We start from the raw sequence: 115,343 nt of genomic DNA on the forward strand, positions 1-115,343 counted from the left end.
CCGGAGGTAGGTGAGGTCCAGAACCTATATTCGGCCTCGGCCATGTGGATCCGGGCGTTGGGAAATAGGCCAAGGTTTCCAATGTGGTCGTAATGGCCATGGGTGACGATAACGTCTTCGATAGCTTCCGGATCTATCCCGAGCTGGGCGAGGGCTTCGGCCGGATCGAGAAGCAGAGTCCGGCCGCGCTTGCGGCCGGCGTCCTCACTGAAACCCGTATCTACAACAATCGTTGTATCCGGTCCTTGGACGACCCAGAAGTAGTAGTCCACCGTGGCCGGTCCGTCATCTTCCCCGTATAGCCGGTAATTGAGGAAGACATGGCTGCGTTCGGTGGCCAGGGTGCCGACGCGTACGGCGACAACCCGGTAACCGCCGTCATACTTAGGAGGCGCCATTGCCACCCTCGTGGACCTCCACGGTTGGTTCGATTCCGTCTGCACCGATGACCTCACGCCATGCGTCGAAACCGGCTTGGAATGCGACGACGCCGGCTTCAGGCAGAGAGATTTCGATGGCTTCGAGGATCTCGGTCGGGGTGACTCCGAGGTCAAGGGCAACGCGGATGTGGGACTGGATGTGGCCCTTGGATGCCCGCATCACGGTGAGGCTCACAATGAAGATGAGCTCCTTTGTCTTGCGATCCAAAGTGCGCTGGTCCAGATAGGCGGCGGATACGACGTGGTTGGCTGCTTGCAGGACAGGGAAATCGTGCTTGGCCATGACCTTGTGGTAGTCGAGGACGTAGCCGCGGCTGCGGGCCATCTCGTCGATGTATTCCTGCGCCTGTGTGGTCTGGTCGTTGAGGTCAATAGTCATGCTGGGGTCCTTTCAATTCTGCGGTCAATCAGCCGGCACGCAGGGATGTTCCGTTGAGTTTTTCGTAGTAGCGGACGAATTCCGTGTGGTCGGGCTGGGCGCTTTCGAGCAGTTCCCTGGCTTTCTCGGCCGTTGCCTGGGCGGTGAGCACGATTGGCGCCTCAGCGGATTGCTGGGAGATGAGGTTCGTGGCGATCCTGAGGTCCTTGAGCATCAGGTCCATGGCAAATCCGGAGTCGAAGGTTCCCGTCAGGACGTGCCGCGGGTACTTGAACTCGGATGCCTGGCTGCGTCCGGTGGAGCCGTTGATGACCTCAAGCATCTTTTCGGGGGCAATTCCGGCCGTGGCTGCAACGCTGAGGATCTCGGCTGCGGCTGCCAGGTTGGTGGCTGACAGCAGGTTGTTCAGGGCCTTCGCTGCGTGGCCGGTGCCTGCCGGGCCCACGTGTGTGATGGTCTCGCCGAGGGGGCGGAGGTGACGTTTGGCGCGTTCGACGGCGGTGCTGTCGCCGCCGACCATGATGGCCAGCTTTCCCACCTCGGCCTTGGCGACGCCGCCGGAAACCGGTGCGTCAACATAATCAATACCAATAGCTGCAGCCTCGGCCGCGAGGGCAGCCGTGCTTTCGGGCTCGGAGGAGCTCATGTCGATGATGAGAGATCTTGCGGGCAACCGTTTGAAGAGACCGGGACTGGTGCGGAGCACAGATTCGACGATGCGGCTGTTGGGGAGCATGAGTATTACGGTCCGGACGTGCGAGGGCATGTATTCCAGGTCCGGTAACGCGATGCCGTTGGTTGCCGCCGCTACCTCGGCGGCGGCCACGGGATTTGTGTCGTAGACGAACAGTTCCCGCCCGGCCGCATAATTGATAGCCATCGGGCGGCCCATGTTGCCGAGCCCTATGAAAAGGGAGGCATGGTGTTGGATTTCTACCATGTTGATGTTCCTCCATCGATCGTCAGGACGGACCCTGTGGCAAAGCTGGATTCTTTGGCGGCGAGCCAGATGATGGCTTCGGCGATTTCTTCAGGTCGGCCCATGCGGTGCATGGGGGAACGGCCGTTGAGTTCGTCCAAGAGCTGCTGCGGGTCCTCGGATTCTCTGATCATCTTGTCGAAGTAGGGCGAATTGACGGTTCCAGGGGCAACTGCGTTGACCCTGATTCCTTGGTCCGCGTGGTCCAGGGCCATGGCCCGGGTCAGCGCCGAGACGCCGCCTTTCGAGGCTACGTAGGCGGCGCGATTGCGGATTCCCACGGCTGCCGTGTAGGAGGAAGTGTTCACGATTCTGCCATCACCGGTCTTGGCGAGCTCTGGGATGGCGTACTTGGAGCAGAGGAACACGCCTTTGAGGTTGACGGACATGAGGCGGTCCCAGTTGTCCTCATCGATCTCCAGGACGCTTCCGGGGAAGCCGAAGCCGGCGTTGTTGCAGAGGACGTCGATGCCACCGAAGTTGTCTACGACGGTCTGCACCATTGCGCGTACGCTGGCCGAGTCGCTAACGTCGACGGTGACGGCCAAGGCCTTCGCACCTGCTGCGGCCGCTACGTCTGCTGCGGCAGCTTCGTTCTTGTCCGCTATTGCTACGTTCGCGCCGAGCTCACCGAATCGGAGGGCAGTTGCCCGGCCAATTCCGCTTCCAGCACCGGTGACAATGACGGTCTGATCGGTAAAATTCACGAGGCCCTTTCCTTGAGGTTGATGATCTGGCGGATGACTTTGCCTTCACGAAGTTGATCCATGGCGTGGTTTATGTCTTCCAGGGCGATGGTTCCGGTGATGAGCCTTTCCACCGGCAGGATGCCGTCGAGGTACATCTGTGCGTACCGGGCGATGTCTTCGGACGGAATACCTGAGCCCATGTAGGACCCGATGAGCTGCCTGGCTTCCACGACAAGGCTCAACGGGGAAATCTCCAGCCGCGCATCAGGGCGGGGAAGGCCGACTGTCACAGTCCGGCCGCCCGGTTTTGTGAGGTTGATGGCTCCGGAAAGCGCCGCCGGGTTGCCCACACATTCAATAACAGCATCGAACTTCAGTCCTGCGGCGGCGGCTTCGTCCGGCGTATAGGCGGCAGTTGCGCCGATTTCCAACGATGTTTCCAGCTTGGCGGACAGCATGTCGATAGCAGTGACCTCACCGGCGCCGACAGCCTTGGCCACCAGAGCAGCCGCGAGGCCCACGCCGCCCATGCCGATGATGGCAACGGACTCACCCGGACGGACCTTTGCCGCATTGATAACCGCACCGCCGCCAGTCAGGACAGCGCAGCCCAGGAGGGCGCCAACATCGGCGGGCACGCCTTCAGGCAGCGGCACCACAGAATGCTTGTCGACGACGGCGTACTCGGCGAAGGCCGAGACCCCGCCGTGGTGGTCAAGCGGCTGGCCGTCAATCCGGAGACGGCGTTCGCCGTGAAGCAGCGTACCTTCAGCGTTGGCTTTAGTTCCCTCGAGGCACAGTGCCCACCCGCTGGAAGTGCATGCGGCGCACTCGCCACAGCGTGGCATAAATGTCATGGTGACTCGTTGACCCACCCTCAACTCGCCGCAGTCTTCCCCGAGTTCCTCGATGATGCCCGATCCTTCGTGGCCCAGCACCATGGGGACCGCACATTCACGCACGCCGCTGACGCGCGAGAGATCCGAATGGCACACGCCCGCGGCCTCCATGCGGATGAGCAGTTCGCCGCGTCCGGGCGCGTCGAGGGTCAGTTCGGCCACATTGATGGGGGTGGTGTTCTCCCAGGGCGTCGGCGCCCCGATCGTTTCCAGAACCGCTCCTCTGAACTTCATCGTCCTACTCCAGTCCCCGCCGCTATCGGCGGACTAATTCTTGTGACCTGGGCTACGTACTAATCCAGTATTACAGTAATACCACTCAGCATGTCCAGTCCCAAATTGCCGGTTTTCGCGTATGATGGTGAAACCCTCAAGAAGGAATGCTATGACTATCGATGCCATCCGCAGGACCGCAGCTCCGCTCCGGACGGAAGTGGTCAACGCGCTGCGCCGCGCCATCGTTGCCCAGGAATTCGTACCCGGTGAGCGACTGGTGGAAACGGTGATGTGCGAGAAGTACTCCGTTAGCCGGACGGTTGTGCGCGAAGCCCTCAGGCAGCTCGAATCCGAGGGCCTTGTGACTATGGTCCCGAATCGGGGCCCCGAGGTCGCTACGCTAAGCATTCATGACGCCGAGAGCCTCTATGAAGTGCGCCGTGCGCTTGAATCGCTGGCAGGTAGCCTTTTCGCCGAACGGGCCACCGACGCGCAGTGCACCGAGCTGGTCGCCAGGCTCAGTGAAGTCAAGGGCGCCGTGGCCTCTGGCGACCCCGAACAGCGCTTGGCAGCGAAGGATCGTTACTATGACGTTCTGCTGGAAGGCACTGGAAATGCCGAGATCGCCCGCATGCTGCGCAGCGTGAATGCCCGGACACAGATGCTCCGTACGCTTTCGTTGGCCGCGCCCGGCCGGGATGCCCGAACCGTTGCCGAGATTACCCGCATCACGGCCGCGGCGGCTGTCAATCGCGATCCGAACGAAGCCCGAGAAGCGTGCGAAGAGCATGTGCGGAACGCGGCCGAGGCGGCGCTCGGTGAGATGCGAAAACTTCACGCCGGCTGACCCGGTGCCATCGGAAAGCCCCGCCCGCCCTTGTGGCGGGCGGGGCTTTTTTTGCTTTCCACGTCGGCGGTTGACGTGTGGCACGTCACCCCCTAAGCTCATAACACCGTAATACGGTCTTATGACCATCCCGCGAAAGCCGGACCCGTACTCTGTTTTGAAAGGTGAGCGTTATGGGCGCATCATCAGCGACACTGGCGTCGCGACCTTCACCGGTGAAGGTCGCCATGGCTAGCTTTATCGGCACCACCATCGAGTGGTACGACTACTACATCTTCGGCGCAGCGACTGTCCTGGTACTGAACAGCCAGTTCTTCCCCACCCTTGACCCGTTTGCAGGCACCCTAGCCTCCTTTGCCACGTTTGCGGTGGCGTTTATCGCCCGCCCGTTCGGCGGGGCCTTCTTCGGCCACTTCGGCGACAAGATCGGCCGGAAAAAGATGCTCGTCTGGTCCGTTCTGGCCATGGGCCTCGGAACGCTGGTGGTGGGGTTGCTCCCCAACTACGCCACCATCGGCATCTGGGCCCCGATCCTCCTGGTGGTCTGCCGCTTCCTGCAGGGTTTCGCCGTTGGAGGTGAATGGGGCGGTGCAGTGCTCATGTCTCTGGAGCACGCGCCAGCCAACAAGCGTGCCTTCTTTGCCAGTTTTCCTCAGGCCGGCGTCCCGGCTGGCACCGTGCTCTCCAGCGGTACGTTTGCCCTCATTGCCCTCATGCCGCAGGACCAACTCCTGGCTTGGGGCTGGCGCATCCCGTTCATCGCATCTGTCCTGCTCGTGGTCGTGGGTCTATGGATCCGCCTGAAAGTCACGGAATCACCTGAGTTCCTGAAATCCAGGAAAAGAACGAGGTTCCAAAGGTTCCCGCCTTGGAGGTGTTCAAGTCCCACAAGCGCTCCCTCATGCACGGCATCCTGTGTGGCTTCGCTCCGAACTTCACGTTCTACATCGCCACCGTGTTCCTGGTTAGCTATGGCCCCAAGCAACTCGGCATTCCGTCCGGCACGATCTTCGTCGCCTTGATGATCGCGGCATCGCTCCAAGTGTTCACTCTGCCGTTCTTCGCGACGTTTGCTGACAAGCACAGCCAGAAGAAGGTGCTTTTGACCGGCTGCGTCCTTGTGGCTGCCGGAGCATTCCCGGTCTTCGCTCTCTTTAGCACCGGCACCTTCTGGGGAATCCTGGCCGCCCTGGTCATCGCTCTGCCGATTCTCCATGGCGTCTCTTATGGAGTGATTTCTGGGTTTACGGCCGAACTCTTCCCCACCGAGGTGCGTTACACGGGCACGTCCCTTGCATACCAGCTCGGCGGCATTGTGACCTCCGCCCCCGTGCCGATCATCGCGACCCTGCTAATCCAGCAGTACCAGTCCAGCAACGCGGTCGCGTGGTACATGGTGATCTCCGCTGTGCTTGGCTTCATAGCCATCGCCACCGCCAAGACAGTCCGGCGCAAGAACGGCAATGCCATCGCCCGAGTGGACGAACTGACCATCTGAAGGATCTCTCCGGGGAAAGCCGGGGACTTCCGTCCCCGGCCTGAACACCCTCAGTCCGCTGCCCGAACGCAGAAAGTTGTTCATGACTTCAACTAACAACACGTCCCCCGTCATTTCGGACCTGTGGTTTACCCATCTCGCCAACGCGGTACAGGCTGATGGCGAGATTCAGGTCATCGGCAAGTACAGCGACTTTTGGATAGATGCTGTCTCACCGGGAAACTGGCGCGTGGCGCTGAACTTCCGCGACGCGACCCTCGTGCTAACCCCCTGGAAGGATTTGCCCGGGGACCATATCGTCATTTCGGCTACGCAGGCCGGCTGGGGGCAGGTGTTCGATCCTCAGCCGAAACCCCAGCACCATGACCTGCTCGCCCTCGCAAAAAACAGCCCCGACGTCACGGTGGGCGGTTCCGACGTCGAACTTGTTCGCAACCTCAGGGTCCTCGCACGACTCGTGGACCTCGGAAAGGCCCTTCATGTCCAGCACTGAGACCCCGGCAGCAATGATCGAAGACGTTGTCGGCCGCTACGTGAACCTCACCTCTTCAGGCCGCGCCCAGCGCATCTACTTCGAAGAAGCCGGCAGCGGGCCGGTGCTGCTCTGCCTTCACACGGCAGGAGCAGATTCCCGGCAGTTCCGGCACCTGCTCAATGATCCGGAGATCACCAGCCGTTTCCGTGTGGTGGCCTTCGACCTTCCCTGGCACGGACGATCCCTCCCCCCCGAAGGATGGTGGAAGGAAGAATACTTGCTTACTGCTGATGCCTATGTCGCCGTGGTCCGTGACTTCGCAGCGGCGCTGGACCTTCAGCAGCCCATGGTTATCGGTTGCTCGATGGCCGGTTCGCTTGTGCTGGAGCTGGCCCGCAGGCACGCTGACGAGATAGGTGCAGTCATTGGTCTGTCCGGGGCGCTCAAAGTTAACGGGCGGTTCCAGGACTGGTCCCTGCGTCCTGATGTTAACGCCCAGCAGTCCGTACCGACCTGGACCTCGAGCCTTATGGCGCCGCAGAGTCCTGAGCTCTCCCGCCGCGAGGTGTGGTGGATCTACAGCCAAGGGGGTCCGGGCATCTACCGCGGTGACACTTACTTCTACTCCCAGGATCTTGACCTGCGGGGGAGGGGGCATGAGATTGACACCGAAGCATGCCCTGTCTACCTCCTGACCGGCGAATACGACCATGCCTGCACACCTGCCGACACGGCAGCCGCGATCGCCGAAATCCCGGGAGCAAAGGGTGGTGCAATGCAAGACATCGGGCACTTCCCGATGGCCGAGAACTACCCACTGTTTAAGACCCATCTCCTGCCGATCCTCGACGAGCTCCAACCGGACCACGACGGCAGGGAACTCGACTCACTTGCCCTGGAAGGAACCACACATGCCTGAAACGGCTATCGTCACACCTGAACTGGAGCGACTGCTGCTCTCCACCATTCCTACCGGCCTGTTGATCAATGGCCAGTGGCGCGACGCGAGCGGCGGTGGGACGTTCGCCGTTGAAGATCCCGCAACGGGCAGGACCCTGCTGGAAATCGCGGATGCCACCAGCGCCGACGCGATGGCGGCCCTGGATGCCGCCGATGCCGTTCAGTCCTCCTGGGCGCGGACAGCCCCGCGGGTACGGGCCGAGATCCTGCGCCGCGGCTTTGACCTGGTGACCGAACGGGCTGAAGACTTCGCGTTGCTGATGACCTTGGAGATGGGCAAACCGTTGGCAGAGGCCCGCGGCGAAGTGACTTACGGGGCAGAGTTCCTCCGCTGGTTCTCGGAGGAGACTGTCCGGGACTACGGCCGCTACCTCACCTCTCCGGAGGGAAAGAATAAGATCCTGGTCCAGCGCAAGCCGGTGGGCCCGTGCCTGTTGATCACGCCGTGGAACTTCCCACTGGCCATGGCCACCCGCAAGGTCGCCCCGGCCATTGCAGCCGGTTGCACGATGGTGCTCAAACCCGCCAAATTCACCCCATTGACGTCGCTGTTGTTCGCGCAGGTCATGCAGGAAGCCGGTCTGCCAGCTGGCGTGCTGAACGTCGTGGCTTCATCTTCCGCATCAGCCATTTCAGGGCCGCTGATGCGCGACTCTCGCCTTCGGAAGGTCTCGTTCACAGGTTCGACGCCGGTCGGTCGTCGCCTGCTCGCAGACGCGTCCCAGAACGTGCTGCGGACCTCCATGGAGCTGGGAGGCAACGCCCCCTTCATCGTGTTCGACGACGCCGACCTGGACAAGGCAGTGCAGGGTGCAATGGCAGCGAAGATGCGCAATATGGGCGAGGCCTGCACCGCCGCCAACCGGTTCCTTGTCCATTCGGCCGTGGCGGAGGAATTCACGACGAAGTTCGCCGCAGCCATGGGCGCGCTGACCTTGGGCCGCGGTACTGACCCAGGTACCACCGTGGGACCCGTGATCGACGCCGGTGCCCGCAAGGACATCCACGCTCTTGTTACCGAAGCCGTGGAACAGGGCGCCACCGTCGCCACCGGCGGGGCACCTGTCGACGGCGCAGGCTACTTCTATCCACCCACCGTGCTCGCGAACGTGCCACACGACGCGACGATTCTGGGGAGTGAGATCTTCGGCCCGGTCGCGCCGGTGACGACGTTCCGGACCGAGGACGAAGCCATCCGCCTGGCAAATGCCTCTGAGTACGGGTTGGCGTCATACCTGTTCACCCGTGACCATGCCCGGATGCTCCGCGTCGCCGAGCAGATCGAGTTCGGCATGGTCGGCTTCAACGCCGGTATCATCTCCAACGCCGCGGCACCATTTGGCGGGGTCAAGCAATCGGGTCTGGGCAGGGAAGGCGGCGCCGAAGGCCTCGCTGAATACACCACCGCGCAGTACATCGCCATTCCCAACCCCTACGAGGATTAAGCCCGATGGCCCGCGCGTTGCCGAGCGGGGGCCATCGCCTCACCACTTGGCCTCCGTCCCTTGCTCGCAACAGGGGCGGAGGCCAATCCATGCCCGAAACAGGAGTCAACAGAGAGGTTCGTGTTCATGCAGAGCACCACACTCCCGGTCAGTACGGAAATATCTCCGGCAACGCGCCGCAAGACTGCCCTCGCGGTCGGAGTCGGCAACTTCATGGAATGGTTCGACTTCGCCGTATATGGCTTCTTTGCCAGCATTATCGGGAAGCTGTTCTTCCCCGAGAGCACGCCAATCCTGTCCCTGCTGAGCGCTTTCGCCGTCTTTGCCGTGGGTTTCATCATGAGGCCCTTGGGTGCCTTCATCCTGGGCCCTATCGGCGACAAACACGGCCGGAAAGCAGCTCTGGTGTGGTCGGTGCTGCTTATGGGCGGCGCCACCACGGTGATGGGTTTGCTGCCAACGTACACTGTGGCAGGCCTCCTGGCCCCGGTTCTGCTGGTCGTGCTGCGGTGCGTTCAGGGCATCGCAGCAGGTGGTGAGTGGAGCGGTTCCGCTGCCTACCTGGTGGAAAGCGCGCCGAACAACAAGCGGGGCCTGTATGCGAGCCTCATCTCCGGAACAGCAGCGCTGGCGTTCATCGTTGGCAGTTTCGTCGCGCTCGGACTCAGCTCCGCCCTCTCCCCGGAGCACCTGTCGGGCTGGGGCTGGCGGCTGCCGTTCCTCCTGGCTGCCCCCATGTCCTTGGCGGGGCTGTACATTCGCATGAAGCTTGGCGACACGCCTGTATTCGAGGGACTGAAGTCGGAACAGCGCGTGGCCGGTTCCCCGCTGACCAAGGCCGGCACCAAGGGCCTCAAACCAATCCTCATTACCTTCGCGTTCTCCAGTGTCTCCGGACTCGGTATCTACTACCTGGCCACATACATGAACAACCACCTGACCACCTCACTGGGCTTGGACCGTGCGTCGGCCCTGATGCTTAGCGGGGCCGGCCTGTTCATCTACCTGCTGATGTGCCCTCTGGCCGGAATCCTGTCAGACCGCTACGGCCGGCGCAGCCTGAATATCCTTGGCACCGTAGGCTTCGTGGTGCTGTCCATTCCGTCGTTCCTGCTCATGGGCACCGGTAACGGCATCGCAATCGTGGCCGGCCTGATCCTCTTCGGCGCCTGCCAGTCACTCTGCAGCGTTACCAACGTAGTTCTGCTCGTTGAACTGTTCCCGGCTTCAACCCGGTCCAGCGGCAGTGCACTGGGATACAACTTGGGTCTTGCCCTCGTCGCCGGTCCTGGGCCGCTGATCGCGGCGGCGATGGCAAGTTCCACCGGGACCTCTACGTCGGCAGCTTGGTACATGGCTGTTGTGGCCCTGATCGCCGTTCCCATGCTGCTGAAGTGGCTTCCCGAGACGTTCAAACGGGACATCCAAGCGGGGTGACGCGATCCTGCCGCTTACGGGAGCGTATCGAAGGTTCAGTGCGCTTGCCGCGCGTGGCCCGGTTGCACTCAATCCTGACCGGTGGTGCGGGCTTCGTGCGCGGGGAAAGGAGTTAATCGCTTGAACCAAGTCGTCAGTTCGTGAACGAAATCTTCTATTTCCCCAGACGCATAGTGGGCCGGGTCCCAGGCGGCGAAAAAGTGTACGACGAGCGGTTTTCCCTGATGCACAACGAAAGCGTGCTGCAGGTTGTAGGCGGCAGGCTCTATAACGACCGCATTGCCTCTGCCAGCGGCCGCCATCGCCTGAGCAATGATGGGGTCCGTGGTTGTCGTCGCCAAACTAAGGTCGAGACCGGCCCGATCGGCCGTTAGCCGAACTTGGCTTTCTACCGCCCTGCCATACCCCGGCAGCAACACCGGATATCGCACGACATCGGCCAGCTCAGCGTTTCCGTTCTTCACTTGAAACGGTGGGGTCCCTGAATACTGGACCTGGATCAATGTTGAACTCAATGTATGTGCCGCCAAATTGGGCGGCGGCTCGGAGGTGTTAATGGCCACGTCCGCGCCTTTCCTCAGCTCCCCGTAAACCTCTGACGGTATGGCCGTCCGGATAGCGGCAACCGGTGCGCCCTCCGCAATGTAGGGGGCAATGAAGTGATGAGCTGTCATTTCCGGACAGGTCAACGTGAACGACCGGGTGCCAAAGCGTAATGCCTCCATGACGCCCTCCGCTCTGCGGATGCGGTTGCGCATGTCTAGGGCCATCTCCCGGAGGTGGTCGCCTGCGGGTGTGATGATCATCCCGGAGGGCGTCCGGTGAAACAGCTGCACTCCAAGTTGGCGCTCAAGTGAGATCACCCGGCGGGAAACAGCAGGCTGGGAAATGTGCATGGTTTCCGCCGCTTCCCGAACCGACCCTGCCTCGGCGACAGCCAGGAAATGCATGACATCCGTGTAGTCCATGATGACCTCAGGTTATCACCCTAGAAGGAATTGGCATTGGACAGTTATCACGCCTCCGTCGACGATAGAGACATGAATCACAGACTTGAAGGGATGCCGTGAGGCACGGAGCGGTGCGCAAATACCGCCGCTGAAATCTAGTAACACCGGAGTTGGACAGGTTCCATTTCACTCATCTGGTCCGTATATACCAGTCTGCTGAGCCGACACCAAGCCTGAGCAAGGAGCATAAATGAGCACGAATACACTGCCGGTTTCCGGCCACCGTCATGTCGGGATCCTGGAGGTGAACTGCTAGTGGGACTCTCACAAAGGACCTTGACGGGTGCGCGTCGCAACGTAGCGATTGGCGCTGTGGCCCTCAGTGTGGTCAGTGCACTGTCTGCCTGTGGCAGCCCGTCGGGCTCCTCAAACAGCGCCTCCGACACGACGCCCAAGATCGCCTATTTCATGGGCTCGCGATCGAACAGCTACATGTCCGCGTCCCTCGACGGCATCGAAGAAGTTGCTAAGAAGTACGGCGGCACGGTAACGGCGTTCGACGGCAAATTTGACCCAGCCACACAACAGGCACAGATTCAGGATGCTCTGGCATCAGGAAAGTTCAACGCCTTCATTGTCGGTGCCGTCAACAACACCGCGCTGGTCCCAGTCCTGGAAGACGCAATCAGCCAGGGCATCAAGGTGGCCAGCAACGGCTTCCCCCTCGGCCCCGACATCAGCACCAACAAGGCACAGCTGGATGGACAGGTCATGAGCGCCGTCGGCTCGTCGACCCGCTACGGAGAACTTATCGGAACAGCGACCACAGAAGCCTGCGCCAGCAAGAATCCCTGCAAAGTGGTCTACATGAGCGGCGATCCAAAGGTCGCGTTCGAGAAGATCAAGTTCGAAAGCTTCGAAAAGGCGATCGCCGGGCACAAGAACGTCCAAGTGGTCACTCGGGTTCAGAGCGAGTACTTGGCTGATCCGGCCCGCCAGGTGATGCAGGACGTATTGCAGTCACACCCTGATATTGACGTCGTCGCCTCCAACGGCGATCAGATGGCCGACGGATCAGCCCAGGCCGGCACCGCTGCTGGCGCTCACTTCGTCGTCATCGGTCAGGGAGCCAGCGAGATCGCGTACAAGGGTGTCATGTCCGGCAAATGGTATGCATCAGCGATCGGGCTCCCGAAAGACGAGGGAGTACTCACCGCAGAAGCCGTGGCAAAGGCCCTTAAGGGGGAGAAAGTCTCACCCGACTTCGCTGACCCGGCCGCGGTAGCCGGCTACACCGAGGGACTCCTGACGAAGGACTTTATTAAGCAGCACCCCGATTTCAAGCCACAGTGGTCGGGCTAATGAACCATCCGACGTCAGAACAGATTTCGCTGGACCGCAGCACGACCCCGCGCGACGATGTGATCATCGCGCGGGGGATCTCCAAACGCTTCGGTGGCGTTCTCGCCTTGGACAGCGTCGATGTTTCCGTGCAGCGGGGACACGTACACGCCCTCGTCGGCGAGAACGGGGCTGGCAAGTCGACGCTCGGCAAGCTGATGGCGGGCGTTCACTCGCCAGATGGCGGTGCGCTGCTGGTTGATGGACGGGAAGTCAGATACAGCGCACCGAGGGACGCGCTTCACGATGGAATCACTCTCATTGCCCAGGAACTGGCCCTGGTTCCGGAACGCACCGTTTTGGAGAATGTCTTTCTTGGAGTCGAAGGCGGAACTGCCGGCTTCGCATCGCGCAAGGATCTTCGTGAAAGATACGAAGAACTGAGTGAACGTTCCGGACTGAGCGTGGATCCGCGGGCACGCGTCGGCTCGCTCCGTGTTGCTGCACAACAGAAGGTCGAAATCCTCAGGGCACTGGCCCGGGGCTCGAAAGTCATCGTGATGGATGAGCCAACAGCTGCACTGACCCGTGACGAAGCCGGCCAGTTGCTCCAAATAATTGATCAGCTCCGTCGCCAGGGAACAACAATCATCTACGTCTCGCACTTCCTCCATGAGGTGCTTGATATCGCAGATCGGACGACCATCCTCAAGGACGGACGCCTTGTCCGGACCACTATGGCCATGGATGAGACGCCCGATACTCTCGTTCAGGCAATGCTGGGGCGTGCTGCCTCCGTAGCTTTTCCTGAGCGTCAGCGGCCGAAGCCGGATGCACCTGTGGTCTTGGCCGTCGACAATCTCCAGCGAGGTCCTGCGGTCACCGGTGCCAGTTTCCAAATCCATGCCGGCGAAATCGTCGGCATCGCCGGTCTTGTCGGTTCGGGACGCTCCGAACTCGCTCGCCTAATCTTTGGGGCCGACCGTCCCACAGGCGGGAAGATGTTCCTCCATGGCCAGGAAGTACGGTTTCGTTCGCCCCGGGCAGCCGTTCGGGCCGGAATAGCGATGCTGCCGGAAAGCCGGAAGGACCAAGGCCTGGTCGTGGGGGCGACAGTCCGCGACAACGTACTCATGGCCCATCGGCCGACAGTTTCGCGATGGGGCATCATTCAGCCTTCGAGAGCCAGCGACGTTGCCGAACGAACCCTGCGCGACGTAGGTGCCACGGCAGGGCGGCATACCGTTCCGGTCTCGACGCTGTCAGGTGGAAACCAACAGAAGGTTGCGCTGGGGAAATGGCTGGTTAAGCGGCCTGAGTTGCTCATAGTCGACGAACCGACCCGCGGCGTCGACGTCGGCGCCAAGCGCGCCATCTACGAGTTACTGATCAGGTACGCGGCTGAAGGGATTGCGATTCTGCTGATCTCTTCAGAGCTTGAGGAAGTGCTGGGGCTTGCACACCGCACACTCGTCATGCGACGAGGCGAAATCGTAGAGCAGATCGACGCCGACGATGCGACCGAAGAGGTCGTGATGCCGATGATCTTGGGTACAGGAAGAAAATCATGAGTGAGAAAATCGAAAAATTGAGCCCAATGGGCACAAAACCTCGCCTGGCGAATCTTAGATTCAGCCGCGGAAGCCTGAGCGAGTACGGCATCATCGTAAGCTTCTTGGTCCTTACCGTTCTGCTGTCCGTATCCAGCGACGTGTTCCTCACACCGCGAAACGCTCTGAACATTTTTGACCAATGGGCGCCAGTAGGCATTATTGCCCTCGGACAGACGCTCGTGATCATCGCCGGAGGGTTCGACCTCTCTGTCGCAGCGATCTTCGCAGTCGGTGGAGTGATAGCGGCCCAAACCACGAACGCCACCGGGTCTGTCCTACTCGGGTGGGTCTCTGGGGCTCTCGCCGGCGCAGTATTGGGCCTAATCAACGGCGGCCTGGTGACCTTCGGGCGGATCAACCCGCTCATTGCCACTCTGGCGACCTCTCTGGCGTTCGGCGGCCTTGCCCTGGCGCTCACCGGCGGCACGCTCATCACTGTGGAGGACCAGGCATTCAGGGTCCTCGGCAGGGACACGCTTATGGGCGTCAAGTGGACAATCTGGCTGTTCCTCCTTGCCATCGTCCTGGCCAGCATCGCCTTGTCGAGGAGCAACTTCGGCCGGTATATCTTCGCCACAGGTGGCAACAGCGAGGCAGCGCGACTCTCCGGAATCAAGACCGGACAGATCTCGGCGACCACCTACGCTATTTCCGGTCTTTGTGCGGGCATAGCAGGCGTAATGGTCGCCAGTCGGATCGGCACGGGACAAGCCGACGCCGGCGCGTCCTTCGCACTCACCTCTATTGCCGCAGTAGTGCTTGGGGGCACCTCCATCAAAGGCGGATACGGTGCCATCTGGCGCACAGTGCTGGGTGTCCTCATGCTCGCCTTCATCGGTAACGGATTCAACCTGTTGGGAGTGGACCCGGTTTACCAGCAGATGGTTATGGGCGCCATCATCGCACTCGCGGTGAGCCTTGACGCCTGGGCCAGAAAGTCCGACTGACCCATCGAGAACACCGAGGGGCCGAGGCCCCTCGATGCAAAAACGCGGCGGTCCGGGCCCGGGAACACGGCCTTTGGCACCTCCCGGCCCCGGTCCAGGCCCGTAGCCCTCACATTAGTAAAGAGGATGAACATGAAAGTGGTGTGCATGAATCCGACAACCACCATTGTCGCTTGGGGAAATCCATGAGCGTCGGATCGGGCCGTGTGGCTGGGAAAGCCGCACTCGTCACGGGTGCGGCAAACGGAATTGGCCGAGCTACGGCGATGTTGCTCGCCGAGGAGGGTGCTGCCGTTGCCTGCATAGATATTAACGGCACTCAGGCCGCCAGCGTTGCAGAAGAGATTGTCACCGCAGGCGGTCGTGCGTTTGGCATGCAAGCGGATGTCTCAACCCGGGAAGGCACCCAGGCGATGGCTGCCGCAACAGTTGAACAATTCGGCTGCATCGATATCCTCCACAACAACGCGGGCATTGCCGGGGTGTACGAACCTGTCCACCGGTTCCCGGAAGACATGTGGGAAAAAGTCATTGCCACAAATCTGACCAGCGTCTTCCTAGGTTCAAAAGCCGTGCTGCCCTACATGCTGGAGGCAGGTCGCGGCGTCATCATCAACACTTGCTCCGTTTTCGGCAGCTTCGCCTCCCGGACATTACCGGCCTACCACGCGGCCAAAGGGGGAGTGCTGATGCTGACCAAGCAGATGGCCGTCGATTACGGGCCCGCCATCCGCGTCAATTGTGTGTCTCCCGGCACCATCGATTCGGCGATGATGCGTTCAGTTATTGCACAGTCCGCCGACCCCGCCGCTCGTGAGCAGGAGTACAAGGATTCCAATCCTGTCCTGAAACGGATAGGCGACCCACGCGAGATCGCTTACGGCGTGCTGTTCCTGGCGTCTGACGAGTCTTCCTTCATGGTGGGAGCAGACCTGTTCATGGGCGGCGGGCAAGGGCTCTTTTCCTCACCCTGAGGCCACCTCCACACGTACCACCTGCGGCTGCGACCCGCGCTGGCGCACGACAGGTGCTCCTCCACCACACCCAAAATCGACGGAAATATCTAGAGAAGGACGACATCCAGGTGAGCTCAACCATCAACACAAACGTTAACCTCGATTTTCGAGGAAGAGTTGCACTGATCACCGGCGCTGCACGCGGACAGGGGTTGGTCACCGCCGAGCACATGCTGTCGTTGGGCGCGCGTGTGGTGTTGACGGATATCGATACCGAAGAGGGGCAACAGGCTGCCGCGAACCTCGGTGACGGAGCCACGTACCTCACCCTTGATGTCTCCGACGCCGGCGCCTGGGCTGAGTGCGTAGCGACAGCGACTTCGACTTTCCAGGAGGCGCCAACCATTCTGATCAATAACGCTGCCCTTTACAGACCCGCCAGGGTCGAAGAAGTCTCCTCTGAGGACTTCATGTCGCATATCGGCGTAAACCTCCACGGTCCGCTACTCGGGATTCAAGCTTTGCTGCCGGCGATGACTGCTGCCGGCACTGGCTCCGTTGTCAACGTCTCCTCCGTTGCGGGAATTGGCGGGTTCGAGGGCATCGTGGCTTACACCGCTTCAAAGTGGGGCTTGCGGGGCCTTACTAAGGCCTGCGCCAAAGAACTCGGGCCCCGTGGAATCCGGGTCAACTCCGTGATTCCGGGACTAATCGAGACGCGAATGGCCTCCTTGAATTCAGCCGCAACGAACGCCGCGTATGTCGCGGAATCACCTCTCCGGCGGATCGGTCAACCCATCGAGGTAGCGGCTGCCTCGGCATTCCTCGCCTCCGAATCAGCAAGCTTCATAACAGGAGCCGAGATCGTCGTTGACGGCGGGCTCACCCTGTCCTGACTCACCAGCACACCCGTAGTTCCATCGACAAACCAAGGAAAACCCCATGCCACTCAACCTCCCCGAGGGGAAACGGCTAGCCGTCAACATCGGACCCGACTTCGACGCCCATTCCGCGTGGCATGGCGCCTTCGGCAGGAACACGCCATCGTATCTGTCTCGTGGTGAATTCGACGCTGAAGTTGGAGTTCCGCGACTGCTCGCCGTGTTCGACAAATATGACATCCAGGCCACCTTCTTCACCCCCACCCATACCATGGCCACCTTTCCAGCCAGGTTCGAAAGCATTCTTGAGGCAGGCCACGAGATTGCAGCCCACGGTTGCTATCACGAGAACATTCCGAGTCTCGATCCCGACGAGGAGCGTCGGCTCATGGAAATCGCAATCGGTCAGCATGAGAAGTACGTAGGCAAACGCCCCAGGGGCTTTAGGTCACCGGCATGGGACTTTAGTGATGCGACGTTTGACATTCTTGAGTCGTGGGGGTTCGATTACGACTCATCGCTCATGGGTCGGGACTTTCAGGCCTACGTTCCACATCGCGTTGAAATAGACCTTGAGAACGGGAATACCTTCCGCAATCCGGTGAACCTTATCGAGATGCCCGTGTCGTGGTACTTGGATGACTTCCCTCATCTTGAGTTCATACCTGGCATCAACCACGGTCCATTCACTATTGACCAACTCGTCAAAGACTGGACGACCCAATTCGATTATGCCTATGAAAATGAACCGGGAGGGGTATTCTGCCTCACCGTCCACCCAGGAACGATCGGCAGGGCCCACCACATAGTCGCCTTTGAAAAATTCATCCAACACATCGTCAACCACGACGGCGTCTGGCTGACTTCACTCGAAAACGTGCGAGATACCTGGGCGGACTGAAGGTCCATTAAAGAGGACGGTGGGCTTCCCATGATGGGGCGTATCCACGCGTCAGCCAAGCTGCATTCCAATGATGGATGTCAGCAGACAGTACTAGGAACAGAGAGCAGTAAGTGAACGAGGAAACCTTTTTCATTCAGGGTACTCGGGGGCAGATATCGGTCGCCGTCGACGAATGGGGCGTCCCCCACATCGAAGCAGGATGCTCGGACGACGTTTTCTTCGGGCAGGGATTCATCACGGCCCGGAACCGAATGTTTCAACTGGACTGGTGGCGGCGCAAAGGGCTTGGGAAAATAGCCGAAGTGCTGGGACCGGACTACATCGAAAGAGACCGCGCCGCGCGACTATTCCTTTACCGCGGTGACATGCGTGCAGAATGGCTCGCGTACGGAAATGATACCCGTCAAATCGTTGAGTCCTTCACTGCCGGCATCAACGCCTGGATCGATCTGACGAAAGTCGACCCATCGAGGCTGTCGCCCGAATTTGAGCTCTTGGGTTATCAGCCTGATCACTGGGAACCCAGCGACATTACCCGGATTCGCAGTCACGGTCTCTACGCAAACCTCGAACAAGAAGTTAAGCGTGCCATCACTATCCGCGACTTCGGATTGGAAGCGGAAGAACTCCGCCGGCACTTGTCTCCACCTGTCGGCGTATCCGTTCCAGAAGGTCTCGATCTTTCGCTCATCAGTGAAGACATCCTTGCGGTATACCGGCTAGCGACCGGACAAATCGGGGCAGGGGAGTACAAGCCGCTTGCCCCGGAGGGCAGCAACAACTGGGTGGTGTCCGGAAACCGGACCGCGACTGGGCGCCCGCTGCTGGCCAACGATCCCCATCGTGCGATGACAGCTCCTTCACTTCGGCAAATTGTTCATCTCAAATGCCCCGAGTTCGATGTCATTGGCGCTGGAGAGCCGCAGCTGCCCGGAGTGTCTATCGGGCACAACGGTGCGGTCGCTTTCGGTCTGACGATCTGGAACGCCGATCAAGAGGACCTATATGTCTATGAACTCCACCCAGATGATCCGTCCTTGTATCGCTACGACAACTCATGGGTTCGTACCGAGCGAGTAGTTGAGACGATTGCCGTCAGGGATTCGGAGCCGGTCGATGTAGAACTCGAATTCACACGCCACGGACCCATCATCCACACCGACGCGGACCGCATGGCTGCCTTCGCAGTCCGGGCGGCATGGTTGGAGCCGGGGATGGCGCCATACTTGACGAGCCTGCAGAACCTCAAATATCAGAGCGCTGACGACGTACGGAGCGCGCTGAACCGCTGGGGAGCCCCCGGCGTCAACCACGTCTATGCGGACGTGGATGGTTCAATCGGATGGTCCCCACGCGCGCTCGTGCCCGTAAGGCCGAACTGGAACGGACTCCTTCCTGTGCCTGGCGATGGCCGCTATGAGTGGGCCGGGTTCCAGGATGCAAGCGCCCTGCCCAACATCATCGACCCGGAACGGGGTTGGGTTGCCTCTGCCAACGAGATGAATCTGCCAGATTCCAAAGACTGGAATCCCGTGGAGGTCTCATACGAATGGTACGCGTCGTACCGAATGGAGCGAATTTCCGAAGTCCTGGACAGCAACTCCAGCATGGATGTCGCCGCCTCGATGAGTCTGCAGAACGACTATGCTAGCCTCCCTGCGCGGGAGATTTGCAGTCTCCTGCCGGAGCAGCCCTTTGAGTCGCAAATGGCCGAAATCGGCCGGCGGATGCTCAGGGCCTGGGACGCCCGTTACACGGCGGAATCGGGTGCCGCTACACTCTTTGAGCGCTGGGTTCGAGGACCCCTCAGGAACTACTTGCTGGCCGACGCGCTGGAAGGAGCGGTCGAAGACCACAGAGGCGCCCCTGCATTGGCTGGCATTTCCCCTTCGGAGGAAGTTATCGGAGATCTGACGGTGGACATGAGGCTGTTCCGTCAGTTGGCGCACAACCCTGCGCGCTTGCACGCCGTCATGGAAGAGACGCTTGCGGCGGCCGTCGTCAACCTGCAGTCTGAGTTGGGTCAGAATCAGCTCAACTGGGAATGGGGCAACTCTAACCAGTCGCTCATTCGTCATCCGCTGTTCCCGATTCTGGGTGCCCGGGAAGAGGACTGGCTCTCGCTGGGGCCGCGACCAAAGTCAGGCAACTCGGAGACAGTCGGTCTGGCCGCCCCGACCCCTGCAACAGGAGTACAGGCGACAGGAGCCTCGTTTCGGGTGATCGTAGACGTTGGAGAGTGGGACCGTTCTGTCGCGATCAACACCCCCGGTCAGGACGGCGACCCTCGCAGTCCTCACTACTCAGACCTATACGACTTGTGGCTCAAGGACGGATATTTTCCGCTCCTGTACTCACATGACGCCGTGGAGGCACATACAATCACGAGGATCAGAGTCTGCCCGTCACCCTAGCCATTCCACCGTTCGCTCACCGCCTGCAGCATATAAAACCCGGCAAGACCGTATACGCGAATCGAATGCGCAGTGTCCGCGAGCACTGTTGCCGCCAGGGCTTGCGCCCTCGCGGCAACAGGCGTTTCGTCAACGCATTAATTCAGGTCAGAAGCGGTTTCGCCAGCGAAGAGCCGTGTTACCAGCAGCAGGCCCGCGATCGCCTCAATAAGAGCGACAGCCACGGCGGATTTCTCCTCGACGGATATCCGCGCACGACTGGGCCGGAGGAAACGGGCAAGGACCCGTAGGTGGTCCCCTGCACAACGGGGAAGACAGCCGCGCAAAGGCTTGGTGCATGGCGATGATCGCCGTTCTTGCTGCGCCCCAATCTCCTCAAATGGCTCCCCGAGACCTTCAAGAGGGACATCCTCGTGGGATATGTTCGGACCATCTGCCTGGATCGGCGCTCACGCCACCCGGCAGTTGTCCCGATGCCCCGACGAGGGGCGGCAACCGCCTTTTGAGGTTTAGTTGTAGCCTGTAGGATCGCTCTCGGTAAGGTTGAGAACGTCTTTCAGCATCGCCATTGCTGCTCCAATAGGGCTTGAGCGCCCGCCTTGCACTGTAATGTCCCCGGCTTCTGGGCAGTGGAAGACCATTGCCTTTTCCGGTCCGGTGAGGTGAAACAACGGGTCGCTCGGTGGCACGCGTTCGAGTCGCACATTGACCATCATTGGCTGATGGAGTGACGCGGACGCGACGGCACGCAGACGGAGGCCCCGTTGAGCGGCGAGGAAGGCTTGCGCCGAGGTTCCTTCGTCGATCGACTCAGTCTCGACCTTGATTTGCGCGACATCCCAGCCCCATAGGAGGCCGGCAACAAGTCGCAGCTTGGTCGCGGAATCGGACCCAGTGAGGTCCGCCCTCGTGTCTGCCTCGGCGATTCCGCGCCGTTGGGCTTCCAGGACGGAGTCTTGGAACTTTCCTCCGTTGGATAGCTGATCCAGGACGAATGTTGATGTGCCATTCGGGCAGGCTCGCAGAGCCTGGCAGTCGAAGCCCTGTAGGCCGACACGGGCAAGGTCAGCCGTCGGCAATGCCGCTCCTGTCGCGCCAGAGATGCGGATCCGGCTGCCCCCAGTCTGTGCTGCCTCTTCCAACTCGCGCCAATGAGTGAGGAGGTGGCTCTTCGTTGCGGTGACGACATGTACACCGCGTCGGAGGGCAGTGGTGGCTTCCTCCACGGCACGCTGGTGCGCCTCCTTGGAGGACGGAATAGCCTGGACAAGGATGGCCGCTCCTGTGCGCTTAAGGGTCACGTCTACCGACGAGAGCGGATCCCACGAAGTGCGGTCTGGCACGTTGGACTGCGGTCCGAGGAGGATTTCCGATGTGCGACCTCGAATTGCCGCCACGTGGACGTCTCCTTGCTGCCGAGCCTTGGTCGCTTCGATGAACGACTGGCCCACCGCGCCGAAACCGGACAAAACCAGCGGAACAGCTCGCCGATCTGGAGTCAAAAATGGGATCAATGTGGGGCCTGGTTGCACATGGCTGAATTAGGTCCCGTTTGTCTTCACAATAAAAACGTCACAAGGGGCTCCGTGGGCTACGCTGTTGGCCACGCTTCCAAGGACACGTCCTAGACCCTGCATCCGCTTGTTACCGACCACGATCGTTTGTGCGTGGTGCACCTCCGCGTGCCGTATCAAAGCTTGTGCGGGTGTCCCGCGCACTGCGAACGGCACAGTGTCCACTCCTGTATTGCCCAAACACGCGACCACGGCTTTTGCCACCTGCTCGGCTTCATCTGCGTTGGAGACCATCAAACGGTCGCTGCCGGAACCGAACTCCTGGAGCCGGTCGCCGTCGAAGGCGGTCACCACATGGAGTTTACTGCCGAGCACAGCCGCCATAGTGCAAGCGGAACGTGCGGCTTTAAGTGCGCTGGGGCTGCTATCGACTCCAACCACAATTAGGCGTGTCATGGTTTCCTTCTTGTAGATGGTGGCTACGCCGTCGTGGCGAGTGCTTCGGCCGGTGCAGGTGTGCGGGGCGACTTCCGGCCGTTACGGAGACGATTTTCGACCGTTGTTGCCAATTGTGAGAGGGCAAGGTTGATGGCGATCATAACCGCGGCGATGACGAGCAACGCCGGAATGTAATTCGCGTAAGCCGATCCGGCTTGTATGCCTTGCCTTACGGCTTCCACGTAGGTGATCTGGTAGCCCAGTGCGGTGTCCTTGAGCGCCACAACAAGTTGGGCCACGATCGGTGGGAGCATGGCCGTGATGGCCTGGGGCAAGAGCACGATCCGCATTGTCTGGCCGCCGCTCAGTCCCAGGGCCGCGGATGCTTCTTCCTGGCCCCGGGGCAGGGAACGGATGCCGGCACGCACGATCTCCGCGATGACGGAACCGTTGCTGAGCGTCAGGCCAGTCACGACGGCGGCTATCGCGAGTTCGGTTGACGGGAACAGCGAGTAGTTTGCGAAGAGCTGGAAGCAAAATATCATCAGGATCAGCAGTGGGATGGCCCTGAAGAACTCCACGATTGCACCGCATCCGAAGCGAACGGTCCTGATCGTTGACAGGCGTCCGATGCCCAACAGGATCCCCAGAATAATAGCCAAAACCACAGCCAGGGCAGCGGCTTGGACGGTGCCCATAATGCCGGGCAGCAGGTAGGTGTGCCACATGTCCGCCGTGAGGAAGGGTTGCCACTTTTCGGCCGCCAATTGGCCCTTGTCACTGAGTGTCGAGAGGATCCAAAAGAGGCCTGCAGCAATTCCGAGCAGGCACAGGGCGCTGACGAGCAGATTGAGTGTCCTGGCCCGAGGTCCGGGCTCATCATAGAGGTTCTTCAGCGCGTGACCAGTGCTCATCGGTTTATCTCCAGTTTCTTGCTCAGGAACCCGAACAGGGCCCCGGTCGGAAGGGTGAGGACCATAAACCCCAGGGCGAATATGAGGCCAACCACGATCAAGGCTGATGTGTTTTCGATGACTTCCTTCATGAGGAGCGACGCCTCGGCCACACCAATGACGGACGCCACCGTGGTGTTCTTGGTCAGGGCGATCAGGATGCTGCCAAGGGGGCCGACAACGGACCGGAAGGCCTGGGGGAGGATGATGAAGGCCAGCCCCTGTATGAAGCTCAGCCCGAGCGAACGACCGGCCTCCGACTGCCCGGCGGGGATGGTATTTACCCCTGCCCGCAGAGCCTCACAGACGAAGGTGGCTGTGTACAGGCTGAAGGAAAGGACCGCGAGCCTGAACGAACTGTCCGTGATGGACGTGGGCGAGTTGGGGTCCGCCAGCGTGATTCCGAGTTGCTGGGCGAGACCGAATGAGGCAAAGAGGACGACCAGTGTCAGCGGCGTGTTCCTGACGATGTTGATGTACCCCGTTGCAAGTGTCCGCAGTGCCCAGACGGGGCAGACGCGCATGGCTGCAAGCACGGTCCCCAGAAGTAGAGCGCCGACGGCGGACAGTATCGTGAGCTGGATCGTGCTGATGAAAGCCTGGATCAGCTGGGGGCCGTACTCGGTGAGAATTTCCACGTGGTTGTCGATTCTGTCGTGACAGCAGGTGAGCGGCTCAGTACCGGTCGACTACCGGAGCTGCTGGCAGCGGGTACCCTGAAGGGCCGAGGTTGACTTTGAATGCCTTGGCCCATGAACCGTCCTTGATCATTGCCTCGATGGCGTCGTTGATCTTTGCGCGACCGGAGCTATCGTCCTTCTTCAGCCCAATGCCGTAGCTCTCCTTGCTGAAGGTCTTGCCAACAAGCTTCAGCTTCCCCTGGTTAACGGAGGCATACCCGGCTAGCTGGCTGTCGTCGGTTGTCATGGCGTCAACGGCACCGCTTTTCAGGGCTTCCACGCAGGCCGACGGCGAATCGTACTCCTGCAGCTGGGCGTCCTTGCTGTAGTTCTTCTTTATGTTCTGCGCCGGCGTGGAACCTGTGACGGAACACAGCTTCTTTCCCCCGTTCAACGATTCCGGGCCCGTGATATCGGTGTTGTCGGCCCTTACCAGCAGTGACTGTCCTGCCAGGAAGTACGGACCCGCGAAAGCCACCCGCTCCTTGCGGGCGTCGTTGATGCTGTAGGTATTCACAACATAGTCAACCTGTCCGTTCTGGATGAGGTTTTCGCGCTGGGCTGGGGGAGCTTCCTTCCAGGTAATGCCAGATTCCTGGACCCCCAATTTGGCGGCGACGTATTTGGCGACGTCGACGTCGAAGCCCTTGAAGCTTCCGTCTGGATTCTTGATACCAAGACCGGGACGGTCATAAGAGATACCGATGGTCAGCTTTCCCGCTTTTGCATTTTCCTCTAGGCCCTTGTTACCCGACCCGGCGGCGCTAGAGCATCCTGTGGCGGTCCCGGCGAGTAGAAGAGCCGCAGCCGAAATCGTGATAAGCGACTTGATTTTCATGGGTAGTCTCGTTTCTGCTATGAGGAATGAAGTTTGCGAAGTAATCGCTAGGGGAGAGACTGCGATGTCTCAGTGGCTGAGGATCTTGCCGAGGAAGTCCCTCGCCCTAGCGGACGATGGATTCGAGAAGAACTGCGTGGGGGTGGTGTCTTCGAGGACCTGGCCATCGGCCATGAAGACCACTCTGTCTGCGGCGCGGCGGGCGAATCCCATCTCGTGGGTGACGACGAGCATTGTCATGCCACCCTTCGCCAGCGATGTCATGACCTCCAGCACCTCGGTTACCATTTCCGGGTCGAGTGCGGATGTGGGTTCGTCGAACAGCATGACCTTCGGCTCCATCGCCAGGGCCCGTGCGATGGCCACCCGCTGCTGCTGGCCGCCGGAAAGCTGTGCTGGCAGTTTGTCGGCTTGGTTGGCGATGCCGACCCTGTCGAGCAACGCCATGGCCCGCTCCCGGGCGGCCACCTTTGAAATTTTTCGCACCTTCTGAGGTGCGAGCATCACGTTTTCGAGGATCGTCTTGTGGGCGAAGAGATTAAAGGACTGGAACACCATGCCGACGTCGGCCCGGTAGCGGGTCAGCGCCTTTCCCTCTTGGGGAAGCGGCTTGCCGTCGACTGCGATGGTTCCGGAATCGATGGTTTCCAGCCGGTTAATGGTCCGGCACAGTGTCGATTTGCCCGAACCTGACGGGCCAAGCACCACGACAACCTGGCCACGTTGAACGTCGAGGCTGACCTCGCGAAGAACGTGAAGGGGACCAAAATGTTTATTGACTCCCCGCACGGAGATCATTGCGGTTGGACTTGCGTCGGTGCTGTCAGGCGCACCGAGTGTTGCCTTGCGAGTTTCCATGAGTTGCCGTTCGTTCTACTGGGGTGGACGTTTCTGCCCGCACCGTGGTTCGCACACAGCCGACGCCCGGTGCCAAAACCGGCGCCCCGAGCGAGCCAACGCCTAGTTGGGCTTTAGTTGGGCAGTGGGGAAACGGTCACCGCGACGGGGATCACAAAATGACCTAACTTCAGAATGTTAACATTAGTACTCTTCGGAAGCGCGATATGCAAGAGCCAACTTTTGATCGGAGTCCTTTATTTTGGACGGACTGCAGCGGCGCGCGCGGCCGGCGCCGGCGGCTCTACTAGCGCGGCCGGTCGGGGTGCCCGCGAGGGGCGGGCCCCGGCCTGGTTAAGGCGAGTGAGGGCCGTCAGGCCTTCTGGCGAGCGGCTTCCTCGTCATCCATGCTGAGCTCCACCCGCTCGAACGCGGTCTGGATGTGGGCTCGGACCAGCTCTTCTGCTTTCTCGCCGTCACGGTCCTTGATGACTCTGTACATCTCCCAGTGTTCCGGGCCGATGAGTTCCTTATAGTCGTCATGCCCGTGTTGCCTGTTGAGCAGCAGGAGTGCGATCTGCGACCTCAGGCCTAGCCAGACGTTCATCAATCGCTCATGGCGGGCGCAGGCATAGATAGCATCATGGAAAGCAATGTCCGAGTGCAGCATCCGCGCGGGATCGCCGTCGGCCGTGGCGTTTTCAATAGCTTCGGCGTGAGCCTTGATGATCTCCAGGTCGTCATCGGTGCGATGCTCGATAAGACGCCTGATTGCCAAGAGCTCCATTGAATAGCGCAGCGAATAGATCTCGTCGAGATCCTTGCGGGTGAAGACTGTGACGCGGGATCCACGGTGCCAATCACCTTGAAGCAGCCCCTCCTGACGCAATTGGATGATGGCATCACGGACGGGTCCTCGGCTGACCGACAGAGAGGTCGCGAGTTCCACCTCGTTCAGCCTGGTCCCAGGTGCAATCTCGCCGTGGAGTATGGCCGATCGTATTCGGTCGGCGACATCTTGTGCCATACCGCGTCGCTTGAGGGGTGCGCGCAAGGTTGCGCTCTTGACAATCGCATCAATTCCGGATTCCATAATGTTAACATTCTTACAGTTGGGCATGGATACCGCTAGTGCGGATGGATTCCAAGTTATCCCGGCGCGGTCAGCTTCGTACCATCTCAACTTCCTCAGGAATCGCGGCAATCGACAGGTTAGCCCCTCACTCTGTCTCTCCTGGGCTTGCCTTTCCCCAATTGAAAAATTCCTCCTGACCTCAAGGAACTCCAGCATGAATCCACTCGCCACATCAACCTTGCCAAGGACCGACCTGTACATCGGCGGAGCATGGGTTCCGGCCACCGCTGGCCGGACGGTTCCGGTTATCAATCCTGCTACGGGCGAGGCGTTCGCCGCGGTGGCGGATGCGTCGGTCCAGGACGGTTTGGCGGCGTTGGATGCTGCCGTCGCGGCTCAGGGTGCCTGGGCCGCGACTCCTGCCCGGGACCGCGCCGACATCCTCTTCCGCACCTACGAAGGAATCCTGGGCCGGCGCGATGAATTCGCGCGGCTGATCGTGGACGAAATGGGCAAGCCATGGGCAGAGGCCCAGACCGAAGTCGATTACGGTGCCGGGTTCTTCCGCTGGTTCGCCGAGTCCGCTGGCAGGCTTCATTCCGAAGGCCAGTACGGCGTCGAACCCGGAGGCCAGTACCGCATTGCTGTGTCCAAACGCCCCGTCGGACCGTCCCTGCTGATCACCCCCTGGAACTTCCCGCTCGCGATGGGCGCACGGAAAATCGCCCCCGCCCTCGCGGCCGGCTGCACTACAGTCCTTAAACCCGCGGTGCAGACACCATTGACATCGTTGCTCCTGGCCCAGGTCCTGCAAGAGGCCGGCACTCCGGCCGGCGTCGTGAACGTGGTCGTCACCGGCAACTCACGCGGTGTGGTCGCCGCCATCATGACCGACCCTCGTGTCCGCAAGGTCTCCTTCACCGGTTCCACCCAGGTCGGCCAGACGCTGCTCTCCCAGGCCGCGGAGAACGTCATGAACACCTCCATGGAACTGGGCGGAAACGCGCCCCTGATTGTGTTCAACGACGCCGACCTGGACAAGGCCCTTGAAGGTGCCATGCTCGCCAAACTCCGTAACGGAGGCCAATCCTGCGTCGCGGCCAACCGGATCTATGTCCAATCCGGCATCGCCGACGAATTCATCGCCCGTTTTACCGAGCGGATGGCCGCCAGCACAACGGGTGAAGGCCACGACCCTGCCACCACGCTCGGCCCGCTCATCGATGACAAACAACGGGCCACTGTCCACGAGCTTGTCACGGACGCCGTCGCCAAGGGCGCCACCTGCCTCGCCGGCGGAAAACCGATTAACGGGGACGGCTACTTCTATCCGGCCACTGTCCTGACCAACATCCCCGCGGACGCGGACATCCGCACCGAGGAAATCTTCGGCCCCGTTGCAGCGATCTACACCTTCGACACCGAGGACGAAGCCATCCATGAGGCCAACAACACCCCCTACGGGCTGGCCTCCTATGTCTTCACCGAGAACCTCTCCCGCGCCCTGCGCGTCGCCGACGCCCTCGACGCCGGCATGACCGGCATCAACCGCGGACTCGTCTCCAACCCCGCCGCCCCCTTCGGCGGAACCAACCAATCCGGACTCCACCGCGAAGGCGGCACCGAAGGCCTCGAGGCCTACCAGGAAACCAAATACACCGGCATCCAGATTTGAGCGAACACGGCCGGCCAGCCTATTTACATCTACCCAGCAACGGAGCAACATCCATGAGCACTCTTGCGGCCACCAGGTTCGGCCGTGCGGCAGCACGGTTGGACGAGATCAAGCCGTCACCCATCCGGATGATTTTCGACAAGGCCGCGGCCTTGGACGCAGCGGGCGAGAAGGTCTACCACTTCGAAATCGGGCGCCCTGACTTTGATACCCCCAACGTGGCCAAGGGCGCTGTGGCAGCTTCCCTGGGCCGCGGGGAAGTCCACTACGGGCCGAATGCCGGAACCGCAGACTTGCGCGCTGCAATCGCTGACTATCTCATGTCCCGCCGGGGCACAAGCTACGATCCCGCATCGGAGGTACTCGTCACGATCGGCGCCAATGAGGCGGTGTTCCTGGCATTGATGGCCTTCTGCGGTCCGGGGGATGAGGTCATCGTCCCGGTTCCGGCCTGGGCGCACTATCAGTCCTGTATCCGCTTGACCGGGGCAACACCCGTTCCTGTCCCGCTGAAAGCGGACGCGGACTTCAGCCTGGATCTGGACGCCATAGAGGCCGCCATCACGGACCGAACACGGATGGTGATCATCTGCACACCGAACAACCCCACCGGAGGAGTTGCGTCACAGGCGGAGATCGAGAGACTTTCCCAAATTCTGGAGCCCACGGATTCGCTCTTGATGTCCGACGAGATTTACGCGGACCTGGTGTATGAGGACGCGGCACACATTTCCCCAGCAGCAGTGAACAACCTGCGAGAGCGGACGCTCGTTATCGGAGGATTCGCCAAGGCGTTCGCAATGGACGGGTGGCGACTCGGCTGGCTCGCCGGACCGCACGAGCTCATTACACCGGCGCTACGTGTCCGCCAGTACACCACCGTCTGTCCTCCCACGTTCCTGCAGCCGGGGGCTGCCGCAGCGCTACGGCACGCCCGGGCCGAGGCTGAAGCGATGCGCCGGGAGTTCGAGGACCGCCGTCGCGCCGGTTTGGAGATCCTCACCGGGGTTCCCGGGGTCTCCGTGAGCAAACCCGACGGCGCCTTCTACTTCTACCTGACCTATTCCCCACTGATCGCCGAGCCCGCCGAACAGCTGGCCATGCGCCTGCTCGAGGAGCAAAAGGTGGCGGTGGTTCCTGGCACCGCCTTTGACCCCGACGGCGGCAAGCACTCGATCCGTATTTCCTACGCCTGCCACATCGACGACCTGACTGAGGGTCTGCGGCGCATCGTCCAGACCCTGACCACCACCCCGCCCGAAGGAGCACTGCAGTGACAACCATCACCCAGGAACGGCACCAGGAGGTGATCGAGGCCATCAAGGGCCTCGCACCCGATGGCATCGCCTATGTACCCAGCGCCAGCATCGCCCCCATCATTAATGGCCTGCTCGACGCCGCCGGTGAGGAAGGCGGACCGAACGTCTTCCCGGTATCCCGAGAGGAAGAAGCTGTAGGAGTCGTCGGCGGCTACCCGTTTGCGGACAAATTCGGTGTCATCGTGATGCAGGACAACGGCTTCGGCAACGCCCTGACGGCCCTGACCACAATGGCCGTCTCCTACCACCTGCCCATGCTTATCGTAGCCAACACCCGCGGCGGTCTCGGCGAGTACAACTCCATGATCCACAGCATCTCCGAACCCGTCCCGGAACTCCTCCGCTCCACCAACATCCCGGTCTTCCGGGTGGACCGCCGCAACTCGGCCAAGGACTGGGGAGCCACTGTCGCTGAAGCCGGCAACCACGCGCGCATGACGTTCCGCCCCGTCGTCGTGCTCATGGAATTCTTCGACCACAACGATAAGAAGGCAAAAGCATGAAGCGCATCGAAGCACTGCGGACCATCGTCGACGCAACCCGGGACCTGCCTGTCGTAGCGACCTGCGCCGCCACGAGCCGCGAGCTGGCCTCCGTTGAGGACCGCGACAACAACCTCTACCTCCTCGATGCCATGGGCCTGGCGATCTCGGTCGGCACCGGGATCGCCCAGGCCACTGCCGGAACATCCGTTTCTCGCACGGTGGTCGTCGAAGGCGACGGATCACTGCTCATGAACCCCGGCGCGGCGCTCACGGCAGGCTACTTGGAACCGGAGAACCTCGTCATCGTGCTCTTGGACAACGGCGTCTACGCCTCAACGGCCAGCATTCCCACCCACGCCGAAAAGCTCGATCTCGGCCGCATCGCTGAATCCGTTGACCTGAAAGTCCTCCGAGCCAGCAACACAACCGAACTCAAGGAAGCCCTCCAGACGTCCCTGGACCAGCCTGGCCCCTGGTTCATCCACACACGGACGGAGCCCGGCAACGAACCCGGCACAAAGCTGCTGCTTATCGATCCGGTAGTCCATGGGGACCGATTCCGCCGCTGGTTGACTGATCGCATCAGCTAACTTCTGACGAAGCAGAAGCACAGTGCCCGGCCTGGACATCGGGCCGGGCACAGTTTCGCGCTCGTGGCTTTACTCAGCCTTCTTGCTGAAGGGCGCGAGTCAATCCTGCAGTCGGTCTGGATCGATATTTGGTCTGCCGACCCACCATTAGGCGCTTTCGCCGCTGTCAGGCTGGGTCGTCCGTTACCCCGCCGGCGCGAGTGCACTGGGGCAGACGAGCACGCCGTTCAACACCTAATGCGGACGAGTCAGTTCTGACCGCTTCTCACTGCTACGGCTGTTCCGCTTCCAGAAGCCTGGCTATTTTCCGGCGCTGAATATTGGCGACGATGCCGAGGCGTTGCAGGCAATGAAGAGCACAGGCTAGTCCGCTACCAGCCCGAGTACGGATCCGACAGTGGCGGCCATGCTGATTATGGCGACGTAGGCCATGGTACGGCTTTGGGCTGCATTGCCGTGTTCTGCAGTCAGGTTCAAGGTAGTGGCGGTGGATCCGGTTTTGGGCGTTTTCGGCGCCGCCACGAACCTGGCCCGTAGCGGGTGCTGTCCTTTCCGGGCCAGGTCCCCTCTCCTCAACGGGGGCCGACGGAACACTGTAAGAATCTGCGGCGAGTCCGGATCCCTTTAGTTTCTCCCATACCACACCGGCCACATGTTCGTCTTCGACCACAATCCCTTGCCATCTCTTTGGGAGCTTCGCCATGAAAAACATCAGTCTCATCGCACGAAAAGCCACGAGCCCGACTCGTGGTCCGATGTCCACGCGTCAGATAACCGGGTCACATTGCCCCACCAGCGGCGTCTGGCAGGACCAATTCGGCAGCCTGCGGTTTGTCGCCAGGGGGGCGATCTTCCCGGCTACCAATGGTGGGCCCTCTAGCTGGAGTCTGTACGAGGCCGAATTCGAGTCAACGCTGCCTTAGCCACATACTCTCAACCTCGACACACAGGAGCCCGAGATATGAACACCCTGCTCGTCTTTGGAGGCATTGGTGTTGCAACTGCAGTCCTGCTCCTTTGTCTCAGTCGCTGGCGACACCGTACGAGTGTGCTTGAAGCTGTCAGCACGTCCGTCACCGGGGCGCTTCTCGGAGGTCTCGTGCCAGGCCTCCTGCTCCAGTCGGAATTGGAGGACGCAGTGTCAGCTCTGAGCTGTCTTACATCCGTTCTGGGGTCGATGTCCCTGTTAACGGTCACTGTCTCCACGGACCGTAAGACCTCGGACCGCTTCTCCGCTGAAACCACGCATGAGAGGCGCCGCCATCACTAGCGATACTCATGATCCAGACTGTACCTGAGCGGTAAACACGATGAACGGGCACAGTCAGAATCGGTGGGCGCGGCCTTGGCCCCGGCGCCAGCGGCTATGCAGGAGCTGCGCCGGGCTTGGGTGCGAGCCCAGCGATGTGGTGGTTCACGGTGGGAACCACCGGCACGGTGTTTGCCTTCCCGTTGCCGTGACCTTGAGCGCCGCCCGGTTACTGTTTCCATCGCGGACGCGATAGTCGTCGAGTGTTCGTGCCCTACTTCGAGGGTTAACGCACCCACCTGCCGCGGTACTCAATCTGCATGGCCTCAGCATCGCCCGCGCCGCCTTTACGTCATGTTGTGCGGCTTGTCCGGTGGGAAGTCGTCGATCTTCCGGTCGTGATCCCCAGCCCCCCAGATTGATGCGCTGGGGCATGAGCGTGGTTGATCACCGGTCCTGTCGCTCTGGTCGGCATGCTGGTATTGCCCGACATCCTGCAGCGTAATCAGCCGCGGTTGACAGCCGCCTTGGGCGCCCGTGAAGCATCATTCGGCGGTGCCCGCTCGTCAGTGGCCGCAGTCCGTTCAGGTTCGGCATTGCTCTGAGGGCCCCCTCTTTCCGGAGTTCCAGGTGACCACGGATTGGAGAGGGCACTTGGGACCGTGAAACATCGGCGACGCTTCGCGGAACCTTCCAGCCATCTTTTCGCCGTCGATGAAGAGTTCGGATTCCCGGCGTGTGAGGGCAAGGCGATAGCTACCCGACCGTGGGGGCATGAATTGGCAGATCAGGGTCGCGGACCCAGTCGGGCCGATCCCTGCTGGCGGTCGAGGAGCCCAAACTCGTCGAGATCAGAGTCCAGTGCTTGTCCGGTGACGTTATCTCGGACCTGGGCATTTGTTGCCGCCCTACTGATCAGGCCGGCAACAACAGCTGTTCCGTGGGGTGGACGGCAGCAACGTGGCCGGTCGCGTCTAGGACGGTGTCCAGCCAACCGACCCGGTTGGAAAACCTTTTGGCCCTGTCCGCCGTGGTCCATCGATAGGAATCGTGCTCCCAGTCGAGGCGAAGGCCACGGCGTGTTGTCACGGCCGTGAAGGTGTAGACCAACCATTGTGTTCCACGATCGTCAGGGAGTACTAAGGCTGGTCCGTGACGAAGCTCCAGCAGGTCTTTGGCTTGCGTCCCGGTCTCTTCAAATAGCTCTTCCAATGCCTGTTGTTCGGGTGTTACCCCCGCCTCGAGAAAGCCACTAACGCAGTGCCACAGGCCTGCATCGTGATCGAGTCGCCGACTTCTTTTGAGAAGCGCAATCCGGCCTCGCCATTCCATAACTACAGCAACGACGGTGCGGTCCTGAGGGTGACGGGTTTCAGCGTCGGGAGGACGCTGAGCTTCCGCTACGTTATTGTTCATGTTTTGTCCTAAGAACGCAGTCGCCGTGAAACTAGACAGCCCTGATTCAGCCTCCGAGACAACCGGCAGACCCCGAGGAAAGGAAATGGGGGATAGCGCATTGCGGCGACTACGCACATAGCCAGTGAGATCGCGAGTGGTTGCTGCTCCACCGTTACGTATGCGGCATTGCAGCAGACTTAACTGGTGAGGTTCGGCCTTGGCAACCCTTTAGGGCAGACCAGTCAGTCTGGCATTTTGGAATGGTCGCCGATGGTGTGCCAGGAACGGTTGTGATAGACGAGGGGGCTGAGATCCATCGCTTCCGCAGAGTTTTGCGGTTTCGCCTCCAGCGCTTCAACGACTACGAGGTTCGAGCCGCCAGCCGGCACGATTTGCTTCACCCGGCCCCGCAACCATGAAGCAGCAGCAGGGTAGTAAGGCTCGCCGGTCGGTAGACGGTCCCATTCCACGTTGTCGCCGAACCTGTTTACACCGCTGGTCGCGCCGAGCTTTGCAAGGTCAACTTGATCCGCGCCAACCAGATGCACAACGACGGTCTCTGCATTCAAGATGGTGGGCGTTGCCGAAGACAGCGCCGACGCAGAAAAGACCAGGGTGGGCGGCTCCAGCCCGACAGAGAACAGGGAACTGACTGTCAAGGCCACCGGGCCATGGCCGTTGTCTGCCGTGACGATGCCGACACCCGCGGGGTGGCCTCGGAAGGCGAACTTGAATTCATCAGTTGTCAGTCGTACTTCAGTCATTACTTCCGTCATTTCAGATATTCCTTCTCATCGTGTATCGCTGAGCCTTGCGACTCATCTCGGCCGAGGCGAAGTAGAACTCCGCCCCAGGAAGGTGCCACGAAGCTCGACCAGGAGTGCTGCAACTTCACGGCAACCGGCAGGGGCCTGTTTGCTGAGCAGGCATGGAATGCTTGGAGCAGGATGATCGGGGCTGCGATGACCCTTTGGGCAGGCGAGTCTGGACAGTCATTTGGATGACGGTCCAGACTCGCCTGCCTGTGGGCATTCGGCCTAGAACCGATTAGTGTCTGTAACCTTCACGCAGCACTTGCCTCTTTCATCCCCTGGGGTGCGCCGGTTCAGTCGAGCAGCATTACTTGCGGAGGCCAGCTTCCTTCAACAGCGGCATGACACGCTCGTTGAAGTACGGGAGTTCCTCGTTGTAGTCGACCATCGTCAACAGCGCACCATCGACGCCGGTCTTATGCAGATCGATCAGGGCGTCCGTGACCTGCTCGGGCGTGCCGACGATTGGGTAGCCGCCCCATCCGGCAATGAACCTCTCCTTGAACTTTTCATACATTTCCGGCGAATGGTTCTGCGACTGGACTTGGAGAACGTCCGCAATGTTGTCGCAAGCGACGCGGTCGCCTTTTTCGTGAACGTAGTAGTTGTAGTAGTCCCGCGCCTCCTTTTCTGTGTCGCGGACTACCACCGGGCAGGAGGTGAAAGTACCAAGCTCGCGGTCATACTCGCTCCGTGCCAATTCCTTGACCTTCTTGACCCACGCAGCACCTGATTCCATGTCCTGCATGAAGCCGAAGTTGAAGTCACAGTATTTCGCGGTGAAATGAAGTCCCTTGCCGGAGGCGCCGGCGCAGATCAGCACCGGACGACCGGTTTCCTGGTTGTAAGGCTTGGGTTCGCTGAAGGCGTCCTTGACTTTGAAGTATTCGCCCTCGAAGTCGACGCCGTTGCGCTGCCAGAGGGTGGTCACGATGTCCAACCACTCATCGGCGTAGTCATATCGAGCATCGTGCTCCAATTGCTCACGGCCGAACATTTCCATTTCCGGCGTGAACCAGCCGGTGACAAGATTCAGTCCGTAGCGGCCCTTGGAGATGTGATCGATGGTTGTCGCCATCTTGGTTGCGACGATCGGGTTTAGCGTGGGGATATGCGTTGTTGAGAAGAACTGCAGTTTCTCTGTCACCGCAGCCAGTGCAGCGGCCCAGGTGAACGTGTCCATGTTGGTGCCGCCAAAATTCGTCTCACCGCCGAAGCCTCGCCAGCGAGCGATCGGTACCATGCATTCCCAACCCGCTGCTTCGAGCTGACGTGCGATTTTGACATTGTGCTCGAACGTTGGTTCGAATGTCGTTTCCGCCGTCGTGATCGCGCAGGCGCCTGAGCAGTTGGTTCCGAATACCCCAAGCTTCAACGGGTTGTCATTGAACATCGGATTCCCGGACTCCCGGAACTTTTCAGCGATATCCATAGTTTTTCCTTTCGGGTATGTCAATCAGGGACGCAACTTGTTCCTGATTTGTCGTGAATTACAGAGCGACGGAACTTCCCTTGCCCGCTGCAGTACCGGCCTCGGCTCCCCGACGGCGACTGTTCGACGGAGCAGGGATCCTGGAGGAGACGCGCTCTAGTAGGCCTTTTCGAGTAGTCCTCGCACGTCCTCGGCGGTGACTTCCCGCGGCGCCTGTCGGATTACGGCTTCTGCTTCACCCATGGTGGCGCGAACTACGTTTTCCAGCATCTCCACAGAGATGCCGAATTCGCTGATACGGCGGGGAACTTGCAACTCTTCGAACAGCACTTCCATCTCATCCGGAGCCGCCAATGGCTGGGTACTGCCGCGGGCCTCGGCGAGGACGCCGGCCATGAGTTGCTGTTGCTGTTTCGTTGCTTCTTCAAAGAAGCGCATCACGTGCGGCAGGGTGATGCAGGACGTCACCCCGTGCGGGACACCCGCGGCCCCGAGTTGATGTCCGATGGCGTGAGACAGGCCGACGGGGACGTTATGCACCCCGACCAGTGACATCCACGCCGCTTGCTGGCATCGCAGTGTCGCCGCGCCGTCCGAGGCGTCCTTGGACGTTCGGGGCAGCTCCCGGGCTAGGATTCCAAGTGCCGCCATGCATAGAGCCGTGGTGTAAGGGTGTGCATTGGTCGCGTAGGAGATCTCGACAGCGTGGTCGATCGCCCTGACGCCAGTCGTGGTCCACAGCTCACGGGGGGTAAGGGCACACAATCCTGGATCCAGAACGACCGTTTTGGGTGTGAGCTCTAGATACCGAGCCAACTCCTTGGTGTCGGTTGCCTCGTCGACAAATGCGGCAACACCGTTCCATTCCGCCGCCGAGAGTGTCGTGGGCACGGCAATGGTCGGCAACGGAGCACCGCTCAAGGCTGGCAATCCGTGGGAGATGCTGTACCGAAGGAAGTCCGCCGGCTCATGGATGCCCTCCCCAACCCCGAGCGCCGTTAGCTTCGCGGCATCGATGGCAGAGCCTCCACCAATGCCGATGATGACATCGGCATTGACGTCTTGAGCCAATCGAACAAGTTCAGCAAGACTGCCTACGGGGTTATGAGCCTTTACTTCGTTGTGCACGGCGGCAGCACGTTCACCCAGCGAGTTGACAAGTTCCTTGAACGGAGCGCTGGCCCCGATGGTCCTGCCGGTCACCAGAAGGGCGCGACCCAGACCGCGCCGCTCAAGTTCAGCCGGAATCTGCTGTAGCGCTCCGGGTCCTTCAAGTACCCGCTCGATGCGTGGCATCTCGAAGATGCGGGGATCGGTCATTAGTACTCTCTCATCATCGTTGATTCGAAGCTGGAATACTGTCGTACAATCCGACAGTGATGCAATCGTATGATCCGGCTCACCCTGTGTCAACACGTTGCGAGAGCGGAAAAGGTGGCAAGACTGCCGCTGCTGCTGGGAGGCTTAATACGAGGCAGACCCGGTGCCGCGACTCGATGGTTCCGGTGTCGACGGACGGGAAGATTGGAGCAGCTGAGAGGCAGCCCTTCCCCAGTACCTGGGCGGCACCTTTGACCCCTTGCAGCGCGAGTTGGGCTCGGAGGGTGCTCAAGGACTCCGTAGTCCTGGGAAGCCATCATGCGCTTAGGCAGCCGCTGCTATTGAGGCGCGCTCCGGAGCAAGGTGACAAACAAACGCCCCTGGTTCTTGACGAGGGCCGGCAGATGCCACCGTTCCTCCAGCAGCCGACTAGACAGGCACAACCCAGTATCTGCTCTTGGTTCCCCATCCTGTTGGAGAGGGGGCGAGCCGGACGGCACAAGAAATTCCACGCGGCGGCGCTCAACGAAGCCGACTACACCCAAACCCTTAAGCTGCCGCACAGTTGCAAGTTCTTCTGGGCGGCCGTCACCATGGGATGGTCTTGGAGGCGCCGGACGGGCGACAAAATGAACGTCCGGCATTGATGGGGCCCGGAACGGCCGCCCGCCACCCCACGAGCGGCCGTGCTGTCCAGCCCGAACAGTCGCGGACTGAAGCGGGGACCACGCCTATACGCTGGGTGGCCTAGTGGGCCCAGCCCTCACTTGATCAGTCGCCAGTTTGCGACTTTGACTTCCCCGGGGAGAGGCTGAGTAAAGAAGGGGGAGCGGGTACGCTGCTTACGGCTCAGTAGTTAGGCCGAAGGCGCGCCTGCCTCCGGCAGCAGATCCGAACATGGCGGACCTTTGACCCTGCACTCCCGGTCAGCCGACGTTCTACTCTGGTGATCCAGGGTGGCTGCGCAACCATTTTGCAATTTCTGTATGGTCGGCGTCCGGAGGCAAATCACTTTGGGCCTTTTTCCACAATGCCACCGCTTCTTGCCCAAGGACGGCGGGTATCCCAAGGGAGCTGGCAAGAGTAAGGGCAATGCCCATGTCCTTGACCATTAGCCCCAGGCCGAATCCTGAGTTGTATGTCTCAGGAAGGATGAAGTTCGGCCACTTGTTTTCAGTGGACCCGCTACGCCCGCTAGAGCTATTGAAAGCATCAAGCATGGTTTTGGGGTCTATGCCAAATTTTTCGCCAACGAGCATTGCTTCGCTGGTGATCCACAAGTGCGTAGCTGAGAGCAGGTTGTTGAGCGCTTTGAGGGCGTGGCCAGCGCCAGTAGGTCCGATGTGTGTCGGACGGCCGAGGGCACCAAGGAGAGGACGCGCCGACTCCACATCGTCACCGGCGCCCCCAACCATGATGGTCAGTGTGCCCTGTTCGGCGCCCTTTACTCCACCTGACACGGGTGCATCAATGAACTTATGGCCGAGGGTCGAAACCTTTTCAGCCAGGGCGACTGTACGAAGTGGTTCCGAAGAGCTCATGTCGATAATGAGTGTCTTCGCCGGGAGCAGGTTCAGCACCTCTTCGGAAAGGATGACCGACTCGACGATCGCGGAAGTGGGCAACATCAGAATGACGGCGTCGGCATCGGAGACGGCCGAAGCAGGGTTTTCGGCAGGTATCCCACCGGCTTCGGCCAGTTGACTCCTCGCTTCCTCGGCAAGGTCGAACCCACGCACTTGGTATCCGCTGGAAATCAGCCTGGAGGCCATGGGCGTGCCCATCTTTCCCAATCCGATAAAGGCGATATTCCGCAATGTTTCAGGCATTGGCACGGACTTCATTGAGAGTTGCCTCCGCGACCCGGAATGATTCCAGTGCCGCAGGGACACCTGCATAAATCGCCGCCTGTATCAGGACTTCCTGGATCTCCTCGTCGGTGCAGCCGTTGTTGGCCGCTCCGCGCACATGAACTGCCAGTTCATGTGAACGGTTGAGTGCTGTCAGCATCGCGAGGTTGATCAGGCTCCGGGTCTTCCGTTCAAGTCCTGGGCGAGACCAGACGGTTCCCCAGCAATACTCAGTCACAAGGTCCTGAATCGGACGTGAGAAGTCAGTGGCGTTGCTCAGGGATTTTTCCACATGGGCGTCGCCAAGAACGTCCCGCCGGATCTGCATCCCCTGCTGGTACGCGCTACTGTTCATGATTTCCTCCATCATTTGCGTCGTTGAATCTGTTGGTGGTCCAAATGCTGTCGTCAGCCTTGCTGGAACGGAGCCCAGTGGCGCCAGTCACCCGTCGGCAGACTGAACACAGCAGCCGTCAAAATCGTTGATTCCCGCAGAGTCGGGCAGCGGTCACCAAAGAGGACATCTGACAGGGCAGGTCTTGCATTGCCGCCGATGATAACCCGTAAGGCGATGGCCACCTCAGCGCGGCCAGAGCGGAACATCGTTGGAACGCGTTGGTACGATTGTATTACAAAGAGATGGCGAGTTTCAATGGTCGCCGGAACTGAAGGTGCAAGTTGTTCCAATGGTGGAACTCCCGAGCACCATTGACATGACTGTGATCTAGATCATACGATTGCATCACTGTCGGATTGTACGACACTTATCAACGATGATGAGAGAGAGAAAGCCGATGTCTGAATACGATCTGATCGTGATCGGTAGCGGATTCGCTGGCGCCTCCGCCGCGCTGAGCTACTGCGAGAAAGCGCAGGAGGCAGGACGCTCAGGCCGGGTTGCAGTAGTAGAGGTAGGGGCTGAGGATGAACGCGCGGGCGGCTCACGCTGGACCATGGCGTGGATGCGCGTCTACGAAGACAACAGGTTCTGCACGTCTTGGAAACGGCTCGTAGAAGAAACATCCAAGGGCCTGGCCGATCTCGAATACTGCTCCGCCCTGGAGCGTGAGGCTCCGGTCACGATGAAGTACCTGGAGGACCACGGCGTAGAAATCTACCAGCACTACGAAAACGACGTTGCACTCGAGTACGAAACGAACAAAAGCATCAAGTGGCCTGTTGGTGGCGGGCTGGCGCTAGTCAATAAACTCCTGGAGAATCTCCGCAACTTCGACAATGCCGAAATTCACTACGAGACCGAGGCCGTAAAGCTCAGCATCTCGGACGATGGCCGTGTCAACGGCGTCGTGGTGCGGGGGCGGGACGGTGCCCTGCGGACCATGTCCTCTAAGGCGGTGGTGATTGCCAGCGGCGGCTTCGAAGGAAACCCGGAGATGCTCACCCAGTACATCGGGGAGAACGCAGTTGACCTGCGGCCGATCGTACCTGGTCTTCATCGGAACAAAGGCGCGGGCATCGAAATGGCGATGGACATCGGCGCAGACACTGCTGGACAGTTCGACATGTTCCACTCCGAGGTTGTCGACTCCAGGACCTCCCGCCCTGACTCGGTGATCTGGGGCCACAACTACGGAATTGTCGTCAACCAGGAATCCAAGCGGTTTTTTGATGAAGGTGAAGACTACCTGTTCTCGCACTTCGAACTACTCGCCTACGAGGTCTGGAAAAACCAAAACCAGAAGGCCTTCTTCATCACTGATAAGCCCATCATGGAACGCATGCGCCCAGGTTGGGTTTTCGAGACAACGGACTTGGAACCCGAAGAAGGAGCCACCGTCGCGGAGCTGGCGGAAAAGCTGGGCCTGGACCCGACTGCGCTGGAGGCAACCGTTGCTGAGTTCAATGCGTCCACCCCTGGTGGTCCTTTCCAGCCCGAGATTCTCGACGGCCTGGGAACGAAGGGCCTCACCCCGCCCAAGTCCAACTGGGCCAACCGCATTGAATCTGGGCCCTTCTACGGCTACCCGCTCGAAGCCCGCATCACCTTCACCTTCGGCGGCCTGAGGGTCGACACAGAGGCGCGCGTCCTTTCCAAGGGCGGTGCAGCGATTCCCGGGCTGTACGCGGCCGGTGAGATTACCGGCCTGTTTTACCATGAGTACCCACCAGCCAGCTCTTCCATCAGGTCCATGACATTCGGCCGCATAGCCGGCGCGAACGCAGTCACATACCTGAAAGGCGCGGAAACCAGCCCCCGGGCTGCCTCTGCCCCGCCCGCTTCCCAGGCTGCCCAGGCTGCCCAGGCAGCAAATTCTGACACCACTGGCCATTCTCCTCACGTCGCCTCCGAAGCGGCATCAAAGGCAGCCGAAAAAACCGCCAACCGTTAGGCACGCACATTGATGGGGCGACCCGAAAGTCAGTCACCCCCACGAGTTTGGCGCCCGCAGCCGAACACGAGATTCCGCATGGACCAGCCGGCGCGCCCACGTCTCAGGGGGCGCCGGCTGTCCATCAGCACTTCACCTGTGCCCGCCACAGAAACCACACCCGAACGCGTCAGCCGCGCCCGAACAGATGCGGCTGGATCGCAGGCAGTGATTTTCAAGTCAATTCGTTCAGCGCAGATTCCAGCTGGCATCCGTATGTTCCAGGTGCCTGGAGGAAGGGAAATAACCAATGTTCCATTCAGTAGGCCCCCGAACAGTTACCAGAACCTTCCGTCGGGCGAACGTGCATGCCGACAGGCTCACGGCACCCCTGCACGGTGCAGAGGCTCCGGGGGCTGTCGAGCCCGCGCAGGCGTTGACGGCTCCAGTCGAAGTCAGGCAGGCTGCACTCGTTTGCTCCCCCTGGGAGGGCCTATATCTCGAGCAGGCCCGGCCAGTGACGGCATCGGCCAGCGATCCTGCGTCTCAGCAGCAGCTGGAACATTTTCTTCACGGTCTCATGTACGGCGAGTAGGACCAGCCGTGGGCGCAGCCATGACAATCCAACTTCACGTGGAGGCTCCCGGCGTGGAGTCATCGGCAGCGGCGGGAGTGGACAACTGTGACGCAAATACGTGCTTTTACTGCACCGGCCCAGAAACCGACTAAGAATTGCGGGCAGCGAATAACTCTTGTTGCCTGCAGGCCGCTCCCCGGACGGGCTTAGACCGCGCCGGCGTCACAGCATGGAGTAGGCCCCTGCCAAGGGATGGGCCGACGGACTGGTGAAACAGGGCAGCGAAGGCAATCCCCGTGAGCGGTGCGGGTGATACGGGGTTCGAGTCCCGATAACTCAACGACGCTTCATCCAGCAACCGCGTCCCCCGCCCCGGTCCACTCCTGGCCTTATTGGCACCCGGGCTGGCTGCACTCATTCCCTGTCAGGCTGATGTCTCACACGGCGCATGAGAAGTCTGGATAATCGTCATCTGGTCTACAACTCAAGGAGATCGACACCTCTATCAGTCCTCCTTGCACCGCGCCTTGTGCCCCCAGGGTTACGCTACTTTTTGCGGGCCTGTCTTCCCCGTCCACGGCTCACTTCCGTCCGAGGGCGGAGCCGCCAGCGTCCGGAGAGGCCGAAATTAGACGGCCGTCTTCTCCAGGTCATTGGCCGTTTCCCCAGCGGCATGGCTGTCGAAGCTGGCCAGAATAATTTCCCCGGCCCGGGCAACGTGCTCCCGGCAGCGCTGAGCAGCTGCTTCCGGATCCCGTGCCCGTACTGCCTCGACAATGGAGGCAAGCTCCGTTCGCATCGCATCCACGCGGCCCGGTGCTGCTAGCGATTTGCGGCGAAGAAGGGTGACGCGGTTAGTCAGTTGGACGAGAAGCTGCGCTATGGTCCCGTTACCGGAGCCTGCCATCAAGACGTCGTAAAAGCTGTTCTTGGTCTGCAGCAGGAGCTGGGCGTTATCGGCCATCCCAGGTTCCCAAAGCTGCTGGACCGCCTTATCAAGCTCATCAATTTGCTCGTCGGTAGCCCGGAGGGCGAAGTTATATGTCAGCTGCCCCTCCAGGAGCTGCCTGATTTCGTAGATCTCCTGGGCTACATCCTTGGTGATGACGGCGACAGAGGGGCCTTTGTGCATCACATTGGTGATCAAACCTTCTGCCTGGAGCTGCCGCAGCGCTTCCCGCAACAGGGTGCGGCTGACGTCGAGCATGGCGCACAGTTCGCGTTCGACGAGCTTCTGACCCGGCTCGAGGGTTCCGTAGAGGATGGCATCCCTGATGGTCTCCACGGCCCTCTGTTGAAGGGATATGTTGTCCCGCTTAAGGCTTAAGGGACTGAGTTCTCCCATGAGGTCCTCCCTTCCTGTACTCAGAGTAACGGTATCAAAAAATCGGCATATTGTCGTACAAATCTTCTTTCCGGCTATTGCCTAGAACTCACGAGGGCTTCTATACTCGATTGAACGCCTGATTGTACGACAAAAGACCGTATGACAATCAGTTTAGTAGTGCTTCTCACATCACTCCGGAAGAGCCGCGACGCAGCGGACTTACGGGCCCCAAACCAATCTGGAGGACTGGATTATGGTCAACGAAGACCGGTATGGGCGGACAGGTAAAGGGCGCAAAGTCGCCGCCGGCCTGGCTGCCGCCACGTTGCTGCTCACAGGGTGCAGCAGTGGTAACGACTTTGGAAGTGGGGGAGCCGCGGGCAGCGGTGCAGCCCAGGAAAGCGTCGTCTCAACCCTCGATCGGGACCTGCAGGCCGCCTACGCCAACACCGAGGTACTGACAGGTTCCACTCCTTACGGAGGAGACTGGAAGCCGAAAGGTCCTCCGCCGTGGACCATCGGCTACGCCAGCCCCTACTCGGGCAATTCATGGCAGACCAAGGCCATGAAGCGCCTGACGGAGGAAGTCATTCCCGCGTATAAGAGGGCCGGACTGGTGAAGGAAGTGATTGTCACCCAGTCGAACCTTGATGACACGGTGCAGAACCAGCAGATCCGCCAGTTGGTGGATCAGGGCGTTGACGTCCTGATTGCCTGCTGTTCTTCGAATACGGCCCTGAACCAGTCCATCCAGTACGCGTACGACAAGGGTGTTCCCTTTGTTAGTTTCAGCGGCCACGTGGACTCACCGTACGTGATCAGCGCCCTGACGAACTATCGTGAGGCTGGCCGGCTCTCCGCAAAATCAGTGTTCGACAAAATTGGGGGCAAGGGCAACGTCCTGGACGTCCTGGGCGTCCCCGGTGCAGCCAATGCCGCTGACTTTGAAAAAGGGGTTCGGGATGCGCTGGCGGAGTACCCAGATGTGAAAATCGTTGGAACCGTCACCGGCCAGTGGTCGGCTCCAGTTACCAAGACCGAGGTACAAAAATTCCTGGCCACTAATACGGGCAAGATCGACGGCATCGTGGTCCAGCCTGCTTCCGCGACTGGAGCACTGCAGGCGCTGCAGCAGTCGGGGCGCCCAATTGTCCCGATAAACATCGGCGGGGAAACCGGCGCCGCCTGCTACTGGGTGAAGAACCCCGACTTCGTTGGAACCGGATACCACCTCTGGCCGCCAGGGGAAGAGATCGCCCTGGGGGTTGATGTGGCGGTGCGAACTCTGCAGGGGCAGGGACCGAAGATTCAATCCATCGTTCGAAACCCTGAACCTTTCACCGTTGAAGACGCAGCTCAGGAGCTTGGACCGGATTGCGACATCAATGCCGACGGCTGGCTTGAACCCAAGAAGGGCGAATGGCTCTCCGGCAAGCAACTGGACAAGTACTTCACCAAGCCTGCCGATCCGCTGTCTTCCAGCAAATAGGCGACGAAAGTAGGAGATTTCGATGGCGAAACCCTCATTGGCTGCCCCATCACAGCCCGAAGCGACCGACGCGGGGCAGCGCAACGCGATTGTGCACGTAGCCCAAGTCGAAAAGTCCTTCGGCGAAACACGGGCGCTGCGCGGCGCAACCTTCACCGCCGAAGCCGGAGAAATCCACGCGATCGTCGGCGAGAATGGCAGCGGCAAGAGTACCATGGCCAAAATCATGTCGGGGATCCTTATCCCCGACGGCGGCAGTGTGCAGATCGGCAACCATAGCGTTCCGGATCCGAGGGTGGCGCTGAAATCGGGCGTGGCGACGGTGTTCCAGGAAGTCCTCGTCGCTGAGGGCGCATCCGTTGCCGACAACGTCTTTATGGGCCTGAAAGGTCTGTCCCGGCAAGAGCAAGTCAGGCGCGCGAAAACACTGCTCGAGGACCTGACCGGCGAGCGGATTGACGCCTCCGCCCTCGTCGACCACCTGACCCTGGCGCAGCGACAGTGGGTCACCATCGCTCGCGCCCTGGTCCGCGAACCTAAGGTGGTCATCTTTGACGAGTCAACGGCAGCACTGGACCTGCCAGGCGCTTCCCGTCTCTACTCCGAAATGGAGAAGCTCCGCGACCGCGGTGTCTGCGTCATCATAGTGACGCACCGCATCGCAGAACTAACCACCTTTGCGGACAGAGCGACAGTGCTTCGAGACGGGATTGATGTGGGCGTCCTCGCAGGCGAGGAAATCACGGAGGATCGTCTGATCGAACTCATGACGGGCGTTGCCACGGACGACACTTCAACCGGAACTGCGGGGCACCCGCGCCGGCACCCTGCAGATGTGTCAGGCAAGCCCCCACTGTTGAAGGCCGTCGGCGTCGTACTCCGGCATGGCGCAGGCCCCTCCGACTTTGAGATCCGGCCCGGCGAGATTATCGGTTTCGCCGGGCTTGACGGTCAAGGACAAACCGAATTCATTCAAATACTGACCGGCGTCCGACCCTCCATGGGAGGGGAGGTACTGGTTTCGGACGGCCAGGGCAGCTACACGAACATCGCTTCCCTTCCGGACGCCGTCGCCTCCGGCGTTTCCTATATATCAGGCGACCGGCGGAAGGAGGGCATCTTCCCTAACTTGAGCATCATGGAGAATTTCGCCATGCCGCTGTATCGAACCCATCGCCGCAACGGCGTCATCGACAGGAAAGCCATCAGCACGCTGTTTAAGCAGATGTCTGCCAACCTGAAGCTCAGAGCTGGAGCCCCCTCGAACCTCATCACGTCCCTCAGTGGCGGCAACCAGCAGAAGGTTCTTATCGGGCGGGAACTTGCCCAAGAACCCAGGGTAGTAGCACTGAACGACCCGGCCCGGGGCGTGGATGTCCGGACAAAGCGCGAGCTCTACGCTCAGCTGGACACGCTCGCGTCCGCAGGTACCGGGGTTATCTACCTTTCCAGTGAAATCGATGAGCTTTTGGGCCTGTGTGACCGGGTCGCTATCTTCCGCAATGGCTCCCTGTTTGGCTGGCTTGAGGGCGAAAAACTCACTTCCGATCGCGTTCTGGCCGGGATGTTCGGGCATCTGGAATCTGACTTCAATATCGAGGAAGCATTGGTGGAACAGTCATGAATAAATCCAGCCGCTTAAACGGGCTCGTCCAACGCACCTCCTACTCCTATCCGGCGTGGGCGCTGCTGGTCGTTCTGCTCATCGTCTGTGCCATACGCGCGCCTTACCTCTTCAGCGCAAACGGCATCGGGGGGCTCCTGGTATCGGCCGGGCCTCTGGTCCTGGCCGTCATGGGGCTGACCGTCACTGCCATGGTCGGCAGCGGCGTCGACCTATCCGCCGGTCCACTCCTGATCTTCGTCAACGTCACACTGGTGCGGTTGTTTTTCGAGAACCAGATTGGATCGCCCGTCGTTGTCTTTGCCTGGGCGCTGGGCATCGGAATTCTGGTTCAGGTGATCCAGGCGGTCGTCATCACGGTGGCACGGATTGAGCCGGTGATCGTGACCCTTAGCGCGTTCCTTGCCCTTTCGGGCATCAACCTCGTCATCCTCTCCCAACCCGGCGGACAAGCACCCCGATGGCTGGCTGAGTGGGGTTCAGGCCGCTCGGTGCTTTCGCCCATGGCTCTAGTTGTATTGGTTTCTGTTGTGGCGTGGCTGCTTTTTACCCGGACGCGGCTATTCACCAACGTACGGCTGGTTGGATCCAACCAGCGCACAGCGTTTGTCAGTGGTATTCCCGTAACAGCAACGAGAGTCATCGCACATGCGGTGTCCGGGCTCCTTATTGGTGCTGCGGGGCTGGCCTACACCGGACAAATCGGGTCCGGCAATCCCACGCAGGGAGCTACCTACACCCTGGCCGCCATCACTGCCCTGATCCTTGGCGGTATCAGCCTTGCAGGTGGCCGTGGCGGCCTGCTGGGCTCGATCCCCGGGGCACTTGTAGTCACACTCATTTCATTCACGCTGACAACATTTTCCCTGGGATCACTGGCGTCCTACGTCGTTCAGTTGTCCTACGGGCTCATTCTCGTGCTGGCATTGCTCCTCAGCGTAGCGATTCCAGTCCTGTGGCGCCGACGCCAGGAGGTTAGGGGAGCATGACGACCATCCAGCAGAACACCGGATCGCAGCCGGCTTCCAGCCGAGGGAGGTTCCGGTTAGACCGCATCGGTGGTCAGAAAAACATAATGCTCGGGTTGGTGATGATGGCCGGGTTGCTGATCGTGGGCGCGATCACAGTTCCCGGCTTTGTATCAGGTGACAACATCCGCTCAATGCTGCTTCTTGGCGCCTTCCTTGGGTTGGCCTCTGTGGGTCAGACCCTTGTGGCATTGCTTGGAGGGCTGGATCTGTCCATTCCTTACCTCATCGGCTCCGCGAACATCGGTACTCTGTTCCTCATGACGTCCGGTGTCCCCGCGGGGATAGCCATCCCGGTCATACTCGTCCTGGGAACCCTGATTGGTGTGCTCAATGGCGTCCTGAGCCTGCGTCTGCAGAACCAGGCCCTCATTGTCACCCTTGGAGTGGGCTTTGCAACCGTGGGCGCTGCGCAGATCCTGTCCAACGTCGGCACGTCTAATGCCGGCGGAACAAGCGGCGTTGTCCCTGACTGGCTGGCCAACGTGTCCTCCATCAATGGCAGCACCTTTGGCCTTCCGGTCCCGCCGATAGTTTTTGTCTGGCTTATCCTCGCAGTCCTCCTCATCCTGGCGATGCGCTCGACGTGGTTTGGCCGCAGCATCTACGCTTTAGGCGGTAACCGCTCTGCGGCGCGATTGATGCTCATTTCCGAGCCGCGGCGCTGGGTCGCCGTCTATACGCTCAGTGGCCTGTTTTCAGCGGCAACGGGCATCGCCCTGCTCGGGTTTACGGGAGGCGCATTCGTCAGGGTAGGGGACCCCTACCTGTTCCTGACCGTTGCAGCCGTCGCCGTGGGCGGCACGTCGCTGCTGGGCGGCAAGGGAGGTTACGGCAGCACGCTCATTGGTGTCCTTGTCCTCATCGTGCTGACCTCGCTCCTGGTCGGTTACGGCCTGGATAACAACGCTCAGCAGTTTGTGCTCGGATTGCTCATCGTCCCCCTGGTAGGCTTCTACGCCCGCAACCCGCACCTCCGGCAACAAATCTAGGAGACCGCCCCCCCGCGGGCGGAACTGAGTTCATACTTCCTGCAGTGCCGGCCTTAGCACCGGCACTGCAGGAAGTATCTCCTCTGAACGAAAAGTAAAAAACGTATGTCGGAAACCCGCGACCACTGGACCAACGGTGAGTCCGTGGCGCCCGCCAACAGCTCGTACGCCCAAGGAACGAATCCGGCCACCGGGGAAGCTGGAGTTGGAGTGGCACAGGGCACCCGGCATGACCTCGCGGCGCCGGTCGAGGCCGCGGAAGATGCTGCAAGTGCCTGGTGGCACTATCCATCGGCCCAGCGCGGCCGCCTTCTGCAGTCGCTGGCCCAGGAAATGCGCAGACGGAACAAGGAACTGGCTTCACCGGAAATTGAAGACACCGGTAAACCGATGGCTGTAGCGCTCAGCGAGGTTAGAACTCTGCGGCCTACTTCGAATTCTACGCCGGTCTGCTCAACTACCCTGGCGGTCACGTGCTGGATGTCGATCCCAAGCAACACGTCTAAAGCGGCGGGAACCGTATGGCCTCATCGGTGGCTTCCGAAATGCTGTGTTCCGTTGCAGTCCTTGAGCCCTGCCGCCGATGAAGGCGGCTTCACCGTTTCATCTGATTTCGTGCTGCGGGTTGCGTCGCCGACTGTCAGCCTTTCATCGGTAAACCGTTAGGAATAAAACCATGAAACTCCGTAAGCGTATTCATGTCGTTGCTAGTGCCATTCTTGAAGCTTTTTGCGATGGCTTGTACCAATCCATGCCTGTGGTCTTCCAAGGGGGCAGCCCGCGATGATGGAACACGGAGAAACCGTGGCTGCACAAGATTGGCACTTGTTACTCGACGGCAGCCAAGTGACGGTCGTTGAGCCTCCAGACCGACAGTATCCAGCGCACATCGACATGAAAACGTCCGACTCCTCCGTTGTCTGGATTATCGACCAGGTAGGACAAAGACGTGCTTTCGATCACCGCGAAGGCATCAAACTGATTCCACAATCGCCTTAGAGGAAAATGCCGCCCCTGGGAGGGCAGCGATCGCAGAATCGCCGGCCGGTGATTGGCGGCCGATTTGGGGGACAAGTACGGGCAGTTGAACGAGGAGGCAAGCGGGTCTCCGTCTCAGCCCCCAGGCCTACGCTTTTCCAAATCAAAAAATGGCCTGCAGGACCGGCTGATCTCCGTTCGTGGAGGCCGCTCGGCTCTTGGTGCACTGCGCTAAGCAGAACCACTCACAACACCGGCCTGTGATTCTAGGCGGGCGTGAATGGCCGCTGACCAGCCACCATGAGCCTACAACCGCTCAACCTGTCAGATCGAGAGTTCTATGGCCTATGTTGGAGCAGGTCAAGATGCCTGGAGTGGTTGATGCCAGGTTGGGCGTGCCCCAACAATACGAACTCCCGTCCCTGCGCTAGGTTTTCCGGATTGCCTCCAGCAGTGGTAAATAGCCTGAACATTCTGGGGGCAAGCCGGTCATCCATAGGCATGGCCTTGGAATTGATGGAGACCGCGGCTCCACCAATTCCCAGATCTGTTGGTTCTAGTTGACGGGCGCCCAGGCGCCCGTGCTCACAACATCCGGCGTACCGTTGTCTGCGGCGAAGCGGTCGAGGCGGAAAGACTTGAGCACTGGCGATGGCGTTCCGGTGAGGATCTCTTCGGCAAGGAGTTCGCCGAGGATCAGCCCGAGCGTTGCGCCCGAGTGAGTAAACACCGTGTGCAGGCCCGGGATTGAAGGCACGGGGCCCACCACCGGTTCGCCGTCACCCGGAATGGGCTTCAGCCCTGCGCCCACCCGCTGTGCGGTGAGTCGGGGGTTGCCTGCTAGCACCTTCGATGCCTCGGCGAGCAGGCCCTCAATCGACTCCTCCGGAACCGTGAATGAACCGTCATCCTCGACAATCACAGTCTGCTCTGCCCAATCGGCATCGAGTACTAGCCTGCCGTCGGGAGTAGGCCGCACCGCGACGCGCGGGGTATTCAGAACGGTCTTCACTTTGACGTCGACGGGATCAGTGAACAGCACGAAAGCGGCGGGCGTCGCGTCCGGCACAGCCACGCCCAAGGCAGCGAGCTGACCTGGAACCTCGCCGCCTGTTGCTAGAACTACTTCGTCGGAGGCCAGACGTGTCCCGTCGCCAAGTATCACGCCAGCCGCGGCGCCGTCCTGCACATCCACCCGCACATCCCCGGCGCGCTCGATAACGTCTGCGCCGTTGGCGACCGCCTCGGCGACCAGCGCGGGGATGAAATCGGGCATGTTCAGCCAGCCTTCGCCTGGATTATAGATCGCACCTTCTTCGGCCACCGCGTCAGCGTTGACGTCCGGTGCGAGCCGGGCCATGTCGGAGCGGTCGACCCAGCGGGAGTCGTATCCACCAGCACGCTCAAAGGCGAAGGTGTCGCGGAAGGTCTCGTTCGGCCCGGCCCACTTCATTGCGCCATCGAACCGTAGGTAGTTCTGGCTCTCGGGGTGGTGCACGCTCCAAGTGCGGTAGCGGTCAATGGCAAGCATTCGCAGATAGTGGTAGTCGGCGGAGCGAGCACCCGACGAGTTCAACCATGCGATCGAGCGGCTTGAGGCTCCGTCCGCGAGTGGCCCTGCTGTGACAAGCGTCACCTGCGCGCCGCCGCGTGTGAGGTGCAGCGAGGTTGATGCGCCGAGGATGCCTCCGCCGATAACGATGACATGCTTCTTGGAAGACGTGGGGGACATGGATCCTTACTTTCGTTGTCGTGGACTTAGCTGCGGCAGCGCCGCTGTCACAAGGACTTTGCCGAGGCGTGGATGTCTTCGACGATCCTGAGGACCTCAAGCGACTCGCTAGGGTCAACGGGAACTGGTCCGCTGCCGCAAAGGGCGTCGGCAAGCTCCCGGTAGAAGCGGGGGTAGGCGCCCCGTTCTGCGGGAACGGGGGATTCGGTGCTGTCGGCGCCAAGGACGCCCCAACATGCCTCGGCTTCGACGCCATAAGCGGGGTTTGTGGGGAGCATTCCGGCGGCGAGGTCCGGTTCTTGGCTGTCCAGGCCCCATTTGGTGTAGCCGGCTTCGGAGCCGAGGACGTGGAAGCGCGGACCCACCTGGGCTGCCATGCCGTTCATCCACAGCCTGGAGCGGACTCCGGACCGGTGGAGCAGCGAGACGAACGCCTCTGTGTCTGCGGCCTCCGGGTCCGGTCCCCGGTTGGCCGTCTCGCCGTAGCTTTTTTCGACCGGCCCGAACAGCTGGATGGCCTGGTCGATCAGGTGCGCGCCGAGGTCGTGGAGGATCCCGCCGCCCTGGGAAAGGGAGACGCTGTCGCGCCAGTTCCCGAAGCCCTCCGGCCGCCACCATTCGAAGCGTGATTCGAAGGTGCGCACCTCCCCCAGGGCTGACTCCTGAAGCAGCTTCTGCAGCGTCAGGAAGTCGGCGTCCCACCGGCGGTTCTGGAATACCGTGAGCTGTACCCCGGCGTCGGACGCAAGGGCGATCAGTTCCTCCGCCTGGGCTGAAGTGGGCACGAAGGGCTTGTCCACCACCACGTGAAGGCCGTGCGCGATGGCTGCGGCCGCCAGGTCGAAGTGTGTGTGCGGCGGGGTGCCCAGGACGACGAGGTCCAGGTCCCCGGCTTGCGCGAACATCGCCTCCGGGGTGGGAACGATGCGCGCCTGCGGGTAGAGCCTGGCCGCCTCGGCTGCCCGCGCCGGGTCCGCCGTCACGATCACGTCCAGTGAATAGTTCGGATCCGCGGTGATCAGCGGCGTGTGGAAGACCTTGCCGGAGATTCCAAAGCCGACGACGGCGGTCCGGATGGGTGCCGCTGTTCCGTTTCCCATCACAGCACCTCGGAGAGGAAGCGCTGCAGGCGTTCGCTGCGCGGGTTGTCGAAGAGTTCGGCCGGGGTGCCGGCCTCCACCACTTCGCCTTCGTCCATGAAGACCACCTGGTCCGCGACCTTCCGGGCGAAGCCCATCTCGTGGGTGACCACCAGCATGGTCATGCCGCGCCGGCCGAGCCCGGCCATCAGGTTCAGGACGCCCTTGACCAGTTCCGGGTCCAGGGCACTGGTGGCTTCATCGAACAGCATCACCTCCGGTTCCATGGCCAGCGCCCGTGCGATGGCCACGCGCTGCTGCTGGCCGCCTGACAGGTCGCGGGGCCGGTGGTCGGCCCGCTCGGCCAGGCCCACCTCGGCCAGCCGGCGGCGGGCGCGTTCCATGGCCTCGGCCTTGGGCATGCCCTTGACGCTCCAGAGTGCCAGTGCCACGTTCTCGAGGGCGGTGTGGTCAGGGAAGAGGTTGAAGTGCTGGAACACCATGCCGATGCGGCGGCGCAGGGTGTCCGGCTTGACCTGCAGGGCGCTTTCACCGGCCAGCAGCACGTCGCCGCTCTTGGGCTCATGCAGCCGGTTGACGCCGCGCAGCAGCGTGGATTTGCCGGAGCCCGAGGGCCCGATGATGCAGGTGGTGGTGCCCGGGGCGACCGTGAGGCTGACATTCCGGAGGACCTCGATGTCACCGTAGGCCATGGTCAGGTTCCGCAGCTCAAGGCTGGAGCCGTGGAAGGTCTCGATGTCCGCGGCCGCCGTGTTCGGGACTGTCTTGCTGGCGTTGGCGCTTGTGAGGTTCATGTGTTGCTCCCGGTGGTGAGCGGCGAGGCCGCGTCGAGTTCGGTGACTTCCTTCAGGCCACTGGTGGGCGGAGTGGGCCGGCGGCGGCCGGTGCGGAACCTGTTGTCGAAGTAGTTGACCAGGTGGGTCAGCGGCACGGTGATCACCAGGTAGAAGATGCCGGCCAGGACCAGGGGCGAGAGGTTTCCGGAGAGCACGGCGGCGTCCTGTCCCACCCGGAAGAGTTCGCGTTCGCTGACCAGCAGGCCCAGGAAGTAAACGAGGGAGGAATCCTTGACGATCGCGATGAACTGGTTCACCAGGGCCGGCAGGACGCGGCGGACGCCCTGCGGGACCACGACCAGGGCCATGGACTTGGTGTAGCTCATGCCCAGGGCGCGGCACGCCTCGCCCTGGCCCTTGTCCACGCTGAGGATGCCTGCGCGGAAGATTTCGCCGATGTAGGCGCTGGCAATGAGGCTCAGGGCGATGATTCCCAGCGGGTACGGTGAGGGCCCGAAGACCGATTGGCTGAAGCGCGCGAAGCCCTGGCCGATCAGCAGGATGGTGAGGATGGCCGGCAGGCCGCGGAAGAGGTCTGTGTAGATCCGGGCCGGGATGCGCAGCCACCGGGACCGCGAGATGCCCATGACGGCCACCACCATGCCCAGCACCACGCCAAGGATGGTGGCGGCGACGGAGATGATCAGTGTGTTCAGAAGGCCAACCCCGAGAAGTTGGGGCATCACTTCAAGCATTGCTTCGAAGTCGAAGAAGGTGCGGCCGATGATGTTGAGCCAGTCCATTGATTGCTCTCAGACGTTAGTTGTTTGTGTTCGGGTGCCGGGCGGTGCCTCCCGTGCCGGACGGGCTGGCGGCCCGCCCGGCACGGGACGGCACTGTGCCGTCCGGCTGCCGCCTACTTGCTGGCGGTCGGGGCCGGGGTTGCGGTCTGCTCGGCCTTGGGCAGGTACTGCTCAGGCATCGGGGAGCCCGGGAACCACTTCTGGTAGAGCTTCTTCCACGTGCCGTCTTCCATCGCTTCGGTGAGGCCCTTGTTCAGGGCTTCTTTGAGGGCTGGCTTGTCCTTGGCGATGGCGAAGCCGGCGGGGGCGTCGAAGGAGGGGATGTCCGCGGCGCTGATCAGGCCGTACTGCTCCTGGTATGCCTTGGCAGCCTCGTAGTCGAGGAAGTGGGCGTCCACGGAGCCGCTGTTGACGGCGGCGATGGCGGTGTTGTTGTCCGGGAAGCGCACCAGGTTGGCGGAGGTGAAGTTCTTGACGGCGTAGGCTTCCTGGAGCGTTCCCTGGACAACGCCCAGGCGCTTTCCGTTCAGGCCGTCGACGTTCTTGATGCCTGAGGTCTTGGTGGTGATGAGCGTGAGGTAGCCCGCGAGGTAGCCGTTGGAGAAGTCGACGGTTTGCTTGCGCTTGTCCGTGATGCCAATGGCGGCCACACCCGCATCGAACTGGCCGTTGGCCACCGCGGGAAGGATCGCGGTGAAGTCTTGACCGGTGAAGACCACATTGTCTACGCCGGCGCGGTGGGCCACGTCCTTGAAGAGCTCGACGTCGAAGCCGGTGAAGTTACCCTGCGCGTCGGTGAAGGTGTACGGCTTGCCGTCGCCGATGCTGGCTGCCCGGATCGTTCCTGGCTGAATCAGGCCGTAGGGGTTGGATGAAGAGGCCGCCTCCACGCTGGAGGCCGAAGTGCCGCCGCAGCCGGCAAGGGCTAGCCCAGCCGCCAGCGCCATCGCGACGAATCCAGGACGAAGTTTCTTAGAGGACATTAATTTGCTTCCAATCAAAGAGGGAGTTGAGCGAATCAATCGGTGAGGGAAGAACGTCTTGTGGAGTCCGGTCTCACGATGTAGGTTTGAGACCGGGCTCACATCGGGGTATGCGAGAAACCTAGTTGATTGGTAGTGAGCCCGTCAAGCCCCCCTCCCGAAAGGCGAACGTGAATACTGCACCTTCCCGACGGCGCGATGTAACAGTCGCCGATGTTGCCCGAGCGGCCAAAGTGTCGAAAGCGCAAACAGCCCGCGCCCTGGGCAACTACGGTGCGGTTAGCGAGGAAGTGCGCCTTCGTGTATTAGCCGCAGCGGAGGCGTTGGAATATTACCCAAATGAACTTGCGCGGAGTATGAATACGGGAAGATCACACACTATAGGCGTAGTGATGGGGGACATAGAAAACCCTCATTTCAGCCTCGCCATGAGAGGGATATCGAACGTAGCCAAGGCGCGGGGGTTCGACGTTATTCTGGTTAATACCGGTGAAGACCAGGCAGCTGAAATCGATGCGGTAAAGGTGCTTTTGGACAAGCGAGTAGATGGCCTCATCGTTGCCCCTGCTTCGTGTCGTGAAACACAACATTTACACCGAATTCACAAATCGGGTCGTCCCGTCATCCTTTTGGATCGTAAGGTGCACGGTCTTGAAACTGACATGATTGCCGTTGACATGACAGAAATTTCATACCAAGCCACGACAGAACTCCTTAGTGCTGGCCATAGGCGTATTGCTTTCATTTCTACCGGCCGACCAACGGAATCGTCGCAGATCGCGGAGCGTGTCGAAGGCATGCGCCGCGCCTTCGACGAAGCAGACGTGGTTTTCTGCGAAGACTTGGTCCGATTTGATGCTGGTTCACCGACACAAATCATGGCGGCCGTCGGGGAAATCCTGAACTCGCCGCATGCGGCAACCGCGATTGTAGCCTCCGATGGCTTGGTTGGACTAAGCGTGGTGGAAGCGATTCAGGCTAAGAACCTGCATATACCAGCCGACGTTTCGTTCCTGATGTACGACGACAGCCCTTGGGCTCGCGTGACCTGTCCGCCTCTGACTGTGATCGCTCAGCCTGTCTACGAAATGGGGGCTGCAGCGGCTACGGCTCTGATCGACCGAATAAAGGGTACGACTCCCAAGCGGACGGTCTCGACATTCACAGCCGACCTGATACGACGAGGTTCCGTAGCGGCGCCAGTAAGTCGACAAGCCTGAGCTGCTGTAGGGCAGTCATGCACAGGACGGTTCGCTAGTCCTACTGTTGACCGGCGGGCCACGCCTTTGCCCGGTCGGGCAACTGCCCGGCTTGTAATCAAGTAATCAAGGCCCGAGGCCATCCTCGTCGTGTGGCCTCCAGACGGGAGCTGACTCTTGTCCAAGTGCATCGCCATCTGGCTAAGGTCCGGTGCAAATCAGGCTCGCACTGTCCGCGGGATAGAAAGGTGGTGACCGCAGATGGTTATGGGCAAACGTCCCAATTGTTGTGTTGTCTTGGGTGAGAGGGCTGTTGTCATCGCGTGGGGGCGGTTCGGTCGCAACTGCGGCCGGACCGGGGGCGGGTGGAGCATTTACGCAGGTCGACTGGCGCTTCATCTTTAGCATGTACATTCCGGTCGGCGTACTGGCCTGGCCCTTTTGGCACGAGTCCCGAAATTCGTACAACGGCACGGGCTTTTCGATTGGCCCGGGCAGTTAGTTACCATGATCGGACTCTGTGGAGTGACGTTCGGAACTTCTTGAAGGGCGGACCGCGGCTACGGCAATTGTCCAGGTCCTGGGTTCTTTGGCTTGGCTGCGATTGGCAACTTGGTTTTCGTCACTGCGCAGATTCGCGGCCGAACCCGATCATTCCGCTGAGGCTTTTCCGATCGTCCATAGTCGCCATCGGTGTCAGTATGCGTTCGTTAGTATGGCCGCGTTCTGCGGTGTCGTTTTCCTTCAAAGCCTGTATTTCCGGCAGCAGCGAGACATGGATTCCCTGGTCACAGGACTGCTTTCACTCCCCATGATTGTGCTTGTTGCCGTCCTTAATCCATTGGTGGTGCGAGCGATGGAACGCAATACCGGCACCGCGCGAGCCTCCCTGGGATCTGATGACGGTGTCGAAGCGCACAAAGTCACTCAGGAAGAGGCCCTGCATGAAACAGGACGGAGAGATCATGGATATTCTTGCTGCTGACGATCTGACCGAATTGTTGCGTGCCACAGCGGTGCCCAAACCAGCTCAAAATCACGAGACGGATCGGTGGATCGAGGCTCAGCCGTTAGCGTCGAGCACGCTGTTCGTTCATGCCGTAGGAGTGAGGACAACGCCCTCGCGCCAATCAAATGCTTTGCGCAACCTTGGCAGCTCGGAAACCACTTAGATTACGCTGCTGTCTGCCGTCATGGCGTCCACAACGGCATGGTAGGGGTCGCCAGCAGGCTCCTGGACAGTGACCTGCTGGCCGGCGGTCAGTCCGGACCAATTCTGTTTGTTCGCGACAGTCATTTGGGATCTTTCTGCTTTGAAAGTAGTTCCTGGAGGTCTTCGATCACTTTCCGTCTGGCACGCTGCTGGTTCTCTGCTGGCGGCTTCCTATGTTGGCGGCGCTTGGCCGGCGGAAGCTCGGCCGGATCGGCCAATCCCGGAGCCTCTCCCTGGTCATGAGCAAATGGGTCGTAGAAATCAACACGCATGGGGGGCTCTCAGCGTGCCGTCTTGGCTGACGTTGCTGTCCGCATTACTCGCCTGGAAGTGCGCCGCAGGCCAGCGTTTTGTGCTAGTACGACGACGGCGATTCCGGCCAGGATCAGCGCGAGGCCTGCGTATGTTCCGGGAGGAAGTATCTCACCAAGGAATAGTGCTGCGAGCAGTGCTGCACCGGGAATTTCCAGGAGCACGAGCATTGAGCATATGAGAGGTCCTACCGATACCACTAGGTGGTTCAGGGAAGCGGTGCCCAACAGTTGGGCCATCACCGTGACGGCGAGGATGCCGGCCCAGCCGGAAGGCTCGAAGCCTGCGAGTGGCTGCCCGGCGAATATTGCGATGAGAGCTGCAAGAGCTGCGCAAACGCCGTTGAACATGATGCTGAAGGTCCCGGTGCTCATCGTCTCACGCGCCTTGCCGATCAACAGGATGCATATGCCAGCCAGGATGCCACTCAAGAGGGACAGCCCGTCGCCAAGAAGGGCCTGAGGGGAAGATGCCAAATCGAAGCCGGTAATGGCAATGACCCCCGTAAAGGAGACGCCGAGGCCGACGAGGACGGGTCGCGGCAGGCGACATCCGCGCGTTATGTGGAACAGCGCAATCCAGCCACCTTGGAGGCAAACCAGGGCCGTGCATGCAGCCACTGAAGTCAGCGTGAGTGCATAGAACATGGTGATGAACTGGAGCGCCTGCGCCATGCCGGCTAGGGAGGACCACAAGAATTCACGCCGCCCAAGACTACGGAACTGTCCGGGATTCCTGAGAATCACGGGCACGGCAAAGGCGACCGTGCCAATTGCGGTCCGCCAGAAGACAAGAGCCAGCGCCGTCACCGAACTGCCTGCCATGGTCGCGGCCATGATGGGACCCGATGCGGATATCCCAAGAACGCCCAGGGTACCGAAGATGATCACGGTGCGTATCGGGAGCCCGCCATGCGTCGGTGTGCCGATAGAAGCCACGCTTGTTCTCCTTGCTCTCGGCTTCGATGCCGGTGAGGTGTCCGCCAGGACCGCTCCCCGAGGAGGTCCTGCCGGCGGTCTGTGGTCCGGCTTCTAGAGCTCGATGCCGGTGTACTTGGTCTCGAGGTAGGCCTCGAGACCTTCGGTTCCGCCCTCGCGTCCGAGACCCGAGGCCTTGGTTCCGCCGAAGGGTGCTGCGGGGTTGCTGACAACCCCGCGGTTGATGCCGGTCATGCCCGCATCGATCGCGTCGGCTACGCGCAGGGCACGTGCGAGGTCCTTTGTGAAGACATAGGATGCGAGTCCGTAAGGCGTGCCGTTGGCTGCCCGGACAACGTCTTCTTCGGTTTTAAACTCGTAGACTGCGGCGACCGGTCCGAAGATTTCTTCCTCGCGGATGTCTGCGTTCTCCGGGATGTCCGTGAGTACCGTGGGTGGGTAGTAGTAGCCAATGCCTCCGGGACGGGTTCCACCGGTGAGGCAGGTGGCGCCCTTTGACACGGCGTCCTCTACGAGGGAGGCGACTTTCGCGGCCTGCTTTTCGTCCACGAGTGCTCCGAGTTCGACGCCGTGCACGGCCCCGTCGCCCACACGCGTTGCAGTCATCCGTTCGGTGAATCGCTGAAGGAATTCTGCGGCGATGCCGGATTGGAGGTAGATCCGGTTGGCCGCGACGCAGGACTGACCGCCGTTGCGCAGCTTGGCCACCATTGCGCCTTCGACTGCTTGGTCCAGGTCGGCGTCGTCGAACACGATCAGTGGTGCGTTGCCGCCCAGTTCCATGGAGGTGTTCATGACGTTCTCGGCTGCTTGGGTGAGCAAGGCCTTTCCGACCTGGGTGGAACCTGTGAAGGAGATCTTCCGCACCCGGGGGTCGGCCATGATCGCGCCGATTACTTCACGGGAGTTGTCGGTGGTGATGACATTGACCACGCCGGCCGGAACGCCTACCTCTTCCAGGACCTTGGCCAGCAGCAGGCTGGTCAAGGGCGTCAGTTCGGCTGGCTTCAGGACGGTCGTGCACCCGGCGGCAAGGGCCGGGGCGATCTTCCTCGCTCCCATGGCCAGCGGGAAATTCCACGGAGTGATCAGCAGCGCAGGCCCGACGGGGCGCTTGGAGACCGCGAGGCGGTACTGCCCGCCTGGTTCGATACCGTATTGGCCTTCCAGATGGAGCCGGTTGGCCGCCTCGGCGAACCAGCGGAAGAACCCGGCGCCGTAGTCAACCTCGGCTTGGGCTTCGGTAAGGGTCTTGCCCATTTCAGCGGTGATGAGGGCCGCGAATTCGTTCCGGCGTTCCAGGATCGCCCGGTATGCGGCGTCGAGAAGATCCGCCCGTACCCGGGGCGGCGTGGCGGCCCAGGAGTCCTGAGCTTGGCACGCGGCGTCCAGAGCAGCAAGTCCGTCCTGTACGGTACCTGCCGGGGTTTCGGCGATAGCTTTCTCGGTAGCCGGATTGGACACAACAATGGTGTCACCGCTGGCCGCAGGGACCCAGGTGCCGCCGATCGGCATCAGCTTCTCTGGAAACCCCAGTGCCGGAGCAGGCGCGGGGGCGGTGGTGGTGTTTGCCATGGGTGGTCTCCGCCTTTCAGCAGCTTGGTACCGCCGGCCGTGAAGCCCGGCGGGAAGTGGTGATCAGGACGCTTCAGCCAGACGGGGGGCCAGCCAGCGGCGGAAGCGGTCGCCGTGGACTACTGGGTCAATGAGCAGCAGTTTCGTTCCTGGAACGTTGCCTGGCTCGGTGCGGGCGTGGATGAACCATGGCCCGTCCGCTTCCAGCGTCTGCTTCAGCGCAACGGCCAGCTCTTCGGTGTTCTCCGCGCGCAGGACCTTCAGGTCAACGGACTCGGCGAAGCGGCCCAGGTCGATGCTCACGGCCTGGGTTGGGATGGATGCGGTTGAGGCGTAGACGCCGTTGTCCAGGAGTAGGACCACCAGGTTCTTGGGAGCGAGGTAGCCGGCGGTGATGGCCGCGCCGGGGTTCATGAGCAAGGACCCGTCACCTTCGACGACGACGGCGCGGGACACGGCCGTGCCGTCAATGGCCTGTGCCAGTCCGGTACCGACCGAGATCGCCAGCCCCATTGCGTCCAGGAGATACAGGTGGTTGTGGCGGTCGTCCACAGCGGCGAGTTCGCGGCTGGTTGCGGCGCAGGTGGCGACGACGGGCAGCCCTTCCGTGGCGTTGACGAGGACCTCGAGTGCTTCGATGCGCTTCATGCCTTTGCCTTCTCATCCTTGTGATCGAAAAATTCCATGAGGACAACCACAGGACGGAACGTCATCCGGGCGTGGTTACCGGCTTCCTTGACGGTCGCGCCCCAGTCTTCAGGTGGGTTGCGACGATCCACTTGGAACACGGGGATGCTGGTGGAGCGGAGCAGATCGGGAACCGGCGCGGAGATCGAGTGGATCATGGAGTTGTATTCGCCCAGGCCGCCCCGGGTGTTGGCCACGATCAGCAGCGGCAGGTGGTAGGACACAGCAAAGGTAGTCAGGGCGGTCAGGGCATTGCCGAAGCCGTTGTCCTGCATGATGACCACGCCGAACTTGTCCGCTAACGGGTATGCGCCGACGACACCGATGGCTTCTTCCTCGCGGGAGACCGGGTACACCAGCGGCAGGTCTCCGCCAGCCTGCGCGTCAAGGACACCATTGATGATGGGTGCAATGGATGCACTGGGCACATAGGCAACACCGTCGGGCGCGAGCCCGACAATGGCCTTCACCACCTCGGCATGGCGGTCTTGGGTCACGGTAGTCATGAGGGGGGTTCCTCCGTTTGTGGGGTTGGGGTTCGGGCGTCGGGTGAGTGTATTCAGCAAACGGGGTTTGGCCAGGCGCACTTTTCGCGAGTGATCCCGTACGGGACGTCGGAATGGATTTCTACAGTGAAGTCGAAGGCTGAGTGCCGCGTGACGAGGATTCCGCAACGGTCCACTTTGGCTGGTCCTTGGCGTAAACGCTCGGTTACAAGCTCCAACTGGATTTCAACATCAATCCGGTCTCGGGCTCGAACGGTAACGGAGCGCTCTGAGGGCGGTTCGGTTGTGGGCACCGGCTGAGCGCGTTTAGCCATTATCACTCCTGGCTGGAGACTGCGGTGATGATGCGCCGCAATCCCTCCTTAAGGTCATCGATGCCACAGGCATAGGAGACCCTCAGGGAGTGGCTGCCGCCGTCGATGTCGAACGCGGTGCCCGGCACGACGGCGACGTGTTGTTCTTCGAGGATCTTCAAAGCCAGTTCATGCGCCGTGCCGAGCGTCTCGGGGAAGGACAGGTAGAGGTAGAAGGCACCATCCGGGGCGGCGTAGCTGAAGATGTCCTGTTGGGCGAGGATTTCCAGGGCAGCACTCCGGCGGCTCTCGAATTCCTGACGCATCTCTTCCCGTTCGCTGTCGGCGCTGTTCAATGCAGCAACGCCACCGATCTGCGGAAACGTGGGTGGGCACGTGGTGGTGAACTGGCGGACGCGCAGTGCGGGCCGTACCAGGTCCCGGGGGCCAGCGAGCCAGCCGAGGCGCCAGCCGTCCATGGCCCAGGACTTGGCGAAGCCGCCAACGATCAGGGTCCGTTCCTTGAGGTCAGCTACCGCGGCCGGGGAGAGGTGCCGGGTGCCGCCGTAGACAAGTTCGCCGTAGATCTCGTCTGAAAGGATGATCGCATTCGTTCCGCGGACGATCTCGGCAATCTCTTCGAGGAGGGCTTGGTCAAGGACCGCACCGGTGGGGTTGTGCGGGGTGCACAGCACCACCATCCGGGTCTTCTCGGTGATCGCGCCCCGCAGCGCAGCCGGGTCCACTTTGTATTCGGTGTCCAAGGTCAGCGGAAGCAGAACGGGCGTAGCGCCGGCGAGGCGGGCGCAGGCTTCGTAGGCAGGCCAGGCCGGCACGGGGATGACTACCTCGTCGCCGGGACCGCAGAACGCCAGAATCGAGAGGAGGACGGCCTCGTTGGCCCCGATGGTGACCAGGACTTCGTCCTCGGCGCTGTATTCGAGACCTTGGCTGCGCTGCAGGTACTCGGAGATTGCGGCACGAAGGACGGGCAGGCCCGCGTTGGGTCCGTAATGGACCAGGCCGTCGGCGAGGGCTTTTGCCGTCGCGTCTTTGATCACTTCCGGGGTGTCGAAGTCTGGCCTGCCGATCTCGAAGTGGATGACCGCGTGGCCAGCCTTCTCGATCTGCACGGCACGGTCGAAGATCGCACGGATGGCCGAGGGGCGGACGTCGGAAAGGCGGTCCGCCGGACGGGCAATGTCAATGGTCGCGTTCATGCTCCTAAGCCTCCTGGAGTTTGGGGGTGGGTGTCGTGACGCGGAGCAGTGCACGTGCTGCCTCCGCCTTCAGGGCAGTAAACGCCGGCAGCCGCAGCTCCGCTACGGGTATCTCTGCCTCGGGATGCCACTGGATGCCGAGCACCCACGTGTCGCCATTCGGCTCGATGGCTTCTATGAGGCCGTCATCCGCGCGGGCCGTGACGTTCAGGCCCTCGCCCAGGACATCGATCGCCTGGTGATGGAAGGAAGCAACCCGAATCCGCTCGGCTCCACCAAAGGCGTCCGCACAGCGCGTTCCAGGCTGGATGTCAACTTCGTGGACAGAGAAATCCCTGCTGCTGTCCTCTCCCTTTTCCACGTGGGCGACGCTGCTTGGATCCAGATCGATGTGCAGAGACCCGCCATGAACGACGTTCAGCAACTGCATGCCGCGGCAGATAGCCAGCACAGGAAGGTCGTTATCGAGGCCGAACCGGATGGCTGCGATGTCGATGCGGTCCTGCGTAGGGTCGACGCCGAAAAGGGTCGGGTCGTCCACGGCACCGCCGAAGAGTTCGGGGTCAACGTCGCCGCCCCCGGGCAGAACAAAGCCCTGGCATCCGGCAAAGACTGTCTCGAGGTCTTCATCCGTGCCGGGGCTGATGAGCACCGGCTCGGCTCCCGACTCACGGATCAGTTCCACCACAGCGTCGAATGCTCGCTCCGCTTCCTTCATGACGGGGTCCGTGTTTTGGCAGTCCAGGCCGGACAGGCGGATAGGAATCCCGATCCTCGGGATGGCAGGCTCGGCGACGGTCAAAGTGATCTCCTCGGGAAGAATTCCGGGCGGCCCTACCCCGGGCCGGGAATTTGGAATTTAGGGTATGAGGTACGTACCTCATACCTTTACGAAAAACTATGGCGCGCAATACGGTTGCGTGTCAAGAAGGATTCGTGGGTGCTGTTGATGATGACCTTGCACGGCCGTCAGGTCGGAAGGTCCAGTCCCCGATTCCGTTCTGCCGCTGGGCAAGGTGCGGTGCCGGACGGTGTCCTTGCGTTTTGCAGGGCTACTCTTGGTCAGCGCAGTGCGACAGTTGCCTTTTCGGGCAGGTGAAAACGGTAATGGTCAGTCGCCTTGCTTCAGGAGGCGCCGGATTTCGGAACGGGTGTTCTCGATATGGTCGCGCATGGACTGGGCGGCCCTTGGGGCGTTGCTGTCGCGGATTGCCTCGAAGATCGCCCTGTGCTGTTCCTGGTCTTCCTCCACTGGGTCCGGGTGGTTAACCATGTCGGCGGGGCTGAAGAACTCGCTTCGGGCCTGCCTAATGGCTGCTTCAAGGCGGCGGCTGCCGGCAGCGCGGGCTATGGCATCGTGAAAGGTCGCGTCGGCGGCTCTGAATTCTGAACGGTTTCTGGCGGTGGCTTGTAGTTCGATTGATGCTTCCATGGCATCGAGATCATCCTGGGTTCTTCGCGACGCTGCCAGCAGGGCGGCGTGGCTTTCCAGAGCGACCCGCACGGCGGTCAGATCGTCCAGCTCTCCGTCTTCGGCGGCCATTTCCCGGCGCCACTCAGCAAGCGGCTGGCTCAGCGCTGTCACAAAAGTTCCGCCGAGCTTTCCCCGGCGGACAGTGAGATAACCCTCGTCCTGGAGCAGCTTGAGAGCCTCGCGAAGGCTTACCCGGGCAACACCAAGCGTCTCAGCGAGCTGCCGCTCCGGCGGCAGCTGATCCCCCGGGCTGAGCTCGCCTCGGCGGATGAGACCTCTAAGATGTTCGGCCACACCCTGCGGGACGGAGACAGCACTGACTTCGCTCGACATAGGTCCTATCTTAAGTCCAAAATCTCAACCTGTTCTCCATCGCCCCAATAGCGTCAAGTCGCGCGTGGCGGGAAGCACCCGTTGACTTTGTCCAAACACGAAGGCTCGGCCGCCCGGCCACGGATCGGATGCGGTCAGCCTTTACCGCACGGTGATGCAGCCGCGAATGAAGTACCGCCGCAATGACAGGAAGGCCGAGCAGCGGGACGACGATCGCGACAAAACCAGTTGCGGGATGAGCTCGCCGCCTTGTCGGGCTGCTGATCAGCCGATTGTGGCGGCATCGATGACAAACCGGTAGCGGACGTCAGAGGCCAGGACGCGTTCGTAAGCCTCATTTACTTTGTCGGCTGAAATGACTTCGACCTCTGCGCCAATGTTGTGTTGGGCGCAGAAGTCCAGCATCTCCTGGGTTTCAGGGATTCCACCAATGGCGGAACCGGCAAGTATCTTGCTCCCGCCCAAGAGACTGAACACATTGACCGCAAGGGGCTCGCCCGGAGCCCCCACGCAGATCATTGCTCCTCTTGTACTGAGAAGACGGAGATATGCATTCAGATCGATTACCGCACTCACCGTGTTGATGATCAAGTCGAAACGTCCCTCGAGAACAGCGAAGGTCGCTTCATCATTGGTTGCGTAGTAGTGGTCCGCGCCGACGCGCAGCCCGTCTTCCTGTTTCTTGAGTGACTGGGACAGGACGGTCACTTCGGAGCCCATGGCGCGGGCAATCTTGACGGCTATATGTCCGAGCCCGCCAAGGCCGACGACAGCGACCTTTTGGCCGGGGCCAGCACCCCAACGACGTAGCGGCGAAAAGGTGGTGATGCCTGCGCACAACAGGGGCGCCGCTTCATCGAGCCCAAGAGTTTCCGGGATGAGTACTGTGAATGCTTCTGTGACGACAATGTACCTGGAGTAACCACCCTGCGTGATGGTACCGTCCCGGTCCAGCGAGCCGTATGTGCCGACAGCGTTGTCGCAGTGTTGCTCCTGACCGCCGACACAGGCCGCGCAGACCCGGCAGGAATTGACCAGGCAACCGACGCCCACGCGGTCACCGACGGTGCGGGTCTTTACTGCTGTTCCAACCGAGGTCACGATGCCCGCGATCTCGTGGCCCGGTACCAAGGGATACCGCTTGAGTCCCCAATCGCCGCGGACTGTGTGAATGTCGGAGTGACAGATCCCGGCGTATTCGATTCTTATGAGCACATCGTGAGGGCCAAGCTCGCGGCGATCAACAGTGGTAAGTGTCAGCGGAGAATTGGGGTCGGGGGCGGCCAGGGCGGGAACGGCATGCACGAGGGCTCCTCAGTAGGGGTTTGGTTTGAAATTGGCAAGGCTACTTCTCGTATTGGTGGTAAAGCTTTGCGATGATCTTCCATTCGCCGTCCTGCTTCAGCAGGATGTGAAGGTCGGTGCACCTCCGAGATGCAGCGCTTTGGGAGCTTCCCCGCCTTTGACCCGAGACCGGAGGCGGGGAAGCGCTTCACTTGGATTCCTAGGCAAATGCCGGCTGCTCAGTCTCCGCGCCCATGGATTGTCCGATTTCAGGATGCCTTCGCATGTAGCGCACGCCCTCGACAACGCCCCACCAGTAGAAGAGGAGTGAACCAGCGGCGACGACAATTGTGTCAACCGGTGCCGGAATGATGCCGATGCCAAAACTCCCTGCATAGCAGGCCAGGTATAGGAAGGCGAAGAAGAGAAGGAGCCAGAGGCCACCCTGAAGGTCAGAGCGCCCGTGCTTCTGCTTGGCGAACGTGACCGCGTACCAGAGAACGCCAATGGCGAGCAGCGGAATGGTGGGTGCAATGACTTCCCATTTGACCCAGGACACGACCATGCCACCGGCGGCGAACGTCAAAGGGGCAAGGAAACCCACCCCTCGAATCCGCGTGTCAGGTTTTGTGACGCCCGTACGGCGGAAGACGCTTGCCGAAACGGAGGCTACTCCGAAGGTAAGTGCACCCAGGATGCCAACGATGCTGATGATTGCGTGCCAGCTGGGCAGTGGCAGCAGGAATGCGAGTCCAATCATGTACGTCACGACAAGCGCGCGCCGGGGAACTCCCCACTTTTGGTCAATGCTCTGAATCCAACCCGGGAGGAAGCGGTTCTTGGCAAGAGCGAACATATTGCGGGCATTTGATCCGACGCCGATGATGGCTGCGCCAGAGGGGGAGATCGCTGCGTCTGCAATCAGGATCCAATAGAGCCACTGGATGCCAAGGATGAGCGCGAGTGAGGCGAAGGGCGAATCAAAGTTGACGCCCTGCCAGCCGGTGGCAGCAAGAGTATCGGCGGGGACGCCGAAAAGGAACGCCATCTGCAGGCCCATGTACAAGACCAAGCAAAAGACGATGGTTGTGATCATCGCTTGGGGGATCGTTCGGCGAGGGTTTCTTACCTCACCTGACACGGTAATGATGACTGAAGCACCGTTGAAGGAAAACAGGATGCCTCCTGTCGCGATGATTGAAAGTGCCGCATCAAGGCCATTGGGGGCAAACCCCTCGACCGTAAGATTAGATACTCCACCGGCCCCGCCGTTACCAGTGAATCCACTAAGAATGAAGGCGGCGATGGCCAATACAGGGATGAAGACCTTGATAAAGGTGACGATGTTATTGCTCTCGGAAAAGAGCTTGACTCCAAAGTAGTTCAGCAGCGTAAACACTGCCAGCAGTATTGCCGCGCTCAGTATCCCTAAAGGGGTTAGGGTCCCTCCGTCGAAGAGGCCCGGGATGTAGGAGCCCGCGTATTGCAATACGCCTGCCGCTTCCAGTGCCGGGACGCCGATGACCGCAATGACGCCGCACCAGCCGATGAGCCCGGCCGCGAGACGGCCGTTGGAGTAGAGCGGGTACCGACTCAGGCCGCCGGACTCGGGATGTGTGATGCCCAGTTCGGCGGTAACCAGGGCGAGGGCGAGCATTATGGCCCCGCCGATAAGCCAGGCGATTATTGAAGCTGGACCGGCAGCTTGGGCGGCGTACATGGCCGCAAAGAGCCAACCTGAGCCGATGACGCTGCCAATGCCCATGGCGACGAGCGACCAGTAACCAAGCCGGCGGTGAAGCCTGAGATCGTCCAGGGTCAATTGAGCGGTGATTGGATGGCGCTCAGACATGATTCCTCCAAGAATGCAATTTTGGCCTCGAGGGGCTTACCGAACCAACGGAAGTCAACCGACTTCCAAAGTGCTGGTCTCGGATGGGCATTAGGTCCATACCTAATACCTTTTACGATGTGAGCAATGACACTAGCACATGAGGTCTGGTTCACGCTAGATAAGTAGGAGTCAGTGTTAAATGTTCGACGATGGCTCGCAAATCATTCTGGCGGGCGCCTTGGGGACCGGAGTGGCCCTGCTACGGACGCAGTCGCGAATGAGCGCCTCCAGGCGACGCCAGCGAACCCATCGGCCCACTGTGGAAGAGAAGAGTCGAACGGCACCACATCGAAGAACTGTCTAGAGGCGGCAATTCGGGGGAGCAGGCTCGAAATTTGGAAACTAAGCCTACTGACTATATTTTGGTTGCAGTGTCTCCGCGTTCCCCCATTCGCGGATGCATCGACCTAGAAGGACCCCGCGGCGTTGACTCGTGCTGCGGGGTCCTTCGCCGTCTGCATACATTCCTGTGCAAGCCGCAGCCCTGACATGCCGCCGGTCTGGTTGTTCGAGCGCATGCCATCTTGCCGCCCGTCATGCCGCGTGAGAACAGGCGCTGACCAGGCAGGGGGCTGGACGACGGGAACGCTTAGGCTGACACTCCCGGAAACGAGGACACGCCGGCTCTTCCTGGTGGATAACAGGAAGGCATTCTCAACAGATCCCTGGTCCGGTCGGGCGGCGACGGGGACATGCACATGCTGTGCACGGCATCCGCATGGCTTTGTCCGGCTTTCTCAAAGTGTCAGCACCCCGCCCCTACGATGGTCGTCCCAGTCGAAGGAACAGGTGGTCTTAGGTGAACGAACAAGGCAGTGGAAAGGCGAGCCGGGTGCAGGTGGCGGGACTGTGAATTGCCACGTGCAGCTTTGCCTTGGCGCTGCTCCGGACGGTGCTCGACGTCCTCGAAGCCATGGGTCGATGAGCGGCAAACCGTGCTTGAGGGGTCGTGCAGGACCGGGTGGAGGGCGACCGATAGCCGGACGCGGGGCGTAGGCTGAAGGTGGGATGTTTCCAGCACCCATGGCGCCCGTCGGCACTGCTGACGGGCGTCGTAATTTAAGATGTGCCCTTACTGGGTCGCGCAGCGCGAATGGTCCATTACTCTCGGGGCAGGCATGTTCGGGCGTCAGGCTACTGCGGCACCGAGTGCGACATTGCGGGGGCGCGCGGCGTCAGGGCACATGGAGGACTGTCGCCAGCCCTTCAACGACTCGCATGTTCCGTCCTTCGTGCACTGACGACGCACCCCAGAAGCCCCTGCTCCCGAGAGGTTGAGAACTGGCATGCACGGGTATTCGTGGGCCGGGAGTAGGTGTCGCTCTGCAGTGCGTTCCTGCGATTAGCGGAGTGTCTCTGAACTGATCAGTCTCATCTGCTTGTAACAGCGCCGCGCACGGCTGAGATGTATTGGGCGTAGGCGGCTGCTGAGTCGGTAGCGTGGCGTTCGATGGTTGTAGGGGAGTAGCCGAGGGTGTCGGCGATGATGGCCACGGGTGCGAGTTTGGTGAGCTCGTGGAGAGTTCCGAGTCGCGCGGCTCGGGTGCTGAATAGCTTGCTGAGGCGTGTTGTGAGGTGTCCTGGGTGGATGTGCCGGCCGGGTGAGGTTCCGCGGAATACCCAGTTGGTGTTCGGGTGCGAGGCGGTTAGGTTGTGGCCGGGGTTTGCGGCGAGTTCCCGCCAGGGCGCATCTAAGGGCTCAGGCAGTGTGATCTGGATCGTTCCCAGCTGGATGGTGACCTGTTCTTCGGTGACGGTCACGTCATCCCAGGTTAGGCGCGCTATGTTTTCGGCCTGTTGCCCGAAGACGAGGATGAGGATCGCGGCGGCCTGATCTCGTGCTTCAATTTGTCCGCCGGCCTGGAACACGCGGTTTAGTGCTTCATCCTGTCCTGACTTGTCGAGTTTGGGGCTCGTTCCACGGCGATGCGGGATGATAGTCAGTCCTGCAGGAGCGGCCTTGGCCTTGATGGCCCATTTCAGGAAATGTTCAGCGATCCGCCTGGTGGTAGGTCCTTCTGCCTGCCAGAGGTCGAGATGAGTCTGGGTCAGCCCGGTCAGGTTGGTGCCGTGGCCGGTGAGCCAGTTGAGCAGATCGATGGCGACGGTCACTTGCTGCTTGGCACGCAGGAAGGTGCCGCGGGTGACTTCGTCCATCTGGTTCATCCGGCGTAGGTGATGCCAGCGGATGTAGCGGCGGATGATGTCGCGGTTCTCAGGGTTGCTGACCCGGTCTAAGGCCTGTGCTGACCAGTTCTCGTAACGCGTGCGGAGTTCATCGCGGCGGGGCAGCACCCCGTGTTCGGTGAGGAGGCCGCGGACGTATTCGCGGGTCCGCGAGTCGGGCAATCCATCGAAGCTTTCATGCGTGATTTCTGGCGTGACGGCGAGGTTTCGAAGGAAAGCGGTGACGTGCTTTTGCTGGATCCAGGTGATGCCGCTGTTGGCGCGTTTCATCGACTTCAATGCTGCAGCAAGCGGAATCAATTCGGGCGCCATGACTCCCCGCGACGGGTCCGTGAGCAGGTCATCAACAACGGTGGCCAACACACAGCTCCAGCAGCGGCCGCCGCTGTGAAGTTCGTCTTCTGCTCCGCAGCTCTCGCAGTCGACGTTGAGTCGGATGCCTGAGCATCGACGGCAGGCAGGTTGGTCATCGATAATTCCGGGCAGGACGCCTTCGTGGCCGCAGGCGCAGGTGCCACGAGTGCGTTTGGCTTGCTGGTAGCAGTAGCCGCAGACTCCGCCATCGGGCCAGCGCGCGACGGTTTGGTGGTGCTGGCCGCAGCGGCCGCAGGGGACCGGCCAGCGGATGGGGTCCTCTGCTTTGCGTGGCCTACTCACCCGTCTTCGGGAGCAACGAGTCGGACGCGTCGTGCGACCGGGTTGCCTGGTTGGATGCCGAGGTCTTCGCTGCGCTTGGGGGCGTTGGCTGTCGCTGCGGCGCGCATTTCCACGAATGGTTCGAACAAGTCGTTGGGTGTGCAGTCCAGGATGTCGCAGAGCGCGGCGAATGTCCTGGCCGGAATGCGCTCCGGCGTGGATGTGACCAGCCTGTAAACCTGACTCTCGGAGAGATTGATGCCACGGGATTTCAGGAGCGGCATCAATTCGGTGGTCTTCCAGAGGTTCTGTTTTGCCATCAAGGCTCGCAGGTTCCAGCGGTAGCCAATCCGGCGCTGTTCAGGCATCTGGGTCCTCCAAGTTCGCGATGCGGCGTGCAATCATCTGCTGCACGGTTTTCTGCTTGAAGTCCGACGATACCGATGTGTAGAGCCCGGTGGTCGAGGCGTAGGAGTGGCCAACCTGAGTCTGCACGAAGGCCGCGTCGTAACCGGCTTCGATCAGGTGGGTCACGTAGGAATGCCTGAGGCAATGCAGGCCCAGCTCCTGGGGCAGGCCGACGGCATCCCGTGCAGCGGCGAACGCATCCCCGAACGAGCCCAGGGACATCCGGGCGCCACGCTCACTCGGCCAAAGCGCCGAGGACCTTTCTGCGGTCGGGAACTGCTGCCGCAATCCACCGGATGTCCATGTCTTGAGCTGGTCCACGACCCAGTCGAACTCCGGCACGGTCAACACGGTGCGCCGTCTGGGTCCTGAGCCCGCGGTGCCCTTGGCAAACCGAACCTGGACTGCCCCGAACCGGCCGTAGTCGCTGACGTGAGGGTTCGGGCCGAAGTCCTCCAGGTCCAGCATGGTCATTTCACGCCGGCGAAGCCCGTAGGCATAACAGACCTTGAACGCCACCGAGTCACGGAACAGGGGCAGCCAGCGCTTACTGCCGGCGGCGTATTCCCGGTCGACGAGGTCATCGATGTAGTCGAATAACCGCTGCAGCTCCGCCTTGGTGAACGAGCGCTTCTTCGCCGGGACGGCATCATCGGTGGTGTGCCGTGGCATGTTCCACTCGAAGCAGATCTGGCTTGGAATATCACCGAAAGTCCGTTCGCAGAACTCGCCCCACCCATAGCCCGGATGGGTCAGGTAGGAGCAGAACATCGCCACAGCGTTGCTGTACGAACGCAAGGTCTTCAGGCTGATCGGCTTCTCGCCAGAACGCAGATCGCCCAGGAAGTCTTCGATGTCGGCCGGACCCCATTGCCACGGAAATTCACCCGTGAACCCCTGAAAACGCTCCAGCAACTGGCAACGCTTCTTGATGGTCTCGGTCGTGAGCCCGCGCGCCAACATCTGCGCCCGCCAGCCATCGAGCATGGCAGTAAAAACCCGTTCATCAGCCCGGAACAGCCCAATGTCCGGATCGACCAGCATCCGCGGAACGAAACCCGGAACGGCACCACTCACTGCAACCCCTAAACCATGGAAACATGCATTAGATGCAGGAAACCTATAGCGGCAAGGGATCCGCGGGCAAATTCAGCCGTGTCGACAGAACGGTTAGGTCCGTCGGAAAGCCTGCCTGACCTGCGGAAACACCCCGGTTCCTCCAAGCACGGGAGTACTCGCAGCTACTTCTACTCCCGTGGTTTTAACGCCGATAATGAAGATTCTGTAAAGCTGGGGGAGTAGGGGAGTCCCATTCACCATCTCCGCCGGCCTCTTCCGTCGACGGAACCGAGGTTGCAGTCAGCGCCGCACTCAGAGCATGTCCCGGTATTCCTCGTTGCCGGAGCCGCCACCAATCTGAAACTTCATTTGGCGCTCCGTAGCTCGACTCTTAGACCGAGTGCCGCAGTGAGTTTCGTCAGAGTAGCGATCGAGATCGGTACTCCCAATTCAACGCGTGCAACCGTAGGTCGGGAGACCCCGGCCTCCTTAGCAAGCCCGGCCTGGCTGAGGCCTCGCTTGGTTCGTGCCTGTCGAATCTGCTCACCGATGCTCATGAGTCACACCCCAGATACCAGTGCCTGCAGGCTGTCGAGCGCTTTTTCGCGTTCTTTTACAACTTCGCGCATAGTACACTCCATGAAGTTCCAGTTCGGTTCCCCCTCGGCGGTTACTGGGAGGAAGATCACCGCATCGATCATGTCCTGAAGCTTCCACTTATCGACATAGACGTAGTTTTTCCCAACTACTTCGATGAGCGGAGCAATGAACAGACCAGATTCAACAGTCATTTCGAACTTCGGATAAAGGACGTTAACGTCATCGGTGGCCCAGAATGGAACCGGCTGATAGAAAGTCTTTCCAGGAATTGTGCCGTTATAGGCGGTCGTCAATACGTTGCCCGGGTGAATCTGCTCGTCATTGCTAATCATGTGGGTGTATCCGTTATTGAAGAGAGACGCCCCGACATAGGGAATGTCACCTTCGACCCGATCTAGGCTTCTCAGCCGCGATCCCTTAACCACATCGAACAGGTGTCCGATGCGGAACGGCATCCAGCCTGTCAGGTCGATTTCTCGGCTCACTTCGCTACCTCCAGCATCACTGCATCTACTGTCTCGCCTACGCTTGCCGAATACGTCGCGATCCTGCCCAGCCGCTCCATCATTACCCTCGAATCAAGGCCTCGCTGAAACATCACATAGTCCATCGCCGCGCGCGCGAGGTCTTCTTCTGTAAGTTTGAACGGCTTCGCCGAGGCCTGCCAGCTGAGGCTCTCAGTCGTGTCAATCCACTGACCTGTGGAGTGCTTGTTGTCGTCGCTGCGCTCGATCGCGTCGATCCAGTAGTCCTCAATCGCAGGCCAGCGGCCGTGCACGTCGTGGCGGCCCTTGTTCTTCACTGTCACCAAGCCGTCTTCGGCGATGTTCACCGCGAAGAACTTCTTCCCATCTTGAGGCTTGCCTGCCTCAAAAACGAAGATGCTTGTGGTTACACCAACGCCAAAGAACAGATTCTCCGGCAGCTTCACGACCTTCAGAAGTCGATGATGCCGCAGTATGCGAGACATCTGACCCTTGCTCGTCTTCTCCAGCTTCTTGTCGGGGAGGATGAACCCACACAGGGTTCCACGCTCGACGCTGTCGAGTACGTTTTCGACGATCTTCATGCAGCCGAACTTGTTCTCGTAGGGCGGGTTCATCAGTACCTTCGTCGCCCGAGTGCTCTTCATCCAGTCGCTCGCGCTCTCCGTGCGCGCGTCCATGTGCGCCAGGTTCGTCTTGCCGTCCTTGTGGATCAGCATGTTCGCGCAGGCAAGAGCATAGATTTCCCGATCGAACTCGATGCCGTAAAGCTGCCTGGCTTTGATCGACTTCGCCTTCGTAGTGTTCACTCCACCGGCTTCGTCGATCATCTTACTCATTGCCTTCACAAGGAATGAGCCAGAACCGGCACAGGCATCGAGCACGCGATCGTCTTTGTCGACTCCGAGCAGACGATACATGAAGCCTGTGACGTGATCGGGCGTGAAGACCTGACCCGACTCGCTCTTCTTCTTGTACCTGTTGAACTCGTTGAAGAAGATAGCCATGACATCTTCACCATCCCAGGCACTGGAATTGATGAGACCAGAGATCTCAGTCACCCAGTCGATAAAGTCGCCAATCAGCGTGGTCAATCGAGCCACTGCAGCGGGATTGTCATCATCGGTCGAGACGTTCATCTTGATCTCTGAGTAAACCTCAGCAAGCAATTCCAACTTGGCGTTCTGTTGTTTGTCGGCCCTGATTGCCTTGTTCAAAGCACTCAAAATGCCACTGTGAAACGCGGAATAATCCATCCCACGCACAAGCACCGCGTCGTAGCGGCGTGCCACGAGCGCGCACGCCGTAAAGATCATTCGGTGGTAAAGGTTCTTGATCCCGAAATCTGAGTGGAGCGAGTTATTGATCCGCATCGTGAGCTCGTAGATGCGTTCTTTGTCGATTGGGCGCTCGGTCAGCTTATCGAAGTAGAACTCCTTAGGCTGCAGCTCATCCGGCACGTGGAGGGGCTGGCCGTTCACATAGGCACGAGTGCGTTCGCCATCGAACACAAGGCCGATTACGAGGTCATATCTGGTGCGGACGGTGGCGCAATACTTCTCGACCTGGACTCGCAATGCTGGAGAATCGATCGGCATCGCATCGGGAGCCTTCGTCTCAAGCACCAGAGCCACGGTGCCACGATCCACGGGCAAGTACCAACCATCTGGCTTGTTTGAAGCACCGTCACCAGTAAAACCAAGCTGCTTCATTGTGGTGATTTGCCCAACGCCGCTCTTCGCCACAGAGGAGGAAACTCCAGACAGGCCGAGTACGGAATCGGCCAAACTTCGTACCTGGTCCTCTGTTTCTACAGCGTTTTCTACAGCGTTCGGCATTGCCACAATCTCCTTCTTCTTTGTATCAAATAAGATACAGATTTTTCTGCGTGGATCGGCATGATTCCGACCCGTGTCGCAGCAGAGCTCGACCAGGAAGGCCTCTTGAGAGCAGCGACGTGGCGTGAGCTTCGCCCCAGCGCTGCTCCCGGCGCGTTTCAGCAACCTTGGCAGGTGATGGAGTAGAAACCCTCGGAGCAGATACGCGTTTCTCGCATCCAATGAGCGCCCAAATGTAAAGCTGGGTTCGGGAGGGGTAAAAGACGCCCTCCTCGCGGCTCAAAAGAGGTTGTGGCTTGCTCCGGCCCAGTGCGACCGGAGACGGCTCTGCGGAGGGCTCGGGCGCGCGCGTGAGAGTCGATCTTGGGTTGCCGTAGGAATTCGGCTGCTTGACTGGCGAGGTCATCGAAAGTTCTTGTCGGTGTGGCATCCGGTTTCTCAGGCGTGGGTTAAGTAGAGTTGCCGAATCCGTTCGGCAACTCTTTGTTGCGCAGGACCAAGAGCGGCAAAGCCGGCGTTGCGGATAGCCTGCGCTTCTCCAACTGACAAAATCTCCGCCGAAGATCCGAAAGCGACCTGCAGCCGCTTGACGCTCGCTCTGATGTCATCGTCAAATACGAGGCCTTGCAATCGATGGAGGTTCTGGCCTGCGAGCAGGGCGTTTGAGTCCTCTTGAGATCCGATGCGCAGATCCCTACTGAGGCCCCCGTCGTTGCCAGCCTGCATTTCGAGGGATCGCAGCAGCAAGTGCTGGCTCCTGACATACGTAACGAGGGCAGTGTGCAGCTCTTTCATGACTTCGAGTTCGAATGCTTCCCTGCGGTCTTCGCGCTTCTGCTTCCGCTCGGATTGGCGCCCAATTTCGTCGCGCTTTCGGATCAAGGCTTCTTTGCGTTCGTCTGTCCTGCCATTGAGCCACCAACCCAAGACAAACGAAAGGACAGATGCTGCGAGAGGCGCTATCGCTTTTGCGAGTTCGACACAAAACTGCTGCCAATCCGTCATCCTGCCATTCCCTCATCCATCCTGGGCAGCCCAGCATCAAGTCCGCCGGCGCAGTTGTTCACCGTTGCGTGCCCGCGCTCTCAGAGTAGGACGAGTCCGCGGCGAAGATTTGCCCAGCGGTTAGCCCGTTTTCCTCCAGCAGGATTGAGATCTTGGCGGCGTCGCCAAAGTCGTCGCCGAGAGCGAGGAGGAAGGCCACCACGGCACTTTTCAACGCCTTCAGACCATTCGCGTTCACAATCCTCGTGCCGGCTGGTGGGGTGCCGGTCCTTTCGACGGTTGTTTTGCGGTGAACCATGACAGGAATGATGTGGGCGTCTGCGCCGTAGTTGCTTTCACACCAGTTGACGGACCCGCCGAGCTGGTTGATGTCCTTCTTGAAAATGAAATCACTTTCAGAGCCGGTTTTGGCCTCGATCACGGCGTATGTATGGTTGCCGAGAGCCCAGAGAACGTCTGGGCCCACACCTTGTTCTTCCTCCGGTTGGTGGCTCCGGATACCCAAAAGCGCTGCCAGGTCCGCCATAGCTGCCTCAGCCTCGGTGGTGCGATTGGGGTTCCACGTCAGGTTATCGAGGATGGCCTGGCCACCTAGGATCAGTTCGGCCCCGTTTGTAAAGTTTTCGCGAAGAAAGTCGCGGCAGGCGTCGGCTTGGGCTGTAGCGGCCTCCACTGGTTCGAACGACGCCCCGGCTAGTGGCCTCAGAATAGCCATGTTGTGGTTTCGCCCCTCATCCAATTCAGCCTGTGCTTTGACGGGGTCGAATGCGTCGGTGTAGCCAGCTAGGGTCTCGGAGAGCCAGCCGCCGTAGCGTGCGTCGCCGGCTACATGTGCGGCGGTGACGGCTTCTTGTGCGTGTGCGGCCGCGGCGCGAGAGTCGCCGCGTACGGCTGCGTTGTAGGCGCGTCTGAGGTGGGTTGCGGCTGGGTCGATAGTTGCGGCGCCGTAGACGATGCCTTTGAGGGCGCCGCGGGATGCCTCACGGAACTTTTGATCGCCAGAGACAACCTGTTCAATGACGGACACAATGTCCTGCACGTTTGCGCCTTTCATACCCGCTGCTACTGAACGCGACATATTCAACTGCGCCCGGGTGGCCGGGGAAAGTTGGCTAGCGGCATCAGCATTTGCGAGAAGGCGGGTCAGGCCGGCGCCGAGAATCACTACTGCGCAGCGGTCATCGCGGCTACGGACTCCACGCCCCATGCCTTGTTCGACACGCTGTACCTGTCGGGAGGTCATTGCCCTGCTCTTGCGCAAGGCAGCGGCTTCACGACGTTCCATGCCTGTGTAGGCCTCCGGAATACCGTCGATGATAAGCACACGGCAGGCATCACCGGGCAGGTCTATTCCGTCATACCTGTTGACGATGACTACCAGGCCTACATGGCCGTCGTTGAGCCGCCGTACCTGTTCACCGATCTCCTCCATAGTGCTGACGGTGCTTTTTGCCACAGCGTCCCACTCCTGCGCTTGGGCATGGCTGGGCACAAGGACAACAACGTTGTGATGTTCGGCGAGCCCGGCCGCCATCTCCCGGACCTGCTCGTGCTCGACTCTGGGGTTGAGCGATATGGGGGCGAGGATGAGCCGGTCCCCGAGATCGGTCGCCGACGCAGGCACGACGGGGTCAGCAACGCTGGCCGGATCAGCATCGAAGTGGGTCACAAGGACGCTGTCCTCGGCCAGAGTGGCTGTCAGGTAGACCCGCCGCTGGGCCTCTGAGAAGCTGGGGAATTTTTGGATAGGAGGGCACTGTGGCTTGATTTCCAGCCCGGCTGATGTCACGACCGCCTGGCACAGTTCAAGTTCCTCTGCCAGCAGGGGCCACACCCATTCGAAGGCTTTCTCCTTTCTGTGGGGGTGCAGCGCGTCAAGGACCCCATTTCGTTTTTTACGCCAAGACCAGAACGGTATCCGCAGGACCGCCGAGTGAACTCCCGACGCGATGTCCATCAATGTTGTGTTGCTCTGCGCTTCAAGATCCTCGATAAAGAGGTTCATGACCTTTTCGAAAGCAACATGGGTATTGGGGATGCGGAGGGTTGACTTGCTTTCCAGTTCCATCACTGCCGCGTGCGCATCGTCGATCACCACGGTCCCGACACTGATGGGCTGCCGTGACGTCGTGCTTCCTTCGAGGCCGAAGCGGGTCTTCCCATTAATGAGGACGCCCACGGAGACGACCAGGATCGCTTGGGAGAAGAGGAAGCTCTCATCGTCCGGCGAGTCCGTTACTTCCAGTCCGAGCGCATCGGCTTCGGCCCTTACCTGGGCGGCGAGGTGGGCGTCGGCAGTGATGTACATTGCTGGTCCGCGGCCCTCATTCAGGGAGCATTGAAGTATCAGCAACCCGACGATCGTCTTCCCACCGCCGGTGTTTGTCTTGATGACCAGGTCTCGATTGTCCCGACGATCCCGCCATGCCTGCAGCACGTCGCTCTGGACCGACCGGAGGTAGCCGTAGCCCTCTTCTTTGTTCGGTAGAGCGTCGAACAAAGCTTCAGGATCGGTGATAGACGACAACTCCCCGCCCAGAGCGAGTTTTCCGAAGTCGAACGCCATGCGTGTGCCCCCAATATGTCGCAACGTGATGATAAAACAACACTACTGTCCAGGGGAAAGGCGACAACAACCTTCGGTCCTGAACTTCCGCCGTCGCAAGCGGATAGGCTGCAGGGCGTGTTTGTATCTGAATTTCACCCCAGCTTCACGAATAGGCCGGGCGACGATGATGTGCTCTGGCGCTACATGGATCTTGCCCGGTTCCTCTCCTTACTTGAAGACGAAGCCATCTATTTTGCTCGTGCAGACCAGATGAGCGACAGGTGGGAAGGATCCTCCAGCCAAGCAAACGTGGAGTTGCGCCCTCAGCTCTATGGTGAGTTTTTTGAGGATATGAACCGTCAGTATGTGGGCATGCGCGAATCAGGGCTTAGATCGACTCACATAAATTGCTGGCACGAGTCTCCGGTTGAATCGGCGGCCATGTGGGACATTTACCAGCGTGAGGGCCGCGGCGTCGCCGTAAAGACAACATGGGCGAACCTGATGGCGAGTATCGGCTCTGATAGGAGTATTTTCGGAGGTCGCGTCAACTACGTCGATTACAGGACAACCTTTATCCCGGAGGGGAACTTCTTTGATCGCTTCATGCACAAACGATTGAGTTTCAGCCACGAGCGCGAGGTTCGTCTCATCATGATGACAGGGCGAAGCATGCCGCACCCAACCGAGGAAAACACCGCCATCCCCCTTGGGCCGGAACCGCCGGTGATTCCCATACCTGTCGATCTGAAGCGGTTGATTCAGGCCGTTCACGTTGCCCCAGACGCTCCTGATTGGGTGAGCGATCTGATTCAAAAAGTGTGTAGGCGATATGGACATGTATTTTCTGTGCTGCATTCAGATCTGGCGAGTGATCCAATCGCCTGAGATTACTGATCCTTCTGGTGGGTGTCAGCCTCCGCACTCAATGCAGTACGGCTGGCCGTGCTTTCGCGGCCGAGCTGGGACCGGTGCCGGACCAGGCAACAGGATGCACAGGTGAACTCGTCCTTGCCCCTGCGGGACGACCTGAACAATGAGTTCCTCGGAGACGATTTCCCACCGGGCGTCAGCCCTTCGTCGAGGGCGTCGACTTCGTCCAGTTCGCTGACGACGCTGCGGGCGTCAGGGGCGCTGGCGGACTTCAGGGCCGCTAGGGAGCGGTCTTGGGATTCCTTGACGTCGGAACGAACTTCGTCGTAATCGGTAGCCACGGGAGGTAGTTCTCATTTCCGTCGTTAGCCGAGTCTTTCCCGACCAGAGTGCAACGTATCGCTTTCTTCGTGCGCCGCCCTTAGCGAGACATTCCCCCAAGAAAACGGCAAGTGATTGGATCGGCGGCACTGGTGGAGGGGAGTCAGCCGGACTGCTTGAGGACTGTTTCCGCAGGTAGGAACACTTTCTAGTCAACAAGAGGCCGATACCCGATGAAGCGGTGGAGGAGGGGCGATCTTGCATCCGATGCAATAATCACTGTTCTACTTTACATAACGCCGGCTATCAGTGAACGGTGTCGGCACTGGGGGAGTGTCAGGGCGCCAGGTCTCCGACTTCGTGATCAGCTTCGTCGGAGGACGGGAGCTTCCTTCTGGCCGGTTTCGGTGAAATCCGCCGGAGCTGACGCCTTCGGCTGGCAGGCCTTCATCGTGGTCATGCTGAGCATCTTTAGGTCAAGGGGCAGTGTGGGGAACAAAAAAGCTGACCGGCTTGCGCCGGTCAGCTTTTGACAACCGCTTAGAGCGGCTGGATGTTCTCTGCCTGCGGACCCTTGGGGCCCTGGGTGACGTCGAACTGAACCTTCTGGTTCTCGTCGAGGGATCGGTAACCGCTGGATGCGATTGCCGAAAAGTGTGCGAACACGTCAGCGCTTCCGTCGTCGGGGGCGATGAAGCCGAAGCCCTTTTCGGCGTTGAACCACTTGACTGTACCTGTTGCCATGCTTGTTTCCTTCACGGGTCGCGGGCCGGATCCGCTTTTCGGACTGCCGTTCCCGCCACTCACACCATGAGCCTATGTGGCAGCAGTGGGGGCGGGCAAGAGAATGGTCAACGGTTGGACTCCCGGAGGACGGTCCACGAGGCTTTGGCAGCCCGACCTCGAGTACCTTGCTGAAGCCGCGCCCCAAAGACATGGTGAGTCGCTGCGGTTGACGTAGTCCTGGAGGGCCATCCGATGATGTTGCCGGAGGCCTTCGGAAGCCCCTCCCGGACGCTAGCTTTACATAAGAATGGTTATCGGTGTTTAAACCACGGGAGTGGAAGTAGCTGCGAGTACTCCCGTGCTTGGAGGAACCGGGGTGTTTCCGCAGGTCAGGCGGGCTTTGCGACGGACCTGACCATTCTGTCGACACGGCTGAATTTGCCCGCGGATCCCTTGCCGCTATAGGTTTCCTGCATCTAATGCATGTTTCCATGGTTTAGGGGTTGCAGTGAGCGGTGCCATTCCGGGTTTCGTCCCGCGGATGCTGGTCGATCCGGACATTGGGCTGTTCCGGGCTGATGAACGGGTTTTTACTGCCATGCTCGATGGCTGGCGGGCGCAGATGTTGGCGCGCGGGCTCACGACCGAGACCATCAAGAAGCGTTGCCAGTTGCTGGAGCGTTTTCAGGGGTTCACGGGTGAATTTCCGTGGCAATGGGGCCCGGCTGACATCGAAGACTTCCTGGGCGATCTGCGTTCTGGCGAGAAGCCGATCAGCCTGAAGACCTTGCGTTCGTACAGCAACGCTGTAGCGATGTTCTGCTCCTACCTGACCCATCCGGGCTATGGGTGGGGCGAGTTCTGCGAACGGACTTTCGGTGATATTCCAAGCCAGATCTGCTTCGAGTGGAACATGCCACGGCACACCACCGATGATGCCGTCCCGGCGAAGAAGCGCTCGTTCACCAAGGCGGAACTGCAGCGGTTATTCGACTACATCGATGACCTCGTCGACCGGGAATACGCCGCCGGCAGTAAGCGCTGGCTGCCCCTGTTCCGCGACTCGGTGGCGTTCAAGGTCTGTTATGCCTACGGGCTTCGCCGGCGTGAAATGACCATGCTGGACCTGGAGGACTTCGGCCCGAACCCTCACGTCAGCGACTACGGCCGGTTCGGGGCAGTCCAGGTTCGGTTTGCCAAGGGCACCGCGGGCTCAGGACCCAGACGGCGCACCGTGTTGACCGTGCCGGAGTTCGACTGGGTCGTGGACCAGCTCAAGACATGGACATCCGGTGGATTGCGGCAGCAGTTCCCGACCGCAGAAAGGTCCTCGGCGCTTTGGCCGAGTGAGCGTGGCGCCCGGATGTCCCTGGGCTCGTTCGGGGATGCGTTCGCCGCTGCACGGGATGCCGTCGGCCTGCCCCAAGAGCTGGGCCTGCATTGCCTCAGGCATTCCTACGTGACCCACCTGATCGAAGCCGGTTACGACGCGGCCTTCGTGCAGACTCAGGTTGGCCACTCCTACGCCTCGACCACCGGGCTCTACACATCGGTATCGTCGGACTTCAAGCAGAAAACCGTGCAGCAGATGATTGCACGTCGCATCGCGAACTTGGAGGACCCAGATGCCTGAACAGCGCCGGATTGGCTACCGCTGGAACCTGCGAGCCTTGATGGCAAAACAGAACCTCTGGAAGACCACCGAATTGATGCCGCTCCTGAAATCCCGTGGCATCAATCTCTCCGAGAGTCAGGTTTACAGGCTGGTCACATCCACGCCGGAGCGCATTCCGGCCAGGACATTCGCCGCGCTCTGCGACATCCTGGACTGCACACCCAACGACTTGTTCGAACCATTCGTGGAAATGCGCGCCGCAGCGACAGCCAACGCCCCCAAGCGCAGCGAAGACCTCGGCATCCAACCAGGCAACCCGGTCGCACGACGCGTCCGACTCGTTGCTCCCGAAGACGGGTGAGTAGGCCACGCAAAGCAGAGGACCCCATCCGCTGGCCGGTCCCCTGCGGCCGCTGCGGCCAGCACCACCAAACCGTCGCTCGATGGCCCGATGGCGGAGTCTGCGGCTACTGCTACCAGCAAGCCAAACGCACTCGTGGCACCTGCGCCTGCGGCCACGAAGGCGTCCTGCCCGGAATTATCGATGACCAACCTGCCTGCCGTCGATGCTCAGGCATCCGACTCAACGTCGACTGCGAGAGCTGCGGAGCAGAAGACGAACTCCACAGCGGCGGCCGTTGCTGGAGCTGTGTGTTGGCCACCGTTGTTGATGGCCTGCTCACGGACCCGTCGCGGGGAGTCATGGCGCCCGAATTGATTCCGCTTGCTGCAGCATTGAAGTCGATGAAACGCGCCAACAGCGGCATCACCTGGATCCAGCAAAAGCACGTCACCGCTTTCCTTCGAAACCTCGCCGTCACGCCAGAAATCACGCATGAAAGCTTCGATGGATTGCCCGACTCGCGGACCCGCGAATACGTCCGCGGCCTCCTCACCGAACACGGGGTGCTGCCCCGCCGCGATGAACTCCGCACGCGTTACGAGAACTGGTCAGCACAGGCCTTAGACCGGGTCAGCAACCCTGAGGACCGTGACATCATCCGCCGCTACATCCGCTGGCATCACCTACGCCGGATGAACCAGATGGACGAAGTCACCCGCGGCACTTTCCTGCGTGCCAAGCAGCAAGTGACAGTCGCCATCGATCTGCTCAACTGGCTCACCGGCCACGGCACCAGCCTTGCCGGGCTGACCCAGGCTCGTCTCGACCTCTGGCAGGCAGAAGGACCTACCACCAGGCGGATTGCTGAACATTTTCTGAAATGGGCCATCAAGGCCAAGGCCGCTCCTGCAGGACTGGCTATCATCCCGCATCGTCGTGGAACGAGCCCCAAACTCGACAAGTCAGGACAGGATGAAGCACTAAACCGCGTGTTCCAGGCCGGCGGACAAATTGAAGCACGAGATCAGGCCGCCGCGATCCTCGTTCTTGTCTTCGGGCAACAGGCCGAAAACATAGCGCGCCTAACCTGGGATGACGTGACCGTCACCGAAGAACAGGTCACCATCCAGCTGGGAACGATCCAGATCACACTGCCTGAGCCCTTAGATGCGCCCTGGCGGGAACTCGCCGCAAACCCCGGCCACAACCTAACCGCCTCGCACCCGAACACCAACTGGGTATTCCGCGGAACCTCACCCGGCCGGCACATCCACCCAGGACACCTCACAACACGCCTCAGCAAGCTATTCAGCACCCGAGCCGCGCGACTCGGAACTCTCCACGAGCTCACCAAACTCGCACCCGTGGCCATCATCGCCGACACCCTCGGCTACTCCCCTACAACCATCGAACGCCACGCTACCGACTCAGCAGCCGCCTACGCCCAGTACATCTCAGCCGTGCGCGGCGCTGTTACAAGCAGATGAGACTGATCAGTTCAGAGACACTCCGCTAATCGGACGAAGCCACTGCAGAGCGACACCTACTCCCGGCCCACGAATACCCGTGCATGCCAGTTGAAAACTGGCAGGGAACAGGGCTCCAGGATGCTGTGCGTGGAAAACGACGACGATTCGGCCGCGCTCCAATTTGAACTGCTCGCCTCGGTAGACCTTGGCCCCTGCTGAACTGACCCCGTGGAGCATTTCCTTAGAAGGTCCTACAAAAGTAAAAGATCCACAAAAGGTCACGGGCGCACGATTCCCCCTTCAGGGAGCCCTTCGCCACGTGTTATGCGGCTACTTGTTGCGGCCGTCAGCAAGCGTCGTCCTGCAGCTCCACGAATAGATGACATCTATATCCATTGCAAGATTATCTATTGGGGTTATTGAGGCTGCGTACCTAATCTAGTGACATGCCCCACATAAAGGTGAAGGTTCACTCGCCGACAAGGGCGACGGGCGTGCTTCCCCTTTCCGGAAACTCTTTACGAGAGAGAACGATGCCCCAACCGCGGTCCCGGCCGGCGCCTTGAGCTCAACGTCGAACCTCAAGAACGTCCGGCTCGAGGCTCAGGTGCCCCGTCGAAATCACCCCTCAAGTTTGTAAGGATTTAAAGTGTCATCAACTTCAACAACCCAGGTCCGCAGCGGCCCGACTCGCGGCGAGCTCTTCCGCGTACGGGTAGCCAGCGGCATCGGAACCACCATCGAGTGGTACCTGTCCTTCTCGTACATCGCGGCTGCGGGCCTCATCTTCAGTCACCAGTACTTCGGTACCCTGGGACCGAATGCGCTGATAGTGTCGCTCGGTTCGGTAGCGGCAAGCTTTATCGCAAGTCCATTGGGGGGACTTATCGCCGGTCACTTTGGTGACCGCAAAGGACGCAAGGCAACGCTGGTAGCGACGTTGGCCCTGATGGGCGTCGCCAGTCTGGGCATCGGTCTGCTGCCAACGTATGACCAAATTGGCATTGCCGCACCGATCCTGCTCGTCGTCTTCCGCTTCATGCAGGGCCTGAGCACGGGCGGCGAATGGGGTGGTGCCGCCCTTATGTCCATCGAGTACGCACCTGCCAAGCGGCGCGGTTTCTACGGGGTGTTCTCGCAGATTGGAACGCCGGCTGGACTGGTTCTCTCCACTCTGGTCTTCTTCCTCGTCCAGATCTCGATTAGTCCTGAGCAGTTCACCGCCTGGGGATGGCGAGTCCCGTTCTTCCTGAGCGTGGTGCTCGTGTTCATCGGGCTGAAGATCCGTACGGCCATCGGAGAAAGCCCGGTCTTCGCCGAAATCCGCGAGAACGAAACAGAAGTACGGGTACCGCTGAAAGAAGCCTTCCAGCACCACTCCTGGCAGATGTGCCTCGCCGGCGGTGCGTTCGTTGCCAACATCGCCGTCGGATACATCTTCATCGGTTATCTGCCCGCGTATGCCTACAACTCCCGGGGAATGGACCCTGCCGCGGTCAACCTGGTCCTGATGGTGGCGGCCATGGTTTGGATCGCTTTCACAGTCCTCGGCGGACAATTGTCGGATAAGTATGGCCGCCGCAAGACGATGTGGTGGTTCTACCTTGCAATGGGTCTGTGGTCTGTCCCGACGTTCCTCCTGGTCGACACCGGCTCCATCGCGGCATTCGCTCTAGCCGTGGTCGTTCTGGCAGCAACCCTGGGTGCGAGCTACGGTCCCCAGAGCGCGCTGTTCGCTGAACTCTTCCCGCCCCGGCTGCGCTACACGGCGGCTTCACTCCCCTACGCTGTGGGCGGGATCGTGGGTGGAGCCTTCGCTCCCGCACTCTGTGAGTGGCTGCTGCAGACCACAGGCAATTCAACATCCATTGCCGGCTACATGATCTTCTTCGTGGTCGTGTCGCTGATCAGCATCATCATCTTGAAGAACTCCTACTTCGTCGGCTTCGCAGACGAAAACTTCCGCGGCAGTAAGGCAGTCTCAAATTCCAGCTCCTAGCCCGGGTCGAGGATCCCGCAGGAACTCCCCAGTCCCTGCGGGATCCTCTTCGTTGGCTGCAAAACAATCCCGAACCTGGCGCGGCTACAGGTATCCGGGATTCTTGAAACGCCGCACCACGCGAACACCACTGGCGTATAAGAGTAGAGGGAGTTGCAAAAAAATGCAGGGACTGTCAAGACGGTCTTCGAACGGGGCGATTTCGGCTGCCCTTGAGGAGCACATCGAGCGGGCCGACCGCACACGCCACCTGAACGGCTTCACCTACCGGAACGACGAGGCGGCGAGGGAGCGTGCTGCTGAACTGGACGCCGACCCCGATGCATGCCCGGGGGGCCTGCTCCGCGGATGGGTTGGAGTGATCAAGGACAGCATTCACGTAAAGGATGCCCCCAATTCCGCCGGCACTCCCCTGCTCCGGAACTTTGTTCCCCAAAAGGATGCACGAGTCGTGACAGCCGTACTGAATCAGGGGGCCATTGTCCTGGGCAAGGCCAATATGCATGAGCTGGCGCTGGGAACGACGTCGAATAATCCAACGTTCGGCCCGGTCCGGAACCCCTACGGGGAGGACCACTCCTCGGGCGGGAGCAGCGGCGGAACCGCAACTGTTGTTGCTTCAGGTGCGGCACGGTTCGGACTTGGAACCGATACCGGCGGCAGCGTCCGGATCCCCGCCGCGCTGACCGGGCTCTACGGGCTTCGCCCGACCACGGGCCGGTACCCGGGACATGGAGTGACGCCCCTGTGCTCATCACGGGACACCGTAGGGGTGATGACCAGGACAATGGCCGACCTGGACATCGTGGACCAGGCCATTTCCGGTGCGGCCGCCAACACTCCCTCGCCAGTCGAGTCCGGCCTTCGGCTCGCTGCTCCATCCGCACGCTATACGGACGAACTGGACCCTGAGGTGAGGCGGGTGTGGCTGGACTCCGTGCAGGCTTTGCAGGATGAAGGAATCACCGTGGCCGAGCTAGATACGAGCATCCCCGACGCTCTCGACGACGAATGGGGCATGGACATCGTTTTCGCTGAGGCCTACTCCGAGCTGCAGAAGTATCTTGCAGAATTCGTCCCAACGCTGACCCTGGATGAGCTGTTGGCGGGCATCGCCATGCCTGAAGTCGCGGCAGCCTTCGCCGCCAACCGGCCGGCGTCTGAGAAGGCACGGGAACTAATGGAACTGCAGGCGCGGTCGGCCAAACGTGCTGCAGCGAGCGAATACGCAAAGGCGTTTTCCGCAACAGGAACGTCCGCCCTCATCTTTCCGACGACACCTGTTCCGGCGCCCCGGCTCGGAGTAGATGACGAGAATGTACTGGTCGATGGCAAGCTGTGCCCGTCATTTAATACGTTGACGAGAAACATGAAACCGGGAAGCTTCGCAGGTCTGCCCGGCATCACGTTGCCGGCTGGAGTGTCTTCCGTCGGCCTTCCCGTGGGCCTGAGCCTTGATGGCCCCGCCGGCAGTGACCGGAGGCTGATTGCGATTGCCGGCTTCATCGACGGAGTACTGGCTAAAGCGGCCAGCTCAAGCCGGACGATCTGATACCTACAGCCGGACACGCCAGTCGTTATGCCAAACCAGGTCAGCCCCTCTCCGGAGAAGGGCTGACCCGGTTTGGCGTGTAGTCGGGGTTTAGCGCGGGCCTTTATGCCGCAGCCAAACGCAGCGGAAGGTCAACGAGAGGTTCGCAGCCGCTCTCAGTTATGACGACCGGCATGCTTTGATTAACGAAGCCAAGCCCGGCAACGTGAACGCTAGGAACGAGATGGAAAGTCATGCCTTTGATGAGTGGGCGCTCATCCAGCGGCCTGAGCTGCATGACGTCGTTCTCCCACCAAAGGGGAGGATATTCCCAGTAGTCGCGCGCAAGCTCGTCCGCCGCATGTGACGTCAAGCCAGGCCGCACGCCGTCAATAACAACCTGTGTGGCTTGCGCCACCAGGTCGAGGGCATCCAATACATGCTCGTCCACCGGACCACGCGGAAACGTGCAGCGGCCGGCCGACAAGGCAGGCTTTAGCTCCCAGAGCGAGGGCAACAACCACATCCCTGCCGCTTCGAATGCCGCCGTCGAACAGAACATCCGCCCGGTCCTCGACGCGATCCACGATCGCAGGAAGGGCTTCGAGGGTGGCGGGTGCTCCGCCAAGTTGCCGGCCGCCGTGGTTGGAGACGATAACGCCCTACGCTCCAAGATCAACACATAGGTCGGAGTCGTCCGGGTCCAGGATCCCCTTGACCAGGAGCGAGCCGTCCCAAATGTCCCTCATCCATCTGAGCTCGTCCCAGTCCATGGGTGCGGCCAGGAGCCTCTTCTGGTGGCGGCGGACCGGACCGCACCTCCCGCTGGACTGAGATTTTTCATGGTGGTCCGCCGCTGGACCAGATACGCACAGCGCCAGCCGGGCCGGAGGGCAGCCGACAGGATGCGCGCGGGACTGAGCGTTGGCGGCAGGCCCATTCCGTAGCGCTGTTCCCCCAGCCGGTTTCCGACAGCCGCCATGTCGACGGTGACCACGAGTGTCTTTTTGCCCTCTCCATCATCGACCGGGAGAGCTCCCGGTCTCCCCAGAGATAGCGCTGGAACCAATGGCTGGAGGACGTCCCTCGGCCATTTCTTCGATGGAATAGGTGGAGGCGCTGGAGAGAACCGAGCGGGTGCCCATCTGCTCGGCCGCGCCCTACTCTCCATGCCAGTGCGCGGCTCCGCAGAATTATCCGGAGCAAACATGACGGGGAGGTCGAGGGCCTCCCCTGCCCCGGTCGTTGAGAGGTCAACGGGCCAGGTGCAGGTCAGCTGCGTACGCGCGGGACAGTTGCTGCTATGGCGGCGCCGACGACGGCGATGGCCCCGAGGGCGAAGAATGCAGTGGACGTCGGTGCTCCGCCGGCCATGAGCAGGCCGGTCAGTGAAGGACCGATGATTCCGCCGATACGTCCGACGGAGGCTGTCCAGGCGGTGCCTGCCGCGCGGCACGAGGTCGGGAAGTGAGTTGCCGCAAACCCGTAGACCAGAGTCTGCGCGCCGATGGTGCCGGCGCCCGCGACGAATGTCAGCAACAGCAGGAAGGGGGTCGCTCCCTTGATGCTGAGCAGGCAGATGGCTACCGAGGCGGCGCCGAAGGCCGCAGCCACAACCAGGCGGGGCCCGATGCGGTCGGCGATCCGGGAGGCGAAGAGTGGAACGATGATTGCGCCGGCGTTGAGCACCAGGAGAAATGTCAGTGCCGAGCCGAGTTCGTAACCGCTGGCCCGCATCAGCTGCGGCAGCCACGTGTTGAGTCCGTAGGTGAGGAACAGCCCGCAGCCGCTGAGAAGGCCAATGAAGACTGTGGATAACCGGCGTTCCTTAGTGAAGAGCGCCAGGGGGCCGCGGCGCGTGGTGCTTTTGGAATCCGCGTTTGACGGTGCGTCCGCTTCGTCCAGGGTCGACTCCAGGCCATACCTCTCAGCAATTGCCAGAGCCTCTTCGTGGCGGCCACGAACGTTGAGGAACGCCGGTGACTCGGGGAGGAAACGCAGGGCCAGCGGAACAATGGTAATAAGGGGCAGCGCGCCGATCAGGAACATGCCCTTAGGTCCGAAGGGCCCGAGCACGACCAGGCCAAGCAGCGCCGCGAGCAGGCCACCGGTGGGGTATCCAACCCACATGATGGCGCTGTACGTGTTGCCGCGGCCTTTGGGTGCAAACTCCACGGCCAATGCCGCCGCGGTGGGGATGAGAGCCCCGACGCCTACGCCGACCAGGAACCGGGCGAACCCGAATACGGTGATGTTGGGTGCCAGTGCGCAGACGACCATCCAGGCGGAGAACCAGACAGTAGAAGCGATAACGAGCTTCCGGCGGCCGACGAAATCGGCGATCAGGCCCATGCCGACAGAACCGACCAGCATACCGACAAGGACATAGCTGCCAATCAGACCAGCAGTGACAGCAGTCAGTCCCAGCGAGGGGTCGGCGAGCATGGAGGGCAGGGAGGTGCCATAGGCGACCATGTCGTAGCCTTCGGCCACGATGGAGAAAAAGCAGAGTGCGAGTACGGCTTTGCCGGACTTGGTTTTAGTGCGTCGTTGCACTTCAACGGACATGGGGTTTCCTCTCGGAGGTGATGTGATGTCGGGGTTGCAGTCAGGCTGAAGCCCATGCGCCAAGGACGTGAACCATTTGACGCATGGGCTCCTGAAGGCAGGTACTTCTGTCGGAGGCAGAAGTCCCGAAGGTCGGGGCGACCTGTACTTACGTGCCGGGGCCTAACGAATGGTTTCGCTGGCCAAGAGAGTCAGTGCGCTGAGGACAGGTGCCGGATGGCCCCCTTCTCCACCTAGGCGGACAATTGCGCCTCCGATGTAGTCGGCCTCGGTGCGCCGTTTTGCCTCACGGTCCTGAAGCATCGATGTCTTGTGGTCCTTGGCGTGGACGTACGCTCCGTCCAGTGCGGCCTGGATCCGTTCCCGTGACACGTGCACGTCCTGGCTCTCCGCCACGAGAATGGTTTCATCGACGACCCGGGACACGATGTCCAGGGCAGCTGCGCTTGCGGCAATCTGGCCGACTGTCTGGCCTGTGACGGCGCTGAGCGTGTTCAGGGCTGCATTGAAGGCAAGCTTTTCCCAGATGTGTGTCTGGATCTCGTCTTCCAGCGTTGCGGTGAGTCCGGCCTCATTCAGGGTATGCACGAGGCCCTGGAGGAAAGGCTCCTGCTGACCGGAGAACGTGCCCACGCGGACCTTGCCACCCGCGCCGGTGGAAATGTGGCCGGGCCGTTCCAGGTCGGCAGGGAAGTCGGTGATGCCGACCAAAGTACGCTCTGGTCCGAAGGTACCCGCCAGAGTGTCAGCGTTTCCCAGCCCGTTCTGGAGCGTCAGCCCGAAGGTGGCGTCGCCAATCAGGTGCTTGATGGAGGCCACTGCTGCCTCTGTGTGGAAGCTCTTCGTAAAGACGATGATGAGCTCAAGCGCCTCATTGAAGTCCGCGGCCGTTCCCGCGGTCACCGGAGTGTGACGCGGTACCCCAGCGGCCGTAATGGTGATGCCTTCGGCGTTGAGGGTTTCGATGGTTGCCGGTGCTGCGTCGATGAACCGGACTTCGTTGCCAGCCATCTGCAGGCGTCCTCCGAAGAGCTGTCCCATGGCTCCTGCGCCAACAATGCCAATTTTCATGTCTTTTCCTGCCTTATACGTTGTGCTTGCTTCAATCACTTCGCAGTGTTTTTCCTGCGCAGTCGCGGAGTTAGAAGGGGTAGCGGGCGATGTCTTTCTGCAGGGTGACCCACTGGATGTCTGTGAAAGACTCGATGTTGGCTTCGGCTCCGCCGATCCGGCTTCCGTTTCCGGAATTGCCCACACCCCCGAACGGAATATGGGCTTCGTCGGCGACCGTCTGGTCGTTGATGTGCACCAGTCCGGAGGGAATCTGCCGTGCCACGTCCCAGGCGTTCATGGCGTCCGCCCCGATCACAGACAAGGACAGGCCATATTCTGAGTCCTTCGCCAGGTCAACTGCTTCCTGCACGGTGCTGAAGCGGATGACCGGAGCGACGGGGCCGAAGACTTCCCCGCAGTACGCCGGGGTGTCAGGCCGCACATTGTCTAGGACTGTGGGTTCGTAGAAGAGCCCCTCGAAATTGCCACCAGCCACGATCGTTGCGCCGCTTGCGGCGCTGTCCTGCACCAGGCGGTGGACGTTCTCCAACTGCTTTGCATCGATGATGGGGCCGAGAGCCACTTCCGTGGTCGCAGGGTTACCCACCGGCAGATTTCGCGCCTTTTCAGCGAGCTTTGCAACATACTCATCGGCGACGGATTCGTGCACGATGTGCCGTCCGGCTGCCATGCAGATTTGACCCTGATGAAGGAAGGAGCCCCAGGCGCCCGCCGATGCAGCGAGATCGATGTCCGCGTCCTCCAGCACGATGATCGCGCTGTTTCCACCAAGCTCAAGGTGGGCGCGCTTGAGGTGTCTGGCCGCGGCAGCCGCCACATGCCGCCCAGCTGTCGTTGACCCTGTAAATGCAACGACACGGACGGCGCTGTTTGCAACCAGGGCCGCCCCCGCCTCGGCGTCACCCGGGACCATCTGCAGGACGCCTTCGGGCAGGCCTGCTTCTTCGAAGACACGGGCGATCGACACGCCACCGCTGACGGCAGTCCGAGTGTCCGGTTTGAGGACGACGGCATTGCCGAGGGCGAGGGCGGGCGCCACGGCGCGGGTCGCGAGCAGGAGGGGGAAGTTGAAAGGTGCTATGACGCCGACAACGCCCACCGGTGTCCGGCGGCTAAAGCTGATGCGGGATGGGTTTGCCGCCGGAAGCAACTCGCCCTGGGCCCTGGAAGGCAGGGCAGCTGCCTCGTAGCATTCCAGCGCGGCCTGGCGTGTTTCCAGCTGTGCTTTGGCTGCGACTGAGCCCGATTCCCGGATAATCCAGGTGCCAATTTCTTCGGCGTGCTCTTCGAACAGTGCCGCCGCACGCCGCAGAACCGCTGCCCGTTCTTCAAACGGAGTTTCAGCCCAGGCCTTCTGTGCTGCTTTGGCTGTCGTGCAGGCCTGGTCTATGTCGGCTGCGGAACCGCAGCCGATCGTCCCCAGCGATCCTCCGGTCGCAGGTTCAAGGACGGTTTGATCGGCAGCAGTTCCAAAATCCCAGGCTCCGGTGAAAATCCTGCCCTGCCAGAGGGCGGGATTCATGAGTGATGCCTTGGCGGTGCCGACAACGTCGTCGACGGTGATGGTGGACATATCTATCCTTTGTGGATCGTTGTGAATCTACGACTCGAACTGAGTGTGGATTTCGATGAGGGCTGGTTTCTGGCTTTCCAGGGCCTTGAGCAGTGCGGCGCGGAGAGCCTCCCGGGTACTTACGGACTCCGCTGCCACGCCGTAACCACTGGCAATCTGGGCGAAGTCGAGGCCAGGAACATCCAGCCCCGGTGTCTCCCCGGTTCCCAAGAGCTTGGAGAAGCCCCTCAGGGCTCCATACGTGCCGTTTTTCATGATGAGGAAAATGCACGGGATGTTGTACTGGGCTGCGGTCCACAGGGCAGTGATCCCGTAGTTGGCCGACCCGTCGCCGATGATGCCGATGACGCGCCGGTCCTTGTGCGCGAGCTGTGCCCCTACCGTGGCGGGGAGTCCAAAGCCGAGGCCGCCGGAGGCGGGGAAGAAGTAGCTTCCCTGCTGCTTCAGGTCCATTTGCTGCCAGAACGCAGCGGACGTCGACGTGGATTCCTTGACGTAGACGGTGTCGGCCGGGGCCGTGATGCGCAGTTCCTCAAACACGGCTTCAGGGTGGATTGCGTCGAACGTGCTTGCTGCGGGTTCGGCGAATTCCGGCAGTTCGGGCAGCGGTTCACGGATGGTCTGGTTGACGGCTTCAGCCAGAGTCTGCAGCGTGCCCCGAACGGATGCCACGTATGAGTTGCCCATGGGTGCCCTGGCGGCCTCCCCTGCATCACTGGTCACGTGCAGGATGCGGGTGCCGTCCTTGAGGTAGGCGCCCGGAACATACTGGTGGTACCGGAACACGGGTGCGCCGACGACGAGAACGACGTCGTGATCGTGCAGTATTTCCGAGATGTCTTTGATGGAGGCGGGAAGGACGCCCCGGAAGCTGCGGTGGCGGGTTGGAAACGGGCAACGGGAAGCCGATGGTGCGATCCATACCGGTGCTGCCAGCTTGTCCGCCAGCGTAACGGCGAAATCGTTGGCATAGTCTGCATCAACTTCCGGGCCGAGGACGATCACGGGGTTGGTGGCAGAGTCCAGCTCGTCGATCAGTTCCCGAGCCTGCTCGGCGCTGAGCGCCTGCGCCGCAGTGGTTGTACGGCCGGCAAGGTGACGTGCTTCCGAGGGTGAAGTCTTATCCCAGTCGTCGTAAGGAATGGAGACATAAACGGGCCCCTTTGCGGGCAGCTGTGAAATGTGGACGGCCTGGCTGATGGTCCGAGGCACATCTTCTGCGCACAGCGGCTCTGCGCTCCACTTAACGAGCGGCTGCGGCAGGGAGGGTGCGTCCATGTTGGCGAGCATCGCCTCCAGCCCCACCATTGAACGGACCTGCTGGCCGGCTGTGATGACCAGTGGCGAGTGTGAGTACGCGGCGTTGGTCAGTCCACCCATGGCGTTGCCTGACCCTGACGCTGCGTGCAGGTTTACGAAGGCCGCATTGCCTGATGCCTGTGCAAACCCGTCGGCCATGGAGATCACCGCACCTTCGTGCAGGCCAAGAATGTACTGAAAATCCTCGGGGAAGTCCTGGAGGAACGGGAGCTCGTTGGAACCGGGGTTGCCGAACACCGTGGTCAACTTGTTCTGCCGCAGAATTTCCATCGTTTCTGCTCGGATGGTGTGCGTCAACGAAAGCCTCATTTCTTGATTGGGGGCGGGGATCACTTGTTAAAAGACTAGAAATTGCACGGTCATTTATCCAATAGATAAACCTATGGCGCGTATAGACTGCCTCTATGGTGAATGATGCCGTTCTGGAGAACTACGATTTGAACCTGATGCGGACCTTCGTGCGCATCTATGAGACGAGGAGCGTCAGCCGGGCGGCGGACCTGCTTTTCATCAGCCAACCGTCAGTCAGCTACGCCCTGGCCAAGCTGCGACGCATCCTCAGAGATGAACTCTTCCTGCGGGGGCCGGATGGTTTAGTACCCACCGCTGTTGCGGTAGCCGTATACCCGCAGCTGCGCCACTCGCTGGAGGCTATGGATGAGGCGGTGCAGGGCGTTACCGTCTTCGATCCGCGAACGTCACGACGCAATTTTCGACTGTTGCTTACGGATATTGGTGAGATTGCGCTGCTCCCCGCAGTCCTGGCACGGATTCAGGATCTGGCGCCATCGGTGTCCGTAGAGATCCTCCCTTTGGTCTACGGGACTGCTCGGGAGGACCTTACCCAGGGCAAGGCGGATGCGGCAATCTGTACGCCGCGCATCGACGCACCCGATCTGGTTCGGGACCAGCTCCTGGTACAGGCCTACTGGGGTATTTGCTCGGCGTCGCATCCACGCATAGGCACTGAACCAAGTGTGGAGGAGTTCCTCAAGGAGCGGAGGGTCGTCGTCAGTGAGCAGCTTGGCCACGAGCACATTCAGCAACGGATGCGGGAGCTCAACTACGACCAGCCCCCGGCGGTCAGGCTCCCTCATTTCTCCGCCATGCCACATGTTCTGGCCAGCACTGACTATCTCGGCATTGTCCCAGAGATGGTGGCCCAGATCTTCGCGGCTGAAGGGCCGATCAAGATGTTCAAGCTGCCCTTTTCAGTCCGGGCGGGAAATGTTTCTCTCTACACATACCGCCGGCCGGGTCCGATGCCCGCGCTTGACTGGTTTCGGGAGACGATCCGCGATGTCTTACAGGAGAACCCTGACGAGGTGCGGTAGCGCTGAGATGTCCGGCTTGGTACGACCGGACAAATGCCTATGGGCCGCTTCGCCTCCTGCGGATCAGAGGGCTCCTCCTGTCATCACCCAAGGCTGCTTTTGCATCGAGGCTGGGTGAGGGCGGGTGCCGAAGTCACGCTGTCTCCGCTGACGTGGAACAGGATTTAGCCTAGTACGTTCCCCCGGCGATCGCCGCTCAGCCTGTGACCCGGAAGTCGTTCCTTGGAACACGAGGGAGCGCTTGTGGTGTCGGCGCCTGTTAACCAAGCGGCTCAGACGCTCCCGTAGGCTGAAAACAATGAGAAAGGAAGAGGGATGTCGCCTCGGGCAGAAAGCATGGCACTCAAGGGTGAGCAAACCCGGAAGACCGTCTTGGACACGGCAATTGAGCTGTTCGGGGAGAGAGGTTACGGAGGATGTTCTCTAAGTCAGATCGCGAAGCAAGCGGGCATTGTCCAGTCGGCGGTTTATCACCACTTCGGCACCAAAGACAACCTGCTGACCGAGGCGCTCGAATCCCACTATCCCCGCTCCGCCACGCGCGCTGACATCCAGGCAATCCACCGGGGGGAGACCACTTTTTCCGAGGAAATCGTGAGGGTGACCGTATCCAATGCCGCAGATCCCCACTTGGTGAAGTTCTTCTCCGTAATGATCGGCGAGTCCTTGACGGAGGCACATCCCGCCGCCGCTTTCTTCCGCGAACGCTACAGTGCGGTCACGTCTGGCATGACGGATGCAATCGCCCATGCACGCGGCATTGCAGACGCCACCAAGATCAAAGAGATCGAACTGCTGGTCCGCAGCACATTCGGCGGAATGGACGGCCTGCAAATGCAATGGCTCCGGGATCCGGGGGTTGACCTGGTCGGCGGCGTCCGCCTCCTGGCCCGCATGGCTGCAGCAGAAATAGATCGGATCGCAACAAGCTAACTTCCAGCGCACGCCGCCAGCATCGCCGGAATTGCAAGAGCCTGCGCTCTATCCAGCTCATAGAAAAAAGCATCTTGCGTGAACTGTCTCACATTGGCTAACATACAGGTGGGTTAACCAGTATGTTCATCCCGACTTCATGCTTAGTTTGTAAACACAAAGGAGTGCCATGTCTGAGGCAGCAACGGTGCCGGGCTCAGTTCCCGTTCTTGAAAGTTCCCCCGACCGCAATTTGAGGCTGACGGGACAACACGTTGGCGGCTGGTTCATCACCAAGTACGTCGGCGCGTTGATCGGTCTTTGGATCGCTCTAATTACACCTGCGTCCGTCACCCTTGCCCTGCGGGTGGGACAAATCGACCCTGCGGGAAAGGCAGGATCCCTCGCCCTCGTGGCTAGCGTCGGAGCAGCCTGCGCCCTGTTCGCCAATCCCATTTTCGGAGCCCTGAGCGATCGGTCCACTTCACGGTTCGGGCAGCGCAAGCCGTTCATCGCCTGGGGATTCGGGATCGGAGTGCTCGCGGTGCTGGGAATCGGCATGGCCCCTTCGATCGCATTGGTGGCTGCTGGATGGGCGATCGCTCAAATCGCATTCAACGCTTGCGTGGCTGCACTCATTGCGGTGCTGCCCGAGCGGGTCCCCAACAAGCTACGCGGCAGGGTTTCGGGATTCATGGGCATGACCGGCCAGGTCGGCGTTGTCGTGGGCACCTTCCTCATCCAGCTCGTAGGGACGGCCGGGGCCGCAATGTTCATCGTGCCCGCAATTCTAGGGACCATGCTTGTCCTGCCTTTTGTTGTCACGCTCAAGGAAACCCGCCGCACCCGGGACGAGGTTGGCCGTGTTAGCCTCGCCAACCTTGTTGGGTCGCTGTGGATCAACCCCTTCCGCCACCGGGACTTCGGCTTTGCCTGGGCTGGCCGTTTCCTGGTCTGGACTTCCCTGTACCTGCTGACGACCTACAAGACGTACTTCCTGATCGACCACCTGGGCTACACGACCGCCAACGTGGCACCGATCCTGACGCTGGCGATGTTCATTCTCGCCGTCGCCGTATCCGTGGCAAGTATTCCCGGCGGCTGGCTTTCGGACCGCATCGGTCGCCGCAAGGTCTTCGTGGTGGCCGCATCCCTGCTTTTTGTCGCCGCGATGCTCGTGGTCGCATTTTCAACCACAGTCGAGGGCTTCCTCGTCGGCATCGCTTTGGCCGGCCTCGGAAACGGCCTCTACATGGGCGTTGACTACGCTCTCGTGGCCCAGGTTCTCCCGAACAGCGGATCGGAAGCCGGAAAGGGCATGGGCGTTTTCAACCTCTCCTCAACCCTGCCCCAGACACTCGCACCGATGATTGCGCCTGCGCTTCTTGCAATTGCGGCCAGTGGAACGACCGGAAACTACACCAGCCTCTATCTCACCGCCGCCGTCCTGGCGATGCTCGGAGCGCTCTGCATCACCTTCATCCGCGGCGTGAAGTAACACGCTGACAGCTCGAACGTACAAGAAAGACAAGATCTTGACTCCTGAAACCACCGACCGGGTTGCCCTCACCACCGGAGCCGGATACTGGACTACCCATGCAGTCCCGGATATTGGGCTTCGATCGCTCCGCCTCGCCGACGGGCCTCATGGCCTTCGCGTTCAGAACGACGACGATCCCGACCACCTCGGCATCGGCCGAAGCGCCCGGGCAACCTGCTTTCCGCCGGCCGTTGCCCTCGCCTCGTCCTGGGACCAGGAACTGATCACCAGGGTCGGTGCTGCCCTCGGCGCCGAGGCACGTGCAGCTGGCGTCGACGTCATCCTGGGACCAGGCATGAACCTCAAGCGAAGCCCGCTGTGCGGACGGAATTTCGAGTACTACTCGGAGGACCCGTTCCTCAGCGGCGTCCTTGCCGGGGCCGCCGTGTCCGGGATCCAGTCGCAGTCAGTGGCGGCCTGCATCAAGCATTTCGCCGCCAACAACCAGGAGACTGACCGGCAACGCGTGAGCGCGGACATGGACGAGCGCACACTCCGCGAGATCTACCTGCGCGGCTTCCAGATCGCCATCCGCAATGCTTCGCCCTGGACGATCATGACCTCCTATAACCGCATCAACGGAACATATGCATCCGAGGATTCCTGGCTGTTGACGACCGTCCTGAGGGACGAATGGGGCTTTGACGGCGTGGTCATCTCTGACTGGGGCGCAGTCCACAATCCCGTGGGTTCGATTTCAGCCGGGTTGGATCTGCGGATGCCGGGCCGGCAGGATGACCCCCGTCCTGCTGCCGCCTTGGCCAGTGGTGAGTTAAGTGAAGAATCCCTGAACCGCGTCACGGAGGCAATGGTCCGGCTCGCTGACCGGACGCGTCCCCACGGCAACCCCGCGCCGGTTGACTACGACGCACACTATGACCTCGTCCGCCGCGCCGCCGCCGAGTCAGCAGTGCTTCTCACCAACGATGGAACCCTGCCTCTCTCTTTCTCAGCGGACAAGGGCGTCGTCGTCATCGGAGAACTTGCGCAAACCCCGCGGTTCCAAGGAGCAGGCAGTTCCCTGGTCAATCCGTACCAGTCGACCTCGATCCTCGACGCACTGTCCGGCCGCGCTTCAGCCACCGGAACGGACCTGCAATTCGCGCCGGGTTACGCGCTTGACGGCCAGCCCAACGGCGTCCTCCTGCAGGAGGCTGTGGATCTATCGCGTGACGCTGGGACGGTCATCCTTGTGCTCGGGCTACCACCGGCGGCTGAAGCTGAAGGCCGCGACCGGGAGACCCTGTCCCTGCCGCAGGCCCAGATCGACCTGCTCCGTGATGTAGCAGGCGCAACCCAGGGAAAGCTGGTTGTAGCGCTCATGAATGGGTCGGCTGTCACCACGAATGCATGGCGGGATGATGCAAACGCGATCGTGGAGTTCTGGCTTACCGGAGAAGCCCAGGGCGACACCGTGGCTGACGTGCTGCTCGGCGACGTCAACCCTTCAGGCAAGCTGGCCGAGACAGTCCCGGTGAGGATTGAAGACACTCCCGCCTTTCTGAACTTCCCTGGGGAACATGGACACGTCCGGTACGGGGAAGGTATCTACGTCGGATACAGGTACTACGACGCTCGGGGTCTGGAGGTCGAGTACCCGTTCGGCCACGGTCTCTCCTACACGCAGTTCACATACTCCAGCCTCACCCTCACTCCGACGCTCACCGGCGACCCGACGGCCTTCACCGCAGAATTCACAGTGACAAACACCGGAGACCGTGCAGGCGCTGAAGTCGCCCAGCTCTACGTGACTGACCGCGGAAGCAGCCTTGAGCTGCCTCCCCAGGAATTGCGGGGCTGGAGCAAGATTCGGCTCCAGGCTGGGGAATCCCGCCGCATCGTCATCGCCGTCACCCGTGAGGACATGCAGCACTGGAGCCCAGCAGTCAGGGCCTGGATCTATGAGGGCGGACTGACAACGGTCAGCATCGGCTCATCCTCCCGCGACATTCGACTCAGCGGCACAGCGTACATTCCAGGGCATCCCGTCAAACCCGAGCTCACCCCCTTCTCCAGCTTCGGTGAATGGCTCGATCACGCCACCGCCGGCGGCAAAATCCGATCCCTGCTCGATGAACGGGGAGGCATCCGCGGACGCGCCGGCGACCTTTACAACGACGAGGGAGCCAGGGCCAGCATTTTGAGTCTCCCAATGCAGGCGCTGGTTGAATTTCCCGGAGTTCCACTGACACAGGAGGACTTGACCGTTCCAATCCCTCAGGAAGCGATGGCCGGGCACTAAGGGCGCCGGGGCCTCGAAGGGACCATCTACGCTGAAGCACGTGTAGCTGACAGCCGTATTTGATACGGCGTTGCAAACCTGTTTCGAGGTGTTATCCCCCTATGGGGAGAATAAGGGTATTGCGGTGAGGAACGACAGTGAAAAGATGCACGGGCCCGGCAGCAGGAGCGTGCCTCCTCCGGCAGACCGCTTTATTTTATGGGGAGCAGTCGACGACTGGTCTCAGCTCCAAGGTCTGGATATCGAGATCCGTGACGGTGGGGAATTCATCGACCGGGGGCGGGTGGAAGTAGTCACAGCAGACGGAAGCCTTCTTTGGCTGCAGCAGGAAGGCGCCACCCAGCGGCGGCTTGTTGAGATGCAGCCAAAACTGCAGGTTCAGATCTATCGCTGACCCGGTCGCGCCCATTGCCGCCGGCAGCCGCTACCGGAAGGCGTGGCCCGTATGTCCCACCCCTGCCGCGCTTTCTTCGTGGACGAGTGCCTTGAGGGTCTCGTCCACATAACCTGGCGCTGCGCCGCACCTGGAGGCAGAGCACGTAAGACACTGGAAGTCCACGTTAAATCCTTCCCATCCTCGGACGCTCTGATCCGTGTACAGCCGCGCGCAGCGTTGCTCTCCATCTGCCGTGGACGAGCGGAGAGAGACCCTGCGCTCACCAGCCACATGTGAGGTTGGTGTGGCACGGCGGCTGCCCGGCTTGCTACACCACGATGGCGCTGTCCGTCCTGCCCCGTTCCCTGTAAGCTCCGGGGCTCATCCCGTGGACGGACGCAAAGGCCCGGGAAAACGTGCGCTCGTTGCTGAAGCCTGACCGGGCAGCCACAGTTGCAAGAGGATACGTGGTGCAGTGGAGAAGACCCGTGGCATGCTCGATCCGTAGCCGCCGAAGCAGATCTGCGGGTGCAGTGTTCCTCTGCTCGAGTGCCAGATACAAGGTCCGCCGGGAAATATGGAAGCGGGCGGCCAGGGTTTCCGGGCTCAAATCAGGATCGGTGGCATGTTCGCGAGCAAATTCGACAATTGTGGCGGCCAGCGCCGCCGTACCCAGTGGCGCCGGCCTTCCCAGGTGACGGGACAGTATGCCATGGACGAGTTCTACGGCAATCCGTTCCAGGCCATCTGACTCCGTCGACTGCCTGCACTCCGAGAGTTCATTGAGACAGGTGTGCAGCACCTTTAGTGACGGTGAAGGGTCGATGCTGCGCGATGCCAGGTCCCGGAGACCGCCCTCAGGCATCCTAAGGGCCCCGACAGGCAGAGAGAAGATCAACTCGCTGATGTGTGTGGGGAAGGACAGCTCGTACGGATCCGCGGTCAGGTAGAGCACAGCTTGCCCCGGTTTCTGAACCGACTGCCGGCCCATCTGGGTCACATTCGCCCGTCCGGATAAGTGGCATACGAAGAGCAAGCGCGCCTCGTGTGGATCGGCAGTCAGCTTTGCAGTCCGCTCCAGCGTAGAGGCTCCGGAATCCACAAGGCTGACCCTTGTTCCGCCGTTGAAATGCCGCTCCTTTATGGTGCCTTCAAAGCCGTCCGCTATGCGCTTGACCTGAAGCGGAACGAAACAGCGCTCCACTGCCGCAGCCCACTCGTCAGGTGTTCGTGCCACCTTGGATACTCCCACATCATCCATCTTGGGCGCGCGTTGTTTCCGACCCGTGTCGGCGACGTTACGCCACAGATGCATTGTTGTTCCTCCAATTCTTGATGCACGAAATGACGGGTCACGTGCACAGCCTGACGTCGCCGTGATTGGCCCATCCGGAAAAAATTGAAGCCTCACTACTCATTGGAAGAGGGATTCACAATGACTCACTACGTTGAGAAGTTCACGGCCGCCGTTGTGCAGGCGGAGCCTGTCTGGCTGGATCTGCAAGGTTCCGTGGATAAGACAATTGCTCTGGCAGAAGAGGCAGCTGGTAATGGAGCGAACATCGTTGCTTTTCCCGAGACCTGGGTTCCTGGCTACCCCTGGTGGATCTGGCTGGACTCAGTAGCGTGGCAGAGCCAGTTCGTTGTCCCGTACGCACAGAACTCGCTTTCCCTCGACTCACAGGAATTCACGGCGATCACAGACGCCGCACGCCGCCTCGGAATTGCGATTGCCCTTGGACACAGCGAACGCGTGGGCGGGTCCCTCTATATGGGACAAGCCCTTATCAGTTCAGACGGTACGGTGCTGAAGACCCGGCGGAAGCTCAAGCCCACACATGTGGAGAGGTCCGTATTTGGCGACGGCGACGGTTCCGATGTGGCGGTTGTGGACAGTGAATTCGGCCGCTGGGGCGCTTTGTGTTGCGCTGAACACCTCCAGCCCTTGACGAAGTACGCAATGTTCGCACAGCGGGAGCAACTTCACATCGCTGCCTGGCCCAGTTTCTCCATCTATGAGAACGCCGCCTACCTGCTCGGCCCTGAAGTGAATACCGCAGCGAGCCAACAGTATGCAGTTGAGGGTCAGACATTCGTGCTGGCACCGACCAGCATTATCGGCAAAGCGGCCTACGACACTTTTGTGGACACGGAACAAAAGCGGGAACTTCTGAAGCTCGGGGGCGGTTATGCACGCATCTACGGCCCTGACGGCCGCTCTCTCGCTACGCCCCTCGACCCCGCCCAAGAGGGGATCCTCTACGCCAACATTGACTACAACGAGATTCTTGGGGCGAAAAACGCCTACGACCCCGTGGGGCACTACTCGAGGCCGGACGTATTCCAGCTCCTTTTCAACCCGAACCCCCTTGACCGGGTCATCACGACTGAGCAGCTGACATCAGCCAACGAAACAGAGGTAGTTGAGCCTCGAGGCTGACCAAGGGAACAAACCGGTGTCCAGCGCCTGCACTGGACACCGGTGCCTCACTTGGCGAAACCTACCAAGAGGGCAGCGTCGGCAAGGGCCCGTCAGCCTCGACATTTTCAGCAACCCCGCGAGCCAGCCATTCGAGCAAGCCCTCGCGGTCAGAGGAGACGCGAAGGGCGCCGTCACCTATCACCCACTCGTCGCGTTCCTCTGTCACCAGCGTCATGCCGGGCGCGCCCTTGGCCCGCATCGTGCGAACAGCGGCTTCGAGTGCGTTGAGGACAGAGTCGGGGTCTGCTTCCTCGATCGTCCAGGCGGTGTCGAGGTCGTGGTGGTGGACGACGACCTCGGCGATCCTCAAGGCCACGATTGACGTTGCGGGGATCTGTTTGCCGTGCAGGTGGACCTCCTCGACTGCAAGATCCCCTGCCAACCGCTGAGCCTGCTCAGCAAAATACTGGGCGGCCTCACGCGCACGGCCAAGCAGTTCCTGCCTCGGCAAGGCGGCGAGCCCGGAAATCTCCTGGGCGCGTGCCTCCGTTGAGGCGTACAGTTGCTGCTCCTGACCGGTGACCGCCCAGTCGATGAGCTTGACCAGGGCGCGGCCATTTGAGGCGATGTGGGCTATGACGTCAGCCCGCGTCCATCCATCACACAGGGACGCAGCGGTCATCTCATCGTCGGACAGCGACTCAGCGGTTGCCATGAACATGTCGGTCTCACGGCCGAGGCGGGACAAGTCCGAGTGCAGGCGTGCAGGATTGATCATCTATTCACCTTATCCGTGGGTATCGTCCGCGACCGGCGATACCGGCCACTGATTCATACTGAAACGGTACCGATTCAGACTGGTCGGGACGCCGCGAAAGGTCCGGTAATACCGAATTGCCCCGCCGTGGCATGACTTGCACGCCACGGCGGGGCAAGTCCGGTCTCAGAGGCGCTTGACTCCGATGGTGTGATCTGTGGTGAACTCAGCGATTGCCCAGTCGCCGTTGAACCGGCCGAGCCCGGAGTTGCCTTCGCCGCCGAACGGCACGTGCGACTCGTCATGGACGGGCATTTCGTTGATATGGGTCATTCCGGCCTTGATGCCCAGGCTGAACTGCACGCCTCGGTCCAGGTTCTGAGTGAACACGGAACTGGACAGGCCGAATTCGCTGGCATTCGCCAGCTCCAGGGCGTGCGCCTCGTCGTCGGCCTTGAGGACACCTACCAAGGGTCCGAAGATCTCCTCGCGCGCGATCTCCATGTCGGGAGTGACATCGGCGAACACGTGCGGCGGTACAATTCGGCCCCGAATTTCACCTTCGAGGACCGTCCGGGCGCCTTCTGCCTTCGCGGAAGCGATTTTCACTTTCAGGCCCTCGAGCTGGCTGTCGTTGACTACGGGGCCCACCAAAGTCTGCGCCGAAGCAGGGTCGCCGGCGGGAACGCTTGAGGCGGCAGCCGTGAACCGGGTCAGGAACTCGTCATAGAGGGGTGCCTCCACGATGATGCGGTTGACGGCCATGCAGATCTGTCCCTGGTGCAGGAACTTGCCGAGGACGGCAGCCTCCACTGCTGCGTCCAGGTCTGCGTCGGCCAGGACTACCAGCGGTGAGTTCCCGCCGAGCTCCAGCGCCACGTGCTTGAGGTGCTTGCCGCTTGCGGCGAGCTTGCCAACGTTCTGGCCGACGGGAGTTGAACCGGTGAAGGAGATGAGACCAGGGACCGGGTGAGTAACAAAGTCGTCCCCGATCTCGGATCCAGCCCCGACAACGACGTTCAGTACTCCGGCCGGCAGACCGGCTTCTTCGAAGATCCTGGCAAGGATAAGTCCGCCCGTGACGGGGGTATCACTGGCCGGTTTAATGACCACGGCATTGCCCAGTGCCAGCGCGGGGGCAACTGAGCGCTCGGAGAGGTGCAGCGGGAAGTTCCAGGGGCTGATGACTCCGACAACACCGATCGGGCGGCGGTAGACGCGCAGTTCTTTGCCCGGGTTGTTGGACTCGACGATGCGTCCGTGGACGCGGGTGGGAAATGAGGATGCCTCCAGCGTAATTCCGGCGGCCAGTGACACCTCGACCTGTGCCTTGCCGACGGTGGAACCGGACTCTTTCACGATCCAGTCGACAATCTCCTCCCGCCGTTCTTCCAGGATCTGCGCGGCGCGGAGAATCACTTGGCGGCGGGCGACGGGTGACTGTGCGGCCCAAGCCTTCTGGGCCGCCTGGGCGGCGCGGTAGGCGTCATCCAGGTCCTGCTTGTTGGCCTGCCGGATGGTAGCCAGCACTGTGTCGTCGTAGGGGTTGGTGACGGTCAGAACCTTCTCCGACCGGCCGTCGCGCCACTCGCCGGCGATGAATTGCTGGGTGACAGGCTGGCCGGCAAAAGTTGCCGTGGTTTCCAAGGCGGTCGTGGTCATTAGGTGTTACTCCTTAAAAGGTGTCTGGGACAGTTGATTTCGTGCCAGTGTGGTTTGGTTGGGGTTTTAGAACACCAGGATGGACTTGATGACCTCTCCGCTTGCAGAGGCATCGAATGCGTCGTTTATCTCCGTAAACGCAAAAGTCTTGCTCAGTTTTTCCAGCGGGAACTTGCCTTGCTGCCAGAGCTGGATCAGCTGGGGAATGAACACCTGGGGTACGGAGTCCCCCTCGATGATGGTGCGGAAGTGCCAGCCCTTCAGCAGGGAGGCGCCCACTTCGAAGGAAACCTCTGTTCCCGGAGCCGGGGCTCCGACCAGGGCCACAGTCCCCCCGGTGCCGAGAATGTCGGCTCCTTTACGCAGGACCGCGGGGATCCCGGTGGTGTCCAGGGCGTAGTCGACGCCGAGTTCACGGGTGATCTGGGAAATTTCTGCGGCGACATCCATGGTTCGGCTGTTGATCACATGTGTGGCCCCCAGCTCCTTTGCTGTGGCCAGTCGGGAGTCGACGATGTCGATGGCGATGATCGTGGTCGCCCCGACGGCCGCGGCCGCCATGAGGGCCGCGCAACCGACGGCGCCGGTGCCGAAGACGGCGATGCTGGAGCCTGCCCGCACCTGAAGGGAATTGATTACAGCACCAGCCCCTGTCTGAAGGCCACATCCCAGCGGCCCGAGCAGCTCCAGGGGCAGCTCGCTGTCAACCTTGACGACGCTGCGGGCAGCGACGTTGACGTGGGTGGCGAAGGAGGATTGGCCAAAAAAGTGTGAGGAGATGGCCGTGTCGCCGTCCCTCAGGGCCGTAGATCCATCGGACCGGGCACCGGCGAAGTTTCGACCGAAGAAATCAGCGCAGTAAGCGGGACGCCCTGCCATGCACTGCCCGCACACTCCACAAGAGTTGGCTGAAAGCACCACCGAGTCACCGACGGCGACGGAGGTGACCAAGGAGCCTACGGCCTCCACAACTCCGGCGCCTTCGTGGCCCAGCACCGCCGGCAAGGGAGTGGGGTAAACCTGATCCCGGACGATCGCATCTGTATGGCATACCCCGGTCGCTACGAGTTTGACCCGGACCTCGTCCGGGCGGGGCTCGTCCAAAGATAGGTCAACGATCTCGAATGGGGTTTTGGGCGCTGTAGCGAGGGCTGCCGTGACCTTCATAAGTGGCTCCTCAACGTTGAGAATAGGATGACTGACGAATTTTGGGAGGCGGGCCGCACTGGCTCAAAACCGAACACGTGAGAGCGGTCAACGCCGGATGGGGTCCGGCGCGCAGGCCGGGTCAGTCCCGGGCGGTTGCAGTCGAGGTCCAGAAGCCGTGCGGCCGGATAGCTGCCTATACTGTGACACGTAGCACAGCAGGTGTGGTTGTCCAGCGATGACACGTGAGTTGTCGATTGGCGCCATCTTTCCGGACACGAGGAGGTGCCGCGCATGACAGAGAGTCTCATAGCTGAGGCGTGGCATCACGATATGGAGTCCGTCTTTGGTGGGCTGGAGGTTGTGCCGTTAGGCAGATCCTCTGGGCCGGTCTCGGGTGCCCTGAACTCTACTGACTTCGGAAGCGTTGGAATCTACGGTATCTCCGGAACGGCGCAACAACTTGTCCGCTCACCGCGTGCCGTCCGACAGTCACCGACAGAGTTGCTCAAGGTCTGTGCAATGCAGCGGGGACGTTGCATCATCGAACAGTCCGGGCATCAATACACTGTGAATGCCGGGGAACTTGGTCTATACGACACAGCCGTCCCCTACCGGCTCACGTTTCAGAGTGCATGGCAGTGCGAGGTGATGACGGCGCCCTCCGCAGCCCTGGCTTCCCCGCGGGCTGCGGTGGACAAAGCCAGCAAGCATCCCTGGTCTTCCACGACAGGGGCCGGAACTGTGTTGGCGCAGTTCATCAGCGCATGTGCCGCCCTGCCTGCTCCCCCGACAGCAGGCCGGGACCATTTGGCCGCCGCCGGCGCTTCCTTGCTTGCAGGAGTAGTCCTCCAGGACTTCGAGGCGGCGGCAGACCGCACGGGGGAGCTTTTCCGCCATGAGATCGAGTCCTACATTGGCCGCAACCTGCATGCTCCTGACTTGAACCTGGAAAGCATCGCTGCCGCACACCATGTCTCCGCGCGCACGGTGCAACGACTGTTTGCCGGGACGGGCCAGGGCGTTACCGGGTTTATTCGCAGCCAGCGGCTGCAGGCGGTCCGCCGTGATCTTGCGGACCTCCGCTCATCCCGTCTCACGATCGCCGAAGTAGCGGCCCGTTGGTGCATCCACGACGCCCAGTGGCTCGCCAAATCCTTCAAATCCGAATTCGGCATATCACCCTCCGAGTTCCGGAGATCGTCTTTGTGACTGTGCCCCCTAAGCGCGGGCGGAACCACCATCCCTTCGCACTTTTCCGCCCGGCCGCAGCTACGCCAGATTCGCAAGAGTCCAGCACCGCCGCAAAGAACAGCCGGATTCCTTATGCAAGCGGCCTCTGCAGTTCCGACGTGCTGCGCGTGTACTTTTGCACGTTGCTGTCTGGAATTACTCAATTGATATGCCGTAGGTATAGATGATCCCCCGGCGCGAACCCGGGTATTTCCCTCATATGGCGGGCGTCACACCTCTGGAACACTGGATGAAGCTGGGCCCCGGGCCCACCAACTTCCCACTTCCATGCTTCGTCAGAGAGGACAGGCATATGGCAAAGATGCATACCATCATCGCCGAAGAACCGCGCAAAGAGGCGCGCACCGCAAACTGGGTGGCCTTCGTTATCTGCACCGCCATGCTGTTCGATGGCTACGATCTTGTCGTTTACGGCACAGTCCTGCCGGGACTTCTGGCCGACCCAACCCAGATTGGGGCCTTTGATGCTGCAGCAGCTGGACTGCTTGGCTCCTGGGCGCTCATCGGAGTGCTTGTAGGGTCGCTGATATGCGGCGCGGTCGGCGACTTTTTCGGCCGCCGCCGGCTTCTCCTTCTGGGCATTGCGTGGTTCTCGATCGGAATGTTCGTCACGGCGCTGACTACGACCGTCACGGCCTTCGGCGCCATGCGCTTCATAACTGGCCTCGGGCTCGGCGTAGTTATCGCCAGCGCAGGAGCCACAATGGCAGAGTTCGCCCCGGCGGGCAGGCGGCAGTTCTATAACGCAATCGTCTACGGCGGAGTCCCCGCGGGCGGCGTTTTTGCCTCTGTTATGGGCATCCTGTTGCTCAATGACATCGGGTGGCGCGGTCTCTTCATGATCGGTGCTCTTCCCCTCGTCATCCTCGTGCCCATCGCCTGGTTCAAGCTCCCGGAGTCACCGCGTTGGCTGCTGGCCCGCGGTCGCGAGGATGAAGCCCAGGCTGCTGCCGTGCGAACAGGTGTTCCCCTTCTCGAAGAACGTATTATCCAGCAAGTGGGCGCCGCCCCGCAGAAGACCGGTTTTGCTGCCGTCTTTTCCCGTCAGTTCGCCGTGCCGTCCATCCTTTTGGGACTGATGTCCTTCTCGGGTCTGCTGTTGACCTACGGTTTGAACACCTGGCTGCCAAAAATCATGGAAGGCTATGGTTACGGGCGGACGTACGCACTGTTTTTCCCGCTGGCGCTGAACCTGGGGGCCGTCGTCGGAGGTCTGCTGCTCTCCCGGCTTGCTGACCGGCGAGGCCCCCAGCGGGTCATTTCCTTCACCTTCGTCCTGGCTACGATAACGCTTGTGCTGATGACGTTCGGCTTCCCCCTCCCGCTGCTCTTCCTCTTCATCGCTTTTGCAGGGGTCGGGACGCTCGGCACCCAGGTGCTTGTCTACGGGTTCCAGTCGAATTACTACACGACAAATGCCCGGGCGGCCGGCGTTGCTTGGTGCGCGAGCGTGGGCCGCTTCGGCGGCATTCTGGGACCGATCATCGGCGGCTGGCTGGCTGTCGCCGGCATCGGTGGCGCTACTGCGTTCTACATCTTTGGTGGCGTCGCCCTCCTGGGGGCGGTGGTCACCGTGATGGTCCCGCACCAGCGGAAACTCGAAGAAGCCGAACACAAAGTCGAGGAAATTGCGGAGCAGTCCGTGGAGGGCGGAATCGCAGCCACTCCGGCACAGCGCTCATAAGCCTTTCGATAGCCTCCACCGCCGCCGGCGATGCTCCCAGGTCTTTCCCTTGGAGCATCGTCGGCGGCATGCGGTGTGCTGCAGGGCATTGCACGGCTGGACCCTATGATTAGGTATCACAACAGTATTAGTTCAGTCATTCAGAGTTACTATATGAACTAATTGTGGCCGGCAGGCCAGCAGCATCCGGCGGAGGGACGCAAGGATCGTGGAAATTCGCCAGTTGAATTACTTCATCGCTGTAGCTGAAGAACGGCACTTTGGGCGAGCAGCAAAACGACTGCACATGGCCCAGCCGCCGCTATCCCAGCAAATCCGTCAGTTGGAGGAGCAGTTGGGTGTGCGCCTCCTGAACCGGACCACCCGCAGGGTGGAGCTCACCGCGGCAGGTCAGGAATTGCTTGACCGGGGGCGGCAGATCGTCAACGCGGTCGGGACCCTCCGGGCCGACGTCTATCAGGTGGGGCAGGGCGCCGCAGGCGTGCTCCGCGTAGGCTTCTCGGGCTCGGCAACGTACGGCGTCATGCCCTCCATCGTTCGGAGCGCCAAGCAGGCCCTGCCGGGGCTTTCGCTGCACATGCACGGGGAAATGCTTACCCCGGCCATGGAGAACGGGTTGCGGGACGGCACCTTGGATGTGGCGCTCTTGCGCCCGCCGATTGCTGCCCCAGGGATTGATTTCCGTGTTCTGTCGCGTGAGCCACTAATTGTCGCGTTGCCGGCGTTCAGTGCGCTGGCGGCCGGCAGGCCGGTGGCCATGCACGAGCTGCAGGACCAGGACTTCATCGCCTACCCGCCGGATTCAGTGTTGCACCGGACAACGGTCAGCATCTGCCGTCAGGCAGGCTTCCAGCCACGTATCACCCAAGTGCTCAGTGAGACGTCCATGATGCTCTCCTATGTTGCAGCCGGTGGTGGCGTTGCCCTCATGCCGGCCAGCATCCGCGCCCTGCAGCTCGAGGGCGTGGTCTACTGCGATATCGAGAAAGCTCCCGAGGTGGAGCTGGCAGTCGCGTGGCGGAGCGAGGACCGGTCAGCGCTCCTCCAAAGCTTCCTGGATATCGTGGTTGCCGCCACGACTTCCCTTACTCCTCCGCGTCCTTCGGCAACCGCCGTCCAGGCTACTAACAGCGAATAGAGCCCGGCGTGAGGCAGAGCCGCTTCTTCTGCTTCTTTCAGGTACGGTTGACGGAAAGCTCTTCCGGCGGCCCCGCCACATGCCGCTGCAAAGGTCGGCCATTCCGCAATTTTGTCGGTCAGTCAGTATCCCGAAACCGTGCAGCCAGTTCGCTCCGTGATCGGATTCCCAGCTTTCCGTAAATCCGGGTCAGATGGTACTGCACGGTTTTCTCAGCAATGAACAGGCTACGAGCTGCTTCCTTATTGGTCGTTCCGGCCGCAACGAGTTCGGCCACAGCCTGCTCCTGCGCCGTGAGCTGGGTCTGGGGCCGCGCGACGGCAGCGAGGACAGCGTCAGAAGGATCCGGCAGATTGCCGACATCAAGACCCGTTGCCTTCAGCTCGCGGTCACACCGGTCCACGTACGTCACAGCGCCCAACGAATCGTAGAGATCCCTTGCGACCCGCAGCACGGAGGACGCCAGACGCCGCTTGCCGGCGCGCCGCATGCTCTGCCCGTAGGCGAAGCTCACGCGCGCCCGCAGGTATGGCCGGTTTAGCCCCCGCAGGTGTCCCAGCGCCGTCTCGAAGTGTTCCCGGGCGCTTTCAGGGTCACCTTGGGCGGCCACCAGGCGGCCACGTGCCCAGGCCATGCGGGCCAAATCTGACGGCACCGCGCGTTCCCTCCGCACCTGTTCGAAGGCGGTCAGGAATGAATCGGCCTTGTCCAATTGGTCGGTCATGACCAATGCGTTCACGTAGGTGTCCTGCCAGGGCCAGAAGGAGACCCGGTTCTCGGTCCACGGGTCCAGCTCCGTCAGTGGCTGCAGTACCGCTAAAGCGCTCTCGTAGTCCGCGCGCGCCTCATGGAAGCGGGCCCGGGCGAGACTGGCTGGTACTTGCATGGCCCTGTAGGTTCCCGGCTGCACCGACGCCTGGGAGACGTAGTACCTGGCCCGGTCCCAATCTCCGCGCATAGACCATAGTTCAGCCGCAGTCCAGTACAGCAACGGGCGGATCAGGGGCATTCGCGAGGCCTCGAGCCGCACCGAACCGCGAGCCACAGTCGCGGCAGCAGCATCCCAGTTACCGAGTACCAGCTGGGTGCGTGCCAACCAGGCCTCCGCCCATAGGGAAATCCGCAATGAGCCACCTCGGAATTCCGTCGGTGCGGCGGCTTCAAGGTGGACCTGCGCGGTTTCAGCGTCATCCATGCGCAGGGCAAGCCAGCCGGCGCCTATCTGCACACGCTGCTTCTGGGCATTTTCGGAGGCATGCTCGAAGGCCTTTCGATAGGAGTCCTCCGCCTCGGACAGCCGGCCCTGGGCGTAGAGGCCCAACCCGTAAATGGCCTCTGATTCGATGTAGGCCGGAGTTCCCGGCTTGGTTAGGGACATGGCCTGCTCTGCCCACCGGGTTATGAGCGGGCCATCCCAGGAGGCAATACCGTGCAAAACCAGGCGCTGGGCCACCTGTGCGGCTGCCGCCGGGTCCCTTTCCGGGTTGCTCGTTCTCCACGCCATTTCCAACTGGGTTTGGGCGCTGTGATTCTGCCCTGACGCAGTGGAGAGGTAGCCAAGCACCGAGGAACGGAGCGCCGAGGGGGCCATGGCGTCTACCGCGGCGGCCCACATCTGGGCCTGGGCCATGTTCCCGGAACCTACGAGGGCGTCGACTGCTCTGAGGAGCCGATCATTAGCCGTGCGGACGTCCCCAGAGAGCCGTGACGCGGAAAAAAGCGCTGTCGAGACGTCATGCCACGCCCCGACCAGAGCCTGTCGGCGGGCGTAGGCTTCCAGTTCAGCAGCAAGATCCTCGTCAGCACCTGGCGTCGCGGACACCCGGTGGCCCAAACGATCGCCCTCAACCTGAACGATCTCGGCAGCCCTGCGATGGAGTTCTATGCGCCGGCTCGGGACTATCTGTTCATAAACGGACTCGGTCGTGCCCGTCTCAAAGAACGTCACCACCGAGCGCGCCTGTTCCACCGACAGGCCCAGCAGTCCGGCTCTGTGGCCCTCGTCCAGGGCATCCATTACGTCTTTGACTCCGCTGACGTGGGAGACTTCTGCTATTCCTGCGCTTCCCCCGAGTACTGATGCGGCCTCGGCGACAGCGACCAGATCAGCGGAAGCGCCATTGAGAAGGCTTCGTACCTGGGCCCGAACACGGGAGCTCGGCGGCAGGGACGAAAACCACGACCGCCAGGTTTCAGGGGGGAGCTCATCCAGGAGCTCAACAACAGGCTGCGGCAATCCGCCCGTATGCTGAACGATGCCGTGGGCGGCCGTCGCGCTCAAATCAATACCAAAGCGATGCCGTGCAAGGTTCTGGACCTCCTGGGGCGACAGTGGCTCCAGCCGGAGACGGAAAACCTGATGCCCGGTGAAGAACGCCAGGACGCCGGCCGGAACAAATTGGGAATGCGCGGGGTCCAGAGTGACAACAAACAGGATGCGTTTGTCGCGCAGCCGCCGCATGGCGAACACGAGGACGTGCAGGCTGTCTGGGTCAAGGTTCTGGACGTCATCGACGGCGACGACCACGGTGCCGTGTGCCTGTAGCCCTTCGAGATGCGCCATGAAGGTTGATGCATGCTTGGCTACCTGAGCGGGACTGAGAGTGTCCGGGGAATCAGGCAGTGGGGCCGCCGCTGCAGCATGGTCGGTAGCGGTGCGCAGCGGCGGGGTGGCCATCAGCTGGGAGTAGCCAGCCAACGGGAACTGCGCCTCCCACTCGTCTCCGGTTGCCGAGAGCACGCGTACGCCGCGGGCCGCCGAGCGGCAGTACTCTAGGAAGCGGTCGAGAACAGCGGTTTTTCCCGAGCCCTGCAGACCACTGAGCACAATGGTTCGTACAGTGCCCTTACGCACTGTGCGCAGTGTCTCCAACAGCTCCTGGTAGACCTCCCCCCGGCCCAGGAGTGTCAGATCCTCCTCCGCGTTGCCTTGCTGGGAGCCGGGGATCATGCTGGCAAGCTTACTTGAGCGCCGCATGGTCCCACTCGGCCTTTCGGGTCACGGCCGGCTCAACCGAGGTCTCCGCCCGCCACCGGAAGGATGCTTCCTGTTACATAGGAAGCCTCGTCGGATGCCATGAAGACAATCGGTGCAGCTTGTTCATCCAGCGTGCCGTAGCGCTTCATAAAGGAGGACTCCATCGTCTGGTCCACGATGGTCTGGTACCAGGCCTGCTCGGTCGTGGATTCAGCCTCGGGCCCCCGCTTGACCTTCCGCGGCGGCGCCTCGGTGCCGCCCGGAGCTGTCGCGACCACGCGGACGCCACGGCCGGCGACCTCCATGGCCAGCGACTGGGTCAAGGCGTTGATTCCTCCCTTGGCCGCGGCATACGGGACACGGTGCAGACCGCGGGTCGCCACTGAGGAGACATTGACGATCGTGCCGGAGCCTTGCTGCAGCATGGAGGGCAGCACGGCCCGGCAGGTCCAGAGAGTGGGGAAGAGCGAGCGGCGGATTTCCTTTTCGATCTTGTCCTCGTCGTATTCTTCATAGGGCCGCGCCCAGATGGTGCCCCCGACGTTGTTGACCAGAACGTCCACACGGCCATGCGTGCCCAGAGCCGCATCCACCGCCTCCCGGGCGCCGGCGAAGGTTTCCAGATCGGCTGTCACGGACGTGGCTGAGCCGACCGAACCGGCGCTTTGTGCCGCCTCCCCGATTTCCCGGGCCACTTCGTGGACGAGCTTGGCCCTGTCCACGAGAACGACGGCGCCGCCCTCTGCTGCAATGCGCTGTGCAACCTTCTGGCCGATTCCCTGGGCTGATCCCGTCACCACGGCAACCTTGCCGGCATACCGGCCAGGCGTGAGGAACTGTCCCGCGTATGGCACTGCCATCAGTGGTCCGCCGTCTTGGCGTCAATCGCTCCGGCCATGGTTTCCTTGGCTGCCTGCGCGTGGCCGGTGATGAGTTCGCGGACCCGGGCCTTATCGTGGCGCTCGAAAGCGTCCACGATGTCAAGGTGGTCCTGCGTGACCCGTTCGAAGATACGGGTTCCGGCTTCGAAGGTTGCCGCCATCTGCGCGTGGACGTCAAGCCTCCGGTAGGACTCGAGCAGCGTCGGGTTGTCACACACCACGAAGAGGTATTCGTGGAACTCTTCGTTCGTCCGCGCAAACTCCTCCGGGTCCTGGACGGTCCCGGCGCTGACAGAGCGCGTGGTGGCCTCGGCTAGGCGCCGGAACTGACGCAGCTGTTCCTCACTGAGGCGGCCCAGCAGCAGTTCGCTGACGGCGAGCTCCAGGCCCATGCGGGCATCCAGCTGTGCAAAGCTGTCTTCCTTGCGGAAATCCAGCCGGCCGGTCTCAAGCGACGAGACGGCCTCGGTTCGGCTGATGGTATCGCCTTCGGCCTGGATTTTCTCCGCCGGGGCGGGGGCGCCCGTCTCGGCGTCGCCCCCGGTGCTCTCCTTCGGGGCAAAGCGTTCGAAGTAGAAGTTGGCAGGCTGGATGTTTTCGCTGTCCAGCCATTTGGAGACCGCGTTCACCATGGGCGGCGGCCCGCACAGGTAGACATCAACGTCACCGTCGTTGAGGTGGGTAGGCTCGATGATCTGGGTGACATAGCCGGTATGCGGTGCGGACGTGCCGGGCTCGGAGGCTATGTAGTCCCAAGTGAAGTTGGGCAGCTTCGCTTCGTAGGCGCGCAGCCAGTCAAGCCCTACGATGTCGGCTTCCCGGGAGACACCGTAGATCAGGTGGATCGGGGTGGCCGGCGGGTTCTGGGAGAGCTTCTCCAGGATTGCCAGCAGCGGTGCCAGTCCGGTTCCGCCTGCAAGCAGCAGCAGGGGACGCTTGGGGTCCCGGAGGAAGAATGAGCCGTAGGGGCCGGTGAACTCAATGGTGTCGCCAACGGCCGCCCGGTCACGGAGGTACTCCGACATCGCGCCTTGCGGAGTAATGCGCACCATGAAGGATGCTTTCTCAACGTCGGGTCCGTTACTGAAGGAGTACGAACGCTCGGCATCAGTGCCCGGAACCTTGATGTTGACATACTGGCCGGGCAGGAACGCCAACGCCTCCCGGTTCTGGACCTCCAGGGAGAAGGAGATCGTGGACTCCGAGTGTTTGTCGAGCTCAATGAGGGTGGATGTGAACGTGATCGCAGAGGTCTTCGCGGACTCTGACGTCGCCGGGATTTGGAGGGCGAGGTCCGATTCCGGGACCGCCTGGCAGGTGAGCAGGTAGCCCTTTTCGAGTTCCTCCTCGGTCATCGCGTCGTCGATAAAGTCACCGGGGTCGAAGGAGCCCGAGTCACAGAAAGTCTTACAGGTGCCGCAGGCACCGTCACGGCAGT

The 115,343-nt window shown here is 61.0% G+C and carries 98 protein-coding genes and 3 pseudogenes (2 of these 101 cut by a window edge); 41 read left to right on the forward strand and 60 right to left on the reverse strand.

Annotated elements, in window-relative coordinates; translation table 11 throughout:
- The 5 genes in view from ABRP34_RS22660 to ABRP34_RS22680 are tightly spaced (at most 28 nt apart) and all read right to left on the reverse strand, a layout consistent with a single transcriptional unit that may run on beyond the window.
- Positions 1-398, reverse strand: partial view of an N-acyl homoserine lactonase family protein gene (locus ABRP34_RS22660; protein WP_353713595.1) — the 5' portion only. Its footprint begins 439 nt before the window's first position; only the first 398 of its 837 coding nucleotides appear in the window; its start codon is at positions 396-398; the stop codon falls past the left edge of the window.
- Entirely contained in the window at positions 385-819 is a 435-nt protein-coding gene (locus ABRP34_RS22665) for a carboxymuconolactone decarboxylase family protein (protein ID WP_353713562.1), read from the reverse strand. Before ABRP34_RS22665 ends, ABRP34_RS22660 begins: the two co-directional genes overlap by 14 nt.
- A 28-nt stretch (positions 820-847) precedes the next feature.
- Positions 848-1,759 (reverse strand): NAD(P)-dependent oxidoreductase, encoded by a 912-nt coding sequence (locus ABRP34_RS22670; RefSeq protein WP_353713563.1) that lies wholly within the window; start codon positions 1,757-1,759, stop codon positions 848-850.
- Positions 1,753-2,505, reverse strand: coding sequence for an SDR family oxidoreductase (locus tag ABRP34_RS22675; protein ID WP_353713596.1), 753 nt, complete (start codon positions 2,503-2,505; stop codon positions 1,753-1,755). Before ABRP34_RS22675 ends, ABRP34_RS22670 begins: the two co-directional genes overlap by 7 nt.
- The gene (locus tag ABRP34_RS22680; protein WP_353713564.1) at positions 2,502-3,620 is read right to left on the reverse strand and encodes a zinc-binding dehydrogenase; all 1,119 of its coding nucleotides are present in this window, start codon (positions 3,618-3,620) and stop codon (positions 2,502-2,504) included. The genes ABRP34_RS22675 and ABRP34_RS22680 overlap by 4 nt, the downstream gene beginning before the upstream one ends.
- 151 nt (positions 3,621-3,771) lie before the next feature.
- Here ABRP34_RS22680 and ABRP34_RS22685 point away from each other — a divergent pair, with 151 nt between their 5' ends.
- From ABRP34_RS22685 to ABRP34_RS22715, 7 genes are all read left to right on the forward strand, one after another.
- A complete protein-coding gene (locus tag ABRP34_RS22685; RefSeq protein ID WP_353713565.1) occupies positions 3,772-4,449 on the forward strand; it encodes a GntR family transcriptional regulator in 678 nt (225 codons plus the stop codon).
- A 227-nt stretch (positions 4,450-4,676) separates the two neighbouring features.
- Entirely contained in the window at positions 4,677-5,471 is a 795-nt protein-coding gene (locus ABRP34_RS22690; protein ID WP_353713597.1) for an MFS transporter, read from the forward strand.
- Positions 5,405-5,947 carry an MFS transporter gene (locus ABRP34_RS22695; RefSeq protein WP_353713598.1) on the forward strand — a complete coding sequence of 181 codons (543 nt, stop codon included), beginning with the start codon at positions 5,405-5,407 and terminating at the stop codon, positions 5,945-5,947. The genes ABRP34_RS22690 and ABRP34_RS22695 overlap by 67 nt, the downstream gene beginning before the upstream one ends.
- A gap of 82 nt (positions 5,948-6,029) precedes the next feature.
- The gene (locus ABRP34_RS22700; protein WP_353713567.1) at positions 6,030-6,440 is read left to right on the forward strand and encodes a hypothetical protein; all 411 of its coding nucleotides are present in this window, start codon (positions 6,030-6,032) and stop codon (positions 6,438-6,440) included.
- Positions 6,427-7,341 carry an alpha/beta hydrolase gene (locus ABRP34_RS22705; protein ID WP_353713599.1) on the forward strand — a complete coding sequence of 305 codons (915 nt, stop codon included), beginning with the start codon at positions 6,427-6,429 and terminating at the stop codon, positions 7,339-7,341. The genes ABRP34_RS22700 and ABRP34_RS22705 overlap by 14 nt, the downstream gene beginning before the upstream one ends.
- Complete coding sequence (locus tag ABRP34_RS22710) at positions 7,334-8,827, forward strand: NAD-dependent succinate-semialdehyde dehydrogenase (RefSeq protein ID WP_353713600.1); 1,494 nt, start codon at positions 7,334-7,336, stop codon at positions 8,825-8,827. Before ABRP34_RS22705 ends, ABRP34_RS22710 begins: the two co-directional genes overlap by 8 nt.
- A 126-nt stretch (positions 8,828-8,953) precedes the next feature.
- The gene (locus ABRP34_RS22715; RefSeq protein WP_353713601.1) at positions 8,954-10,264 is read left to right on the forward strand and encodes an MFS transporter; all 1,311 of its coding nucleotides are present in this window, start codon (positions 8,954-8,956) and stop codon (positions 10,262-10,264) included.
- 68 nt (positions 10,265-10,332) lie between these two features.
- On the opposite strand, the gene ABRP34_RS22720 is transcribed toward ABRP34_RS22715, so the two are convergent.
- On the reverse strand, positions 10,333-11,232 hold the full coding sequence (locus tag ABRP34_RS22720; protein WP_353713602.1) for a LysR family transcriptional regulator: 900 nt from the start codon (positions 11,230-11,232) through the stop codon (positions 10,333-10,335).
- A gap of 354 nt (positions 11,233-11,586) precedes the next feature.
- Here ABRP34_RS22720 and ABRP34_RS22725 point away from each other — a divergent pair, with 354 nt between their 5' ends.
- From ABRP34_RS22725 to ABRP34_RS22755, 7 genes are all read left to right on the forward strand, one after another.
- Entirely contained in the window at positions 11,587-12,576 is a 990-nt protein-coding gene (locus ABRP34_RS22725) for a sugar ABC transporter substrate-binding protein (protein ID WP_353713603.1), read from the forward strand.
- Positions 12,576-14,126: a sugar ABC transporter ATP-binding protein gene (locus tag ABRP34_RS22730; protein WP_353713604.1), complete on the forward strand. Its 1,551-nt coding sequence runs from the start codon at positions 12,576-12,578 to the stop codon at positions 14,124-14,126. The genes ABRP34_RS22725 and ABRP34_RS22730 overlap by 1 nt, the downstream gene beginning before the upstream one ends.
- The gene (locus tag ABRP34_RS22735) at positions 14,123-15,115 is read left to right on the forward strand and encodes an ABC transporter permease (RefSeq protein WP_353713605.1); all 993 of its coding nucleotides are present in this window, start codon (positions 14,123-14,125) and stop codon (positions 15,113-15,115) included. The genes ABRP34_RS22730 and ABRP34_RS22735 overlap by 4 nt, the downstream gene beginning before the upstream one ends.
- Positions 15,116-15,300: 185 nt before the next feature.
- Positions 15,301-16,089 carry an SDR family NAD(P)-dependent oxidoreductase gene (locus tag ABRP34_RS22740; RefSeq protein WP_353713606.1) on the forward strand — a complete coding sequence of 263 codons (789 nt, stop codon included), beginning with the start codon at positions 15,301-15,303 and terminating at the stop codon, positions 16,087-16,089.
- Between the two features lie 110 nt (positions 16,090-16,199).
- Positions 16,200-16,967, forward strand: coding sequence for an SDR family NAD(P)-dependent oxidoreductase (locus ABRP34_RS22745; RefSeq protein ID WP_353713607.1), 768 nt, complete (start codon positions 16,200-16,202; stop codon positions 16,965-16,967).
- A 46-nt stretch (positions 16,968-17,013) separates the two neighbouring features.
- The gene (locus tag ABRP34_RS22750; RefSeq protein ID WP_353713608.1) at positions 17,014-17,853 is read left to right on the forward strand and encodes a polysaccharide deacetylase; all 840 of its coding nucleotides are present in this window, start codon (positions 17,014-17,016) and stop codon (positions 17,851-17,853) included.
- Between the two features lie 113 nt (positions 17,854-17,966).
- Positions 17,967-20,270: a penicillin acylase family protein gene (locus ABRP34_RS22755; protein ID WP_353713609.1), complete on the forward strand. Its 2,304-nt coding sequence runs from the start codon at positions 17,967-17,969 to the stop codon at positions 20,268-20,270.
- Between the two features lie 509 nt (positions 20,271-20,779).
- Here the strand turns inward: ABRP34_RS22755 and ABRP34_RS22760 are convergent.
- From ABRP34_RS22760 to ABRP34_RS22790, 7 genes are all read right to left on the reverse strand, one after another.
- Positions 20,780-21,802 (reverse strand): hypothetical protein, encoded by a 1,023-nt coding sequence (locus ABRP34_RS22760; protein ID WP_353713610.1) that lies wholly within the window; start codon positions 21,800-21,802, stop codon positions 20,780-20,782.
- Between the two features lie 9 nt (positions 21,803-21,811).
- Positions 21,812-22,240, reverse strand: coding sequence for a universal stress protein (locus ABRP34_RS22765; protein WP_353713611.1), 429 nt, complete (start codon positions 22,238-22,240; stop codon positions 21,812-21,814).
- Positions 22,241-22,263: 23 nt separating this feature from the next.
- Positions 22,264-23,136: an amino acid ABC transporter permease gene (locus tag ABRP34_RS22770; RefSeq protein WP_353713612.1), complete on the reverse strand. Its 873-nt coding sequence runs from the start codon at positions 23,134-23,136 to the stop codon at positions 22,264-22,266.
- Positions 23,133-23,813: an amino acid ABC transporter permease gene (locus ABRP34_RS22775; protein WP_353713613.1), complete on the reverse strand. Its 681-nt coding sequence runs from the start codon at positions 23,811-23,813 to the stop codon at positions 23,133-23,135. Before ABRP34_RS22775 ends, ABRP34_RS22770 begins: the two co-directional genes overlap by 4 nt.
- 37 nt (positions 23,814-23,850) lie before the next feature.
- Positions 23,851-24,693, reverse strand: coding sequence for a glutamate ABC transporter substrate-binding protein (locus ABRP34_RS22780; protein ID WP_353713614.1), 843 nt, complete (start codon positions 24,691-24,693; stop codon positions 23,851-23,853).
- A gap of 69 nt (positions 24,694-24,762) precedes the next feature.
- Positions 24,763-25,491 (reverse strand): amino acid ABC transporter ATP-binding protein, encoded by a 729-nt coding sequence (locus tag ABRP34_RS22785; protein WP_353713672.1) that lies wholly within the window; start codon positions 25,489-25,491, stop codon positions 24,763-24,765.
- A gap of 412 nt (positions 25,492-25,903) precedes the next feature.
- Positions 25,904-26,623 carry a GntR family transcriptional regulator gene (locus ABRP34_RS22790; RefSeq protein ID WP_353713615.1) on the reverse strand — a complete coding sequence of 240 codons (720 nt, stop codon included), beginning with the start codon at positions 26,621-26,623 and terminating at the stop codon, positions 25,904-25,906.
- Between the two features lie 196 nt (positions 26,624-26,819).
- Between ABRP34_RS22790 and ABRP34_RS22795 the strand changes: the two genes are divergently transcribed.
- From ABRP34_RS22795 to ABRP34_RS22810, 4 genes are read left to right on the forward strand one after another with little or no spacing between them, the layout of a single operon-like run.
- Complete coding sequence (locus tag ABRP34_RS22795) at positions 26,820-28,280, forward strand: NAD-dependent succinate-semialdehyde dehydrogenase (RefSeq protein WP_353713616.1); 1,461 nt, start codon at positions 26,820-26,822, stop codon at positions 28,278-28,280.
- Positions 28,281-28,333: 53 nt separating this feature from the next.
- The gene (locus ABRP34_RS22800) at positions 28,334-29,557 is read left to right on the forward strand and encodes a pyridoxal phosphate-dependent aminotransferase (protein ID WP_353713617.1); all 1,224 of its coding nucleotides are present in this window, start codon (positions 28,334-28,336) and stop codon (positions 29,555-29,557) included.
- Positions 29,554-30,102 carry a thiamine pyrophosphate-binding protein gene (locus tag ABRP34_RS22805; protein WP_353713618.1) on the forward strand — a complete coding sequence of 183 codons (549 nt, stop codon included), beginning with the start codon at positions 29,554-29,556 and terminating at the stop codon, positions 30,100-30,102. The genes ABRP34_RS22800 and ABRP34_RS22805 overlap by 4 nt, the downstream gene beginning before the upstream one ends.
- Positions 30,099-30,674: a thiamine pyrophosphate-dependent enzyme gene (locus tag ABRP34_RS22810; RefSeq protein WP_353713619.1), complete on the forward strand. Its 576-nt coding sequence runs from the start codon at positions 30,099-30,101 to the stop codon at positions 30,672-30,674. The genes ABRP34_RS22805 and ABRP34_RS22810 overlap by 4 nt, the downstream gene beginning before the upstream one ends.
- Positions 30,675-32,838: 2,164 nt before the next feature.
- Here the strand turns inward: ABRP34_RS22810 and ABRP34_RS22815 are convergent.
- From ABRP34_RS22815 to pcaC, 6 genes are all read right to left on the reverse strand, one after another.
- Complete coding sequence (locus ABRP34_RS22815) at positions 32,839-33,339, reverse strand: NUDIX domain-containing protein (RefSeq protein WP_353713620.1); 501 nt, start codon at positions 33,337-33,339, stop codon at positions 32,839-32,841.
- A 224-nt stretch (positions 33,340-33,563) separates the two neighbouring features.
- Positions 33,564-34,097, reverse strand: a complete 534-nt coding sequence (locus ABRP34_RS22820; RefSeq protein WP_353713621.1) for a flavin reductase family protein — start codon at positions 34,095-34,097, stop codon at positions 33,564-33,566.
- A gap of 343 nt (positions 34,098-34,440) precedes the next feature.
- Positions 34,441-35,565 (reverse strand): LLM class flavin-dependent oxidoreductase, encoded by a 1,125-nt coding sequence (locus ABRP34_RS22825; RefSeq protein WP_353713622.1) that lies wholly within the window; start codon positions 35,563-35,565, stop codon positions 34,441-34,443.
- Between the two features lie 156 nt (positions 35,566-35,721).
- The gene (locus ABRP34_RS22830; protein WP_353713623.1) at positions 35,722-36,885 is read right to left on the reverse strand and encodes an iron-containing alcohol dehydrogenase; all 1,164 of its coding nucleotides are present in this window, start codon (positions 36,883-36,885) and stop codon (positions 35,722-35,724) included.
- Positions 36,886-37,823: 938 nt separating this feature from the next.
- Positions 37,824-38,714 carry an NAD(P)-dependent oxidoreductase gene (locus ABRP34_RS22835; protein WP_353713624.1) on the reverse strand — a complete coding sequence of 297 codons (891 nt, stop codon included), beginning with the start codon at positions 38,712-38,714 and terminating at the stop codon, positions 37,824-37,826.
- Positions 38,707-39,090, reverse strand: coding sequence for a 4-carboxymuconolactone decarboxylase (gene pcaC / locus ABRP34_RS22840; RefSeq protein WP_353713673.1), 384 nt, complete (start codon positions 39,088-39,090; stop codon positions 38,707-38,709). Before pcaC ends, ABRP34_RS22835 begins: the two co-directional genes overlap by 8 nt.
- A gap of 439 nt (positions 39,091-39,529) precedes the next feature.
- Between pcaC and ABRP34_RS22845 the strand changes: the two genes are divergently transcribed.
- Positions 39,530-41,086 (forward strand): FAD-binding protein, encoded by a 1,557-nt coding sequence (locus ABRP34_RS22845; RefSeq protein WP_353713625.1) that lies wholly within the window; start codon positions 39,530-39,532, stop codon positions 41,084-41,086.
- Positions 41,087-42,270: 1,184 nt separating this feature from the next.
- Here ABRP34_RS22845 and ABRP34_RS22850 read toward each other — a convergent pair.
- Positions 42,271-42,927, reverse strand: coding sequence for a GntR family transcriptional regulator (locus tag ABRP34_RS22850; protein ID WP_353713626.1), 657 nt, complete (start codon positions 42,925-42,927; stop codon positions 42,271-42,273).
- 295 nt (positions 42,928-43,222) lie between these two features.
- Here ABRP34_RS22850 and ABRP34_RS22855 point away from each other — a divergent pair, with 295 nt between their 5' ends.
- From ABRP34_RS22855 to ABRP34_RS22875, 5 genes are all read left to right on the forward strand, one after another.
- Positions 43,223-44,458, forward strand: a complete 1,236-nt coding sequence (locus ABRP34_RS22855; protein ID WP_353713627.1) for an ABC transporter substrate-binding protein — start codon at positions 43,223-43,225, stop codon at positions 44,456-44,458.
- 22 nt (positions 44,459-44,480) lie between these two features.
- Positions 44,481-46,082 carry a sugar ABC transporter ATP-binding protein gene (locus tag ABRP34_RS22860; RefSeq protein WP_353713628.1) on the forward strand — a complete coding sequence of 534 codons (1,602 nt, stop codon included), beginning with the start codon at positions 44,481-44,483 and terminating at the stop codon, positions 46,080-46,082.
- Complete coding sequence (locus ABRP34_RS22865; RefSeq protein WP_353713629.1) at positions 46,079-47,071, forward strand: ABC transporter permease; 993 nt, start codon at positions 46,079-46,081, stop codon at positions 47,069-47,071. The genes ABRP34_RS22860 and ABRP34_RS22865 overlap by 4 nt, the downstream gene beginning before the upstream one ends.
- Positions 47,072-47,157: 86 nt before the next feature.
- Positions 47,158-48,102, forward strand: a complete 945-nt coding sequence (locus ABRP34_RS22870) for an ABC transporter permease (protein WP_353713630.1) — start codon at positions 47,158-47,160, stop codon at positions 48,100-48,102.
- Positions 48,103-48,207: 105 nt separating this feature from the next.
- On the forward strand, positions 48,208-48,768 hold the full coding sequence (locus ABRP34_RS22875; RefSeq protein WP_353713631.1) for an aldehyde dehydrogenase family protein: 561 nt from the start codon (positions 48,208-48,210) through the stop codon (positions 48,766-48,768).
- 868 nt (positions 48,769-49,636) lie between these two features.
- Here the strand turns inward: ABRP34_RS22875 and ABRP34_RS22880 are convergent.
- The 5 genes from ABRP34_RS22880 to ABRP34_RS22900 form a co-directional block, all read right to left on the reverse strand.
- The gene (locus ABRP34_RS22880; RefSeq protein WP_353713632.1) at positions 49,637-50,812 is read right to left on the reverse strand and encodes an FAD-binding oxidoreductase; all 1,176 of its coding nucleotides are present in this window, start codon (positions 50,810-50,812) and stop codon (positions 49,637-49,639) included.
- 47 nt (positions 50,813-50,859) lie between these two features.
- Entirely contained in the window at positions 50,860-51,912 is a 1,053-nt protein-coding gene (locus ABRP34_RS22885; protein WP_353713633.1) for a Gfo/Idh/MocA family oxidoreductase, read from the reverse strand.
- Positions 51,912-52,706: an amino acid ABC transporter ATP-binding protein gene (locus tag ABRP34_RS22890; protein WP_353713634.1), complete on the reverse strand. Its 795-nt coding sequence runs from the start codon at positions 52,704-52,706 to the stop codon at positions 51,912-51,914. Before ABRP34_RS22890 ends, ABRP34_RS22885 begins: the two co-directional genes overlap by 1 nt.
- Positions 52,703-53,491: an amino acid ABC transporter permease gene (locus ABRP34_RS22895; protein ID WP_353713635.1), complete on the reverse strand. Its 789-nt coding sequence runs from the start codon at positions 53,489-53,491 to the stop codon at positions 52,703-52,705. The genes ABRP34_RS22890 and ABRP34_RS22895 overlap by 4 nt, the downstream gene beginning before the upstream one ends.
- A 113-nt stretch (positions 53,492-53,604) precedes the next feature.
- The gene (locus tag ABRP34_RS22900; protein ID WP_353713636.1) at positions 53,605-54,474 is read right to left on the reverse strand and encodes an ABC transporter substrate-binding protein; all 870 of its coding nucleotides are present in this window, start codon (positions 54,472-54,474) and stop codon (positions 53,605-53,607) included.
- 170 nt (positions 54,475-54,644) lie between these two features.
- Between ABRP34_RS22900 and ABRP34_RS22905 the strand changes: the two genes are divergently transcribed.
- Positions 54,645-55,694 carry a LacI family DNA-binding transcriptional regulator gene (locus ABRP34_RS22905; RefSeq protein ID WP_353713637.1) on the forward strand — a complete coding sequence of 350 codons (1,050 nt, stop codon included), beginning with the start codon at positions 54,645-54,647 and terminating at the stop codon, positions 55,692-55,694.
- A gap of 923 nt (positions 55,695-56,617) precedes the next feature.
- A complete protein-coding gene (locus ABRP34_RS22910; protein WP_353713638.1) occupies positions 56,618-56,845 on the forward strand; it encodes a hypothetical protein in 228 nt (75 codons plus the stop codon).
- Here ABRP34_RS22910 and ABRP34_RS22915 read toward each other — a convergent pair.
- The 19 genes and pseudogenes from ABRP34_RS22915 to ABRP34_RS23005 all read right to left on the reverse strand — a co-directional run bounded on the left by ABRP34_RS22915 (position 56,842) and on the right by ABRP34_RS23005 (position 78,186).
- Positions 56,842-56,970, reverse strand: a complete 129-nt coding sequence (locus ABRP34_RS22915; protein ID WP_353713639.1) for a hypothetical protein — start codon at positions 56,968-56,970, stop codon at positions 56,842-56,844. The genes ABRP34_RS22910 and ABRP34_RS22915 overlap by 4 nt on opposite strands.
- Positions 56,971-57,167: 197 nt before the next feature.
- Positions 57,168-58,136: a DMT family transporter gene (locus tag ABRP34_RS22920; protein WP_353713640.1), complete on the reverse strand. Its 969-nt coding sequence runs from the start codon at positions 58,134-58,136 to the stop codon at positions 57,168-57,170.
- Between the two features lie 93 nt (positions 58,137-58,229).
- On the reverse strand, positions 58,230-59,711 hold the full coding sequence (locus ABRP34_RS22925) for an NAD-dependent succinate-semialdehyde dehydrogenase (RefSeq protein ID WP_353713641.1): 1,482 nt from the start codon (positions 59,709-59,711) through the stop codon (positions 58,230-58,232).
- Between the two features lie 63 nt (positions 59,712-59,774).
- Complete coding sequence (locus ABRP34_RS22930) at positions 59,775-60,359, reverse strand: thiamine pyrophosphate-dependent enzyme (RefSeq protein ID WP_353713642.1); 585 nt, start codon at positions 60,357-60,359, stop codon at positions 59,775-59,777.
- A complete protein-coding gene (locus ABRP34_RS22935; protein ID WP_353713643.1) occupies positions 60,356-60,904 on the reverse strand; it encodes a thiamine pyrophosphate-binding protein in 549 nt (182 codons plus the stop codon). Before ABRP34_RS22935 ends, ABRP34_RS22930 begins: the two co-directional genes overlap by 4 nt.
- A gap of 316 nt (positions 60,905-61,220) precedes the next feature.
- Entirely contained in the window at positions 61,221-62,417 is a 1,197-nt protein-coding gene (locus ABRP34_RS22940) for a pyridoxal phosphate-dependent aminotransferase (RefSeq protein WP_353713644.1), read from the reverse strand.
- 4 nt (positions 62,418-62,421) lie between these two features.
- Positions 62,422-63,219: a gamma-glutamyl-gamma-aminobutyrate hydrolase family protein gene (locus ABRP34_RS22945; RefSeq protein ID WP_353713645.1), complete on the reverse strand. Its 798-nt coding sequence runs from the start codon at positions 63,217-63,219 to the stop codon at positions 62,422-62,424.
- Positions 63,220-63,528: 309 nt separating this feature from the next.
- The gene (locus ABRP34_RS22950) at positions 63,529-64,224 is read right to left on the reverse strand and encodes a FadR/GntR family transcriptional regulator (RefSeq protein WP_353713646.1); all 696 of its coding nucleotides are present in this window, start codon (positions 64,222-64,224) and stop codon (positions 63,529-63,531) included.
- A 264-nt stretch (positions 64,225-64,488) separates the two neighbouring features.
- Positions 64,489-65,529, reverse strand: a complete 1,041-nt coding sequence (locus tag ABRP34_RS22955; RefSeq protein ID WP_353713647.1) for an NAD(P)-dependent alcohol dehydrogenase — start codon at positions 65,527-65,529, stop codon at positions 64,489-64,491.
- 40 nt (positions 65,530-65,569) lie between these two features.
- Positions 65,570-65,650, reverse strand: a pseudogene (locus ABRP34_RS22960) (nuclear transport factor 2 family protein); the annotation flags it as partial.
- Positions 65,651-65,728: 78 nt separating this feature from the next.
- On the reverse strand, positions 65,729-67,360 hold the full coding sequence (locus ABRP34_RS22965; protein ID WP_353713648.1) for an APC family permease: 1,632 nt from the start codon (positions 67,358-67,360) through the stop codon (positions 65,729-65,731).
- A 1,413-nt stretch (positions 67,361-68,773) separates the two neighbouring features.
- Positions 68,774-69,952, reverse strand: a complete 1,179-nt coding sequence (locus ABRP34_RS22970; protein WP_353713649.1) for a Fis family transcriptional regulator — start codon at positions 69,950-69,952, stop codon at positions 68,774-68,776.
- 290 nt (positions 69,953-70,242) lie between these two features.
- Positions 70,243-70,593, reverse strand: a complete 351-nt coding sequence (locus tag ABRP34_RS22975; RefSeq protein WP_353710747.1) for a helix-turn-helix transcriptional regulator — start codon at positions 70,591-70,593, stop codon at positions 70,243-70,245.
- On the reverse strand, positions 70,586-71,677 hold the full coding sequence (locus ABRP34_RS22980; RefSeq protein WP_353713674.1) for a tyrosine-type recombinase/integrase: 1,092 nt from the start codon (positions 71,675-71,677) through the stop codon (positions 70,586-70,588). The genes ABRP34_RS22975 and ABRP34_RS22980 overlap by 8 nt, the downstream gene beginning before the upstream one ends.
- A gap of 380 nt (positions 71,678-72,057) precedes the next feature.
- Positions 72,058-72,249 (reverse strand): helix-turn-helix transcriptional regulator, encoded by a 192-nt coding sequence (locus ABRP34_RS22985; protein WP_353713650.1) that lies wholly within the window; start codon positions 72,247-72,249, stop codon positions 72,058-72,060.
- 3 nt (positions 72,250-72,252) lie between these two features.
- Positions 72,253-72,777, reverse strand: a complete 525-nt coding sequence (locus ABRP34_RS22990) for a restriction endonuclease subunit S (RefSeq protein WP_353713651.1) — start codon at positions 72,775-72,777, stop codon at positions 72,253-72,255.
- Entirely contained in the window at positions 72,774-74,615 is a 1,842-nt protein-coding gene (locus ABRP34_RS22995) for an N-6 DNA methylase (protein ID WP_353713675.1), read from the reverse strand. The genes ABRP34_RS22990 and ABRP34_RS22995 overlap by 4 nt, the downstream gene beginning before the upstream one ends.
- Positions 74,616-75,053: 438 nt before the next feature.
- Positions 75,054-75,620 (reverse strand): hypothetical protein, encoded by a 567-nt coding sequence (locus tag ABRP34_RS23000; protein WP_353713652.1) that lies wholly within the window; start codon positions 75,618-75,620, stop codon positions 75,054-75,056.
- Positions 75,621-75,678: 58 nt separating this feature from the next.
- Positions 75,679-78,186, reverse strand: a complete 2,508-nt coding sequence (locus ABRP34_RS23005) for a helicase C-terminal domain-containing protein (RefSeq protein ID WP_353713653.1) — start codon at positions 78,184-78,186, stop codon at positions 75,679-75,681.
- A gap of 117 nt (positions 78,187-78,303) precedes the next feature.
- Between ABRP34_RS23005 and ABRP34_RS23010 the strand changes: the two genes are divergently transcribed.
- Positions 78,304-79,056, forward strand: coding sequence for a DUF2971 domain-containing protein (locus ABRP34_RS23010; protein ID WP_353713654.1), 753 nt, complete (start codon positions 78,304-78,306; stop codon positions 79,054-79,056).
- Between the two features lie 2 nt (positions 79,057-79,058).
- On the opposite strand, the gene ABRP34_RS23015 is transcribed toward ABRP34_RS23010, so the two are convergent.
- Both ABRP34_RS23015 and ABRP34_RS23020 read right to left on the reverse strand, forming a co-directional pair.
- Complete coding sequence (locus ABRP34_RS23015) at positions 79,059-79,382, reverse strand: DUF4193 family protein (protein ID WP_353713655.1); 324 nt, start codon at positions 79,380-79,382, stop codon at positions 79,059-79,061.
- Positions 79,383-79,902: 520 nt separating this feature from the next.
- Positions 79,903-80,106 carry a cold-shock protein gene (locus tag ABRP34_RS23020; RefSeq protein ID WP_104046164.1) on the reverse strand — a complete coding sequence of 68 codons (204 nt, stop codon included), beginning with the start codon at positions 80,104-80,106 and terminating at the stop codon, positions 79,903-79,905.
- 523 nt (positions 80,107-80,629) lie between these two features.
- Between ABRP34_RS23020 and ABRP34_RS23025 the strand changes: the two genes are divergently transcribed.
- The 5 genes from ABRP34_RS23025 to ABRP34_RS23045 all read left to right on the forward strand — a co-directional run bounded on the left by ABRP34_RS23025 (position 80,630) and on the right by ABRP34_RS23045 (position 87,066).
- A complete protein-coding gene (locus ABRP34_RS23025; RefSeq protein ID WP_353713674.1) occupies positions 80,630-81,721 on the forward strand; it encodes a tyrosine-type recombinase/integrase in 1,092 nt (363 codons plus the stop codon).
- A complete protein-coding gene (locus ABRP34_RS23030; protein WP_353710747.1) occupies positions 81,714-82,064 on the forward strand; it encodes a helix-turn-helix transcriptional regulator in 351 nt (116 codons plus the stop codon). Before ABRP34_RS23025 ends, ABRP34_RS23030 begins: the two co-directional genes overlap by 8 nt.
- A gap of 290 nt (positions 82,065-82,354) precedes the next feature.
- Positions 82,355-83,533 carry a Fis family transcriptional regulator gene (locus ABRP34_RS23035; protein WP_353713656.1) on the forward strand — a complete coding sequence of 393 codons (1,179 nt, stop codon included), beginning with the start codon at positions 82,355-82,357 and terminating at the stop codon, positions 83,531-83,533.
- Between the two features lie 631 nt (positions 83,534-84,164).
- Positions 84,165-85,514: an MFS transporter gene (locus tag ABRP34_RS23040; RefSeq protein ID WP_353713657.1), complete on the forward strand. Its 1,350-nt coding sequence runs from the start codon at positions 84,165-84,167 to the stop codon at positions 85,512-85,514.
- Positions 85,515-85,677: 163 nt separating this feature from the next.
- Complete coding sequence (locus ABRP34_RS23045) at positions 85,678-87,066, forward strand: amidase family protein (protein WP_353713658.1); 1,389 nt, start codon at positions 85,678-85,680, stop codon at positions 87,064-87,066.
- Positions 87,067-87,169: 103 nt separating this feature from the next.
- Here ABRP34_RS23045 and ABRP34_RS23050 read toward each other — a convergent pair whose 3' ends face one another.
- From ABRP34_RS23050 to mdlC, 7 genes and pseudogenes are all read right to left on the reverse strand, one after another.
- A complete protein-coding gene (locus ABRP34_RS23050; protein ID WP_353713684.1) occupies positions 87,170-87,481 on the reverse strand; it encodes a hypothetical protein in 312 nt (103 codons plus the stop codon).
- A pseudogene (locus ABRP34_RS23055) lies at positions 87,435-87,818 on the reverse strand (alpha-hydroxy-acid oxidizing protein). Before ABRP34_RS23055 ends, ABRP34_RS23050 begins: the two are co-directional and overlap by 47 nt.
- A gap of 80 nt (positions 87,819-87,898) precedes the next feature.
- A pseudogene (locus ABRP34_RS23060) lies at positions 87,899-88,255 on the reverse strand (alpha-hydroxy-acid oxidizing protein); the annotation flags it as partial.
- Between the two features lie 62 nt (positions 88,256-88,317).
- Positions 88,318-89,613 (reverse strand): MFS transporter, encoded by a 1,296-nt coding sequence (locus tag ABRP34_RS23065; protein WP_353713659.1) that lies wholly within the window; start codon positions 89,611-89,613, stop codon positions 88,318-88,320.
- Positions 89,614-89,775: 162 nt separating this feature from the next.
- Complete coding sequence (locus ABRP34_RS23070) at positions 89,776-90,684, reverse strand: 2-dehydropantoate 2-reductase (protein ID WP_353713660.1); 909 nt, start codon at positions 90,682-90,684, stop codon at positions 89,776-89,778.
- Positions 90,685-90,754: 70 nt separating this feature from the next.
- Positions 90,755-92,260, reverse strand: coding sequence for an aldehyde dehydrogenase family protein (locus ABRP34_RS23075; RefSeq protein WP_353713661.1), 1,506 nt, complete (start codon positions 92,258-92,260; stop codon positions 90,755-90,757).
- Between the two features lie 27 nt (positions 92,261-92,287).
- A complete protein-coding gene (gene mdlC / locus ABRP34_RS23080) occupies positions 92,288-93,889 on the reverse strand; it encodes a benzoylformate decarboxylase (RefSeq protein ID WP_353713662.1) in 1,602 nt (533 codons plus the stop codon).
- 95 nt (positions 93,890-93,984) lie between these two features.
- On the opposite strand from mdlC, the gene ABRP34_RS23085 reads away from it, so the two are divergent.
- The 5 genes from ABRP34_RS23085 to ABRP34_RS23105 all read left to right on the forward strand — a co-directional run bounded on the left by ABRP34_RS23085 (position 93,985) and on the right by ABRP34_RS23105 (position 100,002).
- Complete coding sequence (locus tag ABRP34_RS23085; RefSeq protein ID WP_353713663.1) at positions 93,985-94,914, forward strand: LysR family transcriptional regulator; 930 nt, start codon at positions 93,985-93,987, stop codon at positions 94,912-94,914.
- Between the two features lie 336 nt (positions 94,915-95,250).
- Positions 95,251-95,847, forward strand: coding sequence for a helix-turn-helix domain-containing protein (locus tag ABRP34_RS23090; protein WP_353713664.1), 597 nt, complete (start codon positions 95,251-95,253; stop codon positions 95,845-95,847).
- A 169-nt stretch (positions 95,848-96,016) separates the two neighbouring features.
- A complete protein-coding gene (locus tag ABRP34_RS23095; RefSeq protein WP_353713665.1) occupies positions 96,017-97,324 on the forward strand; it encodes an MFS transporter in 1,308 nt (435 codons plus the stop codon).
- Between the two features lie 37 nt (positions 97,325-97,361).
- Complete coding sequence (locus ABRP34_RS23100) at positions 97,362-99,608, forward strand: glycoside hydrolase family 3 N-terminal domain-containing protein (RefSeq protein WP_353713666.1); 2,247 nt, start codon at positions 97,362-97,364, stop codon at positions 99,606-99,608.
- A 124-nt stretch (positions 99,609-99,732) separates the two neighbouring features.
- On the forward strand, positions 99,733-100,002 hold the full coding sequence (locus ABRP34_RS23105) for a hypothetical protein (RefSeq protein ID WP_353713453.1): 270 nt from the start codon (positions 99,733-99,735) through the stop codon (positions 100,000-100,002).
- Positions 100,003-100,312: 310 nt separating this feature from the next.
- On the opposite strand, the gene ABRP34_RS23110 is transcribed toward ABRP34_RS23105, so the two are convergent.
- Complete coding sequence (locus ABRP34_RS23110; protein ID WP_353713454.1) at positions 100,313-101,299, reverse strand: helix-turn-helix transcriptional regulator; 987 nt, start codon at positions 101,297-101,299, stop codon at positions 100,313-100,315.
- 120 nt (positions 101,300-101,419) lie between these two features.
- Between ABRP34_RS23110 and ABRP34_RS23115 the strand changes: the two genes are divergently transcribed.
- Positions 101,420-102,424, forward strand: a complete 1,005-nt coding sequence (locus ABRP34_RS23115) for a carbon-nitrogen hydrolase family protein (RefSeq protein ID WP_353713455.1) — start codon at positions 101,420-101,422, stop codon at positions 102,422-102,424.
- Positions 102,425-102,485: 61 nt separating this feature from the next.
- On the opposite strand, the gene ABRP34_RS23120 is transcribed toward ABRP34_RS23115, so the two are convergent.
- The 3 genes from ABRP34_RS23120 to ABRP34_RS23130 all read right to left on the reverse strand — a co-directional run bounded on the left by ABRP34_RS23120 (position 102,486) and on the right by ABRP34_RS23130 (position 105,992).
- Positions 102,486-103,184: a maleylpyruvate isomerase family mycothiol-dependent enzyme gene (locus ABRP34_RS23120; protein ID WP_353713456.1), complete on the reverse strand. Its 699-nt coding sequence runs from the start codon at positions 103,182-103,184 to the stop codon at positions 102,486-102,488.
- A 165-nt stretch (positions 103,185-103,349) separates the two neighbouring features.
- Positions 103,350-104,825, reverse strand: coding sequence for an aldehyde dehydrogenase family protein (locus ABRP34_RS23125; RefSeq protein WP_353713457.1), 1,476 nt, complete (start codon positions 104,823-104,825; stop codon positions 103,350-103,352).
- A gap of 66 nt (positions 104,826-104,891) precedes the next feature.
- Positions 104,892-105,992 carry an NAD(P)-dependent alcohol dehydrogenase gene (locus ABRP34_RS23130; protein WP_353713458.1) on the reverse strand — a complete coding sequence of 367 codons (1,101 nt, stop codon included), beginning with the start codon at positions 105,990-105,992 and terminating at the stop codon, positions 104,892-104,894.
- Between the two features lie 312 nt (positions 105,993-106,304).
- Here ABRP34_RS23130 and ABRP34_RS23135 point away from each other — a divergent pair, with 312 nt between their 5' ends.
- From ABRP34_RS23135 to ABRP34_RS23145, 3 genes are all read left to right on the forward strand, one after another.
- The gene (locus ABRP34_RS23135) at positions 106,305-107,183 is read left to right on the forward strand and encodes a helix-turn-helix domain-containing protein (RefSeq protein WP_353713676.1); all 879 of its coding nucleotides are present in this window, start codon (positions 106,305-106,307) and stop codon (positions 107,181-107,183) included.
- A gap of 334 nt (positions 107,184-107,517) precedes the next feature.
- Positions 107,518-108,909 carry an aromatic acid/H+ symport family MFS transporter gene (locus tag ABRP34_RS23140; RefSeq protein WP_353713677.1) on the forward strand — a complete coding sequence of 464 codons (1,392 nt, stop codon included), beginning with the start codon at positions 107,518-107,520 and terminating at the stop codon, positions 108,907-108,909.
- A 208-nt stretch (positions 108,910-109,117) separates the two neighbouring features.
- Positions 109,118-110,047, forward strand: coding sequence for a LysR substrate-binding domain-containing protein (locus tag ABRP34_RS23145; protein WP_353713459.1), 930 nt, complete (start codon positions 109,118-109,120; stop codon positions 110,045-110,047).
- A 118-nt stretch (positions 110,048-110,165) separates the two neighbouring features.
- Here the strand turns inward: ABRP34_RS23145 and ABRP34_RS23150 are convergent, their stop codons facing one another.
- The 3 genes in view from ABRP34_RS23150 to benC are tightly spaced (at most 59 nt apart) and all read right to left on the reverse strand, a layout consistent with a single transcriptional unit that may run on beyond the window.
- A complete protein-coding gene (locus ABRP34_RS23150) occupies positions 110,166-112,997 on the reverse strand; it encodes an AAA family ATPase (protein WP_353713460.1) in 2,832 nt (943 codons plus the stop codon).
- Positions 112,998-113,056: 59 nt separating this feature from the next.
- On the reverse strand, positions 113,057-113,884 hold the full coding sequence (locus ABRP34_RS23155; protein WP_353713461.1) for a 1,6-dihydroxycyclohexa-2,4-diene-1-carboxylate dehydrogenase: 828 nt from the start codon (positions 113,882-113,884) through the stop codon (positions 113,057-113,059).
- Positions 113,884-115,343: the 3' portion of a benzoate 1,2-dioxygenase electron transfer component BenC gene (benC, locus tag ABRP34_RS23160; RefSeq protein ID WP_353713462.1), read on the reverse strand. The gene runs 115 nt beyond the window's last position; 1,460 of the gene's 1,575 nt are visible here — the last part of the coding sequence; its start codon lies off the right edge, out of view — the gene reads right to left on this strand; its stop codon occupies positions 113,884-113,886. Before benC ends, ABRP34_RS23155 begins: the two co-directional genes overlap by 1 nt.

Origin of the sequence: Arthrobacter sp. K5 (assembly GCF_040448525.1) — a bacterium.
Lineage (GTDB): Bacteria > Actinomycetota > Actinomycetes > Actinomycetales > Micrococcaceae > Arthrobacter > Arthrobacter globiformis.

Coding starts and splice junctions, on each gene's coding strand:
- ABRP34_RS22665 (WP_353713562.1), bottom strand. CDS start 819: ATGACTATTGACCTCAACGACCAGACCACACAGGCGCAGGAATACATC.
- ABRP34_RS22670 (WP_353713563.1), bottom strand. CDS start 1,759: ATGGTAGAAATCCAACACCATGCCTCCCTTTTCATAGGGCTCGGCAAC.
- ABRP34_RS22680 (WP_353713564.1), bottom strand. CDS start 3,620: ATGAAGTTCAGAGGAGCGGTTCTGGAAACGATCGGGGCGCCGACGCCC.
- ABRP34_RS22685 (WP_353713565.1), top strand. CDS start 3,772: ATGACTATCGATGCCATCCGCAGGACCGCAGCTCCGCTCCGGACGGAA.
- ABRP34_RS22690 (WP_353713597.1), top strand. CDS start 4,677: ATGGCTAGCTTTATCGGCACCACCATCGAGTGGTACGACTACTACATC.
- ABRP34_RS22700 (WP_353713567.1), top strand. CDS start 6,030: ATGACTTCAACTAACAACACGTCCCCCGTCATTTCGGACCTGTGGTTT.
- ABRP34_RS22705 (WP_353713599.1), top strand. CDS start 6,427: ATGTCCAGCACTGAGACCCCGGCAGCAATGATCGAAGACGTTGTCGGC.
- ABRP34_RS22710 (WP_353713600.1), top strand. CDS start 7,334: ATGCCTGAAACGGCTATCGTCACACCTGAACTGGAGCGACTGCTGCTC.
- ABRP34_RS22715 (WP_353713601.1), top strand. CDS start 8,954: ATGCAGAGCACCACACTCCCGGTCAGTACGGAAATATCTCCGGCAACG.
- ABRP34_RS22720 (WP_353713602.1), bottom strand. CDS start 11,232: ATGGACTACACGGATGTCATGCATTTCCTGGCTGTCGCCGAGGCAGGG.
- ABRP34_RS22730 (WP_353713604.1), top strand. CDS start 12,576: ATGAACCATCCGACGTCAGAACAGATTTCGCTGGACCGCAGCACGACC.
- ABRP34_RS22735 (WP_353713605.1), top strand. CDS start 14,123: ATGAGTGAGAAAATCGAAAAATTGAGCCCAATGGGCACAAAACCTCGC.
- ABRP34_RS22740 (WP_353713606.1), top strand. CDS start 15,301: ATGAGCGTCGGATCGGGCCGTGTGGCTGGGAAAGCCGCACTCGTCACG.
- ABRP34_RS22750 (WP_353713608.1), top strand. CDS start 17,014: ATGCCACTCAACCTCCCCGAGGGGAAACGGCTAGCCGTCAACATCGGA.
- ABRP34_RS22765 (WP_353713611.1), bottom strand. CDS start 22,240: ATGACACGCCTAATTGTGGTTGGAGTCGATAGCAGCCCCAGCGCACTT.
- ABRP34_RS22770 (WP_353713612.1), bottom strand. CDS start 23,136: ATGAGCACTGGTCACGCGCTGAAGAACCTCTATGATGAGCCCGGACCT.
- ABRP34_RS22780 (WP_353713614.1), bottom strand. CDS start 24,693: ATGAAAATCAAGTCGCTTATCACGATTTCGGCTGCGGCTCTTCTACTC.
- ABRP34_RS22785 (WP_353713672.1), bottom strand. CDS start 25,491: ATGATCTCCGTGCGGGGAGTCAATAAACATTTTGGTCCCCTTCACGTT.
- ABRP34_RS22790 (WP_353713615.1), bottom strand. CDS start 26,623: ATGGAATCCGGAATTGATGCGATTGTCAAGAGCGCAACCTTGCGCGCA.
- ABRP34_RS22795 (WP_353713616.1), top strand. CDS start 26,820: ATGAATCCACTCGCCACATCAACCTTGCCAAGGACCGACCTGTACATC.
- ABRP34_RS22800 (WP_353713617.1), top strand. CDS start 28,334: ATGAGCACTCTTGCGGCCACCAGGTTCGGCCGTGCGGCAGCACGGTTG.
- ABRP34_RS22810 (WP_353713619.1), top strand. CDS start 30,099: ATGAAGCGCATCGAAGCACTGCGGACCATCGTCGACGCAACCCGGGAC.
- ABRP34_RS22815 (WP_353713620.1), bottom strand. CDS start 33,339: ATGAACAATAACGTAGCGGAAGCTCAGCGTCCTCCCGACGCTGAAACC.
- ABRP34_RS22820 (WP_353713621.1), bottom strand. CDS start 34,097: ATGACGGAAGTAATGACTGAAGTACGACTGACAACTGATGAATTCAAG.
- ABRP34_RS22825 (WP_353713622.1), bottom strand. CDS start 35,565: ATGGATATCGCTGAAAAGTTCCGGGAGTCCGGGAATCCGATGTTCAAT.
- ABRP34_RS22830 (WP_353713623.1), bottom strand. CDS start 36,885: ATGACCGATCCCCGCATCTTCGAGATGCCACGCATCGAGCGGGTACTT.
- ABRP34_RS22835 (WP_353713624.1), bottom strand. CDS start 38,714: ATGCCTGAAACATTGCGGAATATCGCCTTTATCGGATTGGGAAAGATG.
- pcaC (WP_353713673.1), bottom strand. CDS start 39,090: ATGAACAGTAGCGCGTACCAGCAGGGGATGCAGATCCGGCGGGACGTT.
- ABRP34_RS22845 (WP_353713625.1), top strand. CDS start 39,530: ATGTCTGAATACGATCTGATCGTGATCGGTAGCGGATTCGCTGGCGCC.
- ABRP34_RS22855 (WP_353713627.1), top strand. CDS start 43,223: ATGGTCAACGAAGACCGGTATGGGCGGACAGGTAAAGGGCGCAAAGTC.
- ABRP34_RS22860 (WP_353713628.1), top strand. CDS start 44,481: ATGGCGAAACCCTCATTGGCTGCCCCATCACAGCCCGAAGCGACCGAC.
- ABRP34_RS22865 (WP_353713629.1), top strand. CDS start 46,079: ATGAATAAATCCAGCCGCTTAAACGGGCTCGTCCAACGCACCTCCTAC.
- ABRP34_RS22870 (WP_353713630.1), top strand. CDS start 47,158: ATGCTCGGGTTGGTGATGATGGCCGGGTTGCTGATCGTGGGCGCGATC.
- ABRP34_RS22875 (WP_353713631.1), top strand. CDS start 48,208: ATGTCGGAAACCCGCGACCACTGGACCAACGGTGAGTCCGTGGCGCCC.
- ABRP34_RS22880 (WP_353713632.1), bottom strand. CDS start 50,812: ATGTCCCCCACGTCTTCCAAGAAGCATGTCATCGTTATCGGCGGAGGC.
- ABRP34_RS22885 (WP_353713633.1), bottom strand. CDS start 51,912: ATGGGAAACGGAACAGCGGCACCCATCCGGACCGCCGTCGTCGGCTTT.
- ABRP34_RS22890 (WP_353713634.1), bottom strand. CDS start 52,706: ATGAACCTCACAAGCGCCAACGCCAGCAAGACAGTCCCGAACACGGCG.
- ABRP34_RS22895 (WP_353713635.1), bottom strand. CDS start 53,491: ATGGACTGGCTCAACATCATCGGCCGCACCTTCTTCGACTTCGAAGCA.
- ABRP34_RS22900 (WP_353713636.1), bottom strand. CDS start 54,474: ATGTCCTCTAAGAAACTTCGTCCTGGATTCGTCGCGATGGCGCTGGCG.
- ABRP34_RS22910 (WP_353713638.1), top strand. CDS start 56,618: ATGAAACAGGACGGAGAGATCATGGATATTCTTGCTGCTGACGATCTG.
- ABRP34_RS22915 (WP_353713639.1), bottom strand. CDS start 56,970: ATGACTGTCGCGAACAAACAGAATTGGTCCGGACTGACCGCCGGCCAG.
- ABRP34_RS22925 (WP_353713641.1), bottom strand. CDS start 59,711: ATGGCAAACACCACCACCGCCCCCGCGCCTGCTCCGGCACTGGGGTTT.
- ABRP34_RS22930 (WP_353713642.1), bottom strand. CDS start 60,359: ATGAAGCGCATCGAAGCACTCGAGGTCCTCGTCAACGCCACGGAAGGG.
- ABRP34_RS22935 (WP_353713643.1), bottom strand. CDS start 60,904: ATGACTACCGTGACCCAAGACCGCCATGCCGAGGTGGTGAAGGCCATT.
- ABRP34_RS22940 (WP_353713644.1), bottom strand. CDS start 62,417: ATGAACGCGACCATTGACATTGCCCGTCCGGCGGACCGCCTTTCCGAC.
- ABRP34_RS22950 (WP_353713646.1), bottom strand. CDS start 64,224: ATGTCGAGCGAAGTCAGTGCTGTCTCCGTCCCGCAGGGTGTGGCCGAA.
- ABRP34_RS22965 (WP_353713648.1), bottom strand. CDS start 67,360: ATGTCTGAGCGCCATCCAATCACCGCTCAATTGACCCTGGACGATCTC.
- ABRP34_RS22975 (WP_353710747.1), bottom strand. CDS start 70,593: ATGCCTGAACAGCGCCGGATTGGCTACCGCTGGAACCTGCGAGCCTTG.
- ABRP34_RS22980 (WP_353713674.1), bottom strand. CDS start 71,677: ATGCTGGTCGATCCGGACATTGGGCTGTTCCGGGCTGATGAACGGGTT.
- ABRP34_RS22985 (WP_353713650.1), bottom strand. CDS start 72,249: ATGAGCATCGGTGAGCAGATTCGACAGGCACGAACCAAGCGAGGCCTC.
- ABRP34_RS22995 (WP_353713675.1), bottom strand. CDS start 74,615: ATGCCGAACGCTGTAGAAAACGCTGTAGAAACAGAGGACCAGGTACGA.
- ABRP34_RS23000 (WP_353713652.1), bottom strand. CDS start 75,620: ATGACGGATTGGCAGCAGTTTTGTGTCGAACTCGCAAAAGCGATAGCG.
- ABRP34_RS23005 (WP_353713653.1), bottom strand. CDS start 78,186: ATGGCGTTCGACTTCGGAAAACTCGCTCTGGGCGGGGAGTTGTCGTCT.
- ABRP34_RS23020 (WP_104046164.1), bottom strand. CDS start 80,106: ATGGCAACAGGTACAGTCAAGTGGTTCAACGCCGAAAAGGGCTTCGGC.
- ABRP34_RS23025 (WP_353713674.1), top strand. CDS start 80,630: ATGCTGGTCGATCCGGACATTGGGCTGTTCCGGGCTGATGAACGGGTT.
- ABRP34_RS23030 (WP_353710747.1), top strand. CDS start 81,714: ATGCCTGAACAGCGCCGGATTGGCTACCGCTGGAACCTGCGAGCCTTG.
- ABRP34_RS23045 (WP_353713658.1), top strand. CDS start 85,678: ATGCAGGGACTGTCAAGACGGTCTTCGAACGGGGCGATTTCGGCTGCC.
- ABRP34_RS23065 (WP_353713659.1), bottom strand. CDS start 89,613: ATGTCCGTTGAAGTGCAACGACGCACTAAAACCAAGTCCGGCAAAGCC.
- ABRP34_RS23070 (WP_353713660.1), bottom strand. CDS start 90,684: ATGAAAATTGGCATTGTTGGCGCAGGAGCCATGGGACAGCTCTTCGGA.
- ABRP34_RS23075 (WP_353713661.1), bottom strand. CDS start 92,260: ATGTCCACCATCACCGTCGACGACGTTGTCGGCACCGCCAAGGCATCA.
- mdlC (WP_353713662.1), bottom strand. CDS start 93,889: ATGAGGCTTTCGTTGACGCACACCATCCGAGCAGAAACGATGGAAATT.
- ABRP34_RS23085 (WP_353713663.1), top strand. CDS start 93,985: ATGGTGAATGATGCCGTTCTGGAGAACTACGATTTGAACCTGATGCGG.
- ABRP34_RS23090 (WP_353713664.1), top strand. CDS start 95,251: ATGGCACTCAAGGGTGAGCAAACCCGGAAGACCGTCTTGGACACGGCA.
- ABRP34_RS23095 (WP_353713665.1), top strand. CDS start 96,017: ATGTCTGAGGCAGCAACGGTGCCGGGCTCAGTTCCCGTTCTTGAAAGT.
- ABRP34_RS23110 (WP_353713454.1), bottom strand. CDS start 101,299: ATGCATCTGTGGCGTAACGTCGCCGACACGGGTCGGAAACAACGCGCG.
- ABRP34_RS23115 (WP_353713455.1), top strand. CDS start 101,420: ATGACTCACTACGTTGAGAAGTTCACGGCCGCCGTTGTGCAGGCGGAG.
- ABRP34_RS23120 (WP_353713456.1), bottom strand. CDS start 103,184: ATGATCAATCCTGCACGCCTGCACTCGGACTTGTCCCGCCTCGGCCGT.
- ABRP34_RS23125 (WP_353713457.1), bottom strand. CDS start 104,825: ATGACCACGACCGCCTTGGAAACCACGGCAACTTTTGCCGGCCAGCCT.
- ABRP34_RS23130 (WP_353713458.1), bottom strand. CDS start 105,992: ATGAAGGTCACGGCAGCCCTCGCTACAGCGCCCAAAACCCCATTCGAG.
- ABRP34_RS23135 (WP_353713676.1), top strand. CDS start 106,305: ATGGAGTCCGTCTTTGGTGGGCTGGAGGTTGTGCCGTTAGGCAGATCC.
- ABRP34_RS23140 (WP_353713677.1), top strand. CDS start 107,518: ATGGCAAAGATGCATACCATCATCGCCGAAGAACCGCGCAAAGAGGCG.
- ABRP34_RS23150 (WP_353713460.1), bottom strand. CDS start 112,997: ATGATCCCCGGCTCCCAGCAAGGCAACGCGGAGGAGGATCTGACACTC.
- ABRP34_RS23155 (WP_353713461.1), bottom strand. CDS start 113,884: ATGGCAGTGCCATACGCGGGACAGTTCCTCACGCCTGGCCGGTATGCC.